We start from the raw sequence: 103,790 nt of genomic DNA on the forward strand, positions 1-103,790 counted from the left end.
GGGGTATAAACATTATCCTAAAGACTTAGCAAAATTTAAACCAGTAGATAAAGACGATGACTTAACCAATCTTCGTTTTGGCAATGATACATTTATTGAAATAGGCCGCACCAGTAACCAATTTGATCGTACTCTATATATGATTGGAAGGTTAACTGGATGTGTGGCGTTTCTTTATGCCCTTTATGCTGGAATATGGTTTTTTCTCAATATTAGTCCTTATTCTATATATAGCGATTTAGCCATTTCTTTAGGATTAATTATTGTTTCTTTGCTTGCATTATTTTTATGTTTAATGCAATTGGCAAAAGTTATTATTTGGCCAGCCGATTACCCGGTACGTTTTAACCGTAAAACCGGCAAAGTCTATGTATATGTGGACATACCATTTCACGGCGTAAAATACGTTGCATGATGTCATAGACATCATCCGTGTTATGTATGTAGAGTTTATTGTTTTTACTGAGCTTAATGTCCATAGGTCATTTTTAGTTAGAGTTATTGGTCAATCTGAAGCTTTAGTAAGGCTACCTGCCTGAACGACATTTATAAAAAGATTTAGGTCATTTAAAGAAATTGATTTTTTCATTTTTGGAATTCTATATTCAAAATACGTTTATTGTACTATAAATGAGATAATAATATTATTTTACCCCAATCATACTATCAACATAAGGATATTAATTATGAATGTATTTATAGCAGGTACTGAAAGTGAGATTGGTAATAAAATGGCTTTTAGATTATTACAAGAAAGAGATCATCTATTTTCGACAATCCTTAATGCATTTTATGGAGATAGAGTTCATGCCTAACAATAGATATTTAGTGTTACTAGCAGTTACTCTTTCTACTTTTTTTTGGGGATCTAATTTTAATGCTGGCGCATCAGTCGTTGCGGATGCATCTCCTTTTGCTGTTGCAACCGAAAGATTTTTTATTGCAACGATAATTATAATGATTTTCATGTTATTAAAAGATCGAAGCAATCTTATGGCACTACAAAAGAACTGGATTGCATTTATAGCCCTAGGTTTATTAGGTATAACCAGCTTTAATTTAGCGTTTTTTATTGGTTTAAAAACTACGTCAGCTATCAATGGGGCATTGATAATGGCTACATCTCCGATAACAACAGCATTGTTGGCGGCAATGATTGATAAACATAAAATTACTTTAATCCAAACTGTCGGTATGCTGATTAGCTTATTTGGCGTGGTTATTGTCGTAAGTAATGGTTCAATAATGAATTTAATTTCGCTTAATTTCAGTTCAGGCGATCTAATTATTATGTTGGGTAATCTCGCATGGGCGACGTACACTGTTGGTTCAAGAAAATATATATCTAACTCGACACCTTTACAAACTACAACTTATACAATGTTATTTGGTACCATAGGGATCTTATTATTTACAGTTTATAACAACAATTTACTTATATCACTCAGTAATATAACAATAAAAAATCATTTAATATTAGTATATATGGCCGTTTGTGGTACGGTAATGGCGTATTTATTTTGGAATTTTGGCATTAAAGAAATCGGGGCAGCCAATACAGCTGTATTTTTCAACTTAGTACCTGTATTTACTATGATGTTAGCATTATTTACTGGATCAGTGCCTAATCTGTTACAAATCTGTGGAGCATTAATTGTCATTTGTGGTGTAATCCTTGTTACAGGTTCATATAAAACCGTTACGAACCACTGATGTATATTGTTTTTTTGGGGGGGGAGCATTTTAGTAATGGGGCGGTTTTTACGCCCTCATTTTTTAAATAACCGTTGATTAAAATATACCTTTCATGCCTTCAGGTGTATAACGATCTCCATGTATGCTTATATAATTTTTCAAATCATTAAGTAGCGAGATATCTTCTTCTTCAAGTTTAATAAAGCAAGCATTTACATTTTCTATCAAATATTTTTCTTGCTTTGTTCCTGGTATTGGAACAATGCTATCCCATTGGGCCATCAACCAAGCTAAAGCAATCTGTCCACTAGTACAATTATATTTAATAGTCATTGGTTGTATTGCTTCTAATAGTCTTTTGTTTTGTTCAATATTATCACCCACAAATCTTGGATTAGTTTTTCGAAAATCGCCATCTGAAAAATCTTTTTCAGATTGATATTTTCCTGTCAAAAATCCTCGACCAAGTGGAGAGTAAGGTACCAAACCGATATTTAACTCTTTTAATAATGGTAAAATATTATCTTCAATATCTCTCGTCCAAAGTGAATATTCAGTTTGGACAACATCGACTGAAAATGTTGAATGTGCGCGAATTAACTGGTCAGTAGTAACTTCACAAAGTCCTGTATGTTTAATTTTCCCTTCTTTGACCAAGTTTGCCAATGTTTCCATCGTTTCCTCAATTGGATTTTCAGGGCTAATTCTATGAATATAAAATAGATCTATTTGATCAACGTCTAGGCGTTTTAGTGATGCCTCACAGCAAGATTTTATGTATTCAGGTGAGTTATTTATATTTCGTCCATATCCGACTGTATTGCTTCTATCGATACCACATTTAGTCGCAATGACTAACTTTTCTCGTTGGGCAGAAGTTAATTGTTTTAGAAATGAAGCAATGAGTGATTCATTGTGACCACGACCATACATATCAGCGGTATCAATCAAGGTCACGCCATTATCTATAATTGAGTGCAGCAGTTTTAATGACTGTTGATCATTTGTAGGCCCATAAAATTCACTTAACCCCATAGCGCCATACCCCATGGCGCCGACTTTAATATTTGAACCTAATGTTCGTTCAGGTAATTTATTCATTTAGTTAATTCCAATTTATTATGATATATTAAGAAATTAATTGTCATTAAACATATATACAGTTCCATTATTCCATATTCCTATGTAATAACGATTATTATGATATGTTAATGCAATTGCCCCAAGTAAAGATGCTTACTTCTTTTGTTTTCAAATTAATTTTACTCACATACCCCGAACCGTTATCGATAATGGTAACTATGTCAGGTGAAATAACCGCAACACCAACACCTAATCAATTAAATCTTTCACCTAATTCAATTTTATCTCCATTAGGTTGAATTAATGTAAGGCGACCACTCTATTGTGAAACAATTAAACTATTATCAGGAAGTTGACTAATACCAACTGGTGTAGCTAATCCGCGTTCAATTACCGTTTTCTTATCGTTTTTTAAATCAAGAGAAACGATTTCTCCTGTTGAACGATTGGTTATCAGTAGTTGCCTTAAATTAGAAAATGTGATTCCAGTTGGAGTACGATAGCCATCAGATATTTTTTGAGATTTTCCATTGGCAACTATTTTCAGAATATAATTGTCACTGTATGAAGACACATAGATGTTATCCTCCCCAGCTATCATAATCTCTGCTGGTGATGAAATACCCGAATAAACAGCCTCTCTATCACCATTCGCTTTTATCATAGTGATAGAATTTCCTGATAAATTATTAATATACATAGTCCCAGTGCTATCAAAAGCAATTCCTGTAGGTGCTTTAAATAATGTTGAAACCGCCGTTGATTCAGCCATACTCATCCTGCATATAACGTTAAAAATATAAACGCAATTGTGCTTAAAAGAATTTTTTTCTTAATAAGTATTTTCCTCATAAATGTATCAAAATCCAATTGATGCTCCTCCATCGAGATTGATCGACGCACCATTAATATAATTAGCTTTTTTATTTAATAAAAAAGAGACTGCGTGACCAATATCGTTAACATCAGTAAATCTTTTTAATGGATTCATTTTTTTGAAATTTTCATTTAAGGATTCTGGTGTGGTATCAAAAAATTTAGCCAAGTTAGTAGCTGTTTTTTGCCAAGATTCAGATTCTGTAATCCATGGATTTAAAACATTTAGGCAAATGCCACGTGTACCCAAATATTTTGAAGCAGCTTTTGCAAAACCAGAAAGTGCGGCGTTTACAGTACTATTGATGATGAAATCTGGATTTGGATCATAACAGAATGTACCGTTTATAATGATGATCTTGCCATTAATCTCATGCTCCATCATTAATTTAGCTACATTTTTTGTCATATTAATTGTGCCCCAAAGTTTGCTTTGAAATGACTCATCCCAATCATTTTTCAAAGAGGAAAAATAATCAATAGGCTCACCAAAACCTGCAGCATTAACTAGACCATCAATAGGAGTACTTTCCCAAATTGAAAGTAATTTTGAGGCTACTTGGACTTCATTTCTGATATCTATTGTGTAAGTAATAATGTTTTTATTATTTGTTTCCAACTCTAATTCCTGCTGGGTAGCAAATAATTTATGAGGATTCCTTCCAATTAGAATAACTCTATAATTATCATTTAAAAGAACCTTCGCAATACCTTTTCCTATTGAACCTGAACCACCTGTGATCATAATTGTTTGCATTTTAACTTCCTTTTATTTTTTTATTAATTGAATACCCAACAAAGCGAAAACTGCATTAATTAAGCTTAAAATTATGCAGGTTAAAATTACTCCATTCCAATTAAAGTTTTCATAAAGAATACCTAACATATATGTACCAACACTACCTCCAGCTAGACAAGATAATAAGTACAAAGAAGATATAGCTCCTTTAGAATTAATTGGTACAATCTGATTAAGCATAGAAATTACAATTGGCTGAATACCAAAAACAAAAAGAAACAAACAAAAAATACCGAATGCTATGCAGAATAGTTCTGAACTGTATCCAATCATGACAACTGAAATGGTTACACATAATAAGCATATGATTAACAGTTTTTCTTTACTCATGAATTGAGATAATTTACCAGTAATCATTGCTCCAATCACTGCGCTCATTCCTGCAAAATTTAACCATCCCAAAACAGTAGATGAAAGATTAAATGGTTCACCTTTTAAATAAAATGTTAAAAAAGAGGATAATCCTAGATAAACAAAAAAGAGTAAAAAACCGACTAATAAAAAAATAATAACCGTTTTATTGAGTAGTAATTTAGCTGCAGAGAGATAAGTGTTAATAATATTAATACTAGATGTAATATTGTTTGCTTTTTTTATTCCGGATGGAATAAAAAAGCAAGCACAAATAATTAAACACGCATAAATAATGAAGGCAAATTGCCAAGACTGGTGATCTGTCATCATGGCTACAACGCTTCTGCTAAAAATAATACCTATAATAGAAGCAGATATCATAATTCCCATTGCTTGAGGCAATTTTTCATTAGGTGTGTTTTTAGCCGTATAAGCAAATAATGCTGCGGGGACTGATGCAGCAAAAAAACCAATCAATGACATAATGAACAAATATATATTGAATGATTGGATTATCCCAGATATACACAGACAAAAAACTGTTCCGATACAACCAAAAAGAACTAATAATCTTGTTGAGACTCTATCTGATAATGGACCATAAATAAAAAATGAAATTGCATAGAAAAAACAAGATAGGCTAAAAACATTTCGTGCTTCAAGAATATCTATATTGAAGCTTTTTGAAATTTCCTGAAAAATGAGCTGGCTGATATAAACCGAACCAACTAAAAGAACAATTAGTACAGCAGAAACCATAACACTTGTTTTTGATTTTGTCTGTTTTTGCTCTTTTGTTGGCATTATCGCTGATTCCATAATGTAAATTCCTCTTTACTCTCGAGTAATACTCATCGCAACACCTTCACCACCACCGACACATAGTGCTGCAATACCAGTATTAAGTTTACGAGATATTAATTGATGGATAAGTGAAACCAATATGCGACAACCAGAGGCACCAATTGGATGACCTAATGCAATCGCTCCGCCATTAACATTTACTTTGCCTTCTGGCAAATTTAATATTTTTTGTACAGCTATGGTTTGTGATGCAAAAGCTTCATTACATTCGAATAGATCAATTTCATCAATTGACAGAGATGCTTTTTTTAAACAAGCTTGAATCGCACTAATAGGACCTAATCCCATAAAAGCTGGGTTGATACCTGTATTGGCAAATGCAGAAATAGAAACCAATGGAATTAATCCTAAAGATAAAGCTTTTTCTCTACTGCATACAATCACTGCAGCAGCTCCATCGTTTATGGATGATGCGTTTCCAGCTGTAACTACTCCATTTTTTTTAAAAACAGGTTGTAGCGTCGATAACTTATTTAAAGAAGTTTCTCTTGGGCCTTCATCTTTATCAATAATTAATTCGCCTTTCTTGGTGGTTAATTTTATTGGTATTATTTCGTTTAAAAAAGAATTATTTTGTATGGCCTTAAGCGCCTTATTTTGAGAAGAGAGTGCATAATTATCTTGCTCTTCACGAGAAATATTATATTCTTCAGCAACATTTTCGGCTGTTATTCCCATATGATATTGATTGAAAGCATCAGTTAATCCATCATGTATAAGTGTATCAACTAATTCTAAATTACCTAAACGTTTACCTTGTCGCCCTCCCTTAAGAATATGTCCAGCCATTGACATGCTTTCTTGCCCGCCAGCAATAATCATGTGGGCATCTCCATTTTTAATCGCTTGTACAGCTAAGTTGATAGCTACAAGTCCTGAACCACAAACTTTATTAACAGTTAATCCAGTTACTTTTTCTGGTAAACCAGCTTTAATAGCAGTCTGTCTAGCTGGATTTTGTCCGCATCCAGCAGTTAAAACCTGTCCCATAATAACTTGATCTACTTCATTGACCGGGATATTTGACTCTTCTAACATATTTTTAATTAACATAGCACCCAATTCGGTAGCTGGTATATTAGCAAATCCACCGAGAAACGCTCCAATAGCAGTTCTTTTTGCTGCAACAATAACAACATCTTTCATATTCATTCTTTCTCCAACATAGTCATAAGTATTTTTATTTATTATTTCATTAAAAAGATTATAAAATTATCCAGTTATGGCGTTTAGCGTGATCCAGCATGATAGGATTATTACCAACATATACAGGATTACCTACACAAGACAACATATCTAGATCTGAAATATCGTCGCCATAACTGTAACTGGTGTTTAAATTAATTTTTTCCTTGGAAGCAAATTCTTTCATTGCCTCAGCCTTTCCAGCACCAATAGTCTGTATTCCACTAATTTCACCGGTCAAGACACCTTTTTCGTCAACAACAGGATGAACACAAAGAATGTCTTTAATTTTGAAATGTTCAGCAATAGGCTGCAAAAGGGGTAGCATCGAACCTGAGACAAAAATTATTCTTTCTCCTTTTTCTTGATGTTGACATAAACATCTGTTTGTCTTCTCTATAAATACATCTTTTGCAAGAACATTGTTACTAAACCAATTTTTACCGATTGCGACTAGTTCATCCATGTATATACCTGATAAGAATTGGTAATACATCGAATTTAGCTTTTCTCTAGGTACATTACTGGCCCTAGCTTGTTTAAAAGCTTCATCAAATTTAATTTTTAAACTGTTTAACTTTTTCTTTTCACAGAAATATTCAAAAAAATCAAACATACTCTTGATTGTTATTAGTGTGTCATCAACATCAAAAAAGGCTGCGGGTAATTTTATTGAATCACTTTTTATTTGCTTCATGATGATTATCCTTAATTTCCTTCAGTCTACTTTTATTTGCGAAATCAGGATCAGTGCCTACGACACCTGCATCAGACCATCGTGACGGTGAAATTTCCTGAATGCTAATAGAAATTTTATCGAGTGGGCAACCTAATGTGTTATGTACGACACTAGTTATTCCTTCTAATAGTTTTTTGGCTTTTTCATCACTATTTATTGGCCAAGTTAAAATGTGTAAATGTGGCATTTATTTCTCCTGTAGTGGTTTCGTTAGTAAAGAATTTAATAAATCATTTTGACTTAATTTGAGTTGTGCGTGTACATCTCCCCCTAAACCAAAATACCCAATTGCACCACCATATGACTGTTGAGAACTCATGAATAAAACAATAATGTTAATGATTCGATTGCTGTTTTCATCATGTTTCGGAAATGGATTATCTAAAATAGCAAAATAGTTACCATTTCCTTTTTCATCTGTTATAAAAACGTTGGGTATCCCTAATGGACCAGGTCGAGTTAACTCATTTGGATCAAGATCTTTTTCTCTTAAACTCATCACGGTGTAAAGACTATTTGGAACTAAATTTTTAAAACTAAAATCAAATTTGGCCGAGAAACCATCAGTATTAATTTCAACACTGCCTTCTGCTTTAAGCCAATCGCTTAGTACAATCTTTGGTAATTTTCTACGCCCATCACTTTCTCGATAGTCATAAATGTAACCCTTATTTAATGGGAGGCTTGGACGATGTATCTGTGCAGCATTGGCACATTGCTCAGGTGCAAATACCATCGGGTAATTATTTAAAGGAAGTGGTAATGGCAATGTAAATAATTCTATTTCTGACAGTTTTTCTTCACTAATGTCATTCAACTCTTCCTTAACTGAATAAGCGGATATTTCTCCAAATTTAGGGACAGTGCTATTCTTTGAGACAATAGCCATTCCCCATGAAATGGCTTTGTCCTCCCTAATAATGTTTCCAACAACAACAAAGTCACCATTTTTATCCACGATCTCTGATGGTGGATATAAAGGTCCTTGCGTTGTTGGTGTTAATTGAAACTTAGACATTGATATTTCCTTCCCTATGCAACATTGTTGAGAGAATCTGTCAAGTATGAGTTCAGTGCTTCATTTGCTAACACTGCTTCTTTTTTTGAAAGATCATTAACAGGATATACTGCGAAATCAGTATTCATAGTGGCACAAACTTTGTTAGCCTGATTTATAGTTATTTTCGCTTTTACTTTGGTTCGATAATTATTCTTATCAATGTTGATAAGCTCAAAATAAATTTGTGCAGGTAAAGGAAATAAAAAGTTTTCAAACTGAATATTCATTCCGTTAATGACAAAATATTTATCTTGGTTATTGTCATCATTAAGGTAAAATTCTTCTGTTATTGCAATAAAAGTTTGTCTAAAAGCTTCTGTTATAATCATGCCTTGAACGTGTCTGCCTGTCTGATGATCCCCCATCAGCATATTTCTTTCGTCAAGAATGAATGGTAATTCAAATAGAGTATCATTTAGTTGTTTAGCTTGACCAATCAAAACATTATGAATATTGATTTGATGAGTATACTTATTTGGTAAAACTTCACATCCATAAAATGAAATGAGTGAAGACATATCTAAATGTTCAGAATTCTCGATATCTTTAACAAAACGACTGACCTCATCTCTTTTACATCCCTGTCCTGGAACTAAATAATTTTTCTTAGTGAATATTTTTGCTGGTATTTGAGTCAACATGGAAAGCTGGGTTTGAGTGATTGTCCCATTTAATTTTGCAAACTCACCGAATTTATCACCAACAACTACTAATTTTTTCACAACATTTCTCCTTATAACATCTTTATAATAATTTATTTTAACTTCTTATAACTTCTTATAACTTCTTATAATTTATAATTAAAATATATATTACATCCCTAATTTTTTGTAGATTTTAGTGTAAAGACCTTCATTACCTCCAGTGATATAACTATCTCCAGCTTGAGTAACAATGTTTTTATAATTATCATCGGTAAATGGTTTAAGATAAGTTTCAACTGAGCCGTTAAAACATGAAATAAACATTACACCTGGAATCTGGCTAATAAGTGAATGGTAGGCGTCAAATGATTCAATTGTGGTTGAATTATTACGAACTACCTCAAAAATTGTTTCATTTCGCCATTTCAGATAACGCTGATATGCAGTAGGTAAGACTTCAACATGGCGAAGTTGAACATATTTAGTTTGTGGAACTGCCGTACTTGAACTAATAGGGCTTTCGACATAAGTAAGTAGTTCTCGTTTAATATCTCCACAGAGATAATTAGCGTAATCGGTGAAGGCTGAAGCTAAATTGTTTTCATATTTAGCCAGTTCATTTAGTGAACTTAAACTAATGAATTCAATTAACTCGCCTTCATCTTGAGAAATATAGAAACTACTTACTTCAGGAAGAGCCTTTGAATTTTTCTCGGCTAGATCCTGAATCTCCTTCTCTTTTCCTTCCATTACTGGATAATGATTTACTAATAAGTATTGTGATGTCATAACTTTCTCCTTTAATTGTTAGTTATTTATGTAATAGTTGAAAACTGTAAACAAAAAAATAGGAATACAGAAATACTTATTTTGCGATATGAAATTAATATCAAAGGTAAAACAGTTTTTAATAAATTTAATAATTATCAAAAAAATAAATAAATTTTGTTAAGTTTGTTTATAATGTATTTATGGTATGATGATAAAAAAAATGAAATTTCAAAAATGACACAATAAATTGATGACTAAAAAATTTTTATTATCATAATTAAAGACGATAATTTTGTTAAAGCATCCAACAGACTATTAATACGATCCTCAGCAATAAGCAGAAATTTAACTCAATTTAAAAAAATAATTGGTGGATGCTTAAGGGATAGAATTATCAAACAGATCTTCCTAATAATGTTAAGAAAAAATGATAGGTTAACTAATTTAGTTGAAGAGTTTTCTAACTAATTAAGATTTAGAGGATTATCATCATAAATTATCACTAATCATAAAAGTAACTTTATAAATAAGTTAAAATCATCAGAGTGTTGGTAAATATATTTTTTCGTTTATTAAAGAATACCTAGAATAAAAATAGATTTAATGGGAACAAATCGAATAGTTGACTTATCTATTAGAATATTGATATAGCTATTTGTGTTGGAAATCTAATTGAAAGTGATTGGGTAGCAAAAAAATTGCTGGTGTCAAAAAATATATTATGTCCATCTGAAGAATTCTTCAAAAAATCGGATGCAATTCTAACTTTATCGATATTGAATAAAAATTTAATCAATGCAAATGATAATATAAATTGAATATCAACGAATATAAGTACGTTACAACCTAATGAAGTTTATGTAAATCCATATTTGATTATCGATGATACAGATCTTATTATTGAAATTGCTGACAATGGGAGGCGATGTGCTTCGTTCCATCAAAGTTTATTGAAGAAAGCATATCTAGTAATGAATTGAAGCAAGTTTTATCAGACAGGGTAGGTAGTTTCAGCCCCATATTTACAATTTTAAGGTAAAAATTATATACCGAATTGGGTTATAGTATTTAAAGAGTATATTGAAGGTTATATTGAAGCAAATTTTTAGGAGTTTTATATATCGTGAACATTTATAGCAAAGGATTGCCTACAATTAAACAGTTACAGTATTTTGTGGCTGTTTGTGAGGCGAAAAGTTTTAGAGGAGCGGCTGAAAAGTTGGGAGTAAGCCAGCCACCACTTTCAATTCAAATTAGAGATTTAGAAGAAAAATTGGAACAAACTTTATTTTTACGAAATTCACATAAAGTTGTTTTAACAAAAGAAGGAGAAGATTTTAAAATAAAAGCTACATTTTTATTAAATGAACTTTGCTCAACCGTTAGATCAATTAAATCAAGCAATATTGAGAAGGTTATTTTCGGTACAACTAAAACCCTTTGTTTTGACTTCATTCCATATTTTGATATGTTTTTCTCTAATTTTTGTGATGAAATAGAAATTTATAAACATAATTATACATCCAAAGAACTTCTATTTGAACTAAAAAAAGAAAACATCGATTTTGCCTTAGTTTCTGATTACCAAACGGGAGAGCAAATTGAAAACAATTTATTAGTATACAAAGAACCGATGATATTAGTTTTACCTAACAGCCATAAATGTAGTGAACAAGAAAAAGTCGATCTTAATGATGTAACTGATTTACCTCTCTTCTGGTTTAAACCATATTTAAATCCTATATTTCATAAGCAATGTGAGCTAGTGTTTAAAACACTAAATTTACCTCTTATTCGTCGTCCGGAGCTTCCGGATAATCTATCAATGCTACTTGAGGTATCGTTAGGTAAAGCTATGATGCTTTTGCCTCAATCAATGACTCAAGCAAAAGTTGATGGCGTGGTATATAAAAAATTAATTAATAGTCAAAGTATGAAATTAAGCATTAATATATATCTTGTTTGGCAGAAGAATTTGAAGAAAAATGCTATAAATCAAGCTATTATTGATTATTTTGAAAATGAGTGATTAAAAGAATTATCTGAAAATTATTCGATATTCTTTTTAAGTACTATTAAAAGCATTTATCTTACAACCATCTTATTATTTACTATTTGGGTGGAGGAATTCGATTTATCTAAATTGTATTTAAAAAATTGATTTTTTTACTTAAAATACTAATAAACAACTTACCAACAAATAGTTTATGTCTCATAAAATAACTGATTGAGGATTATTAAAAAGATTGTCAGAATGCCACTCGTGGCATAGTTGTCTATAAGACTCTTTAAGAACTACTAAAAACTAGTCCAAATGGTTAGCAACGCCATAAATCAAAAATAATTAATATGATACATTCAAATTTTTATAAAATTCAAGTGCGTTTATCACGCCGATAACACTTTCTATAATCTTCTAAAATCAATTTTAAGTTTTGTTTTTTACTATATTAAAAGACATTCATTATTACAATGAAATAAATCAAAAAATAATGCTAAAACAGTATCTATCACTTGGGTTTAAATGATCGAATGTCTAAACTTTTTCATACAACAAAATTAATTGATCACTGTTTATTAGATGCCATCGGCGTCAAATAACCTAATGTAGTTGAGCATATTCATCAACAAAAAAATTAAATTTTCCAGCAGTTATAAAAAAATTTATGGTATAAAAAGTTCAATTCGTTGTAGCGGCTTAAATATAGTTTGAAATGTTTGCTCTATTCTAAGTAGACTATGCACAGACCGTCAGTTCAGTGCCAATATCAGGCCTAAAAACCACAGGTAAGGGTAAAAAAATAAACCAAGACCAATTTTAATTATAAAAAGTTATATTATAATTGTTAAATATATAAACTTTCATTTTAATAGGATATGGGGATGACTGAAAAACTTAACGAAGGAAAAATCATGCAAGCCCTTAATTGGGCTTACGATAAAGCATTGGATGGTAGCATTCCAGGAACAGATTCATCTTATGAATTGGCTGAAAACTACTTAAAGGGGGAGGCCGATATAGTGGATAAGGTTAATTCTCTCATTAGATGGCAAAATACTAAATCTGCCACTACTGGGTTTGTATCTGGTCTTGGTGGCATTATAACTATGCCGGTTGCAATCCCTGCAAGCATTGCAACCGTAATTTATGTCCAAATTCGCATGGTAGCAGCAATCGCTATTATGGGAGAATATGATGTCAAAGACGATCGAGTTAAAACGTTAGTATTCTCCTGCTTAGTCGGCAATGCCGCAAAAGATATTCTTAAAGGAACAGGAGTAGTTATTGGCTCCAAGATGACTACACAGCTAATTAAGGGCATATCAAAGGAAACTATTTTCGCCATTAACAAGCGGGTTGGTTTTAGATTGCTAACTAAATTTGGTGAAAAAGGAGCGATCAACTTAGGTAAAATGATTCCACTTGTAGGTGGGCTTATCGGTGCGACATTCGATGGTATTTCAACTAATATCATTGGCAATATTGCTAGAAAAACCTTCATAGAAAGTGGAGCCATAACCGAACCATAAGAATATCTCTATATATTGAACATACGATATAACTGGGAAATTCATTGCGTTATTAATGATAATAATAAGGTTTTTAATTTGTCTGCACAATATCAGAAGCTATAATCTATCATCTATTTATAATTATATTTCATATAAATAAATTTTAAAAATTATAATTATAAATAGATTTTTGATTTAATTATCGCGTGTGTCATCAGTTTTCCGATTTTTTAAACCTAAACATATTTTATAATTAAGAGAAAGTTCTACGCCATACGTTTGGACTAACTTGATATCTGTTTTTAAAGTATTGTCTGAAAGATATTGTATTATGAAATCCTGATAATTCTGCAATTTTTTCTATTGATAAAGAGGAAGTTTCTAACAAATTCTTACTACGTAACAACTTTTCATTAGTAAGCCAGCCCACTAATGTCATACCTGTCTCTTTCTTAAAGTGACGTTTAAAAGTGCTTCTACTGATAGAGGCTTTCTTGGCAAGTTCATCTATAGTATAGGTCTTGGTTAAGTTCTTTCGTAAATAATCCTAAAAAGAATTTATTTGTTTGTTATGGGTAGCCATTACAATTGGATGCTCAATATATTGAGCTTGTCCTCCCTCACGATGGGGAGGTGCAACCATTACACGAGCTATTTTATTTGCAATTTTACTACCGTATATTTTACGAACTATGTATAAGCAACAGTCTAAACTAGCAGCCGTTCCAGCAGATGTTATGACATGATGATCCTCTACATAGAGGGCATTATTGTCTAACGTTATTTCAGGGAAGCGTTTTTTAAAATCTATCTCAGCCAGCCAATGTGTTGATGCTTTCTTACCATCGAGTATTCCTGTATATGCCTGTGCGTAAGTTCCATAACATAGCCCAACTATTTGAGCACCACGTGTGTACGCTTGATAAAAGGAATTGAAAAATGAAATGGACTAATGTTTGGATAAAGAACTAATGCAATGTAAGGTAAATTCATAATATTTAAGCTTATAAACTTAGAACATATAATTTGACCCGATTATTTCGATGATTGATGAAAATGTCAATGGTTAGTTATTAAAACTAATTCAATAATAAACACACTAAATAATTATTAAGAGGTCCTATTTATATGAAAACTAATTTAACTCAGGCTAATAAAACATCTAATCTGAATTTTAAAAACTATACTAACCAAGTTTTAATTCAGCAAATTAGAAATGCAACATTGAAGATTAGCTATGCGGGGACTATTTTTTTAATTGATCCTATGTTAGCACCAAAGGGGGCTTATCCTGGTTTTGAAGGAACTTATCGTAGTGAGTTACGTAACCCTCTAATTGACCTACCATACACTGGATAGGCTACACTATTTTAGAAATAATTGAAGATGTTGATGCAATTATTGTTACTCATACACATCTCGATCATTGGGATGATGCCGCGCAAGAATTCATCCCTAAACATATCCCTTTATTTGTTCAAAATGAACAAGATGCTGATTTAATTCGATCACAAGGTTTTATAAGTATAAAAATATTAGAAAAAAACACTCTGTTTAACAACATTCATTTAAGTAAAGTAGGAGGTCAGCATGTTACAGACACTATGTATGCAGTACCTGATCTAGCAAAGCGATTAGGTGATACTATGGGTGTTATTTTTCAGGGGAAAGGTATTAAAACTCTTTACATTGCAGGCGATACTATTTGGTGTGATGAGACGACTAGAGTAATTGGGAATTATAAACCAGAAATTATTATTTTAAATACAGGTTATGCACGACTCAAAAACTTTGATAAATCGATTATCATGGGTAAAGATGATGTCAAACATGCCTATCAAACAGCTACTAATGCAATAATCATTAGAACCCATATGGATGCTGTTAATCATGCAATGTTGACACGTAAAGAGCTTCATGAATACATAACTAAAGACGAGATTGATGATAGAGTGCTTGTACCTAATGATGGAGAAACTATTAAAATCTAAACTAAATCATTATTTGTAATCTATCTTTAATGACTACAATTTAAAAATTTCTATTAATTAACAAGGTACTTCGATAGCGAGATAAATCAGCCTAAAATAAATTATTTAAATCAAGTTTAATTATGTCTAGTACACTATTAGCGTTATTACTGATGTGATGATTAATATTTTGGCGCAATTGAGTCAATTATATGTATTGCACAGCTTCAAATTTCTTCTGTAAAATAAATAGGTTAGTAATACAAAGTTCGCCTTGTTTTCGGTTGTTGTAGTTCCAAATCACTAAGAATATTATTGTGTATTTAAAGTCACAATAAATATCGAGATAAAGAAAAAGGATATTTGACGACCAGCTAAAATGTACTAGATATAAATGGTAGCTTGCTATTTTAGGCTTTTTACAAAATTTTAATGTCCAACTTTTTTACCATAAATTAAAATAAATTGTGTTTTCAGGAATAACGATTAAATTTGAGAAATAGAGAAAATTTATTAAACAGTCATGTAGTAAAAAAATTTAATTAATAATTAATATTACCCTCATATTTAATTTTTTAACTTATCTTTATGGAACATAATTAAATCTGAGGGTGGATTATTGCCAATAGTCTCCACTATGACAAATCATCTTAATATGAACTATATTTACATAGTTTATCTTATGAGGTTACTAGCTTTTTTCTAAACTTCATAACTTTATGTCCATTGCCACAAACTTTCATGCTACACCAACGTCTTTTATGGGCTTTTGTCTTATCGTAGAACCACAGCACACAGTCGTTGTGCTCGCAGTGTTTTACTAAACTAAAATCTTCTTGCGCAATTAGCTTTGCTGTAGCCTCAGCCAAAGGAGCTAAAACCTATTCTGGACTATGTTTGGCATAATGATGAGTGAGAATAAGCGATTGGTTAGCATCATATTCTAAATTTAACCATCGGCTAGCTTTGTGCAAAAATGCATTTAATAGTTCAATATCTAAACTATGCCTTTTTTTTTGTTGTATAAGTACTCTCTATCGATATCGTTTTATCTCGTTGTTTAAGGGGAAGACCGAAAGAAAATCAACGAGAGTACATAAATGATTAAAAAGAAAAAATATAATTTAGAGATTAAAGCATATATGTTTTTTTGTAAAAATTATTCAGGAGTCTATACCGTTTCAATGTTAATTCTAAATCCATTTTATTATTAAAACTGAAATGTTTTATACATGAAGGCAGTTTATTTAGATTATAAAGAATTGTTTTTACTTTTAAGAAGATTAATCGAAACAAAGTTCGTTGATGATTCTAATTTTAAGAGATTTTTTATCTAACTTAAGTAACTTTTTTACATTTAAATAAAAAGCCGCGTGATAGTTAGGTATCAGTTGGTTTGATTCATTTTTATAAAGTTAAATACTTTCTTAGAATAAAGCGGGTTATCAAAAAAATCTGTTATTATTGAGGGGTTGGATTTTTTCTACGCCTCTTTCTATTATATGACAATGTTTTACTGTTTATAATTTAAATTGTGGGTAAAACTATTAATAATCAAAGAGTAAGTAGTTTAATTTTAGAAATCCTATTTTTTCCATTTTAGTTATAAATATTTTATAATACAAATAAATCATTGATTAGAGAGTAATTCACTCATGAATATCAAACAACTTAAATACTTTCAGATACTCGCTAAAAATCAACACTATACTTATACTTCAGAATATTTTTCCATTAGTCAACCAAGTCTTAGTCATGCGATTGCAGAATTAGAGAAAGAGGTTGGTATCAAGTTATTTCAAAAGAAAGGACGTAATGTAGAACTAACTAAAGAAGGCGAACAGTATCTCATCTACGTTAATCAAGCATTACAATCACTAAATGAAGGTGAACAATTTATTAAAGAATTAACTAGCATATCGCATGGGCATATTCGATTAGCTTTTGTTTATTCATTAAGTATGGGATATATACCAAAAATTATAAAAGCATTTACTAGCTTACCTGAATATAAAAATATTTCATTTTCTTTTTATGAAGATTTGAGTGCAAATATTGTTCAAGAACTTAAAAGCAAACGTTATGATATCGGGCTATGTTCTTATTTGCATGATGACCCAGAAATAGAATTTACGCGTTTAGCTAAACAAGAAATTGTATTTATTATTTCTAATGAGCACCCATTATCTAAGCGAAAAAAGCTGGACTTAAAAGATATAGCGAATGAACCGGTAATTTTATATACCGAACGTAGTGGAATGAAAGGTTATTTGGATAATATCATTAGTGAATCAGGTGTCAAATTAACTAATGTTGTTAGTCGGGTTGAAAGTGAAAATGCAATGATTGGTTTAGTATCTATCAATTATGGTATTGGTATGATGATTAATGTATCTGTTCCTGAAGATGCTAATGTTTCATTAATACCGATGAATAAAAATCGCCAAAAACGAGACATCTATGTGGCGACGGTTAAAAATAGACCCCTAATGCCTGTCGCTCAAAAATTTTATCGATTTTTAACCCAATACTGTGGAGATAGTTTTTTTAATAATTAATTTTGTGCTACTATTCATTTAATTATTTAATAAATGTTGTTCTTTACATAGATAATTTAAATATATTTGTTAAATAAAAAACTTAAAACAACATATTTTGTTTTAAAAATTGATTAATTTTTATAGCTAGAATAATTTGATGAGAAAAAAATGACATCTTTAATTAAAAAAATTAGCTTAAGCAATAGTGTATCAATCGAACAGTTAGGTTTCGGTACTTTTAAAATTGTTGAACAACAGGAAGCTAATAACGCTATCATGACAGCCTTAAATAATGGTTATCGTGCATTTGATACTGCCCAGCTTTATAATAACGAAAAAATACTTGGTGAAGCTTTTGTTAATTCAGGTGTTGCAAGGCAAGAATTATTTCTAACGACTAAAGTAAGTAATCTTAATCAAGGTTATGAGCAGACGTTAAAATCTTTCGAACAATCCTTAAAAGATTTACAAACGGATTATTTAGATCTTTTCCTAGTCCATTGGCCATTGAAAAATCATTTCTTTGATACTTGGAAAGCCATTGAACAACTATATGAAACTAAAATGGTTCGCGCAATTGGCGTTTGTAACTTTCATCAATCCCATTTTGAATTGTTGAAAACTCGTGCAAATATTAAACCTATGATTAATCAAATTGAGATTCACCCTTATTTAGTACAAAAAGAATTAATAGAATATTTAAACAAAGAACAAATTGCGATTGAAGCATGGAGTCCTTTGGCTCGTGGTCGTGTTGTTGAAGAACCATTATTGATAAATATCGGTCAAAAATATCAAAAATCATCTTCACAAGTAACGTTACGTTGGCATGTTCAAAAAGATCTTATTGTCATTCCTAAATCGGTTAACCCTCTGCGTATAGCTGAAAATATGCAAATTTTTGATTTTGAATTAACTGACACCGAAATGCAGCAAATTGATAGTTTAAATGAAGACTTTAGAACAGGCCCAAATCCTGATAATGTTTATCAGAAAAATGGTTTTTAAAATTTTAGATGTGTAATCTATAACACATTATTTTTTAGAATAACATTGATAGTGATATTCTATTTAATAATAATAGATTACATATTGCTTTCTCTCTTATTGCTAAAAAATCCTAATCTATAAATCAATTCCCATAACTAAATTATCCCTAAATTTAGTCAATTTCTTTTTTTTGATATTGAAAGCTAAGATTATTCTTTATTTCAAATGTATCACAAACAATTTTTAATAAAATAACTTTATCTGTAAAAAAATATTTACATGTATCTTTTATTTAACACTTTGATATATTTGCAATTTATAAAATAATTTAACTTTGTGTAAATATTTGTTGCATTTATGTATATTAAGAATAACATATAAGTGTATTATGTTATTGATGTGAGATTATAAAAATGAATAAAACAATCTTTCTCGTTGGAGCTCGAGCGTCAGGAAAAACAACAATGGGGCGCTTACTTGCTGAAAAGTTAAATTACTCATTTGTTGATACAGATGTTTACTTATACGAAAGTACCCAAAGGACCGTTGCTGAAATAGTTGAAAAAGAGGGTTGGGATGGTTTTAGAAAGCTAGAAAGCCAAGTTTTAAAAGATGTCACACAGCCGTGTCGAGTTATTGCAACAGGTGGGGGAATGATTTTAGCTGACCAAAATCGTCTACATATGCAAAAAATGGGTATTGTATTCTTCTTATCTGCTCCTGCAAAGATTCTTGCGGAACGATTAATGAAAGATCCTAATATGGCACAACGTCCGTCATTAACAGGATTATCAATTGTTGATGAGATGGAAAAAATACTTGAAGAACGTCATCATCTCTATATGGATTCTGCAAGTCATGTTATAAATGTAGATTGTCAGGAGATGCAAATATTAGGACAGTTTCTAGAAGTACTCAATATTGATTAATGAATTTGTACTTTTTTACATTATGAAGTTTTTATCATCATTCAAAATGATGATCCTCCGTTTATTCCAATCTTACATAATTATATAAATAACTTATTCTTTATTAACTACAATTAATTAATAATACTATTTGTTAGGTTATTTTTCTTTTATTCCGGCACGTTTACCGCTAATATTAAATCAGTTAGTTTTGTAGTGTTTTAAATTTATAATGGAATATTAACTGATGAACAATAATATTAACAGCCCTTATTCGATAGCAGGATCTATTTATGCTAATTACATAATTGAAAGTATTGCTTTAATAGTAATTATGCAATTTTCTGAAGAAATATCGGCTCAACTTAACACTGACCTAGTTGGTGTCGGTTTTGTGGCTTCTGGAATAGGATTTGGCAAAATATTGTTGATGTTTGTCGGTGGCATATTATCCGATAAGTTTGGTCGTAAGCCATTTATTTTAATGGGAATGTTTTGTTATATTATCTTTTTTAGTGGGATTCTTTTTTGTCACAATATAACCTTTGCCTTTTATTTAGCAATGTTTATTGGTGCAGGAAACTCTTTTTTAGATACTGGCTCAATGCCAGCATTGACCGAATGCTTTCCTAGATCAGCCGGTACAGCAAGCGTTTTAATTAAAGCATTTATCTCAATGGGAACCTTAGTTTTACCATTTATTGTTACTATATTTCATACTTATCATTTGTGGTACGGTTATGCTTTCCTATTCTTTATTGCTTGTATCATTCTTAATTTGATACTACTTGCGCCAAGAAAATTTCCTTCTAAAAATACGGTTATTTGTGGTAATGAAGGTCATAATGACTATTTTATTGGTAAACCTAATATTTTCTTTGAAGGTATTTTATTAATCATTATGGGCTTTACCACTACAGCAACTTTCGTGATCATTTTACAATGGTTACCGGCAATTGCAGAAAAGGGGATAGGGATGGATCAAATGGCAGCCAAACAGTTAATCAGTTATTACAGCACGGCTTCAATAATTTCCGTTTTTACAACAGCCTATATTGTTAAAAAATTCATAAAACCTATTTTTTGTATAATTATATTGCCTTTACTTTCAGTGTTAACTTTATTAATTTTTCTTTTTAATCTGAATCCAACTATGAGTTTAATTGCGGCAATTGGTATGGGATTAACTGCCGCAGGTGGTGTATTACAACTTACCTTAGTTGTTATGCAACAGCTATTTCCTGATCGTAAAGGCTTTGCAGTCGGAACAATGTATACTTTAAGTGGCTTATCATTTATTGTCATCCCATTAATAGTACCGAAATTAGCTATGACAAATGTTAGCTATGCAATTCTAGTCGATCTTGTCGTTGCACTATCAAGTGTAATATTAGGCACAATTGTTTATTCACGTTTCAAGAAAGTCATTGATATGAAGAAAATTTGATAACTATCCACATGGGAATTAAAAAAAGCGTCTTATTGTAATAAGATGCTTTAACATTCATAATAAATTCATTGCGAAATAATTAATATAATCGTTACTCACTTTTAATTATTATAAATAATGCTTTTTTAGGTAGCTATCTAGTATCGACAATAATGCTAAGGATACTTTCTAATCGTATCCATCCCGATTTCAGGGCTATTGATAGCTCACATGCCAAAATAAGTTCCTATTTTTTATGTCAATCTTATTAGATAATTTATGGAATATTCATACTTTTCTTGAATTAACACTCGATTTAAAAAAAAGCTTATGGCTCTTGGTATAATTTCTTAGAGCAACAATTACATCACAGTTAAAGACATAAAAGATACTTTCTTCTCAATTGTACATCAATACATTGCATTATTATTTTAACATTTGGTTTTGTTATGTTATCGATATGAATCCTCTATTAAATTGTATATTTATATAATGTTATTTAATAGATTATGTTTGGACAGTTCAAAATGATTAGCCACAAAAGAAATATATCACTCTTGTGGCTTATTATTTGTGAATTATCTTCGATAATAATTACTTAATTTAGTTTATGATTCGGTAGTTCAAAAATCTTATGATATCTAGCAATAATTACCGATGCTAAAACTGTTCCTAATACAGCAATAAATGCATCTAATAAAATGATATTAGCGATACTGGATTTTGAAATAATTCCAGTAATAACCGGTATAGAGAACGTTGCTAAACTAGACGAGGTGAAGAAAATACCAAGAACTTTACCTTTACCTTCCGGATAAAATTCTGACATTGTTGTTAAAGCTAATTGAAGAACGCCACCTGCGGCTGTAAATCCTAAGATAAAACCACCCGCCATACATAACATTGGTGAAGGGAATAAGAATAAAACAAACAGCATAATTGCTGATAAACAAGGATAAACAAACACAATATATACAGGGCGAATCAAGCTTTTAACTAATATTGAAGTTAGAATCACACTTGTTAATGTACCCATTGCATAATAACTTATAGTTTGAGCCGATGCAGAAGGACTCATCATTGCAACTGATTCAGAAAATTTAGGTAACCAAATTGACACTAAATAAAATGTTGCGGTTGATGTATAACCAATAATAATAAAGCAAATACCTTCGATCCAAAAGTTTGCTTTTTGTTTTAATTTTGGTAATGGTTTTGTCTCTTTCTCAATTGATTCATCTGCAATTTCTTCTGCTGCTGGTTGTTTATGATTTGGAAATGGCATTTTTAATACAGCTAAAGCATTAAGGGCTAATATAGCAACACAGAATAAGAATGACCAACCATAATAAGCTTTAAAAGCGATAATCATGGTCATCACAATCGGTAATACAAATTGCCCACCAGCAATGGCTGCTTTAGTTAAAATTGATGCTGTACCTGTTGCCTTAGGAAATGATTCCATCAATGCAGGATAAGTACCCGCATCCAGTGTTGAGTTAGCAATACCACCTAAAATAGCAAACAAAAATGCAACTTCTAGATTAGGACTAATCAGAATGCCAAGCAAAAATCCTATATAAAATAAACCGCCTAAAAATACGAAAGGTTTACGACCAAATTTATCTGATAATGCGCCCATAACAAACAAAACAATTAATCGTCCAATCCCCAAACCCGAGATCACATAAGCAATTCCCGCACTGTCGGTATTTAATTGATTAGCCAAATAATCCATATTTTGGGCGAGAATGATTGCTCCCATACCATGAACAAAATAGTTTATATATAAGCATATCGAGGTAGGAATATATTTATTTTTCATAATGCATCCTTTGTTAAATAATTTAATTTTGTATTTCATTCCAATTATTAAAATCGGCTAAATTTTTTTGATCATATTTTTTTATTTACAGGTCATTTAATTTATATCAAATCTATTAGCATCAAATTCATATTCATTATTTTTATTTATAAATCATAACAATATGTTCATTTTTGCTATTTAAATTAATAATTATTCTTAAATAATTTTTATGATTATTTGGCTTATTATGAATAAATTTATTAAAAAAATAAATTAAAATAACAAAATCTATAGATAAAATTATTTTATTGTTTTACATTATTAGCAACTTATTTTTTTAATTTCAGATAAATTTTTTAAAATTTCAGGAGGATTGTATGGCAATTGAACGTCCTATTGGGCTTGCTGCCTTGACAGTATTAGATGTATCTCCAGCAAACCAAGTCATTGTGGCAGCTGAAGCTGGGTATACCCATGTTGGTTTAAGACTTATTCCAGCCACACCTACTGAGCCTGTTCATGCGACAGTCGGCGATACTCCACTAATCAGAGAAGTAGAACGACGATTAAAAGAGACTGGTATTAAAGTGTTAGATATTGAAATTTTCCGACTTAAACCAGATACACGTGTCATCAATTTTTTACCTGTATTAGAAACAGGAGCCCGTTTAGGTGCTAGTCAAGTATTGTTAGCAGGTAATGATCCCGATAGAAATCGTTTAGCTGATAATTTTGCACAATTATGTGAAATTGCCGCACCATTAGGTATCGCAATCAATATTGAACCAATGCCTTGGACTGATATTCCAACGGTCAATTCAGGTATAGAACTACTTAAAGCAGCAAACCAAAATAACCAAGGTATGATTATTGATCCATTACATTTTGATCGAGGCGCTAATACTCTGGATGACTTGAAAAATGTACCTAAGGATTGTTGGCGTTATATGCAATTATGCGATGGAACTAAAGAAAAACCTAAAGATACTGAAGGATTACTTTACCAAGCAAGAAATTATCGCTTATCACCGGGACGTGGTGGAATTGATTTAGTTTCATTATTGAAAGCTTTACCAGAAATGCCAATTTCAATTGAATGTTGTAATGATGAATTTGCATTGAGTCATTCTCCAATTGAACGAGCAAAAATGTATATAGAAGATACAAAAAAATTACTTAAACAAGTAGCTGAACTTAATGATTAAAATTGGAGAGAAGTATGAGAGCAAATATTGATGGTCATTTTTTATTAATTGGACTAATGGCATATCCAATTCGACACAGCTTATCACCGAAAATGCAAAATATTATCTATTCTAAACTAGACGTTCCTTACGTCTATTTAGCTTTTGAAGTGACACAAGAAAAATTACCTGATGCTATAAAAGGTTTACGAGCATTAGGTTTACGCGGTAGTGCAGTATCAATGCCAAATAAACAACTTGTATGCCAATATTTAGATAAATTAACCCCAGCAGTTGAGCTTATTGGAGCATGTAATACCATTTCTAATGATGATGGTGTACTAACTGGCTATAACACTGATGGTATGGGATACATGCGCTCATTAAAAGAGGCCAACGTTGATATTATTGGAAAAAAAATGACATTACTTGGAGGTGGTGGCGCTGCAAGTGCTATTGCTGTACAAGCCGCTCTAGATGGTGTTAAAGAGATTTCTATTTTCAATCAACAAGATGAATGCTTTGAGAAAATTGTAGAAATAGCTAAAAGAATCAATGATAAAACAAATTGTAAAGCAACCGTCTATGACCTAGCAGATAAAGCCAAATTGCGTCAAGAAATCGCTGAAAGTGCAGTATTATGTAATGCAACAGGTGTGGGTATGAAGCCTTTAGAAGGGCAAAGTTTAATTACCGATCCTAGTATGCTAAGAAAAGATCTTGTGGTAACCGATTGTATTTATAGTCCGCGTAAAACTAAATTACTAGAAATAGCCGAAGCACAAGGCTGTAAAATACTAAACGGTATCGGAATGATGTTATGGCAAGGTCATGCACAAATTAAAATTTGGACTGGACAAGATGCCCCTATTGATTATGTTAAAGAAAAAATGGGTTTTAATGACTAACTATTTATTTAACCTATTGTAATTAATATAAATATTAATATTTATATCAGTATCAATTATCCTCTTCACAATTTTGATCGAGAGGATAAAAATAAATTAATTGGTGACCAGATGACAAAAATTACCGTGAAAAATTTAGATATTGGTGTTGGAGCACCTAAAATTATCGTTCCAATTGTGGGTAAAACAGAACAAGAATTAGTAAATGAAGCTGAATTTTTGACTCAAATCGACTTTGATATGGTCGAATGGCGAGTTGATCATTTTCAACATGTTGATGATATTGAAAAAGTAAAACAAACAGCAAACAAATTAAACTCAATAATTGGTCACAAACCAATTTTATTCACATTTCGTACCGCTAATGAAGGCGGCGTTTATCCTGCTTCAGTGGAATTTTATATTAATCTAAATAAACAGATGATTAAAAGTGGATTGATCGATCTTGTTGATATTGAAATTTTCACTGGCGACAAATATGTAGAAGAAATTGTCGAGCTAGCTCATCAAAATAAGGTTTTAGTTATTGCCTCAAACCATGATTTTGATAAAACACCGCCAAAAGAGGAAATTATAGCAAGATTACGCAAAATGCAGGATCTTGGCGTAGATATTCCAAAAATCGCTGTAATGCCACGTTCACGTGAAGATGTAATTAACTTACTTGCTGCAACAGCGGTAATGAAAGACAAATATGCGCATACACCACTAATTACTATGTCAATGGCAGGAAAAGGTGCGATTAGTCGTGTTGCAGGCGAAACTTTTGGTTCTGACCTCACATTTGGCGCAGCAAAAAATGCATCTGCACCTGGTCAACTTGATGTAAAAGACCTGAGATACATTTTAAATATATTACATAAAAGTTTAGCTTGAAAATTATAATTTTCTTATAAAAACTCAAATTGAATACAAGTTAAATTATTGAAAGTCAAAAATATAAACTATTAAGTTGCAAAGATTAATCGTAAATAATCAGCGATTAATATAAAAATAATATTAGGAGTCTGTATGAATAACAATTGGTTAGGTTTAGAAGGTGATGTCTGTGTTATCACAGGTGCTGTTGGTGGCATGGGTGCAGAAATTTGCCGAGAATTTGCCAAACAAAAAGCAAATTTAGTACTCATCGATCTTGATGAAACCAAATGCCAAGATTATGCCACTGAATTAGCCAAAGAGTATGGTATTAAAGCGATAGGTTTGGCTTGTAACACAACTGATGAAAAAAGTGTTGACGATGCCGTTGCTTTAGTCAAAAAACAATTTGGTCGCTGTGATGTTTTAGTCAATACTGCGGCAATTTTAAAATTCTGTCCATTAGAAGATTTACCACTTGATGAATGGCAACTAACCATTAATGTCAACATGACAGGTTATTTCCTAATGTCTCAACGCTTTGGTCGTATGATGATCGAACAGAAATCAGGTCGCATGGTACATATCTCAACGGTTGCTTCGCATACACCCGAAACCTATAGTGGCGCATATAGCCCAACAAAAGCAGCTATTTCAATGCTATCAAAGCAAATTGCTGCTGAATGGGGACAATTTGGTATACGTAGTAACGCTGTTTGCCCTTGTTTTGTTAAAACACCATTATCGAAAAAATTCTATGAAGATAAAGAAGTAGAAGAAGGTCGTACGCGAATGATTGCAAGCCGTCGTATTGGTGAAACAATTGATATCGCTAATGCTGTTTTATATTTAGCCAGTAAACGTTCAGATTATTCTAATGGTACTGAATTAGTTGTCGACGGGGGTTATGAGATTATGTTGGGTGACTTAGTACCAAGACCAGGTGGACGCCGTCAGTTTGCAATTAATTCACGTAAAGCAAATAAAAGCTAAAATCGATCAATAAGCATATTTATAGATCGAAATCAGATCACCTTTCAACCAAAATGCCACTAGTAAGTGGTATTTTTTTATTTGAAAAATGAATTAAAAATATAATAAACATTCATAATTTAAATGATAGCTAAATAATAATTTAATTAAAAATCAATAAAATATCTAATTTATTAATAATTAATATTTTTTTATTCTAAAATTTAATTATTTATAATTTATTAATAAATAAAGTTAATTTAATAATGTGCTTCTATTGTTAAATATATTTAATATGTTAATTTATAACATTAAATATTCAATTTGAAACAATAATTATTTATAGAAAAAATTAATAAATAAATGCAAAAATAAAGAATATATTTATTGATAAATTGTGTATAATAGAGTTAATCGAATATCAATTTAAAATTAAAAGTAGCACAACTTCAGAGTTGTGTGATGGTATGAGGGAGTAACATGAGCGATTTCTCTTCAATATTTCAACCTATCACGATTAAACGCACCACAATTAAAAATCGAATTGTAATGCCACCGATTGGCACTAACTTTGCAACCTTAAGTGGTGAATTTGTTGATGACCACATACAGTATTATGAACAACGAGCTAAAGGTGGAACTGGATTAATTATTCTTGAAAATGTCTGTATTGATTACCCATATGGAACTAATGGGACAACACAACTACGAATTGATAATGACCAGTATATACCAGGATTATTTAGATTTACGGAACGTATGCATAAACATGGTGCTACTGTCGCTGTACAAATTAATCATGCTGGTGCCTCTGCCTATTTTGGACGACTGAATGGCTTACAGCCTATTTCCGCATCAAATATTCCATCAAAAACGGGTGGCAATGCTCCAAGACCTATGTCAGTTGATGAAATATATTATGTTGTGAAACAATATGGATTAGCAGCATCAAGAGTACAACGAGCAGGATTTGATGCGGTCGAAATTCATGCTGGGCACTCCTACTTACTTAGTCAATTCTTATCCCCAATATTTAACAAACGTACTGATGAATTTGGTGGGAGCGTTGAAAACCGTGCGCGAATAGTTCGCATGGTCATTGACGAAATTCGCAAACATGTTGGCCCAAATTTTCTAATAATGTTGCGTTTTAGTGCTGATGACTTTATTGAAGGAGGAAATAGTTTAGAAGATACGCTAGAAATTCTAGAATACTTAAACGAAGGCGTTGATATTTTTGATGTATCAGCGGCTCAAAATGACACTTTATTTATGCAAATTGATCAAATGAACTTACCCGATGGGTGGCGATCATATATGGCGAAAGCAGTAAAAGACAAATTCAACAAACCAACCATTGCCTCAGGAAATTTCCGTGATCCAAAAATTATTGCTGATACGATAGCAAACGGTGTTTCCGATTTTGTTGTAATGGGGCGAGGATTAATTGCAGAACCTTATTGGGTTGAAAAAGTTAAAAATAACGAAATTGATACATTAAGACGTTGTATATCATGTAATATCGGGTGTGCAGATCATCGAATTGCCAAATCTAAACCAATACGCTGTACTGTAAATCCAGATATCATCAGTTATGAAGATTATAAACGCTATCAAATAACTGAACCACTTAATGTTGTCGTAATAGGGGGAGGGACTGCTGGGCTTGAAGCTGCAGCCACCGCAGCCGAAGTCGGTTGTAACGTAACCCTATATGAAGAAAAACCATTTCTTGGTGGATTATCATCCATTATTTCACGTTTTCCTTATAAACGACGTATAGCGGATCTACCAAAATTTTTGATCAACCGTATCAACAAATTAGACAATATTACAATCCATTTAAATACAAAAGCAACGCCAGAGATGGTAGCAAGTCATCACCCTGATTTGGTTGTTGCAGCCACAGGTGCTAAGGCTCTATTACCTCCTATTAAAGGATTACATGAACAATTAGCTAAAAAGAATCGCAATGTCTTCTCAATTTTTGATCTAATGGACAATTTCGAATACTTTACTGATATTCCTGATAAGAAAATTGTTGTAATCGGTGGGGGAGCAGTCGGTTTAGATGTGGTTGAATATTTCTCTGAAAACAAAGCTAAAAGTACCACACTTGTTGAAATGCAGTCAGCATTAGCAAAAGACTTAGATATGATTGGCCGTTTATCAATGATGAGAATGATTGATGATAATCACGTCAACGTAATGTTAGAAACTACATTACAAGAAGTTAAAGAAGATCGCTTTATTGTTTCTCGAAATGGTCAAATTGAAGAACTCGATTTCGACTATGGTTTTGTCTGCTTAGGTTTAACTCCCGTATCAGAATTTACTGAACAATTCCGACTACATGCAGATAAAAACCACTATCAGTTTCAACAAATTGGTGATTGCAAACAAGCAAGAAAATTAATTGATGGAATGCGAGAAGGCCGCGATGTCATCGCTGCAATTCAATCTATAGAAAGAAGCCGAGCACATAATATTCGTGGTGTGGATGTTAACCATGCTATTTAGTTTTTTCGACTTGTTTAGTTGGCAATAAAAAATAATTAAAAGAGAACTCAAAGCGAGTTCTCCTTTATATTCAATCTAAATGTATCACATCACTCAAAATTTATCTTGTTAGTTGCACAAATCTTTGAATGAGAGTCATGGACCACATCTTTAATGAAATAACTAGAAGAAAATTCAAAATCTATAAAAAAATATGCTAAAAATAATTTTGTAAGATTTATATGATCGATGTTAATAACTGCAAATTACTATCTTTATAAACCCTAAATAGAATTATCACAAAATTCCGTTATTGTTGAGGGATTGGATCTTTTCTACACCTCTTTCAATTACGTCTCAATGTTCGACAATTTTATGATTTTCAACGCGGAAAATATCACATACTTTATTCACATTGTCATCAGCGAGAGTGCATTTATGGAATAGATAAACCATATCGCTTTCACTGCACATATTAATAATTTCAAATTTTGGTTTTAATTGAAGGAAACCTCTGAAAAAATTAATAAAAGCTTCGCAACCCGTTTCGACCTTAGGGTTGTGTTGGATATAATCTTCAATAACATATTCAGGGATTTTATCAATTTCACCATTGATAAATACGTGTTGATAAAATTGTTTAACTAGCTCTTTATTCGTCATAAAACATACCATTTTATTAATAAAAATGAGTATCATATCACTATATTAGGTTAATGATGCAGTGGTTACCGAGAAGTTAAATGATAACTTTCATTAAGAAAATCAAATATTTCTTTATCGGTTAGTGGTCCAGAAAGAACAATACTAATCCAATGTTCTTTATTCATATGATAAGCTGGCAAAATACCTTCTTTTTTTCTTAACGATCCAATATATTCTGGTCTGAGTTTGACATTTAATATATCCACTTCTTTATCATCTTTGAGACCTAATTTTGTACCAGGCACATTCATCACAATAGCAAACCACTTATTACCATCATCGTGATGCCGTAATACAGCATACCTAGGTAAATTTTTCCAAAGATAATTAGGCTCTGCATGAAATTGCTTTTTGGCATAGTTTAATAACGTTTCCCTTTTCATAATGACTCCTTGGAGTATTAAATAGATAATTAGAACATTAGTTTATGTGATGGAACTAAGCAGTTTAACTAATGGTTTATAGTTTAGTATTAAATATGCATTAACAGACTAGATGTAACAGTGATTATTTATCAATAAAATTCAGTCCTGATGTGATAATATTTTTAAAACTAAATCAATATTATCATTAATTAGTTCATCATAAAGTGATTTATTTTCTTTATAAACAACGCTGATATTGATTAATCCTTCTAATATCACCATTAGTTGGTTGATTAAAGTTGTCTGTTGTGGCGTTTTGGGCAGTTGGTCATGGATCAGTTTGCGGATAAATTCTTTATGCTCAATTACCGGTTGTTGTACTGCTTGATCGTTATGAATTTCTTCTTTAGCTCTAACAAATAAGCAGCCATTAAAATCGTCTTGATTAAACCAATCAAGGTGCCATTTGAATATTTGCATAATTGACTCATAGTGATCAAGATCAGCAATTGCTTCAGTGAGTTTAACAGACTGACCAGTTATCAATTTTAGTGATAAATTGTTTCACATAACGTGAACGCTCAGTCCATGGCAATTTAATTTCACCTATAATCATACCTTGTAACATCACTTCCTCGAAGTATAAGTTATTATCCATTGCAAGGTAGTAGTCATAATCAAGCTGTACTATTTTTTTGCTATTTTACGCAGTTTGGGTAATCTCACACCTAATAAATTATCAATGTTGGGAATAAGCTTTGCAGCAAAGATTCGATAATTTTCTTCGGCTATTATTTCAAGTTCTTTGCGAATTTTTTCTCTCATGATCTGATTTTACAAACTCTATTATCTATTACAATCTGAATTTTGCTATTTGATAATTACATTCTATATGTTGAAAAATAAAATGTACGTACTGCGCTCAAATCTGGCTGTCAGATTTAATTTTTCTCATTGAGAATTACTTAAAAAATTTAAACTAGTATATTTTACTGTTTATATCCAACAACTTTATTTTTACATTCATGTTAAATCAATGTCACTTGCTAGCTCTAATTAATTTTCTTCTACTTCTAAATAGTGGCTAAAATATTTATTTGATTATCATTACTAATCATAAAACATATTAGTTTTTGATTCTTTAAATCAACTGGATGTAACGGGATAGAATTTGATTCTAAATACTTAGGAGAGGCACATAAAATATTTTTTGATAGAAACAATTTTTTTACTACACAATTACTATCATCTAAATTTCCGACTCGAATTGCAATATCGATGTTCATATACTGAGGTTATGAGACAGGAAATTCATCAAAATTGACATTGATAAAACTTTACGAACAAACAAGCACAAGTTTTTAATTCTATTAAAAAATTATATTTCTCTAGAAATAGCTCTATTTACTTGAAACTTCTTTTCTCACTAATTAGGTTATGAGACCTAGAAAAGGTTTACTTTATTAATTTATCATTTTGGATAGCAGTTTTAGTAAAGTTTCGCCATGCGAGACGGTTTATCATGGATTTTTGGTAGTTTCCCGGCGTTACCCCGAAATTTTGTCGAAATATAGAAATAAACCCACTAATATTGTCATAACCTAAATATAACGATATTTCTGTGATTGGTTTTCCAGCGGCAAGCAATTCTAACGCTTTTAACATGCGCAGTTTCTGACGCCATTGTGTGAAATTAAACCCCGTTTCATTTGTAAATCGACGTGTTAATGATCGTCGGGAAATGCCCGCCCAAACGCCCCAGTCATTGATTTTTTTATTATCACCAGGATTATCAGATAAAGCTAAAGCGATTTTTAACAAACGTATATCTTTTGGCATTGGAAGAGCTAGCTCAACTTTAGGCATTGTTCTAATCTCGTCAAGGATCACGGCAATTAAACGCTTCTGTTCCGGCTCCAATTCTGAATTATGCCATGACATGGTTCGTGTAATTGCTTCGCGCAATAAGTCAGATAATTCTAAAATGTATGGTTTGACAGGCAGTTTAGTACATGCATTTTTATGTATATAGATGCTCCATCCCTCAAATGGCCCATGCGATCTAAGAAGACCATGTTGTACATTTGGAGGTATCCAGACACAGTGAGTTGCAGGCACTACCCATTGACAACTTTCGGCTTCAATTGAAATTAAACCCTGTAAGGTACCGAGTAATTGACCTCTCGAATGACCATGACGTTGTGTCACTCTTTGTGAAGAGTGACTGACTGTCGATACGATCATCGGTTCGCTATCAGAAGAGGCAAGATGTGGAGAAATAAGTGGCGTATTCATTTATATGGCCCCGATGGGATATTTTGTGGCTTAAATTGGCTAGTAAAACGCTATTCTACTGGCTATCCTAAAGTCCTCTTAATTAAATTGAAGATAACAAGTTAGCAATAAATAGATAAGTTGTAAATGAACAAAATAATAGTTTTTTATACAAATCAATTAGTAATTTTCAAATTTATTAATTGATTAATAATCCGGTTTTGAGAAGGAACAGATACATGAAAGGAAAACATGTTTTATTTGGCATTAGCCCTTTTAATTCTAAATTTGATGAGAATTATATTAAAAATATGTTGGAGTGGGGATTCATGCTTGTATTGGCGCTCAATTTGCAAATATGCAATTAAATATCGCTCTGCAAAAATTAGTATTAATACTTAAAAAATATAAAGAAATAACGCCACCAACATTCGATGGAATATATACACGGGGCGCAACTAGATATAATCTGGAAAGGATTTAATATGAAACAATCGATTGACCTGACAACCGCCGAAAGGAAGTTAGTGTTTGCTATGACGCTATCTAGTATATTGCCATTATTAGATAGCAGTATTGTTAATGTTATTTTATCCTCAATTTCGAATGACATTAATACCTCTTATGTCTATATACAATGGGCTATTACAGTATATATGCTTGCTTGCGCAGCTGGCATATTACTATCACCTTATATACATGAAAATTTTGGGCTCAAGAAAGCATGGATATGCTCAATTTTTGTTTTTCTTGTTGGTTCTATATTAGTTGGATTTTCCTATAATCTGGCTTCTTTGATCTTATTTAGATGTCTACAAGGTTTTGGTGCAGGAATATTAATTCCCATTACTCAATCCACAATAGCGATTTATTTTGGTAAGGAAAGACTAAAGCCGATTATGGCATTGATTGCTATTCCGTCAGTCTTTGCCCCTGCGTTAGGACCAATTTTTGGAGCAGTCATATCAGAACAGTTAAATTGGAGAATAGCTTTTTTTATCAACATGCCTTTGGTGCTTGTAGCTTTTTTTTGTGGTAGGAAGACAATACCTGATAATAAAACGTCTAAATACAATATGAATATTTATGTATTTATAACATTTTTAATTGCTTTAATACTCTTTTTTATCTCTATTAAAAATCTCACTTCTGGGGGCTTTTTTGATATTTTTAATATTATTATGCTAGTTTTAGGTATTGGTTTAATGATGGTTTCGCTTATTACTAATAACAAGTCAGACAGTAAATTGATCGATTTAAGTGCATTTAGTTGTATTCAATATTCGTTTGCAATAATTATGGGATTTCTGACGTCACTTATCTTTTTTGGTTTTATGATTTTTTTCCCTTTAATACAAGCAATAAATGATAATATATCTATTACATATATTGGTATGCTGCTTGCTCTACAAAGTGTAGGTGCTTGGTTGGCTAGAAAATTTATTTATAAATCTCTAAGTGAGATAAATTCGTTTCTAATTATTGGCGTAGGATTAATAATATCAGCAATAAGTATATTAATAATTCAAGTTGGTGGGATCCCCTCTGAAATCATCGGTTTTATTGTTCGAGGTTCCGGATTAGGCGTCGCCACGATTGCTGTTCTCTCTTCACCATTCGAGTTTTGTGATAAAAATCAAATTAAGGACACGAGTGCAATCACACGAGTTATACAGCAAATTGGTGGTGCATTTGGAGGTGTATTATCAGGAATATTAATCCACTTCACTCAAGATCAGATATTATCAGTAAACTGCGCTTATCAGACAATGTTTTTTGTGTCTCTTACTTTTGGTCTTCTAGCGGTTATTGTCTATATTTTCTTTGGTCGAGTGAATATAAAGATTTAGTATACAAAAAACAGAACATGTGAATGAATTGTCTCTCTAATAGTTAGGCGACCAATTAACTGACCTATTGATGTACCAAATGGAATACCTATTAATAATGCTATTGGAACGCCTAGGATAACTATAATTGTTGCTCTATCTTTTTTATCATCCCTAACCATTTTTGTTGCATAACCAACCATCATTAACCACAAAAGGCCAGCAAAAACACCTGCTAAAAATCTAGCTATTAATATCAGAATAATAGATAAAAAATAGGCTGTCATAAAATTAGTAATGCCAAAACCAAGTGTAACTATAATTAATAATTTTTTCTATTCCGGCTCTGTGTAGCAGTTGTTAACGGGATAGCGTATAGCAGAGACCTAATTCGTAAAAGGTCACTAATTGTCGTTTGAACTTCTGTAACACTTAGATCTTCACTTATTAACAGTAAAAAATCATCAGGCAACGCATCAGTCATAATAGAAATAAACAGTGCTGTGGCTAAAGCAAACAGACTCAATGTGGGAATTGTTTAATTTATCCTTTCCATGTAATTTACTCATATTATAAATTTCTTGAGTAGACTAAATTGAATTCCTGCTAACAAATAATCTTATAACTGTATAATTCCAATCGTTTATTGCATTATGAAAATTTGTGCAGGCTTTAAAGATATCCGCCATAGAAAAATATACTTCCAAATACGCATCAAATTTTGATAAATCATATCTAACAGAAGAAATATAAAATTTAAATTTTATAGAAAGGATATGAAGATAAATCAAATATCTAGACAAAGATATGAGAAATTTAAAATATTAAATACGTTAAGCTAAATAATTTTTGTAAACGAAAACAGTTATTACATTATATTATGTTAAAATCAGTAATATAAACTTATTATTCAAATACAATAATCTATAATCTCTTCAAGGAATTGTGATACTTAATGGAAAATTTAAATTGCCTTTCTTTTAACGAAAAAGACATAAAGAATATCATAACAGCTAGTCAGAATAATAAGCTAGTATTTTTTATAGGTGCAGGTTTTTCCAAATTAAGTGAGACAGAATCACTAAAGATTCCAAGTTGGGAAGAGCTTATTAATGAGCTAAAAGAAGATTTGAAAATATCAAATGAAAGTGATTTTTTAAAAATTGCTCAACTATATTTCCTTAAGTTTGGAGAACATGCTTACTATAATAAAGTAAAATCATCAATTAAAGACTTAGCCCCAAGCAAATTTCATAAAAACTTATTTGATTTAAATCCTCATTATATTATTACGACAAACTGGGATAATTTAATTGAAAATACAGCACAAGAAAAAGGGCTTGCATATGATCTTATTTGTTCAGATGCAGATCTTGCACACAGCCAATTAGATAAAAAAATCATTAAAATGCATGGAAGCTTTCAACAACATAATTTTGTTTTTAAAGAAGATGACTATTTGCAGTATAGTCAAAATTTTCCGCTGATCGAGAATTATATTAAAGGCATATTTTCGACGTGTACAATTGTTTTTTTAGGATACTCATATAGTGACTATAATTTAAAACAAATTGTTTCATGGATTACTCGAATATCCAAAGCAACACCCAAAAAATATTTACTTCAAGGTGAATTTGATCTAGCCCAGAATAAATATCTTGAAAACTATGGAATAACACTATTATCTCCCATAGCAGGCAATTTATCTTATGGGCGTTTATATGAGTCTTTTTTTGAAGACTTAAACACAGTAATAAAACCAGAAAAACTAATAGTAAAATTAGTAAATTCAGTTAAGAATTTAGTTGAAACTGAATCGAATGAAAAACAAAAGGATAATTTAAATGAATATTTAAATAATAAAGTGGTTAAATATTTTAATGATAAAATTAGCCCTTTATCACAATACCAAATACTGTTACCAGAACTAGTTAGAAACAAACTAACTAATTGCACCTTAAGATATAATGGCTTAGATCTAATACTAGATATTTATGATAATGACCAAAACAACTATATAACTGACGACTTCAATAAAGAGATTAGAGACATAAATCTTAGTTATATTAAATATGTCTTAAATGATGATGACCATCATACTCAAAAGTTTTTATCTATTTTGAATAAAGCTTTTATAACCAAGATAAAAATTAACGATAAGTTAGAGAAAGTCAAAAGCAAATCAAATAAGATTCAAGAATATTTTTGGAAAAAAATGTATTTTGAATACACTCCGAATGATATTGAAATTTTATTTTCTAATAAAAAATATAACTCGTTACTAAAATATTTTTCTGAAAAAGTAAGTCATTATTTAGATCAAAAGAATTACATTATGACTACTATATACATGGCTAATTATGATTATATTTATAATAAGCTTAAAACTAAAGCATTTTATCAGTTCAATACTGAATATGAAATGTCAGAAGAAATATTAGAAAATATTGTACCTTTTGATTTTATAAATAAAGTTCGTGATTTTCCAGCAAGCATACAGCAAGATATTCAAGATTTACTAAGATTTATTGATCTTACTGAAATATACAAAGCATACTGTAAATTTCATACAGAATCTCAAGAAAATAAAGAGTACGCACAAAACAGAAAAAATGGTGGAATATCTTGGTCTAGTGACGAATATACTTTAAGGGATAAGCTATATTCTTATGTGTATTTTATTTCAGGCAATGACCTTTTAATTGAAAATGATAGCGAAACTCAACAATTTTTTGGATCTATTATTTTAGAAAGCTTTGAACATTATTTAATAGACGATAAGTTTTTTATTAACAAAACGGACTTATTTATCATTATCAAATACTGCGATGAAAAGAAAATAAAAGCATTTGCTAAAAAACTTATTGATGGAAATAAGTTCATTAGTATTTGCCATTTAAAACCGAAATATATAGTTCAACTAAAGCGATATCTTTTAAAATCATTAACTAATATCTGTAAATCATTAGACGATAAAGAGATAAATACTAACGGTCCAACATTTATTAATATATATTTTAGAAATATATTGACTGTGCTAGGATTTGCAAGGTGGAACTCCAAAGAGATTGAACAAATAATAGATACAATTATTCCTGTTTTTCAAAAAAAATCGCTAAATTTAAATAGTTATAGAAATATTAGGTATTTTTTATATGTTAACTGGAAGATATATGAAACTTCACATCCTAATATTCTGAAATTTATAGATATTATACTTAGTATGATTATTAAAAAAGAGTGGAATAGATTTGTTTACCCTTTTTTAGACGAAAATATTTTAAGAAATATATACGCAATCTCAAGGAATGCTGAATATAAATATAATAATAGCGAATTATTAAAGGAAGTTTTAGATATAATAAAAAGAGATAAATATTACTCTGAACAGCTTTCTGTAAACAAATTATTATTAGATATAATGCAGATTGGCTCTGAAGAAGTAAAAGAACTAATTGATAAATTTGTTAATGAAAATATTTTGTATATCCCATGCAAAAAACCACATGATTATATTGTAAAATTATTACTTATTTATTATGGCTATTCAATCCCAACAGATTTTATTAAAAATTTAAAATATTTTATTGATAAAAATATTCCCGACAATTTACATGATTCAGTTTTTTCACATTCGAGAATTGAATCACTATTGCCAGAACTGTTAAAACTTATCATCGAAAATAAAGACTTAGACTTAAAGATAAGAAAAAAATTTCAAAGTATACTAAAACAATTTGATGAAAAAATGAAAAGTTCACCAAAGATTACGGATAGTTAAATTTAAACAATGATATGAAAAAAAATTTAATCAATAATTAATATAACCCTCATATTTAACTTGTTAACTTATTTGTACGGAACATAATTAAATCTGAGGGTGGATGATTGCCTATAGTCTCCACTATGACAAATCATCTTAATATGAACTATATTTACAGAGCTTATCTTATGAGGTTGCTAGCTTTTTTCTAAACTTCATAACTTTATGTCTATTGCCACAAACTTTCATGCTACACCAGCGTCTTTTATGGGCTTTTGTCTTATCATAGAACCACAGCACACAGTCTTTGTGCTCGCAGTGTTTTACTAAACTAAAATCTTCTTGCGCGATTAGCTTTGCTGTAGCCTCTGCCAAAGGAGCTAAAACCTGTTCTGGACTATGTTTGGCATAATGATGAGTGACGACAAGCGATTGGTTAGCATCATATTCTAAATTTAACCATCGACTAGCTTTGTGCAAAAATGCATTTAATGGTTCAATATCTAAACTATGCCCTTCTTTTTTTTGTTGTATAAGTACTCTTGTTATTTCTCTTAGCTCTTTAGCTTTTTCAAGTAATGCTGACGAGGAGTGCAAATCATCAGGAACTAAAATGCCAGCCACTTTGATAAGCCAATAGATGAGTTGTTCTGTTGAGCTCCAACGATCAATCAAATTGCCATCTATTTTAACGACGGTATTTATCATGTTAAGCGCATCGTTATCTCCTATCAATGCTAAATCATCTAATGTATTTGTTTTCATATTGACATACCTTTTTTACAAGGAGATTGTAACCCTTAAAATACGCATTGACAAGTTACAATAAATTTAAATATTATAAATAACCCTTTAAATTTGCATTTAGTGGTTACAAAGCGAGGCTTTTATGGTAAATAATATTCATCATCCGATTCAATATAAGTACGTCAATATTGAAGATGTAAACATGTTCTATCGGGAGGCAGGGGAAAAAAACTTACCAACTCTTTTACTATTACATGGCTTTCCTAGTTCATCACATCAGTTTAGAGAATTAATTCCTTTACTTGCGGATAAATTTCATCTGATTGCGCCTGACTTTCCCGGTTTTGGTTTTACTGAAGTGAAAGACACTGCCAACTATATTTATAGTTTTGATAGTATAAGTAAAACACTCATTAAGTTCGTCGATGCTTTAAATCTTAAAAAATATGCAATGTATGTTTTTGATTATGGCGCTCCCATAGGTTTTCGTCTTGCTTTAACTTATCCTGAAAGGGTAACAGGATTTGTATCCCAAAATGGCAATGCTTATTTGGAAGGTTTGGGTAGTGCTTGGGATCCAATAAAGGCTTACTGGGATCATCCAACAGAGCATAATAGAAAAATTATTGAAGATGCGATATTGAATTTGGAAGGAACGCGTGGGCAATATATACATGGAGTACCATCGATTGAGAGCATAGCGCCAGAATCCTATTATTTGGATACATTTTTGTTTGAGCGTGGAGCTAATAAATCTATTCAGTTAGATTTATTTTTAGATTATAAAAATAACCTAAAAATGTACCCTTTATTTCAACAGTTTTTTAGAGATTATCCATTGCCGTGCTTAATTATTTGGGGAAAACATGATTTATTTTTTATACCTGCTGGCGCAGAAGCTTACAAAAAAGATAATGCTCATGCAGTGGTTGAATTATTAGATACAGGGCATTTTGCATTGGAAACGCATGTAGAATATATCGCTAAAAGAATCCGTGAAGTAATTTTAAAGTGATTATAAATTAAAACTAAATAAACAATTCAATTATTAGTTACAAAACTTGCAAACTGTATTCAATTAATCAAAGAAAACTTTTTTCAGTTATCTGTGTAATTTAGGATTATTATTAATAAGTGTTATGACTAATTCTCACATTAACTGATACGGCGCTAAAATTAACTCACATCTTATCGATATCGTTTTATCACGTTGTTTAAGGAGGGATAACGAAAGAAAATCAATAAGAGTACATAAACGATTAAAAAGAAAAATATGATTTAGAGATTAAATCACTAAATGTTTTTTTGTAAAAATTATTCAGGAGTCTATACCGTTTCAATATTAATTCTAAATCCATTTTATTATTAAAATTGAAATGTTTTATATATAAAGACAGTTTATTTAGATTATAAAGAATTGTTTTTACATTTAAGAAGATTAAGCGAAAGATAGTTCGTTGATTATTCTAATTTTAATAGATTTTTTATCTAACTTAACTAACTTTTTTACATTCAAAGAAAAAACCGCATGATAGTTGGGTATCAGGTGGTTTGATTCAATTTTATAAAGTTAAATACTTTCTTAGAATAAATCGGGTTATCAAAAAACTCTGTTATTATTGAGGGGGGGGATTTTTTCTACGTTTCTTTCAGTTACGTTCCAATGTTCTACTATATTTATGCATTTTCAATGCAAAATATTATTCATTAATTGATAAAAAAATAATAGATTGATTCAAATGTTATTAGATGTAAAGAGCATCATTAACCGCTTTCTATCAATGATGAAGTAGGGCGGATAGCAAATCAAAACTATCATGAATCATCTCATCATAAAGTGATTTATTTTCTTTATAAACAACGCTGATATTGATTAATCCCTCTAATATCACCATTAGTTGGTTGGTTAAAGTTGTCTGTTGTGGGGTTTTGGGCAGTTGGTCATGGATCAGTTTACGGATAAATTCTTTATGTTCAATCACCAGTTGTTGTACAGCTTTATCGTTATGAATTTCTTCTTTTGCTCTTACAAATAAGCAGCCATTAAAATCGTCTCGATTAAACCAATCGAGGTGCCATTTAAATATTTGCATAATTGACTCATAGTGATCAAGATCAGCAATTGCCTCAATGAGTTGTTGTTTAAAACGTGAATCTCTTATTTTCAATATTTCAAAAATTAAATTATCTTTATTACCAAAATATTTATATAGCGTTGTTTTAGAACAACCCGATTGATCTCTAATTTCATCCACCCCAACATTGCCAAATCCTTTTTGATAAAAGAGTTGCTCGGCGGTATCTGCTATTAATTTAGATGTTTTTTTCATTTTTTATCCAAAGTGTTTGATATGTGAACAGATCTGTACTAATATAAAAAGTGAACAGAGTTGTTCATTTTCAGGTTTGCACTCTTACTTTCACTCATCGAATAGGATAAAGAATAATGAAATCATTTTTTTTCAGCAAGGAAAAGTTACCGCCAAAGCCCAGAAATATTGAATTATTACAGAGCTTAATTGGTGGTTTTGTTTCTATATTGTTTCTTATTGGTTTTAGTCAGTTAACTCATTACACCTTTATAATGGCGCCTTTTGGGGCAAGTTGCGTAATATTGTTTGCGGTATCTCAATCGCCATTGGCTCAACCCAGAAATGTCATTTTTGGGCATTTAATTGCCGCTTTTGTTGGATTAGTTTTTCTTAAACTATTTGGTAGTAATATCATTATTGCAGCATTAACCGTTGGAATTGCAATTGTTTCTATGCAATATTTTCGAGCGGTACATCCACCTGCGGGTGCTAATCCTTTAGTCATTTTATTAACCGCAGATAAAATAGATTACGACTTTAGTTTTCTATTATTTCCGGTATTATCTGGCTCAGTAATATTGGTTATGATTGCTTATTTAGTTAATAACCTTTTCAATAAAACCCATTGGCCTATCTATTGGTTGGCTTTATTTAATAGCAAAAAAGAGCCTTAACCTTTTTATAATGATTTAATTATTAAAATTAATATTCTCTATCTATGTTTAAATGATTTTTATTGTTCTAGATAGAGTTTAAAATAGTTATGGTATGCGATGCTTACCATACAGCTTTTTTAACGTTACCTTTTTTATCCAAGTAATTTTTGATGATGTTATGCTTAAAAGAGGTTAATTTTTGCGATTTGCTATTTTAATAACATTTTGTTTATCTAAGTAAACAGCTTTAGAATGTACAATAATAAGTTTAATGAGGGATATAAAGATAGTCGTGGACAATCTTTATCTTCAACCATTTCATCAATAGACGACAAAATAACGTTGATATTAAAACCACTCACCAAAAAAGGTTTTGATAAATATTTTCTTGAACCGATAAGGTATCATTTTCAAGTAATAATCATAAGAAATAGATGTTATTATATTGATTATTAATATTAAAATTATTAAATATGGTCTTAAAATTTTTCTTTATCGTTTAAGAAATCGATAGCTTTTACTATTCATATTTTTTTCGAATCGGATTTAGAGTAAACTAATACTGCTTTCATTAAAGTTCAAGTCACTATCCAAAAATTAATGATCATTGATTTCATATAGATAAAAATTTAGTTTGCTCCTGATACTTATTTTTTAACTGTCATTTATCTGCTTATACCCTGTTGCAAAACTTTTTAGAAATTTTAAACGGATATATTCTTGGAGGTTAGAAATGTATTTACTTGAAATGGCACCAAAATTTTTAGTTGCTCTTATTATTTTACTTATTTACGTCAAATTATCGGGCAAAAGCCAAATAGCACCTATGTCACAATTGGATCAAGTTGGTAGTATGGTTATTGGTGCATTAGTTGGGGGAGCACTTCTTAATTCTAATGTTTCAGCATGGCAATCCGCGGGTTTAGTCGCTATTTGGGCAGGGCTGCTTATATTAGTTCGATTCATTAAATCAAAAAATTCACGATTAAGAGATGCCATTGATGGAGAACCGATTCAACTTGTTAAAAATGGGCACTTAATTAGTGACAATTTTATTAAAGCCAATTTACCCGTCAGGGATTTTGAGACGCTCATCAATATTCAAGGTATTTGTGCTTTTAATGAATTGAAACAGGTTTGGTATGAATTAAATGGTTCATTAACAATTATCAAAAAAGGGGATAAAGATATTGCTGTGCTGGTGATTGAAAATGGTGCCATTAGTGAAGATAATCTTGAACAGTTACATAAAAGTGAGACGTGGCTTAAGCATGAAATCAAAAAACAAGGATATGATGATATCAAGGATATTTTTTGTGCTGAATGGTTTGATAATAAATTACTGGTTTATCCTTATGACGATGTTCAGAAAAAAAGTAAGGCTCACAAATCATAAAAAATTATTTTATAAAAGAGAAAAAGAGGGAACAGACATTTCCCTCTGATTAAGATTATCGAAGTTGACTATCTTTGCTACCACGACGGTTATATAGACTCGTTGATTTGGCTAATTGTTTATCAATTTCTTGTTGGCAAGACAGACAATATTTTACGCCTGGTAGCGCCTCTCGTCTTGCTTGCGCAATAGCATCGCCACACTCAACACAAAAATGAGCACTTATAGTGCCATGTTTTAATTGCCGTCTTGCCATTTCGATGGCATCTGCAATAGTGCCTTCGATTTGTTGATTAACAGCATCATCAGATGCCCATCCACTTGCCATAAAATAGACCTCCTAAAAACTGTAACGCTATAGTGAAAATATGGTGTTTTTTTAATCTATTTCAAGTAATATGATTAATGTATAATTAAAAAGGCATGACTAAAACGTGTTGATACAGGGTAAGAGTGAATGAATTTGTCAAAAATCATTTAATCAGGAGATTATTATGCAACAATATGAACAAGCAACATTTGCCGGTGGTTGTTTTTGGTGTATGGTAAAACCCTTTGATCAGTATGAAGGAGTGATAAACGTGGTATCAGGTTATACAGGCGGACATGTTGAAAATCCAACTTATCGAGAAGTTTGTTCGGGAACGACAGGGCATACCGAAGCCGTACAAATAACGTTTGACCCTAAAGTCATCAGCTATAAAAAATTACTCGACATCTTTTGGCAGCAAATCGATCCTACTGATGCCCAAGGTCAGTTTGCTGATAGGGGGGATTCTTATCGACCAGCTATATTTTATCATAACGAATTTCAATATAAGCAAGCTTTAGCATCAAAGCAAGCTTTGCAAGAAAGTAGGCGTTTTAGCAAACCAATAAAAGTGGCAATTGAACCTGCGGTAACATTTTATCCAGCAGAAGATTATCACCAAAATTATTACACAAAACAACCTTTACATTATAATGAGTATTATCAACGATCAGGGCGAAGCCAGTTTATTGCTCAGCATTGGCCCAAAAATAGATAGGATACATAGTTTATGGAAAACTACCCAGAGTATAATAGCAAACAAAAATGGCTCCACTGGTTAATTTTTATACTAGTGTTTTTGGAATTTATCTTGCTGACATTTAAAGTGACTCTGTCACAATACTTGGGCGGGATGTTTATGGTTTATTTATTTCATAAATCATTTGGGGTAGTGATCGTTATGTTAACAATTTTGCGCTTCATTGTTATCACGGAAGAAGGTCTGCCCGATGTTTTACCGAAAGATCGGAGATTCCAGCGCATTTTTTCAAAATCAACACAAGGATTGATCTATATTTTATTGATAATTGTACCTTTATCTGGCTACTTAATGAGTAGCCGTTCACTCTGTGTATTTGGCATCATTTCGCTTCCAGCGATTGATATGTCAAATAAAGTGTATCAATTGTTTCATGTTATACACAAAGTAGGCTCATACTTATTAGCTGTTTTATTTATTTTACATATAGTAGGTGTTTCATATCATTATTTTTGGATTAAAGATAAAGTTCTACAATCGATGTTAAAAGGAAATTAGTTGTTATTGATGACTCTTAATTAAATAGGTTAGGTGATTTATGAATAATACATTAAAAGAAAAAGCGATATCACGATTAACACCCATGCAATACTATGTCACGCAACAAAATGGAACCGAACCACCATATGAAAATGAATTCAATGATAATTATCAAGAAGGGTTGTATGTAGATATTGTATCAGGCGAACCCTTATTTACTTCATTTGATAAATTTGATTCAGGATGTGGTTGGCCAAGTTTTTCTAAATCGATAAACAACGACAACATAATTGAAAAAGCTGACCATAGTCATGGTATGAATCGTGTCGAAGTACGTTCAGCAAAAGCTGATTCTCATCTTGGTCATGTATTTAATGATGGACCGAAAGTGTTGGGTGGTTTACGTTATTGTATTAACTCAGCAGCTTTACGTTTTATACCTAAAGATGATCTAGAGTCTGCCGGTTATGGACAATATTTGAATCTTTTTAAAAATACTTAATGCGTCCATTCAATACTAAAATTGTTTAGGATGCATTAAGTATCTATTATTTAAATTTTGACTGTTTACATAAACTGATTATAGCTATTTTTAGTAAATTCTAATGCTAGTGTTATCATCAATTAACCATTCTTAATTATTTAATAAGGAATGCCTTTATATGATTTTAACTTTTTAATTTCTGTTTATTTAAAACACATCAGTATGCATAAGTATGCTTAATTTTTTCTTTTAAACAAAATATAGCTGATCAAAAGAAATACTATGCTAGTTAGCATAGAGCCGATTATTGGATATATTCCTATTACAATGCTGGCTTGAGCAAATAGGTTATCAGCGATATAGAAGATAAATCCAAAGCTAATACCAATAATCACTCTCACTCCCATAGATACGCTACGCAGTGGTCCAAAAATAAAGGATAACGCAAGTAGCATCATAACAGCCACCGAAAGCGGTTTGATTAATTTCTTCCAAAAAAGTAAATCATAATTTCTAGTATCTTGACCAGAGCTTTTTAAATATTGTGAATATTTGTATAGTCCTGAAGCTGAAAGAGAGTCGGGATCAAATGCCACAACGCTTAACTTATCAGGGGTAATGTTAGTTTTCCACTCCATGGAAAGAATATTGCTAGTTTGAATTTTATCGATTTGAGTTAAATCACTTTTTTCAATTTGCGATAACGTCCAAACATTATCTTTGAATATACCATTATCGGCATGGGTTATTGACAATAATTTATTGTTGTCTACCGAATAGATATCAATGTTAGATATTGAACTGTCGCTGTTAATGTGACCGATATAGATATAATCATTACCATCTTTCGCCCATAGGCTACCTTGTTGTGCCATTAATGAACTGCCGTAGAGCTTTTCTGAGCGCATATTTCGTGCAGTTTGCTCACTAACAGGTGCAACCCATTCGCCAATAGCCATAGTGATAAGCACGAGCGGTAATGCTGTTTTCATTACCGCTAAAGCAATTTTGAAACGGCTGAATCCTGCTGTTTCCATTACTATTAGCTCACTACGAGATGCTAACAAACCTAATCCAATTAAAGCACCAAGCAATGCTGCCATAGGAAAAAATACTTCTAAATCTTTTGGTGCCATTAATAAAGAATAGATACCCACAGCAAAAGCATCGTAGTCAACTTTTATCCTTCTAAGTTGATCAATGAAACGGATTATGCCTGATAAGCTGATTAATAAAAACAGACTAATCCCAATAGTGCTTATAATAGTTTTACCAATATAGCGATCTAAAATCGAAAACATCCCTTTCTCCTTTATGATGCAATATATTTCAAACGAAGTTTACGCATAAATAAGTTATCCCAACAATTTAAAATTATGGCAAGAACAAAATATCCTAGATTGATAATATAAAACCACAAGACTGGATCTAAACGGCCCTTACCTGCATTAGCTTTAATTGAACTCGCTAATAAAAAATAGACCAAATAGAGCAATAATGCTGGAAGAATTTGGGCTAATCGACCTTGTCTAGGATTCGATACGCTGAGAGGAATAACTAAAAATGCCATGAGAGGAACAGAAATAATAAGAGTTAACCGCCAATAAAACTCAGCTTCTGCTTTTTGTGTTTTTGTTTTGTATAAATCCGTTAGGCCGAGTTGTTGAACATCGTTTGTTTCATCACTATTTGAGTCGAGTTCTTTAGGTTTAATAATACCCATATAATTATGAAAGTTTGATATACGAAAGTCTTTCAGTTGCGCAGTCCCTTCGTAGCGATTAGCATCATCAAGTGTGATGATTTGATTACCTTCTGCATCATTGCCAGTCTTTCCCTTATTAGCGATAATGATTGAAGGTCGTTGATTGTTCCTAGGATTAATTTTTGCAATAAATACACTTTCTAAATTATTTTTATCGACATTACCAATATAGATCACTGAGTTTCCATCTGAAGTTTGCTGAAATTGACCCGCTAACAGACCCGCTAAACTCGGATTGATTTTGGCATTTTCAATTAACTGGTCTTGTTTTAGGTTTGACCAAGGTCCAAACCAAAGACAATTGATAGTGGTTAATGCGCAAGTGAGAATACAAAGAAAACAGACTACTTGATAGTTTAGATTCTTTTTTACGCCACAGGCATGCATGGCTACCATCTCACTATCAGAATATAAACGACCAAAAGTCACTAAAACACCCAAAAACAAGCTTAATGGTAAAATTAAATCCGCCATATTTGATACGCCTAACACTAGCAAAGGCATGATTAAATCACGTGGAATATTTCCCTCTATGGCACTAGATAAAATTCTAATTAACTTTTGAGAAAAGAAAATTAGCAATAATATAAATAATATTGCACCTTGTGTTTTTAATGTTTCTTTCACTAAATATCGACGAATTATCACATTTTACCTATCTTCAAGTTTCATGAATTAGACTATTATAATAGGATTTGCTTTGTTTAGTTATCTTTTTGTTGCTATCGCTAAATGAACAGATAGAATGTTACTCATCATCATAAATTTCATAAAAAGAGAATATCTATGGAAATTTTAATTAAAAACAGTATTTCAATTACAAAACCAAAATCAGAATGTTTAGTTGTTGTTGTAAATTCAGATAAAAATCAATCAGATACAGTAAAAGAAATTGATCGAGCGACTAATGGCTTAGTCAGTCAACTGATCAAATCTGGTGATATTAGTGGCGAACTTGGTAAAACCACTTTTTTATATTCCTGTTCATCAGAATTAAAGCAAGAACTTTTATTTGTTGGTTGTGGAAAAGTGAAAGAATTTGACATCAACCAATCGAAACAAGTTATTCAAGCAGTAGTCAAAGAATTATTGGCAAAAAAAGTCAAAAGTGTGAATTGGGATTTGTTAACGGTTAAATCATCTGTAAATAGTGAAATTGTTAAGCAACTTCCACAAATTATCAATAATATGACCTATTGTTTTGATCAATTCAAATCCAAAAAGTCTCCAATTCCAGATTTGAATAAAGTTACCTTAATTCTCAATGATAAAAAGCAAAGTGAATCTTTAACAAACGGTTTATTACAAGGTCAAATTATTGCTGATGCAATTAGTACCACAAAGACAATTGCTAATATGCCTTCAAATGTTTGCAACGCGCAATATTTAGCTGATCAGGCTAAGCAATTAGGTAAAAAGCATTCATCTTTAAAAGTTTCATGCTTAGGTGAAAAAGAGTTAGCTAAACTAAATATGAATGCCTATTTAGCGGTGGGTCGTGGTTCTGCAAATGAATCAATAATGACGATTATTGAATATTATGGAGCAAAAGATAAAAAAGCCCAGCCTTATGTGTTTGTGGGTAAAGGATTAACATTCGATTCTGGTGGTATTTCAATTAAACCTTCTGCCGGTATGGATGAAATGAAATATGATATGTGCGGAGCCGCAACCGTTTATGGTGTTATGCAGGCAGTCGCTGAGCTTAAACTACCTATTAATGTCGTTGGGGTAATGGCAGGTTGTGAAAACATGCCTGATGGCAATAGCTATCGACCAGGTGATATCTTAACGACTATGTCGGGAACTACGGTCGAAGTTATTAATACCGATGCGGAAGGGCGCTTAGTATTATGTGATGCTTTAACCTATGTTGAACGTTATAAACCAAAAACTGTTATCGATATTGCAACCTTAACCGGTGCATGCATTGTTGCATTAGGTCACCACTATACAGGGGTAATGGGTAACAACAAAAATTTAGTCAATGAATTAGTGTTAGCATCTAATAAAGCGGGTGATAAAGCATGGGAATTACCGATTGATAATGATTTCCAAGAGCAGATTAAGTCAACTTGTGCAGACATTGTCAATGCTGGCGGTCGTGATGGTGGAACAATTACCGCAGCGTGTTTCTTATCACAGTTTACCGAAAAATATCACTGGGCACATTTAGACATTGCGGGTACAGCTTGGCAATCAGGTGCCAAAAAAGGTGCGACAGGTCGACCTGTTGCGATGTTGATTGAATACTTATTAACACAATAGGTTGATCATTCATTTATATGAAAAAAGTGATTTTTTATCTTTTAGAAAACCAAAAACCGGCGAGTGAATCAGGTGTTTTATACCATGAAAAGCTCGCTTGTGAAAAAATTGCTGAAATCTGGCAAGCGAATAAAAGAATCTTAGTTGCTTGCCAAGATCAACAACAAGCTGAACGTATAGATGAATACCTTTGGCAGCTCGATACCGACCATTTTGTACCACATAATTTAGCTGGTGAAGGTATGAAAGGTGGTTCGCCTGTCGAAATTTGTTGGCCACAAAAGCGCAGTAATGGCAATCGGCATATATTAATTAATCTGCAAGAGCAGTTTCCTGAATTTGCCGCAGTGTATTCTGATATTGTTGATTTTGTGCCAGTAGATGAAAGATTAAAAGAGTTGGCAAGAACAAGGTATAAATTGTATAAAGAAGCTGGATTCAATTTAAAAACCATACCCGTGACTTGCGAGTAATTTTATACCATTGCGAAATAATATAAAGGCAATGGTATAAAATTTTTAGATTTTGTGATGAATCGATATTACCTAGGGTTCATGCGGTGATGACAAGCTAAAAAAATATTTTACTGGTTATAAGCAAAGCAAGTTTATTCGCTATTGGAGTCTATAGAAAAGCTCTAAAATTATTTAATAGAGGTAAATTTTATTTTTGCTCAACAAAGTAATAGTCGCCGATAAATTATAAATATTATTAATTTTATTAGAATTAATCTGATTGAATATCAGGCGAATTAAGCTATAATGCGATCTTTTTTAAAAAAGATATAATTGTAATGATTATCGGTTTTATAGGTGCAGGTAAAGTTGGTTGTACGTTAGCAAAGTACTTTTCATTGTGTGGCTTTAGCATTGCTGGTTTTTTTAGTCGAACTTATGAACATGCACAAGAAGCAAGTGATTTTACGCAAAGCAAAGCTTATTCATCACTAGGTGATTTAGTTAACGATTGTGATTGCATATTTGTTACTGTATCTGATAGTCAAATATTAGTTGTTTGGCAAGAAATTTGTCAATTACCTATTGCAAACAAATGGATAGGTCACTGTAGTGGTTTATTAACATCCCATATCTTTAGCCAAAATAAGCTTGTGCATCCTTTTGCTTTTTCATTACATCCTTTATATGCCATTTATGATCGGTTTGGTTGTTATTCCGCCATGCCTGCTGTCTCTTTTACGCTTGAAGCCAATCCTAATGTTATTTGCCAATTGCAAGCTTTGTTTACCCCTTTAAAAAATCCTTTGGCAATTCTTTCTGCCAGTAAAAAGCCTCTTTATCATGCAGCCTGTGTCATGCTCAGTAACCAAGTTATTGCTTTAGTACAAATAGGAATAGAATTACTAAATCAATGTGAGTTAAACAGTGAATTTAGTGAACAAGCATGGCATCCGTTATTTTTAGGTAATGCCAATAATACCTGTAAACTAGGGGTGATTAATGCTTTAACGGGGCCGGTTGAACGTGGTGATATTGATACTATCAAACAACATATAATGGCTATGCCAAACGAATTAAGACCGATCTATAAACAATTATCAACTATTTTACTTAATATTAGTCGACAAAAACATCCGAATAACGACTATCGACAACTGGAATTGGAGCTGTTTTCGTGAAAAAAACTATTTTAAACTTACAACAACGCAAAGAAAATCAACAAAAAATCACCATGCTAACGGCGTATGATTATACAACTGCCAAACTTATGGATGAAAGTGGGGTCGATTGTTTACTTGTCGGTGACTCTTTAGGAATGGTCATGCTGGGCTACGAAAGTACAGTATCGGTTACTATGGAAGATATGATTCATCATTCGAAAGCTGTGGCAAAAGCGGCTAAAACAGCTTTTGTGATTACGGATTTACCCTTTATGTCTTATCATACCTCCGTCTATGATGCGGTCTATAATGCAGGACGATTAATTCAAGAGGGTCAGGCGCAAGCTGTAAAACTTGAAGGAGGGCTAGCGTTTTGTGAACACATCAAAATGATTACCCAAGCATCGATTCCCGTTATTGCTCATATCGGTTTAATGCCGCAATCTGTTTTAGCTTTAGGTGGTTATAAAGTTCAAGGTAAAGATTATCAAAACGCAAAAAATATTGTGCTCGACGCTTTAGCCGTTGAACAAGCTGGCGCGGCTGCCATTTTATTAGAATGCGTCCCTGCCAAACTGGCTAAATTTATTACTGAGCTTGTCAATATTCCAACTATAGGTATTGGAGCGGGTGCTGGATGTGATGGACAAGTGTTGGTTTATCAAGACATGCTGTCAATGTATGATGGCATATCTTCAAAATTTGTTAAATCCTTTGCACCCATCGGGGAACAAATGAAAAAGGCGTTTGGTGATTATTGCCAAGAAGTCAAACAACAACAATACCCTGCATCGATTCATGAATTTGCAATGGATGATGAAATTATTCAAAATCTGAAAAGTGAATTTTTGAATAGCAAAAAAGGATAAAATTATGAAAGTTGTAACAACGATTAAAGAGGTGCGTGAGCATGTCCACGCTTGGCGACAGGCGGGTAATAGCATAGGTTTAGTGCCGACAATGGGATTTTTACATGAAGGTCATCAAAGCTTAATGCAAGCTGCTAAACAAGATAATCAAAAAGTTATTGTGACTATCTTTGTCAATCCTATTCAATTTGGTCCTTCAGAAGATCTTGCCAGTTATCCACGAGATTTAGAACGCGATAAATTCGCCTGCGAACAGATGGGTGTCGATCTGATTTTCTGCCCAGACGTCAGTGAAATGTATTCCCCTAATTTTAATAGTTATGTTGATGTAAATGGATTAACAGAAGCTTTATGTGGCAAAAGACGTCCAGGCCATTTTAAAGGCGTTTGTACGGTCGTGACCAAATTATTTAATATTGCTCAACCGGATCGAGCTTACTTTGGACAAAAAGATGCCCAACAATTAGCAGTAATTAAACGTATGGTAACGGATCTGAATTTTAATATTGAAATCATCGGTTGTCCTATTGTACGTGAATCAGATGGACTGGCTAAAAGTTCCCGCAATAGTTATTTATCTGAAAGTGAACGAGCTGCTGCGGTTTGTCTTTACCAAGCAATTGAATATGCAAAAGCTATGATCAATAAAGGTGAAAAATCAGTGAGTGTGATTACCCAAACCATGCAAGAGTTGATCAGTAAACAACCTTTGGCAAAGATTGATTATATTGAGTTTGTCGATTTAGCTACATTAAAATCGATTGATTTACTTGCACAAGACAGTTTATGTGCTTTAGCGGTTTATATTGGTAAAACACGGTTAATTGATAATTTTATTTATCAACAGGATTAATATAACTGTAAATTCAAACGGATTAAAGCCAAATTAAAAGGCCTGACTCCAGTTGAATATCGAAATCAGGTCTTACAAGCCGCTTAATAAAAGTGTCCAACTTTATGGGCTCACTTCAAATAAGCGGTTTTTTGTATCAATTATCAATCTGATAAAGTTTTAATCATATTTTAAATCAACGAGTTTATTACTCTGCTAATTTATTGTTTGGCTATTTTCCTGTAGAATATAAGGCATTTTTATGCCTTGAATTAGGATTTATTCATCAATTATGAAAAATACGACTTATAATCCACAAGAAATTGAACAACCTATCTATAAACATTGGGAAGAAAGCGGTTATTTCAAACCCAATGGCGACAAATCTCAACCAAGTTACTGCATTGCCATTCCACCTCCGAATGTAACAGGTAGTTTACATATGGGGCATGCATTTCAACAAACCATCATGGATGCATTGATTCGTTATCATCGTATGCAGGGTAACAATACCCTTTGGCAATCAGGTACGGATCATGCTGGTATTGCTACTCAAATGGTTGTTGAACGTAAAATTGCCGCTGAGGAAAACAAAACTCGTCATGATTACGGTCGTGAAGCATTTATTGATAAAATTTGGCAATGGAAAGCAGAGTCAGGCGGTAGTATTACTAAACAAATGCGTCGACTAGGTGATTCTGTTGATTGGGATCGTGAACGATTTACTATGGACGAAGGCCTATCCAATGCCGTAAAGGAAGTGTTTGTAAGATTATATCAAGAAGATTTGATTTATCGTGGTAAACGTCTAGTAAACTGGGATCCTAAACTTCGTACCGCCATATCAGATCTTGAGGTCGAAAACCGAGAAGTCAAAGGCTCAATGTGGTATTTACGCTATCCACTTGCTGATGGAGCTAAAACAGCAGAAGGCAAAGATTATTTAGTTGTTGCCACAACTCGACCAGAAACACTATTAGGCGATACAGGTGTTGCAGTTAATCCAGAGGATCCACGTTATAAAGATTTAGTTGGTAAATATGTCATATTACCATTTGTAAATCGTCGTATTCCGATTATTGGTGATGAACATGCCGATATGACTAAAGGTACTGGTTGTGTAAAAATCACACCTGCCCATGATTTTAATGACTATGAAGTAGGACGTCGTCACCAATTACCGATGATCAATATTTTCACTTTCGATGGTGATATTCGTACACAAGCAGAAGTATTTGATACCAACGGCGAAGCATGCACTCTTTATGCAACAGAAATTCCAGCAGAATTCCAAAATTTAGAACGCTTTGCTGCCCGTAAAGCCATTGTTGCTCAATGTGAAGCATTAGATATACTCGAAAAAATTGAGCCACATGATCTTACTATTCCTTATGGCGATCGTGGCGGAGTGGTTATTGAACCTATGTTGACTGACCAATGGTATGTTCGTGCCAAAGTACTTGCTGAACCCGCTATTGATGCAGTAAAAAATGGTGACATTCAATTTGTACCAAAACAGTACGAAAATATGTATTTTTCTTGGATGAATGACATTCAAGATTGGTGTATTTCTCGTCAATTATGGTGGGGGCACCGAATCCCTGCTTGGTATGATAACCAAGGTAATGTTTATGTAGGTCGTAACGAAGCAGAAGTACGACGCGAAAATAACCTAGCTGACGACATTGAATTATCACAAGATGAAGATGTACTTGATACTTGGTTCTCATCAGCGCTATGGACATTTTCAACCTTAGGTTGGCCAGAAAATACCGATGATTTAGCGACCTTTCATCCAACTAATGTATTAGTAACAGGGTTTGATATTATTTTCTTCTGGGTAGCCAGAATGATTATGATGACGATGCACTTTATCAAAGATGAGCATGGTAAACCACAAGTACCATTTAAAACTGTATATGTTACAGGGTTAATTCGTGATGAAGAAGGGCAAAAAATGTCTAAATCTAAAGGTAACGTAATTGATCCTTTAGATATGATTGATGGTATTTCATTAGCCGATCTGTTAAAAAAACGTACTGGCAATATGATGCAACCACAGTTGGCTGAAAAAATTGCTAAACGGACTGAAAAGCAATTTCCAAATGGTATTGAAGCTCACGGTACGGATGCACTACGCTTTACTTTAGCGGCGCTGGCTTCAACTGGGCGTGATATTAACTGGGATTTAAAACGTTTAGAAGGTTATCGTAACTTCTGTAACAAATTATGGAATGCCAGCCGTTACGTATTAATGAATACTGAAGAACATGATTGTGGTTTTAAAGGCGGAGATTTAGATTATTCACTATCAGACAAATGGATCTTAGCAGAATTTAACCAAACCGTTAAAGCCTATCGTGAAGCATTTGACACTTATCGCTTCGATTTAGCTGCTAATATTTTATATGAGTTTACTTGGAATCAATTCTGTGACTGGTATTTAGAACTTACTAAATCAGTATTAGCTAATGGCGAACAATCTGCACAACGTGCTGCTCGTCATACGTTGGTGACCGTTCTGGAAGCGTTATTACGCCTTGCACATCCAATTATTCCGTTTATCACTGAAGCAATTTGGCAAAATGTGAAAGGGCTAATGCATATTAAAGCTGACACAATTATGCTACAGCCAATGCCAGCATTTGATGAGAAATATATTAATGAAGAAGCGGTTGCTGATATTAATTGGATTAAAGATGCTGTTATTGCTGTACGTAACATCCGTGCAGAAATGAACATTGCACCGAGTAAACCATTACAATTATTGATTCGCCAAGCTTCACCGACAGTTCATCGTGTTGTAAGTGATAATATTACTTTTATTAAAACGTTGGCTAGACTTTCTGAAATTGTCTTGCTTGATGAAGGTGAAAATGGTCCGTTGTCTGTAACTAAATTGGTTGATGGGGCAGAGCTACTTATACCAATGGCGGGATTAATTAATAAAGAAGATGAATTAGCTCGTCTTGAAAAAGAGATTGCTCGCATTGAGGGAGAAATAGCCCGCATTGCAAATAAATTATCAAACGCTAGTTTTGTTGACAAAGCACCTGCTGCGGTGGTTGCTAAAGAAAAAGAAAAACAGCAAGGTTACATTGATGATAAAGCTAAACTGCAAGAGCAGTATGTAGCAATCAAGAATCTATAATCTTGATATATAAAATCTCTCGTTAATTCGATTAACGAGAGATTTTTTATTTAGCAAAAGCTTAAAATTTATAACCTACACCAATCATTGCAACCCATGGGTCTAATTTATATTTAGCCGTTACTTTAGTATTTCCTAAATGCGTAGTTGCTTTAGTTTCAATATCAATATAACGTACTTGTGCATTAATGAGCCAATTTTCATTAATAGAATAGTCTGCCCCAATTTGTGCCGCTAAGCCCCAAGAACTATCAAGGTCTAAACCATGAAATCCTGCTTTTTTAGCTTCTCCGCTGAGTTTTTCATCAAAGAAGAAAGTATAGTTTACCCCAACACCCACATACGGTTGAAATTCAAATTGCGAATCAAGAGGGTACCAAACAGCACTTAATGTAGGTGGTAAATGTTTAATTTTACCAAGGTGAGCGCCAGCCAATCCCGTTGAATTACCACCGCCAAGTTTAACTTGATGGCTAAATGGTGTTGCTCCTAACAGTTCAATACCGATATTATCCGTAATCATATATTGAAAATTTAAACCAAGTTGAGTGTCATTATCGGCTTTAGCTTTTAAATCACTTTTTGCCCCACCCACTTTCACATGATCACTTTTATCTTTTGGATGAACATAAACAGGTCCACCACGGACTATGATTTCATTCGCTTGATGTGCATAAGCCATTGAACTTGCTAATCCCATTGAAATGAGCATTGCAACAGATGATATTTTCATTTCTTGTCTCCTAATACTATCTTATAAGCTATAATTTAAGGATTATTGAATTAGGCGTTTAATTAATTTTATTAACTAATTGTCAATTCATACTGTTATTTATGTCATATTAAGTTAATTAAAGAATCGGTTGGATAATAATAAATTCTTTAATTTTATGATAATATCACATTTAATTTGATAAATCTGAGATTAAGCTCAAAATTTATGTAAAATCTATGGCTTGCATTAATCTTAAAGGTTAGATATAATAGAAAGAATAATTTAGTGGGTTGTTAGCTCAGTCGGTAGAGCAGTTGACTCTTAATCAATTGGTCGCGGGTTCGAACCCCTCACAACCCACCATTCATTAATCCATCCAAATTCAAAAACGTTCAAAAAACCTTTATATAACAAGCTTTCTAACTAATTTACTGTTTATCTAAGTTCAAGAAGATTTAGCGAAATTCAAACTTTTATGTTATATATTATGTTATACGCTCAAATATAACTTAAATTCGTATAACATGGCAAAGATTATAAAACCTCTAAATGATACTCAAATCAAGTCAGCCAAGCCAAAGGAAAAGGATTTTACTTTATCAGATGGCAACGGTTTATATTTATTAATTAAGTCTAATGGTTCTAAAATTTGGCGATTTAATTATATTAGTCCTGATTCAAAAAAACGCACATTAGTTAGCTTTGGAAGCTATCCAGAAATCACATTATTTAACGCAAGACAAAAAAGAGATGAATATCGTTCTTTAGTATCTCAAGGAGTAGATCCACAACAGCATAAACAATCTATACAAAACCAATCAAAAAAAGAGAAAGATAATACATTTTATAAAGTGGCTGAAAGATGGCTTGAGCAACAGAACTCAAGAGATATCACTAGTGGAACAATTAGGCGAATAAAAAATTCATTTGTTAATTATATTTATCCTAGCCTTGGCGATATACCCATCTCACAGCTAAAAGCAAAAGATTTTATTGAAGCTTTAAAACCTCTTGAATGTGCCGGTAAACTAGATACAGTTAAGAGGATATCACAACGAATTAATAGAGTAATGACTTATGCTGTTAACAATGATCTGATTGAATATAATCCAGCTGGTAAAATAGGAGCTGTGTTTAAAGTTGCCCATAAGCAAAATATGCCCTCTTTACCACCTTCAGAGTTACCAAGAATAATGAAAGCCATTTCTTTGGCTAGTATTGAATTACAAACAAGATGCTTAATTGAGTGGCAACTACTTACAATAACAAGACCAATTGAGGCAGTATCTGCATTATGGAGTGAAATAGACCTAAAAAATGAATTATGGACGATACCAGCAGACAAAATGAAAATGAGAAGAGATCATACTATCCCACTAAATAAACAGGCGATAAGGATAATTGAGATTATGAAGCCTATTAGCGGTCATAGTGAATATGTTTTCCCAACATTGAAAGCACCTTTCAATAAACATATGAATAAAGAAACAGTCAATACAGCATTAAAACGAATGGGCTTTAAAGGTGAGTTAGTTGCTCATGGCTTTAGATCATTAGCATCTACAGCATTAAATGAACATGGCTTTGATTATGATTTAATTGAAGTCTCGCTTGCCCACGTCGATAGGAATGCAGTAAGAGCAATTTACAACAGAGCAACCTATTTAGATAAACGTAGAGATATGATGCAATGGTGGGGTGATTTTGTAGAGCAAGCTAGCCAAGGAAATTTATCACTGTCAGCAGCTCAAAAATGAGCCTCTTGATTTTATTCATAGAACCAGATTTAAGCCAGTCAATTAGACTGGTTTTTTATTACCTATTATTTAATAAATACTTTATATATATATTTTAATAACACTAACAACACTAATAACATAATATAATTGATTTATATATATTTTTTTAAGTGTTATTAAAAGAAAGTAATAACATATATAACATTAAAACATGTCATTAGGTCGGATTTCAAATCCGTGCTGATTATCAAGGTAATAATTTCAAAAGCAATCCTTTCCTTTGGCTAGCTAAATACCACTATTTAGTGGGATTTAGGCTAATGTTTTTTTATACAGTATATGATATAGTAATGCTCAATAATGTTTAAGTAATTAAATTAGTTACGTCTAGGGTAGCTCCCGAAAGTTCGAAACCCTAACGGACTGGCGTAACTTCTTCATTAGGGTTATGGTTTAAGTGGAACAAATGAGTAAGTTATATAAATTAAAAGAGTATTTATCATTAAATGAGGCTGCAAAATGGTTATCTTTAGAATTGAAAGATGATGAAATTGATGTATCTGATATTTTAGATTTAATAATCAGTAAAAAACTAAAATTGAGTGTTAAGCCAACACATTCTTATGTAAAAGCTATCTTTTGTGAAATACAAAAGCCAATAGCGAATTTAGGCGGAATGCTAATTTATGAACCTGAGGGAACGGATAGATTTATCGATAGTGTTCAAGTTGATGGAGATATCACAAATCGACTGAGATTGATTGGTTATACAGGATCGCTAATAAATTTAAAAGATGAATGTTGGGATTTTCCTCTTATTGGCGGTAACAAATTAGCTATTGAAAATTATAAAAGAAAATTGCAGGGAGAAAATTTAATTAATTCATGTGAAGGATATATGTATTTAAAAGGAACAAAAATATACCCTAAATTATATCACCCTAAAAATAATCAGTTATTAGATAAACAAGCATCAATGATTGAAAACTATGATCCTGTTACAAATTTTAATGATGATTTAGAATTAGTAATACAACGAATTGATTTAGATAATTTTATTCATTCTTTACTGCAAAACGATAGTGATAATTTTTGTAATGAAGATTACCAAAATATTTTGTTTTCATTAAAAGAATTAGTTTGCTCTAAAGCAAAAAAATGGAGCCAAGACGAAATAAATAACGAGTTAGATAACTTACTAAAGGGAATGAGTAAAAGACGTTTAGAATCTATGTGGTCAATGCTCAATAAAAAATATAGATCTTAAATTACCCTCAATTATTCCGCAAACGAAACTATGATTTCGCGTGCGGAGCATTTCACTACTACAACCCTCATAATTACCTCATTAGTTAATTAGACATTATTAATTCAGTGAGGTCATTAAATGCAATTAAATACAATCCAAAAATATTACTCTCTTGATGAATTAGCGTTAATGTTAGGCTGTTCTAAAAATACATTACGCTACAATCCAAAATTCCCTAAAGGCATTAAATTATCAAAACGTCGAACCGTTTATGATATCACCGAAGTAAAAGCCTACTTAGAAAGCAACCGAGTACAGTAGGAGGCTTTCAATGTCATATTCAATCACACCTGAACAACACAAAGCCATTAGGGATAAATACGGTATCCAATATGATCGCCTTGTTCGTGAAAATGAGAGATACAAAATTACTAGTATCGCCCGTTCAACAGCATGGCAACTTGAGAAAGACGGTAAATATCCATTAAGAAAATCATTAGGTGCTAACTCATGCGGTTGGTCATTAGTGGAATTACTTCACTGGATCGACAATCCGCCAACAGTTGAAAAGATAAATCAACCGACTAAACGCCGAGGGTTTGCTAATGGGAGCTATTAAGATGATAGTTAAACAAGATGAATTAAGCATCATAAAATTTGATGGCATCAAAGTACGAATTATCACTTATTTGGGTGAACCTTGGTTTATTGCTAACGATGTGTGTTTGGCGTTAGAGCATAGCAATCCAACTAAAGCAATTAAATCATTAAATAGCCTTGAATTAATGACCCTAACTTTAAGTTATAGTCATTCAGGCAAAAGAGGCGGGGCAAGAAAATTGTTAGCTGTATCTGAATCAGGATTTTACAAGTTGATCGCTAGAAGCAGAAAAGCAATTCAACAAGGAACATTTGCTTATCGATTTAGTAACTGGGTATTTGGTGAAGTTATTCCAACAATTCGCAAAACTGGTGCTTATGGTGTGCCTTGGGCTTTCTTGAATGATCATGCTAAACGTGAAAAAGAATATCTTATTGAATCAAGCAAAAGAGGACGTAATTTAGAAGCTTGTAAAAAATGGAAAGCTAATTTGATAGCAGAAGAGCAAGCACTATGGAAAAAATATCAACCAGAATTGATTTAATAAAAAAGGCAACTTGTCACAGTTGCCCATATTCAATCACTAAAATCAATTAATTAAGGTATATCAATGTCAATAGAACTAATCAAAAGCATTAAACTTGTGCCAAAGCGTCACGCATTTAAAGCACGTTCTTATAATAACGCAGAGCTAAAAAATTGGGTAGATTTCGGAAGCGTTCGAAAGGATTTTAATTATTTATTCAATCTCATTTTACAAGCAGTTTTGACCCAACCAGAAAAAGATTCACCGTCTTTCTTGGCTTGTTGGTTAATTTGTTCAAGTAGATCATCTTCGAACCTTATAATTTTTCTTGTACTGTTAGAACGATCTGTTTTTTTCTTATCTTTTTTTTCTTGCATTGGTGCATACCTTTATGATAAATTAAATACTATTGGTATGCACCATTATAAAGGTGAGTACCATAAAAAGCAATCCCCCGAAGTGTTACCAGCACTATCGAGGGATCTAACCACAATAACATTAACAGAGGTAATGATTATGGCTAACCGCTATGATAGCGCACACCTACGTGCAAGACAATCCAAACTATATAAATTCTATGACCTTTCAACCGCTCAAGTTATCCAAACTACAGCAACAACCGAACGACAAGCACGCAAAAATTTAGGCAAGCAATCGCTTATCTTTATCGCCAGAATTCGAATAACTCCAATCATTGAACAAGCCGGAACGTGGGGAGGTTATAGTCATGAATAATACTAATAACCACCGATTAATAAATAATATTGAAACCAAACTAGCACAAGCCCAAAGCATGATTAAGGTGATTTGGGATAATCACAATTATAAAGATGAGGGGCTGAATGAACCTTTTATTGAACATTGCGATATAGGCAATTTACTTTGGACAGCAGGAGACTTAATCGAAGATGCGTATAAGGAGTTATTAAAAATTGATATAAAAGGAGATGACAATAATGCCTAATATCTCTTTAGATGCAGTTGATACTATCAACTCTAAACTCGATCAAGCAAACGCTATTACAACCCTATTAATGTGTGAATGTAATGAAGATACCAAATTAAGTAATGAGTTACGCTCATATGTGCTTTGGGCTATATCAGACTTAATAACTGATTCTAAGAAACTATTTAGTAGTGAAACTGAATCTAAGGGTCGAAAAAATGAAAATAAATGAAATTACATCCCAAGCAGTAGATAAATGGCAATCAATCTTTAGTTCATTAGGTATTGTGGTGGGCAATGGCAAACATTGCCCTTGTCCTGTCTGTGGTGGTAAAGATAGATTTAGATTTGATAACCAAAATGGTAGAGGTACTTACATCTGTAACCAGTGTGGTAGTGGTGACGGCTTAGAGCTTATCAAAAACTATTGTCAATGTGACGCTAAAGAAGCATCAAATAAAGTAGCGGAATGTTTAAATCTGTCTAATCAGAATAACCAAATACGGGAAAATCTCGTATTTAGGAAAATAGATTCTGAACAATTACATAATGATAACATGCCAGATAATCCCGTATGTAAAAAGGTCGAGTATTTGCTATCTAAAGCAACATTAGGACAATCTCAATACCTGACCAAGAAAGGGTTAACCTTTGATTTACCTTTGTTAGATAACGGGCGCATTTTTGTGCCCATTCTGAATCTTCATAATGAATACGCAGGTGGTCAATTTATCGAGCCTGACGGCAGTAAGCACTTAATGAAAAGCTCAAATAAAAAAGGTGCTTTTATATGGGTCAGCCCAAATTTGGGCAAGCCTGACGAGGTTAACAAAGAATTACTCACAGCAACCGAGATTATTATTTGTGAGGGATTAGCCACAGGCATATCGATAGCGGTATTCCGCCATCGGTCACCAGTGATATCCGCCATTGATGCAGGCAACCTTATTCATGTAGCTAAAGGCATTCGTGAGTTAAATCCTACTGCTAAAATCATTATCGCAGGTGATAACGATATTGGTCAAAGCCCTAATACGGGCTTAGCTAAAGCAATAGAAGCGTCTCAAGCGGTAAATGGTTATTACTCCGTTCCTGATACAGATTATAAATGTGATTGGGATGATTATAGGCAACAATTTGGACTTGAAAAAGTTAAGCAATACTTTGATAGCAATATCAAAAATTCACTTAAGGGAAGTTTTTCCGAAATTAAACTAAAATCTATACCCGACTTATCACAGATGCAAGCCAGTCAGAAAGCAGATGTACTCATAGAGCATTATGAGAATAATCTATCCTTAGATATGGTGACAAATGAGGTATATATCTATAAAGATAATGTTTGGCAAATGATTTCTGAAATGGATCTTAAACGTGAACTAGTCCAGTTGTTTCGACAATCAAATGCTCATTATTCAGAAAAAGGCATTAAATCGACCATTGATACAATGAAGCTTCAAATACCATTAAAAAACGAACCAGCGAGAAATTTAATAGGTTTTAAAAACGGTGTATTTGACCTTGATACTCGTACTTTTAAATCTCATTCAAAAAATCACTGGTTACAATCAATTAACAATGTTGATTTTATTGATAGTGTATCGAATGAAAATTTAGAGCATCATGCGCCTAATTTTTATCAATGGCTGTCACGTTCCGCTAAAAAAGACACTATCAAGATGGATGCTATAAAAGCAGCATTATATATGATATTGGCTAATCGTTATGACTGGCAATTATTCTTAGAGGTTACAGGCGCAGGTGGTAGCGGTAAAAGTGTTTTTGCTGAGATTGCTACCATGTTAGCAGGCAAGAATAATACGGTATCGGCAAATATGGAAGCCTTAGAAAAACCAAGAGAAAGGTCACTTATTGTTGGGCAATCATTAATCATCTTACCCGACCAAGCCAAATATATCGGTGAGGGTAACGGTATCAAGGCGATTACGGGTGGTGATGATGTGGCTATAGATGAAAAATATAAGAAACCTTATTCGACTAAAATACAAGGAGTGATACTTGCGATAAATAATAACCCGATGACATTTAGTAATGATGATGGCGGTATCTCACGGCGCAGGGTTATTTTTCACTTTGGCGAGCCTGTCCCTGCTAACGAAAGAGATCCTAATCTTAAAGATAAAATTAGCGCAGAGTTATCCGTTATTATTCGGCATCTCTTTAATTATTTTAAGGATGATAGCAAGGCTAAATCATTACTAATTAAACAGCAAAAATCATCGGAGGCTATCGAAGTGAAACGATTAACTAACCCACTGATTGATTTTTGTAGTTATCTTTTTGCTACAGATAAACCCGATGGAATGATGATAGGTAAATACTCGACACCCATACAGTTTAAGCGGTTTTTGTATCATGCCTATATTACTTTTATCGAAAATAATAACTTGAAAAATCCATTATCGCTTCGAAACTTTGTTAATGCTTTACCATCAGCCATGAAAGAATACGATGTAGAAGTCATTATAAGAGCAAGGCATAGTGAGGGACGCAGGACTAACTTACACCTTGATTATGATAAGTGTAATGACTGGTTCCCTGATGCTGCGTTAGAAGAAAATAATATTAACTATAATAAAAGGTAACAAAATGAAAAGACTAATTGATACTAAAATTATGGCGATTGCATTAGATGAAATGTTGCATGATCCTATTAAAATAAATCAAATAACAAACGAATTTAGCAATCTAAAAATGTATGTACAAAACCAGCGCAAAATTTTGGATAAGAAACGAACTAATAATGAATTAACTGAATTAGAGGAATATTTTATTTTCCCCGCTTTAGATGATGTTTATTTTTATTTATTAGATAGCCTAAAAAGTAACGCCAAACCTAGTGGCGAAATGAAGAGAATTGTTAGTGATATACCAAGTAGAATTGATTATTGGCTAATACAAATAAAATAATTCTGTTCTGATGCTTTCTGATTAATTTTACCTAATTCATTGAATTAACAATATTATTTTGTTTTGTTAGACTGCAGTTTGGGTTAATAGTATAACCACGAATTAGCGCAGATATGGCAGTCTAAAACCTAAGCGCAGCATCTTTCATAGCCTAATCGCTATTCCCACTTAAAGCCTTTCATATCTCGCTGTAAATAAAGAATAAATAAAGGTAAATAATAACGATATGAAAAAACTTATTGAATTACGTCAATTAAAAGCGACCAAAGTAGCAGAAATGCGCTCAATGCTTGACAAAGCAGAGCAAGAAAACCGCAGTATGACACCAGAAGAAAAGACACAATTTGATACTATAAAAGCAAAAGTTGAAGAGTTGAACACTGAAATTTCTAACTATGAAACTTTAGCCAATGAAGAGCGAAGTTTAGCAGATAAGATCAAACCAGTAGATAAAAAGCTTACTAACGAAGAATTACGCAACTATATCCGTACTGGTGAGGCTCGTTCATTGTCTACTGCTGTACCTGCTGATGGTGGTTATACAGTAATACCTGAATTAGACAAAGAAATTATGCGTCAGTTATCTGATGAATCAGAAATGCGTGCAATTTGTACCGTTAAAAAAATCGGCTCAAATGAATATAAAAAGTTGGTATCAGTTGGTGGTGCGATAGTTAATCACGGCGAAGAGGGAACGGCACGAACAGAAACGGCTACACCTAATCTTGAAGAAGTATCAATTAAGTTATATCCAATTTACGCTTATCCTAAGACTACCCAAGAAATTCTAGATTTTAGTGATTTAGATGTTTTGAGTTGGTTAACGGATGAAATCAAAGATACTTTTGTCGAAACAGAAGAAATTGATCTTATTAGTGGTAATGGAACCAAGAAAGCTAAGGGATTTTTATCATATCCACAAGCGGTACAATCTGATAAAGAGCGTCCATTTGGCACTTTAGAAAAAATGACAGTAACAGCTATCACCGCAGACAGTTTAATTGATTTACTTTTTAAACTTAAAAAGAAATATCGTAAAAATGCTGTATGGACAATGAACTCAAATACTGCAGCAACATTACAAAAACTTAAAAATGGTAATGGCGATTATATTTGGCGTGATGGCTTGAAAGCTGGCGATCCCGATATGCTTTTAGGTAAACCTGTTCATTATTTAGAAAATATGAATGATAAAGGTGCTGTTGTTGCAGTTGGTGATTTTAAACGCGGTTACTATATTGTTGATCATGAAACAGGTGTAAGAACTCGCCCAGATAATATTACAGAACCGGGATTCTATAAAGTCCATACTGATAAATATCTCGGTGGTGGTTTAGTCGATTCTAACGCTATCAAAATCTTAGAACTATCAGCAGGTAAATAATAACAGGGGCTATATGCCCCTTTGAGGTTGATATGGATAAGAAACAATATGAAATTAGAAGCACCGAAATAACACGAGACGATACTAAATTAGTGGGTTATGTGGTTAAGTGGAACAGCCGATCGCAATTAATATGGGGTGATTTTTATGAGCAATTCGCTCCTAGGGCTTTTAGCCAATCATTAAATAATAATCCTGATATTCGTGCTTTATTTGAGCATGATCCGAAGTCTTTATTAGGTCGTACTACTTCAAATACATTAATTCTTAATGAGGATGATATCGGATTAAGGTTTGAGCTTACACCACCTGATACTCAATTAGGGCGTGATTTGCTTGTCAGTGTTGGCCGTGGTGATATTCGAGGTATGTCGTTTGGGTTTATGGCTACTCAAGAATCATGGGATTTTAATCAAGAGCCTTGTTTAAGAACTGTCAGCGCAGCCGAATTATTTGAGGTGACGGTCACCAGTATACCCGCCTACCAAGAAAGTGATATCCAAATTGCTAAACGCTCGATGCTTGAAGCTAAAACAAAATTACAGCCTGATTTAAGTAAAGCATGGCTTGACCTTATGGAGTTATAAACATGGGATTATTTAGCCGTAAGAAGAAAGAGCAACGAAGCATGACGGTTGACGAGTTAATCTCTTACCTTGGCTTGTCTAATACAAATTCGGGCGAATATGTATCGCCTAGCTCAGCCGAGGCATTGCCTGCCGTGATGAATGCGGTCACGGTAATCAGTGAAGCCGTTGCCTCAATGCCGTGTTATCTCTACAAGCTCAACAAAAAAGGCGAACGTGAACGCATATCAAGCCACCCTGTTGAATATTTGCTAAATGAGATGCCAAACACCAAACAGACACCTTACCAGTTTAAACGCACGATGATGCGCCACTGTTTATTAGGTGGTAATGCTTATGCGGTCATTCACTGGGGTAATGACGGGCGACCTAGTGGGCTTGAAAGCTTCCCACCTTATGCTGTTACTCCAAAACGATTGGGTAATGGGCGTTATGCTTACTCCATTGTCGATGAGGATGGTAATGTCACAAATTACTTACAAGATGAGGTTTTACATTTACGTTATGCAAGTGATGACGGCTTTATTGGACGTTCTCCCGTTACTATTTGTCGAGAAGCGATAGGCTTAGGACTTGCTCAGCAACGCCATGGCTCATCTATCATGAAAAACGGACTAATGGCAAGTGGTTATGTCTCTATGGCTGAATGGATGGATGATACAAAAGGGAAAAAAGCCTTAAATGCATTAGAACGTTACAAAGGTGCAAAAAACGCAGGTAAAACACCAATACTTGAGGGAGGAATGAAATACGAGCAGTTAGGCATGAGCAATCAAGATGCCGAGTGGCTGCAAAGCAGACGGTTTACTATTGAGGACATAGCTCGAATATTTAACATTAGCCCGATGTTTCTACAAGAATATTCCCATAGTTCATATAGTAACTTTTCAGAAGCTACACGTTCATTTTTAACTTTAACGCTTAGACCATGGCTTACCAATTTTGAACAACAACTAAAAGATGCATTAATGATTGATATTAATCATGATAAAAGCCGTTATCTAATTGAGTTTGATACATCGGACTTGATGCGTACCAGTCCAATAGATCGCTTTAACAGCTATAACATAGCGATTAAATCAGGAGTAATGAATCCTAATGAAGCAAGATTAAAAGAGGGTTTACTACCTTATGAGGGCGGTGAGGAATTTAGCCAAGCTTGGAAGCAAACAGTAGAAGTTAAAAAGGATAATGCCGAATGATTATAGGGCGATTAAGACAGCGCATTATCTTACAGAAATGCGAGAGCTACCGAGATCCGTTCGGTCAAATTATTAAAGAGTGGAAAGATGTAGCAACTGTATGGGCAGAGGTTAAGGCGGTGACAGGTAAAGAGTTGATGCTGTCACAGCAAGAAATGAGTAGTACTACCATGAGGGTTTATATTCGTTATCTTAATATTATTGATACTACTTGTCGAATTAAGTTACATAACACTTGCACACAATATCTAAATATAAAAGCTGTATTGCCTGATGCTAAACAAACTTATTTAGAATTGTTATGTGAGGGAGGATTAAATGATGGCTAATATTACCTTACAAGAAGTTAAGTTACATTGCCGTATTGATGACAGTGACACCTTAGAAGATAGCTTACTTCAAATCTATATAGATGCTGCTCTTGAAGTTTGTCAAAAGCATATAGGAAAATCATTTGATATACAGGAATTCACGCCAGCAATCAAAGCAGGTTGTCTTATGTATATAGCTCATCTATATGAGAACCGAGAAATGGTTAGTACTAACACCGTAAGCGAAGTGCCGTTAGCTATTTCTTCATTGTGGAGTATCTACCGTGACCCAGCTATCTATTAGGTGAATGATGCCAATACAACCATTAAAGAGATGTTCATATCCTAATTGTCGTAACCGTGTTAAATCAGGGCGATGTAATGAGCATAGAAGAGATAAACAGCAAGATAAAGCACGAGGAACAGCAGCACAACGAGGCTATAATCATCGTTGGCAAATATATCGAGCTGAGTATCTTAGGCATAACCCACTATGCAAGATGTGTAATGATAAAGGATTACTCACTCCTGCTACTGTGATAGACCATATCAAACCTGTTGAGGATGGACAAAGTGATCCTCTCTTTTGGCAAGCAAGTAATCATCAACCATTATGTCGAGACTGTCATAGCTATAAGACAAGAGTAATCGATAAACGAGGATTTGGGTCATCTTCATAATAAAGACAACTGATAGCAGTCCTCAGATATGATGAGTGGGTAGGGGGGAATGTTCAAAGAAATTCAAAGAGGCAAAAGACCACCACCCTCCTCAAATTTTTATGCACAGTGATTTTTTAGAAAGTAGAGAGAAAACAATAATATGAAAGCACCTAAATATTTGGATAAATTGGCAAAGGAACAATGGAAACTTAGAGCGGACCAGTTAGCTAGTCGTGATGATATTCAGCCTGCCGATTGGACTAATTTAGAATTGTTTTGTGTTAATTATTCTATGTACCGTAAAGCAATGGAAGATATTGCAAAGCGTGGATTTTCAATTGTTAATTCACAAGGTACTGAAAGTCGCAATCCTGCACTTAGTGCAAAGTCAGAAGCTGAAAAAATCATGATTAAAATGGCTTCATTGCTTGGCTTTGATCCTGTAAGTCGTCGTAAGAATCCAGTTGAAGCGAATGAGGAAGACGAGCTTGACCGCTTGGCATAATTACGCATTATCGGTTAAAAATGGCGATATTCCTGCTTGTAAACGCTTAAAACAGGCAGTAAACCGCTATTTTATTGATTTGGATAATCCTAATTATTATTTTGATAGTGAAATTGTCACTAAATTTGTTTCATTCTCAAGAGTCTGTCCACACGTTAAAGGTCATTTAAGAGCTAAACCTATTGAGCTTGAGCCGTGGCAGCAATTCTTATTTGCTAACCTGCTGGGATTTAAGCACGTTAAAACAGGATTACGCAAATACCGTAGTGCTTATGTGCAAGTACCGAGAAAGAACGCAAAATCGACTACAGCAGCAATCCTTGCTAACTGGTTTTTAGTCATGGAAAAAGGTCAACAAGATATCTATACTGCAGCCGTTAGCCGTGATCAAGCTCGAATTGTGTTTGATGATGCTAGACAAATGGCGATACTTAGCAAGCCAATAAAGAAAAGAGTCACCATTCAACAACATAAAATCATTAATCCTAAAAGTAATAGTATATTAAGACCACTTGCCTCAAAGGCTTCAACGATAGAGGGAACTAATCCTAGTTTATCTATTGTAGATGAATACCACTTACACCCTGATAATGGTGTATATTCAGCTTTAGAGCTTGGAATGGGAGCAAGGCTTGAGGGAATACTCTTTGCTATTACCACATCAGGAAGCAACACTATATCAGCGTGTAAACAGCATTATGATTATTGTTGCCAGATTTTAGCCGGTGACGAGGTTAACGAATCGCAATTTGTGCTTATTTACGAATTGGACGATGAAAGTGAAATCGATAACCCTGATTTATGGATAAAAGCTAATCCTAATCTTGATATCTCTGTCGATAGGGTTGCCTTAGAGGACACTATCAAGAAAGCCAGAGGTATACCCTCGCAATGGGTCGAAATGCTCACTAAACGCTTCAATATTTGGTGTAATGGAGCTATGCCTTGGGTAAATACTGGTAGCTGGGTTGCGTGTAAGGCTGATTATGCAGAAGATGATTTAAAAGGGTTAGATTGCTATGCTGGATTGGATTTATCATCTACTAGTGATATTACTAGCGTCTGTTATTCGTTTCCGTTTGAAACAGAGGTAAGATTATTAACACGGCATTACATTCCTGAATATCAGCTTACTAACGTGGCTAACAAAAATAGAGAGATGTACCGTAAATGGGTTAATCAGGGCTGGATTCGAGTAACTAAAGGCGACTGTATCGATTATGACCAAATTCGTGATGATATTTTAAAAGACAGTGAGCAATTTAATATCAAATTAATTGGCTTTGATGTGTGGAACGCCACACAATTGAGAACGCAGTTACAAAATATCGGCTTAGACGTTGAGCCGTTCCCACAAACATACGCACGTTATAGCCCAACATCGAAAACTGCTGAGGTATTTATTAGTCGTAAACGGATTAAACATAATGGCGATCCTGTTTTGGCTTGGGCTATAGGTAATGTAGTGATGGAAACAGATGCAAATGCCAACATCAAGCCCAATAAAAAGAAAGCAGCCAACAAGATAGACCCTGCAGTTGCTTTCCTCATGTCATTCGGTACCTACTTACTTGAATATGGCGAGATAGATATCAACCTATCAGACGAACAAAAACAAGCGTTAGACGAATTTAAAGGGATTGAGCTATAATTAATAACCTAATATTTGCAGGAGATAATAATTATGCCTTTTTCTAGAGTTTGTCCTTTTTGTAATGTTTTATCCACAATAACAAGAAGTGATATTCAAAGTGCTTCGGATTTTTTCTATAGAGATTTTGCAGATGATACTACTTATGGCCTACAAACTCATGTTATAACATGCCCATCACCGGAATGTAATAAAGCTGAAGTTTTTGTCCAAAAATGGGACACCAACAATGCAGAAAATATTCGTAATACTTTTATTAATTCTGAATATATAATTCGTAGATGGGATCTTGAACCAGAAGCGAATGTTAAGGTTTTTCCTAATTATGTGCCTGAATCAATATTACAGGATTATAAAGAGGCAAAATTAATTGTCAATATTTCTCCAAAAGCTTCAGCAACAATATCTAGACGTTGTTTGCAAACTATGATAAGAGATTTTTGGGCTATAAAAGATAAAAAATCTTTACATCATGAAATTGAAGCAATTAAAGATAAAATAGATACCAATATGTATGACGCTATTATGGCACTTAAATCTATTGGTAATATAGGTGCTCATCCAGAAAAAGATATTAATATAATTGTCGATGTTGAACCCGGTGAAGCAGAAGAATTAGTGTGGTTAATTGAAACATTAATTGAAGATTGGTACATGGTGAGACATGACCGCGAAAATAGGATAAGTAAAATAAAATCAATTAATACTGAAAAACAATTAGAAAGAAAAATAGATCCCTATTCAACTAATTAACAACATACAACACTATAATAACACGTGATTAATTTACTGATTATTAATAATTAATTTTGTTAGTGTTGTTAGTGTCATAAAATCACAAAAAAGAAGTTTTCTTTTAACTTTTTACTTTATTGTTAATAGATGATATATTACATATCGGTGATAAGTTGAGTGGGTCATCAATATTTAATGTTATACATTATGTTATATGTTTAGCATATTGTTTTTATAATATCATTATATATCAATATGTTATCATTATAATTCGAACCCCTCACAAAACCCACCATTAAAAATCATCCTATTCAGTGATATTCAAGAGTTAGTAGCTATCTAGTTTACTTATCATTTAAAAATAATACAGATATAAAAAATATAGATATAAAACTCTAGCAGGTTTTAATAATATACCTTATAAGCTTACCAAATTGAACAATTCAAGCTTTTAAACCTGATTTATTGAAAGTTAGGAATAAGACTATCGTTTTAAACAATTATGGGTATTAGCATGAATTCATATCTTCTTCTTTTTCTAGCTATTATTTGTGAAGTGATTGCAACTTCTTCATTAAAGTTATCCAATGGCTTTACTCATTTGGTTTTTTCAATCATTACTATCATTGGATACAGCGCTTCTTTTTATGTACTTTCATTAGCATTAAAAACTATTCCTGTCGGAATTGCTTATGCGATCTGGTCTGGCATCGGAATTGTGCTTATTAGTTTAATTGCTTGGATTTTTATGAAACAGACTTTAGATCTTGCTGCTTTAATAGGTATGGGATTTATTATGTTTGGTGTGGTCATCATTAATCTCTTTTCGAAAGTAGCAGGACATTAAATTATAAAACCATTCATTAAATGGTGCATTACTCAGTTTGGATCTCTTTATTTCATAAAATTACCGAGCCAATTATTTCATATTGGTAATATGACTGTTTCGACTCATGTATGATAAATAACTATAGAACATTTGCTTTAATCGTTTTTGGAAAAACGGTTTATATCTTGAAAAGTCACTTTAGTTTCATAATAAGCCTATTCTTCAAATCGGACAGCATCATAAACAGAAATTATCAGTATGTTATTTATTATTACATCGATTAAATTTAAACCAGGACTTTTGATGATTATTCAAATTGAATTAATTTTCTAGCTGTCTGAATGCAAAATTGTTACTTATCTATCGTACTTAACGTTTAGCGTTACAGCATTTCTAAAATCTTTTTTTGTTTGTGGCAATTTATTTTTACTAATATCTGTTTTTAATCGTCTTATTTCATTAAGCAACTTAGAAATATCTTGGTGTGCATGTGTAATAAAATCATGCCCGGCATCTGTTGCATCAATCAGTTTGATATCTTTGTTTCGTTGTTGTTCTGTTCCAATCCTAATAAAATTGTTACTACTACAATGGATATAACCCGCCAAATCCGCTTGCCCTGTAGCTTAGGTTACATTGTCACTTCTTTTTTGGATTTGGTTTAATTCATCTTCTGACAAAGTGCTAATTTGTGGTATTAATTGCTCAGCAAACACAGGATAGTTTTGAGCAACTTCTGGATCATCAATGTTTTTACATCGATTTATAAACTGTTCGATCAAATATGAATTATTTAAATCATGCAACAATTCAGTCATTCTGCGATAGATAATCTCATCGTAATAATTGAGATCATCAATATAATTAATTAGTAATAAATTAGCGATTTTTTGATTAATAGATTGATTATTATTGTTTTTCACTAATATTTTATGTGCAATAACACTTTGTTCGTCATTGCCTTCTAAAGCAATATTGATAAGGGTGGATAGTAACTGGCTTAATTGATCATCATTCAATCCATCATCATGGATTAATGTTAATGCGTTTGTTTGTTGTGATGAAGAATTGAGAGCAATTTGTAGTTGTATAAAAAAATCAGGACATTGTCGAAAATTCTGTTTCGCAATCAATAAATTTTGTTGAGCCTGATTTAAAGCAAGCCATTCATGGGCATTTGCAAGATATTTTTGCCTCAGTTTTCTTATTTCTGACGTTATCTCAAAGCAATCCTCTAGTGGTTCATCGGGTAATGCCCAATAATCAATAAGTTGCCAATGCTGAGCATAATCGTTATAAAGGATATTTAATACTTGGTGAATAATAGGTTGATTTTGATTAGGATCAGCGGTGAATAAATCATTACAAATATCGATACATAAATTCATTAATATGTGTTTTTGAAATGTTGAGTAATTATTATCAAGATAGGCAGACAAATATTTAGCTAACCATTGCGGTGTTCGATATTCGTTCGCTAATTCATATTCCCAATCCTGTCCATTACCGAGGGGGACTTTTAAATCTTGGCACAGTTTCTCAAGTTCATTCATAATTATGACTCAACATTATTGTTTATCCAAATTTTTTACATAAAATGATGCAAGAGTTAGGCAAAAAGCGCTTTATTTTAGTATCTGAATTTCATGAGGTAAACATATTTCATTTTTATAAAAAAGAAATTTTATCCATGTTTACTTCAATCACAGAGAGTTTTTTTAATTTAACTCTTATGCCATGTTCATTATCACTTGGCCATTAAACATATAACCATATAACTATACTCATCTGGTTTATTGGTTGCTAAGTAAATTTTGATTAATGATATGTTTTATAAGTGCTTCAATATCTCATAAATTATAAATGTTTGTGATATAAATTATGATTTAATGATTAATAATATTTTGTGGTTTAATTTACTGAGATTAATAAAATTTATCGCATTTTACATTTCTTGATTGTAGTCTAATGATTCTAACTAGATGATCGTTCCCTCATGTTGGCTAAACTATCCAAAAGAAAACCTTGGCTATACTTTCATCTTGAATAATATAATTTAGAATATTTTAATGATGGATAAATGTTTACTTTAATCGAAACGGATAAATTATTTTATACATCAATCGAGAGATTGACTGAACTATCTAAAAAAATTTTTTTGATATATTCAGTTAACAATGCAATGTTTTGATCAGTAAATTCAGCTGTCAACCTTTGCTCACCCACTAAATGTTGTTTATCCGCTTTAATTTCTACTGTTAGAGAATTTTTTTGTAAAAACAGATTACTAATGGCATTAGCAACTTCCATCGTTGAATTATTAGTTTGTATACCTATTGCATCATCAATTTCACCATCATCAAAGCGCGAAATAATTAAATAACGATCGGGTGATATGGGATGGTTGCCAATACCAACAATCAAGACGTCATTCTCGGTATAACAGTTTATAGTAGTAGCAAAAAAGCGTGATTCTTTTTTCATATTTAATTTTTACAACCTCATCACATTAAACGAATTCATTTTATAAATAATTTGTTATTGTAAAGATATTTCTTATTGTCGTATCTGAATTTGTAATAAAAGCAATAAACTATCTTCAAATAATTAAACATCAATTGAAAAAGTTATTAATAAAAAATACTAAAACTTGCTGGAGTCTATCAAAAAACGATTTTTAGCTAATTTTGATTTATTATTTGAGAAATAAAATGTTTCAATTTATATGCAATCTGTATCATATATTCTCAATCTTATCGTAGACTAACCACATTTTATCTGAAATAGCATGTGTAATTTGTCGTCTGTTGATGAATTATTCATTTTATTAAAATAGAACGGTACATATAACTCTAACAGGTTATAAACGCTTTTTTATTCTTTAAGATCTACAAAAAGTACCTACTTAAGTATATACTCTTTATCAATTTAATTAGTTTAACATGGCAAGTTTTTGTTATGCGTAATTCAAATAGCCTTATTTGTTTTCATCAATTTGTAAAGGATCATGAGTATGATTTTAGGTAATATTAATCATTTGGATTTAATCCCATATTTACCCAACAAAATTAAGCAATCAATCGAATATGTTAAAGATAATGTTAACAGCAACACGCCAGTAGGACGTTATGATATTGATGGCGATAATATGTTTTTTATGGTGTCTGATAGCACTTTGCGACATATTCATGAGGCTAATCCTGAGTTTCATAAAAAATACCTTGATGTACAAATTGTATTGGAAGGACAAGAGGGAATGGCAGTAAGCACCTTACCACCCCACACTAAGGTATTAGACGACAAATTAGCAGATAATGATATCGCTTTTATCGAAACACCCCCAGAAGAAACCATGTTAATATTACAGTCGAACGATTTCATCGTATTTTTACCCAACGAAGTTCATAAACCGCTCTGTACTATCAATAATAAGATTACAACGGTTCGTAAAGTTGTGGTTAAAATCGCATTGGATTATTTATAATTAGGTCAAGGATATAGGTACAATATGACTTTAAATATCGCTGTTATTGGCGAATGTATGATTGAATTGTCGATGAAACAAGATTCGACAACACGCAGTTTTGGTGGAGATACACTTAATACTTCTGTCTATTTATCACGTTTATTACAAGGTAAAGACTTTGCAATTCACTATGTAACTGGATTAGGCACCGATCCTTTTAGCCAAGAGATGGTTGATAGTTGGCAAAAAGAGCATATTAAAACTGATTTAGTACAAAGAATGTCAGATAAGATGCCAGGACTCTACTCAATTGTCACAGATGATCAGGGTGAGCGTTCTTTTTATTACTGGCGTAATGATGCAGCAGCTAAGTTTTGGTTAAAAACTGCCGAAACAGACAAGATAGCCGAACAGATTACTCGATGTGATTATGTTTATTTGAGTGGTATCAGTATTGCAATTTTAGATGCGGAAAGTATTCTTAAATTATTAGATCTTTTAAAAAGAGTTAAAGCTAATGGTGGTAAGGTTATTTTTGATAATAATTTCCGACCACGTTTATGGAGCAGCCTTGATTTAGCACGAAGTGTTTACAACGATATTCTGAGTTTTACCGATATTGCATTTTTAACGCTTGATGATGAAGATTTGCTATGGGGTAAATTGCCTTATGAGCAAGTAATTGAGCGCACTAAAAACTTTGGTGTAACTGAAATCATCATCAAACGAGGTAGTGATAGCTGCATTGTTGATTGTGCTGAAGGCCGCTTTGAGGTGCCAGCTAATAAAATCGCTAAAGATAAAGTTATCGATACAACCGCAGCAGGGGATTCATTTAGTGCAGGTTATCTTGGTGCACGCTTAAGTGGGCGAGATCCTTCCCAATCAGCATTACAAGGCCATTTAGTTGCAGGTACGGTCATTCAATATCGTGGTGCGATTATTCCTTTAGATGCAACTCCAAAACTAATTGATTAATATAAATGACTAAAAACGGTCGCTAAAGACCGTTTTTATTTTAGCAAATAATCTTGTCAAAAAGTTTCAGGTTAACTATACGTTTGAGTATATAATAGCCAATAACGTGTTCTATTATATATGTGGTATATTTAATCGATTATTACTGGTATAATATACAGTTTATTTCTAATTCATTTCGTTTAAAACACACAAGAAGAGATCTATGTCAATCAAAGATATCGATATTCGTGGTGCGCGAACGCACAATCTAAAAAATATTAATGTTACTATTCCAAGAGATAAGCTGGTTGTAATAACGGGTCTTTCGGGATCAGGTAAATCTTCGTTAGCATTTGATACTCTCTATGCTGAAGGGCAACGACGTTATGTTGAGTCATTATCGGCTTATGCACGTCAATTTTTATCATTGATGGAAAAACCCGATGTTGATCATATTGAAGGTTTATCACCAGCGATTTCGATCGAGCAAAAATCAACTTCGCACAATCCTCGTTCAACAGTGGGAACAATTACCGAAATTTATGATTATTTGCGCCTGCTTTTCGCTCGAATTGGCGAACCACGCTGTCCGAAACATGATTTACCGTTAGCCGCTCAAACGGTATCACAAATGGTTGATAGCATCATGGCATTACCGGCTGAAAACCGTTATATGCTACTAGCACCCGTTGTGACTGAGCGTAAAGGTGAATTTGTTAAGTTATTTGAACAATTATCAGCGAGTGGTTATATTCGAGTCAGGGTTGATGGTGATGTCTATGATCTGTCTGATCCGCCGACACTTGAACTGCAAAAAAAGCATACTATTGAAGTGGTCGTTGACCGTTTTCGTATTCGTGATGATTTAAAACTGCGCCTAGCGGAATCAATAGAAACCGTACTTTCTATTACTAATGGGATTGTAAAAGTTGCCAATTTGGATGATCCACAAGCTGAAGAACATCTGTTTTCGGCTAATTTTGCTTGTCCAATTTGTGGTTACAGTATTTCAGAACTTGAGCCAAGATTATTCTCATTTAATAATCCAGCGGGAGCTTGCCCAGAATGTGATGGTCTTGGCGTACAACAATATTTTGACGCCAAACGCATCGTTCAAATGCCTGAAGTTTCGTTAGCCGCAGGTGCGATTAAAGGTTGGGATCGTCGTAATTTTTACTATTTTCAGATGTTAAAATCACTGGCTGAACACTATAAATTCGATATCGATCAACCATACGAAAAATTACCTGAAAAAGTGAAAGATATTCTATTAAATGGATCAGGTAAAACCGAAATTCAATTTACCTATTCAAATGATCGTGGTGATGTTGTTAAACGCGTTCATCCATTTGAAGGCATTATTAATAATTTAGCGCGACGTTACAAAGAAACTGAATCACAAACCATTCGTGAAGAGTTAGCTAAATATATCAGTAATCGTCCTTGTCCTTGTTGTCATGGCTCAAGGTTATGTACAACAGCAAGACATGTATTTATTAATGATACTAATTTGCCAACTATTAGTGATTTAAGTACTCAACAAGCAAAAGACTTTTTTGACAAGTTATCATTAACAGGACAGCGAGCACAAATAGCTGAAAAGATCTTAAAAGAGATCAACGACCGCTTGCAGTTTTTAATCAATGTTGGGCTCAATTATTTAACGCTTTCACGTTCTGCTGAAACATTATCAGGTGGTGAAGCACAACGTATCCGACTAGCTAGCCAAATCGGTGCGGGATTAGTTGGAGTGATGTATGTACTTGATGAACCTTCTATCGGTTTACATCAACGAGATAATACCCGACTTATTGATACATTAACGCATTTACGTGATTTAGGTAATACCGTTATTGTCGTTGAACACGATGAAGAAGCCATTTTAGCGGCAGATTATGTTATTGATATCGGGCCAGGTGCAGGTGTACATGGTGGTGAGGTCGTTGCACAAGGTACCCCTAAACAAATTATGGCCAGTAAAACATCATTAACGGGTCAATATTTGTCAGGGAAACAAAAAATTGAAATCCCTGCAAATCGTACAAAAGTCGATAAGACAAAAATGTTATCGCTCATTGGTGCAACTGGTAACAATCTTAAAGATGTGACATTAAATATTCCTGTTGGACTCTTTACTTGTATTACTGGGGTATCAGGATCAGGTAAATCGACATTAATTAATGACACTTTATACCCATTGGCACAAAATGAACTCAATGGTGCAGAAAAAAGTGACATAGCACCTTATAAAGCTATTGAAGGGTTGGACTATTTTGATAAAGTCATTGCGATTGATCAAAGTCCTATTGGGCGCACACCTCGTTCAAACCCAGCTACTTATACGGGATTTTTTACTTCTATTCGTGAGCTTTATGCTGGTGTACCCGAAGCCCGAGCTCGAGGTTACAATCCTGGAAGATTTAGTTTTAATGTAAAAGGTGGTCGCTGCGAAGCTTGTCAAGGTGATGGTTTAATAAAAGTTGAAATGCACTTTTTACCAGATATTTATGTACCTTGTGATCAGTGTCATGGTGCACGCTATAATCGTGAAACGCTTGAAATTAAATATAAAGGCAAATCAATTAATGAAATTTTAAATATGACGGTTGAAGAAGGTCGTGAATTCTTCGATGCTGTACCAATGATTGCCCGTAAATTGCAGACATTGATTGATGTAGGATTAGCTTATATTACCATTGGTCAATCTGCCACAACATTATCGGGCGGTGAAGCTCAGCGAGTAAAACTTGCCAAAGAGCTATCTAAGCGCGATACTGGTAGCACTTTGTATATCTTAGATGAGCCGACCACAGGTTTACATTTCGCTGATGTTAAACAATTACTTGCACAACTTCATTCACTCCGCGATAAAGGTAATACTATCGTAGTGATTGAACATAATTTAGATGTGGTTAAAACGGCAGACTGGATTGTCGATTTAGGCCCTGAAGGGGGCAATGGTGGTGGTGAAATCATTGCTGAAGGTACGCCAGAAGAGGTCGCAAAATCGAAAAAATCGTATACAGGTCAATATTTAAAACCATTGCTTGATAAGCAATAATGTAAACCAACGTTATTGTTATTACAAAAAAGTGAACCAAGGAGAGCATTTTGATATTACAAACATTATTGATGATCATCATCGCTTATTTCTGTGGTTCACTTTCTGGCGCTTTGATCGTCAGTCGAATGATGCATTTGCGCAATCCATTGGAGTATGGTTCACATAATCCTGGAGCGACCAATATGTTACGAATCAATGGTAAGCTTCCAGCAATGCTTGTACTAGTGTTTGATATGTTAAAAGGTACAATACCTGTTTATATTGCTTATCGGATCGGTATTTCACCTTTTTTCCTTGGTATGGTGGGCATTGCAGCATGCCTTGGGCACATTTTCCCTTGTTTTTTTGGCTTTCATGGTGGTAAAGGGGTCGCAACAGCATTAGGCATGATGATGCCAATAGGTCTCGATTTTACTGGCTGCTTTATTTTGACTTGGTTATTGGCATTATTCGTAACAGGTTATTCATCCGTTGCATCAATTGTTGGATTTCTTTTTGCCCCGTTGTATGTTTGGATTTTTAAAGCAGAATTAACGTTACCCGTTACAATGCTCTCTTGTGTTATTATAATTCGCCACAGTAGTAATATTATGCGACTTTTTAAAGGGGAGGAACCGAAAAGTTGGCTTTTCAAAAGCAAAAATAAACATTGAAATTATTGTTAATCAGCATTGGTAACGGTTTTTTATTTTCGTCATTTTTATCTCAATGGTTTTTCATAACAAAATATAATTAAATTGAAATAATAACGTATTTCTTGTTTTATAGATTTTTGAAACAAGGTATCATTAATACTAAATAAAATAGATGGTAACAAAATAGATTCATGCAAATTAGCCCATTATTAGACTCTCTCATGGAAGCATTTCGCTGTTTACCTGGGGTTGGTCCCAAATCCGCACAAAGAATGGCTTTTCATTTATTACAACGCAATCGACAAGGTGGTATTAAATTAGCTCATGAACTTCATGAAGCGATGATTAATATTGGTCACTGTAATGAGTGTCGAACCTTTACTGAACAAGAAACTTGTACAATTTGTGCCAATGTTCGACGCCAAAGCAGTGGACAACTTTGCGTAGTTGAAACACCCGCTGATATTGTTGCTATTGAGCAAACAGGTCAGTATAGTGGACGTTATTTTGTCTTGTTAGGTCACCTATCACCATTAGATGGCATTGGTCCAAGCGATATCGGTCTGGATTTATTGAAAAAAAAATTAGCATCAGAAGCGATTAATGAAGTGATTTTAGCGACTAATCCAACGGTTGAGGGGGATGCTACTGCTAATTATATCGCGCAAATGTGTGGTGAATTTAACGTTGTGGCAACAAGAATTGCCCACGGCGTACCTGTTGGTGGTGAGCTTGAAATGGTTGATGGTACAACTTTATCGCACTCATTTGTTGGCCGCCAAAAAATTGAATTTTAAATTGGTGATCCATAAGATTACCTTATGGATTACCTAAATAATTATCAATAAAATGTTTAGCTGGTTCGATAGAAAAGATAGAAGAGGAAATGTATGAAGTATAAAGCTGTTGCGTTCGATATGGATGGTACCTTATTAACAACTGACCGACTTGTGTTACCTGAAACGGCCGAAATGATCAAAAAAATCAGTTCGAAAGGGGTAAAAGTTATATTAGTATCTGGTCGTCACCATAGTGTTATTTATCCTTATTATTATCAACTTCAATTATCAACACCAGCGATCTGTTGTAACGGCACCTATTTATATGATTTTGAAAAACAACAATCATTAGCAGCCAAACCAATGACCAAAGAGCAGGCTAAAACGCTACTTAACCTAGTTCATCAATATGGTATCCATACCTTAATTTATACCGATAGAGTGATGACATATGAAGTGCTTGATGATCATCTTGAAGGATTTTTTAAATGGGTTCACTCATTACCCGATTACTTACAACCTGAAATCGACAAAGTAGAGAGTTTTGAAAAGGTTATTGAAGAAGCGAAAGCCGTATACAAATTTGCAACCAGTAGTCACAACATTCCAGTGTTACAAGAGTTTTCAAAGGCAGTTGACGCGCTGGGATGTTTTTCATGTGAATGGTCTTGGTCTAATCGTGCCGATGTTGCCATAAAAGGCAATACAAAAGGTAATGGTTTAAGTCATTGGGCTGCGCTTGAGAACATCGATCTAAGCGAAATTGTTGCTTTTGGTGATAGCTATAACGATATTAGTATGTTATCTCTTGCGGGATTAGGAATTGCGATGGGTAATGCCGATGAAGAAGTCAAAGCCAAAGCCAGCTATGCCATAGGTGATAATAATAGTCCGAGTATAGCAGCAGAATTAGAAAAACTGTTTTTATAATTAATACGCCGTGTTTGAAATTCTATATCAAGATAATGACTTAATTGCGATAAACAAGCCAAGTGGTTGGCTTGTGCATCGCAGTTGGTTAGATAAGCATGAAACAGTAGTGGTTATGCAAACATTGCGTGACCAAATTGGTCAACATGTGTTTCCTGTACATAGGCTTGATAGGCCTACTTCTGGTGTATTACTCTTTGCACTATCAAGTGAAATTGCTCGTTTAATGTCTGAACAATTTGCAACAAAGCAAATTGAAAAAACATATCATGCCATTGTGCGAGGTTATGTTGAAGGTGAAGCTATTATTGATTATCCATTAGTGGAAGAACTCGACAAAATTGCGGATAAATTTGCAGACACCAATAAACCCGCTCAAGAAGCAGTAACGGCTTATCGAGGAATTAGTAAAATTGAAGTTCCAATAAAAGTGGGCAAATTTGATACTGCTCGATACAGTTTTGTTGAATTAAAACCTAAAACGGGCCGTAAACATCAATTACGCCGTCATATGAAACACATTTTCCATCCTATTTTGGGCGACAGTAAACATGGCGATTTACATCAAAACCGTGCTTTTGCCGAATTTTTCTCGATAAAGCGACTGATGTTGCATGCCAGTAAGTTACAAATCACCCATCCAATCAGTCATAAACCCATTGTCATAGAAGCCAATCTAGAACAGCAATGGCAAGATATCCTATTGAAATTTATTTAATAAAATTGAATTTGTATAAAAGTTAGCTTGCAAATATTTTTATACATAGTATTATTCTAACGCTTTCTTTTTGATATCTCTATTGAAGAGAGAGTAAGCTATTACATGAATTTATAACAACACGATTGGAAATAAAAATGAAATTATTTGTGAAATTTTTTAGTGTTTTTTTATTAGCACTTATGATAACAGCATGCTCTTCGCAAGAAGATGGACCGGAAGGCGCTGCCAAAGAATTTATGTCTGCTATGTATAAAGGCGATCTTGATAAAGTTACTAGTTTGCTTTACTTTCCTGAAGAGAAGAATTCTTCTGATATGATGTTAATGGAAGGTATGGTAAAAAGCAAAATGAAAATGGCTGTCGATGAAGCTGCTGAGCTTGGCAAAAAGCATGGTGGGGTTGATAAAATTGAATGTACTCTTGTTAACTATACCAATGAAGAAAAAACAGAAGCAAAAGTTCTAGCTACTACTTATTTCAAAGATGGTACTAAAGATGAAGTACATGGTGCAACAACTGTTATAAAAGTTAATGGTAAATGGCTAGTAGCATTTAAAATTTAAATAGATAGTATATATTGATTGATATAATTGATAATAAAAGGGCAAAATAGTTTTGCCCTTTTATATTTTGGAAATTACTTTAATGAAAGTTTATCGTTTTATTCCTATTATTTTTGTTCTATTACTCAATTTAGTTTGGGCTGATGAAAGGGAGCAATTTACGCATCAACATGATAATTTATCTTATAACATCAAAGTCGGAGATTGGATTTTTAGAAAAGGCGTACAAGTAGATAGTCTAATTGCTCATCAATTTAGTGGAGGTAAATTTTCCCATATTGGGATGGTGGTATCAATCAACCCAGATATCAAAATTATTCATGCCACGACTAGTGATGATGAGAATTACCCTAATCAAGTCATTATTTCAAGTTTTGATGAATTTATCACACCAGAACTCGCTGAAAAATATGCGATAGCAAGACCCAATTTTTTATCTGAAATTCAAAACCAGCAAATCGCTAATGAGCTTTTGACTAAACAAGGACAAGCTTTTGTTTTAGCTTCTCGCGAGGAACCTCATTTATATTGTACAACATTGCTTTATGACGCAATTATAAAGTACCAGCCAGACTTTACAGTTCAATGGCAGCATACCCAATTTCCTTTCTTTAGCGGTGATTATCTATTCCCGAGTGCTTTTGCCAATCATCCTGATATCACTTGGATCTATCATTATCCAACCTTAAATTGAGGCATTTTCTAAAAGCGAAATAACATGACAACTCATTGAATATTAATTGAATAAACTTTGACCGAGCTTGATACTTGGATTACACTAAGTATAAGATTTATTATTAACTAGATTCATTATGATCCCTAGACTATCAAACTCACCTCAACTTGATGAGGTTACAAAAACATATTTAATTGCTCTCAAAGAATCTGGCTTTACCGGTGATATAGCAAGCGATTATGCTTCGTGTTTGACTATGGCAACGGATAACAGTATTTATCAATTAATGCCACAAGCGATATTATTTCCTCGTTCAACTGAGGATGTTCAATTAATAACGCATTTAGCCAATCAAGACACCTTTCAAACTTTAAAGTTTACACCACGAGGGGGTGGTACCGGAACAAATGGACAATCTTTAAATAGGGGTATCGTAGTTGATCTTTCTCGTTATATGAATCAAATTTTAGAGGTCAATATTGAAGAGGGTTGGGTAAAAGTCCAAGCAGGGGTGATTAAAGATCAACTTAATGAATATTTAAAACCGTACGATTACTTTTTTGCACCCGAATTATCTACCAGTAATCGAGCTACGATTGGTGGAATGATAAATACCGATGCCTCAGGACAAGGCTCGATGGTTTATGGAAAAACATCCAATCATGTTTTAAGCGTTAAAGCCGTATTAATTAATGGTGAGATCCTTGAAACAAACAAAAAAAGTATTACAGAAGTTGAGAATCTGGCTAATGATTCAGCGATTTACCGCACGGTATATGAATATTGTAAAAATCATCGCCAACTTATTTTAAATAAATTCCCAAAATTAAATCGCTTTTTAACTGGTTATGATCTGAAAAATGTCTTCAATGATAATTTAACCGAATTTGACTTAACACGCATTCTTACTGGTAGTGAGGGTTCATTAGCCTTTATTACCGAAGCTAAATTAAATATCATCCCCAAACCAAAATATCGTTTTTTAATGAATATTAAATACGACTCTTTTCAATCCGCATTAAGTAATGCCCCCTTTTTAGTAAATGCTGAAGCATTGTCTGTTGAAACAGTGGATTCAAAAGTTTTAGGACTGGCTAAAGAAGATATTATCTGGCAATCAATTAAAGAATTAATTACCGATGTTATCGGGCATGATATGCAAGGTATCAATATTGTTGAGTTTGCAGGTAATGATTATGAGTTGACTAAAGGTAAACTCGATAACTTAAGTAAGCAAATTGACAAACTCATGATAAATCATTCCTTAGGTATCATAGGTTATCAAACATGTGAAAACTTAGATGAAATTGAGAAGATCTATGCAATGCGAAAAAAAGCGGTGGGATTACTTGGTAATGCTAAAGGAATGCGTAAACCGATTCCTTTTGTTGAAGATACATGTGTGCCTCCGCAGCATTTAGCGGAATATATTGCTGAATTTCGAGCTTTGCTTGATAGTCATCATTTGTCTTATGGTATGTTTGGCCATGTTGATTCAGGAGTATTGCATGTTCGCCCAGCTTTGGATATGTGCGTTCCTGAACAAGAAAAACTGATGAAAACTATTTCTGATCAAGTTGTCGCTTTAACTGCTAAATATGGCGGATTACTATGGGGTGAACATGGTAAAGGGTTTCGTAGTGAATACAGTCCTGCTTTTTTTGGTGAAGAGTTATATCAAGGTTTAAGAACAATTAAAACTGCTTTTGATCCCCATAATCGTTTAAATCCGGGAAAAATTTGTCCACCATTAGATGTTGATGAGGGCATGTTAACCGTCGATTCTACCACACGGGGCTTTTATGATCGCCAAATTCCATTAAGTGTTAAAGAAGTTTTTCACGGAGCAACAGAATGTAATGGTAATGGTCTTTGTTTCAATTTTGATGTGAATAGTCCCATGTGTCCATCGATGAAGTTATCAGGTAATCGAGTTTATTCACCAAAAGGCCGAGCAACCTTAGTGCGCGAATGGCTACGTTTAATGGTTAAATTAGGTATGACAGAACAAGAACTTAATTCGTTATTAACAACAAAACACAGTTCGTTAGTTGTATTTGCTAAAAAAATAGCCAACACCGTTAAAGCAAAATTTGGAGAATATGACTTTTCACATGATGTAAAAGATTCAATGGATCATTGTTTGTCATGTAAAGCGTGTTCAACACAATGTCCGATTAAGATCGATGTACCTGATTTCAAAGCGCGTTTTTTACAGTTATATCACACCCGTTATTTAAGACCTGTGCGCGATTACTTGGTGGGAAATATTGAGTCATACCTGCCTTTAATGGCAAAAGCACCACGCTTTTTTAATTTTTTTATGAAGATGCCCGTTACAGAATATGTGACTAATAAAACCGTGGGTATGGCCAGTTTACCTATGTTGTCTGTGCCAACATTAAAAAAACAATTGATTGGTCATAACACTGCAAATATCAAACTTGAACAACTACAGAAATTTTCACAAGAGGAGCGCGCTAAGTATGTACTTGTCGTTCAAGATCCATTTACCAGCTATTATGATGCCAAAGTGGTCTATGATTTTGTCTGCCTGATCGAAACGTTAGGATATAAACCCGTCGTTTTACCATTTGTACCCAACGGTAAAGCTCAACACATAAAAGGTTTTTTAAAGCAATTTGCCAAGACGGCACAAACAGCTGCGCAACTATTATCACAAATAGCTCAATTGGGTATACCCATGGTCGGGGTCGATCCTGCATTGGTACTTTGCTATCGAGATGAATATAAACTTATACTTCAAGATAAAGTCAGTAATTTTAAGGTATTGCTTTCACATGAATGGTTAACCAATATCGCTGACCACTTGCCAAACAGCCCACAATTAAAAACAACTGATAGAGAAAAATGGTATTTGCTAGGGCATTGTAGCGAAACGACGCAATTACCCGCCAGTAATCAACAGTGGCAACAGATTTTTAAACAGTTTGGTACTGATTTACAACCAATCCGAGTAGGGTGTTGTGGTATGGCGGGCACTTATGGGCATGAAGTTAATAATCTTACAGCATCAAAACAGTTATATGAATTATCTTGGCAACAAGCATTGACCAGCTATCCTAAAGAACGTTGTTTGACAACAGGGTATTCTTGCCGTAGTCAGGTTAAACGATTTGATAAGTTTATTATGAAGCATCCGATCCAAGCATTACTCACTATGATGCAGATGAATTGATTGAAAAAATAGAAGAATATATAGAATACTACAACACCAAACGGATTAAAGCCAAATTAAAAGGCCTGACTCCGGTTGAATATCGAAATCAGGCCTTACAAGCCGCTTAATAAAAGTGTCCAACTTTATGGGGGCACTTCATTATTTGCGCTTTTAAAAGAATGATTGCAATAAATTATTATTCTAAATAAAGATCTTGCATGGTTTTAAAATCTTGATCTGTAAAACCTAACTCTTGCTTAATGTAATTTGCTGGTGAGCCAGCCACTTTTTTCATTGTATCAAGAATTTCCATCATAAAACTGACGCGGGTATCAATTAAACTCAATAAATAACCGAGTACATCTTCATCATCGGTAATCTTACGATAGGCAGCCATTTTGATTTTATTTCGCTCTAAACGATTTTCATGAGTCAGCATATAATCATAAATAATATCGGATTCAGATACACCTAACATTATTTGGATCAATAATACACCATATCCTGTTCTATCTTTACCTCCACGACAATGTTGAAGACTTGGACTGTTGTCGGCATCTAAAACAGCCTTTAACATTTGTCGATAAGCATTTTTAGATTTTTCACTTAACACAAAGTTACGATATTGTTCAAGCACTTGTATGCCTTCACCATTAACTAATTCTCGAGGAATATCTCTTAGTACACTTTCAATCAATGCTTGATCTTCATTGCTTGGGTCGGCTGCAAATTGAGCTGCAAGTTCCGCCGTTTGAGCTGATGCATCTAAATGAAATGTCTGTTTTTCCCCAATGGATGAATTAGGACTGGTTTTAATTTCGTTAGCACTGCGATAATCAATAATTGTTTTAATATTTAATGCAGTAATATATTGTTGTGCATCGGGTTTTAAACCATGAAGGTGATTGGAACGGTATAATTGTCCCCATTTTACACGTTTACCGTTAGCAGCAACATAACCACCAAAATCTCGGAAATTATTCAAACCTGTTATTGGTAACGTTCTTTCACCAAATATTAAGGGTGATTTGCCTTCCTTTTCTAAAATGAAATAAATACGTTTTTTAGCTTGTAACGGATCATCAAAAATCACCGGACTTTGTACATTTTTGCCAATCAATGTTTTAGTTTGGGTATGAGCATTAGCCTCTTGAGTCCAATAAAGATCAACGGATTGTTGATCTAATGAATCAAATGATATGACAATCTGTCCTTGATTATTACGCACCGCTGATACAGCTTCTTTATTTTGTTTTTCCATCGTTATTTACCTAATTAATTTAGTATACCCAACATTGAAAGAATTACTCCAATCACCATTACCGCTATAATTAGTGAAACAGTGTATTTTCCTTGGAATTTTTTGACTAAATAAAACACACCTAAAGCAAAAAGAATAGTTAATAAATTCGGCATGACTTTATCAAACATATCTTGTACTTTGATTGACTGTTCACCAACTTCTATTAACAGGGGCGTTGAAACTTTAACGGTCGTGGCTATGAGGGAGCCGAGCACCATAACCCCCACCACATTGGCTAAATTGCTAATTCTCTGAATAATATTTGAATTTTTAGATTGTTCAATAAGATCAACCCCTTTATTGTAGCCATAATGAACAAAGAAATATTTGCTCAGTATATTGACTAAATTATAAATAAAGAACATTAATATCGGTCCAATCACATTACCTTGTAAAGCAAAAGCCGCGCCGATACTGCCACAAATTGGCATCCAAGTGAATTTTAATAAGCTATCGCCCAATCCGGCAAAAGGTCCCATCAACCCCGCTTTTAACGAAATTACCGCATCTTTTTCTTCTTCTGTGGTTTTTTCTTCCATTGCAGCTGTAACACCTAATATCAATGCACCAGCGTTAACTTGGGTATTAAAAAATTCAAAGTGACGTTTCATTGCACGGATGCGCGTCTCTTCATCCGCATCTTTATAAAGTCGATCTAAAATGGGGATCATGCAATGTGCAAAACCGATGGTTTGTAATTTTTCATAATTAAAAGAAAAAGGTATGGTTTGTATACGCCAAAAGACACTATTGAGATCCTTTTTGGTAATTTTCTTTTCGTTATTCATAGATCATACTCCTCTTCAACTACACTATTATTTACTGTAGATTTATTCTCTGTGTTACTACTTGAATTTTCATTCTTTTTACCAGCCATAAACGCCATGTCATATAAAACCGCAAACGCTAGTGCAATGAAAGTAATTGGGATAATTGGCAAATCAAGATAACTGGTTAGTACAAAACCAAGTAGAAAGAAAAACCACATGGTGCCTTTTAAGAGCATGAGTAATAAAATACAGATACCCACAGCAGGAATTAATTTTGACGCAACGCCCATACCTGTAATGATATCTTTCGGAATCGCATCTAAAATGGTTTTGATTAAATCACTACCAAAATAGATTGCTAAGAAACAAGGTACAGCACGAATCAGGAACCAAACCGGTGTAGAAAAGTAATGAACTTTGACCAGTCCCTTATAACTACCATTTTGAATACTTTTTTCTGCCAATGGATTTAGAAAACAAGCAAAAGATCGCCAAACAATTAATAACTGCTGGCAAAGTATTGAAACAGGAAGTGCTAATGCGACACCCGCAGCAATTCCACCTTGAGTAGCAATGCCGAGCGAAACACCAATTATTGAACCTGCAACAATATCAGGTGCGGAATAGGCTCCCACATTACCAATACCCATCCACATAAGTTCAAGAGTGGCACTGATTGCAAGTCCTTGAACCAGATCGCCCATAATAATGCCAGCTATCGTTCCTGTTAATAATGGTCGTCGTAGCATTTGTGGACCAACATCATCTAATGAACAGATTCCCGCCCAAATGGCGACAAGAATAGCCTGTGTTAACATAGGTTAACCTCCAAATATAATTAATAAATAGTTAATTAAGACTAATTAATCAGTGTTTTGAGTAAAACAACAGGATCTTTGGGAACCATTTGAACCTCAACAATCACATTTTTTTCAATCAGATTTTTGAATGCTTGTTCTTCTTCAGGCGTGACAGAAACAGCCCGTGATAATTGATGACGTCCTTCTTGCATGCGCATTCCTCCAACGTTGAGTTTTTCAATCTCTAGTCCTCCTGATACCAGCGCATCGACATCAATACTGTTGGTAAATAACAACATTGTGCGTTTTTTGATAGGTGTTTTTTTGAGGATTTCAATAAATTGTTGAACGCCAAATACTAAGACTTTTAATTCTGGTGGGGCAGACATGGTTAATACTGATTGTTGAACTTTATCGTTGGCAACTTTATCGTTAATTACTAGGACTTGCTCAATATTATAATTTTTTACCCAAGTGGTGATAACTTGTCCATGAATAAGACGATCGTCAATTCTAGCTACATTAATTGGCATATTGTTCTCCTTACAAATCAGTAGATTGTTCACGTTGAGAATTTAGTACTTGTGCAACGTCAACACAGCTTTGCGGAAAAACTTCTTCAATGGCAGCTTTAACGTCGTTAAGTGATCCTTCTCTATTATTTAAAACTTCAAGCAATACAGGAATATTAAACCCACTAAATAGCAATACATCACCACATTGTATTAATAATTCACCGGCAAGATTACACGGTGTACCGCCCATAATATCAACGAGAATAATGACACCGTCACCTTTATTCAGACTCTGATAACTTTCAGACATTTGTTGGCGTAGATTATCGATATTACTATCAACTAAAACGGATATTACTTTGATACCTTGTTGTTGTCCCATAAGCATTTGGGCACACTCAAGCGCACCTTGAGCAAAAGGCCCATGACTGGCTAAAATAATGGGTAATTGTCGTTCCATTTTCAATTTCCTTTATCAAACTAGATTATCACTAAATGTAATAATGTTACTTTAAATTAAAAATTATTTAGTAATAAAATTACATCTAAGTGCAAATTAAGTCATCTTTTTTTTTAAGATTTTTAGGAATTTGTGAACTGGATCATGTTTAATTTAAAAAGTCATTAAATAACATAATATTGTATTCATAATATGAATGGTTTAAACAATTTAGTGACAAGAAAAATACGATAACATTAAAGACTAATGAGTAAAAATCATTAATATATCTTTAATAAAAATTATGAAAATATCCTTTGAGACATTATTTATGATGGGGATATTTACGTTTTTCGCGACTTTGAGTCTGCTCAAGCAAATGTTCATCATATTTTCGGATGAATAAATTGGTCAGTAACATATTCATAACCGATATTTGCGAAATTTTAGAACGAATTGGAATCAGTCGTGAAGCATGCTCCATCGAGGTAGTATGTAACACAATGTTTGCTAATAAAGATATCTGACTTTGCCCCATTTTTGTGATTGCAATAGAGGGAACTTTTAAACTTTCGGCAAGTTTTAATAGCTCCACACATTCTGGCGTTTCACCTGAATGTGAAATAATAATGATCAAATCATTTTTACCGAGCGTGCTAACAATACTTCGACTGATATGCGAATCAAAATGGCAATTAACATCTTTTTTAATTTTAATGAGTTGATACTCCAACTCTTTTCCAACTAAACCGCTACTGCCCACTCCAAAAATAACGATCTTGTTACTCGCTATGATCAAATCAATGGCGTTATCCAATGCGTTAAGGTTTACGATTGAATGGGTATCGTCGATAGAGGATTTTTCCATAGCCTGAACTTTTCTATTCACATCTTCCAAGGTATCATTAAGGTTAATATCATCTTGTAAGATATCGGTACTAAATTTTTGTGGTGACGATGAAATAAGATCAACTTTAAAATCGCTAAATCCACTATAACCGAGTTTATTGCATAATCTTAAAATTGTACTAGTACTAACATAATTAAGCTTAGCTAATGTTTGAATACTCATATTTTTTACTGATTGAGAGTGGGTTATAATGTACTGCGCAACTTCCAATTCTTTTACCGACAGGTCATTTTTTACTTCCCTGAGTTTCAAATTAATCATGCTCACCTCGAAATTGAAATACCTGAACGTCAGTATAGTAAATAAGTTCAAAAATTGAAAAATATTTTAAATTGCACACAAAGAAAGCAATCATCAATCTTAATTCAATTATTTAAAGTAATGATAATTAAAATAACAGAATTGATTAAGTACTTATCTAAGATTTATTCGGTTTATTATTAATTTTGAATAGGGAAAATAAACGATAACTTAAAGGGAAAGGGATGTTAATGTGTGTGATTTTGAGAAGTTTATGGAGGCGCGTCCCGGAGTCGAACCGAGGTAGACGGATTTGCAATCCGCAGCATGGCCACTCTGCCAACGCGCCGTAGTGCTCTGTCTCAACAGGTGGCAAATAGTAGCATTGGCTTTATAAATCGTCAAGGCTTAATAGACTATAATTACAGCAGTCATAATAAATTGATTTAAAATGATGCATTTTTCTTGTAAAAAAGTTTCAGGTCATGCATGTGTTTCAGTAAAAAATCGATTTTAGGTCACAATTACTTGATATAAATTGAGTACAAAATAATTAATAAAAGTCGTAAAATCTAAAATTTGATTTAAATGATGTAAACGAACAATCAATCCTTAGTACCATTGAGAGGAAAACGATCGCTTATTAAACGTGCTAATTATCAAAAATTTGACTTTAGTCAGATCTAATTTTTAATCCGACTTGTTCTTATAAGTTTTTACTTGAGTTGGAGAGAGTTTGGAAAATAGGACGATAGCCTATTAACTATAATGTTAAACGATAAGAGATGCATCACATTCATCAATAATTTTTTATAGGTTTAATGTTAATTATTGAATTAATCAGATTTATCATTTTACATTCGCCTATTTCTTTATGAATGATTAAACTTTATTGACTGTCTATCGAAATTTTATAAAAAATGAAACGGTATAGACTCCTGAATAATTTTTACAGACTTGGTGTTAAATAGTTAATATAATTGGATTTATTATTCAACATGCGTTTATCTATTTATGATTAATCAAACCTTATTGACTATTTGCCAGAATTTTATAGAAAATGAAACGGTATAGACTCCTGAATAATTTTTACAGATTTAGTGTTAATTATTTAATTTAATTGGATTGAATTGGATTTATCATTTCACATTCGTTTATCTATTTATGAATAATTAAACTTTATTGACTGTCTATCGAAATTTTATAAAAAATGAAATGGTATAGACTCCTGAATAATTTTTACAGGTCTAATGTTAATTATTTAATATAATTGTATTTATCATTTAACATCTGTTTATCTATTTATGAATAATTAAACTTTATTTATTGTTTATAGGATTTAATAAAATGAACTTTTCGGAATCGATAAAGGGGTATTTTGTCAAAAAGTGTCAGGTTATGCTTAGATTTTAGAAAAAAATAAATTTAAGTAAAACAGTATATTCTTTGTTCAACTTGAGTGAATTAGTATTTTAACGCTTCTAAAATCAATTTAAATACATTTGAATGACCTTTTCGGCTTGGGTAATAGATATAAAATGGTTCATAGGTCATGGCAAAATCGGCTAATAATTCCACTAATGTTCCTTTTGCTAATTCTTCTTCTACTTCTAACCGACCCACCCAAGTAATACCTAAACCGTCTAATGCTGCCTGTTTACGGAGATGATTATTAAAAATTAATTGTGATGAAGGATGATAAATTAGAGTATTACCATTATCGTTAAATTCCCATGATAATTCTGCACCATGATGAGAAGAGATTCTTAATCCTATTAATTTATGATGATCTAAATCATTAATATGCTCGGGTTTTGTGGTATTTTTTAAATAATCTGGGCTGGCAACCAGTGCCATTTTTAACGGCTCTGATATTTTTACTGCAACCATATCTTTAGCGAGATCGTCACCGATACGGCAGCCCATATCAAAACCTTGTTCAACAATATCGACCCAATTATTGTCGGCTTGAATTTCAACTTTTATTTGAGGATATTGAGTTAAAAAATCGCGCAATTTAGGATAGAGAATCATTTCTACCGCAAGACTGGTCGAATTAATTCTGATTGTTCCCGACGGCGTTTCAAGAAAATTTGCTAAGGCATGAACTTCGTCATTAATCGATTTGAATAAGGGGGCAACTTGCTTAAATAACTGTTCGCCTGCTTCGGTTAATGACATACTGCGGGTGGTACGATTAAATAATCGTAAATCAAGACGGCTCTCTAAATTACGCATACTATGGCTCAGTGCCGAGGGTGAAATTTGTAAAGACTTGGCCGCTTTTACAAAACTGCCAGCTTGGGCTATCGTTATAAAGTAATTTAGTTCATTAAAGTTATACATATCGGGTTGGATTAATGAATTTTATTCATCATACTATAAATCAATACCCTGTTTATCTCAATAAAATTACTGTTTAAAATCAGTATATAAAAACACTGTGATCTGTTTTTAAAGCAATCGTTTACCTAAGTCAATTTAGCAGCAAGAAAGGAGGAAGTTATGGATTACATTAAACTTGGCACGTCGAACATTGAAGTGTCGCGATTTTGTTTAGGATGTATGAGTTTTGGCGATCCAGCTAGTCAAATGCATGCGTGGACACTTGATCCTGATCAAAGTGAAGCGATTATTAAACACGCTCTTGATTTAGGGATTAATTTTATTGATACCGCGAATACTTATTCGGCAGGTACCAGTGAAGAATATGTAGGACGAGCAATTAAAAGAAACATTGCCCGCGATAAAGTTGTGATTGCAACCAAAGTTTATTTTAATGAAGGTCATCTTTCCAAAAAAGCGATCGAGACAGAGATCAATGGATCACTTAAACGCCTTGGCACTGATTATGTGGATTTATATATTATTCACCGTTTTGACTATAGCACGCCGATAGACGAAACAATGGAAGCGTTGCATAATCTGGTGAAAGCAGGAAAAGTCCGTGCATTAGGTGCGTCAGCGATGTATGGTTATCAATTTCATAATATGCAATTAGCTGCTCAGCAAAACCACTGGACACAGTTTGTATCGATGCAAAATCATTATAATTTATTGTATCGGGAAGATGAACGTGAGCTCATTCCTGTTTGCAAGCAATTTAATGTTTCATTAACGCCATATAGCCCTTTAGCGGCAGGCAGATTGTCTCGTTTAGAGTGGAAAGCTGACACATTACGCAGTAAAACTGATAAGGTCGCTATCTCTAAATACGACGGTACCCAAAATACCGATGCCAATATTGTAAAAAGAGTTCATGAAATTGCCGAAAAATATAATGTAACTATGACACAAGTGGCTTTAGCATGGCAGTTTGCTAAAGGGGTTGCTTCACCTATCATTGGTGCAACTAAAACGCAATATCTTGACGATGCAGTAGGGGCATTGAAGGTTAAATTAACGCAAGAAGATGTTACTTATCTTGAGGAACTTTACATACCACATCGTATTATGGGCGCTTTATAACTCGAATTGAGTGATTGAAATTATTACCCTTAAAAAGGTTTGATATCATTTTAGGGGTAATTGTCAAAAAGCTTGAGAATAGCCTTAAGGTTTAACTCTATCTTACTTTTAATTAAATCAATATCGGTTAAATTTTAACTTGATATCAAGCCATCAAATTCAATTTAGAAAAATTTACCAGCAATTCTATAACAAAATGAAATAACTAATTTTTAATTTTGTTACGAAAATTACTCATCTTATGTCCTACTGAGTTGGAAAAGTGATCATTTATCTCAGTACTATTTCGAGTTTCTTCAAACTTAACTATTTTCTATTAAATTTTGTTCGCATATAGCCAATTTGCATAATGATATAATTTTTTTGTATTAAACGATTGCTGCGCTAGTCACTATAATGTTAGTGGTAAGAATAATAAATATTATTTAGATATATTTAATATACTCAAATTTAAGGATTAATGATGCGAAGGATTTTTAATTTAGCCATTTTAATGTTGAGCTGTTTATTTTTGTTTGGTTGTGAACAAAAATCAAATCCAGAACAAGCCAATAAAACTGACAAAAAAGAGATCGTTGTTGGTTTACCGCCGAGTATGCACAATATTTTGATGGAGCGAGTGGTAAAACCAGAATTAGAACAAAAAGGTTATACGGTAAAACTGGTTAATTTTAGTTCTTTAAGAGATTCGAATACTGCGTTAGTTGAAGGTAGTATTGATATGAATGCAGCTCAGCATCAAGCGTATTTAGATGTTTATAATAAAGAAACGAATAACGACTTAGTATCATTAGTCCATATTCCATCCATTTCGGCTGCGCTGTTTTCACAGTCGCATCGGTCTGTTAATGAGATTGCCCCAAATCAAATAATTGCTATTCCAAATGATCCCTCTAATACCGCTAGAGCGCTGTTATTGTTGCAAAAATTAAATTGGATCACACTTAAACCAGACACAAAATCGGGTACAGCAAATATCAATGACATTGCTGAAAATAAGTATGACTTAAAATTTAGATTATTATTATCAGAAATCATACCCAGAACGTTAGGTGAAGTGGATTATGCCATTATGCCAGGAGGTGTAGCATGGTTAAGTAAGATACCCGCTGATAATGTTTTATTTCAAGAACAATTATCCCCTAATTTGGAGTTAATGGTCGTGGTAAAAAAAGAGAATTTAAATACGGCATGGGCTAAAGAGGTTAAAGCGCTTTATCAGTCTGATGTTTTAAAAAGATTTATTAACGAACATCCTGATGCTAAAGGTCGATTCATCTGGCCTCAACAGTAGATTAAATTATTGAAATTTTTTGCAGGGATAACGTTATTATTAATAGCAAAATATTTACTTAATCAGTTATTGTATATATTTATAGCATAATGATTATATCCAGTTAGTTATCTCTGTAACGAATTAGATAAACAGTGATTTGAAGTAGGTCTTTATTAATATTAATGATAAAATTTATCCACATTAATAATAATTTCAAAATTTTAATACGATGAAAAAAATAAAATATACTTTACTTGTTACTTGCAGTTTGAGCTTGGTGGGCTGCTTTGAAAGTAGTTCACTCGATCGTTGGATAGATAATCCGACGGCTAATGAAATTAAATTGACTATTGATGGTAATGAATTAACGATTCCTGCACAATCAGGCATACAATATAAATTTGATTATGGCAAACATACTTTAACGTATAACGATGATTCACTAAACTTCATTGTTAAACCCGCTAAATTTGGAATGGCAAGCTTTATTAATCCTACCCAAAGTAACTATTTTATTTATACTGTCGTATATTCAACTTCAAATATAAGTCAGGAAGAGTATGACAAACTTTCACAAAGAGCGATAAAAAAAATACCTATAATAGTCAATGGAGAAGAAGCAGAAATAGAACTTCCAACTGTCGAGATTAATGATGTATTCATCGATAGAATGGATACTAAGTGGGATTATTCGTTTGATGAACCTTTTCCTGAAGAGTTATCTCAAGAGCTAAATTTACCTAAAGGCTCGTATTATTACGATAACAAAAGAAAACTGTTTCGAGAAGGGGATTTTCTTGATTATTTGAAAAATGATGGGGTGGAAGAAGCGATCAGTTTCTCTTATCAACCCAAAAAGTTCAACGAAATTACCAAACATGTATTTCCAAATATTGATTTAACAGCCATAAAATGTGAAGCCGGTCAAACGTACATGAAAGAATTATTAAATGACTGGCATCATTTATTCACGCTGAAAGGTGGAGATTTTGCAAGTTCTTATAATAAATTGACGTCTAATGACACAAGTAATAAAAATTATGAATCAAGAAAATTGTGTAATCCTGAAACTGATCCAGACGGTACCTATGATAAAGCATTGACTGAAATTACTAATGCTATTCGTGATATTCGTGATGTGCACTTTTTTGTAATTAAATCATAATGCACTGATAATTTAGAAATTGTCTAAACGATATTCTTAATCCACTCGTCATAAATAGGCATAATATTATTTGTAATAGTATTATGCCTGAATATTTTTCTTACCTTTCTTCTTTTATAATATGTAATGATTACTCATTAAATTTTTAAAAATGTGTTATATAAAAAGATGAAAAATTTAAGACAAGTAATCAATCAACAATCAAATAAAAGTGTGATGAATATCTGATCTTTATTTAAAAACCATTAAGAAATATTATAATTTTGCAAGTGATTATGTTATTATTTACACCATCTTTTAACAAAATTAACAAATGAATGTGATGAAAAAAATTAAATCTACTTTAACTCTTATTTGTAGTTTAACTTTAGTTGGCTGTTTCGACTCTACTTTTAGCAATAGTTCTGTTGACCGATGGATTGATAATCCTACTGCAAACGAAATAAAAGTCACTATCGACGACAAAGAACTCACCATTCCTGCAAAATCAGGCATTAAATATGCCTTTGAGTATGGCAAACACACTCTAACATATAATGGTGATTCACTTACTTTCATGGCAAAACCTGCAATATCAAACAATACTGGATTTATTAATCCAACACAAAGTAACTATATTTTGTTAACAACCTACTATACCAACAGTGATGAAGTCTATGATCAATTGATCAAGCCTTACCTTAAACTTATTCCAGTTTCCGTAAACGGCGTACCTGCAGAGATGGAATTACCAGTACAAATTTTTAATGATGTATTTATCGAAAAAAATAGTAATTCTTGGGATTATTCAGTCGATGAAGAACTGCCTGATTCCGTGACGGTTCGAGGTGAAAACCAATATCAAGCACAAAAGCGTAAAATGTACCGCGAAGATGATTTTCTTGATACCATAAATTCAGAAGATATCGATGAAAAAGTGAGTCTTCCTTACACGCCTAAAAAATTTTCTGAAATCAAGAAACATGTATTACCAACCCTTGATTTAGACAAAATTGAATGTAAAGAAGGACGCGAGTTTCTGGAATCACAGCTTAAAGATTGGAATAAATTTTTTACCACTAAGGGCAGTGAATCAGGTAATACTTATAAACAGTTGACTTCACACGAAACGTTCAAGAAAAAACATTCACTATGTTCTGGTCAAGACCCGCAAAATACTTACCAATTCACCACCAGAGAAATTGAAGACGCAATGGATGATTTGAGACAAATAAATTTCTTTGTTACCGAATAGGTGAATCTTTACCTAACAAACCAAAGCGATTATTAAATACCTAATAACGCTTCATAAGAACTTACTAAGTGGGCATAAAATCAGTTTAATTTTATGCCCGTATTTTTTACTCCTATTTAATCTCATACAACGATAAAATTGTTTATTCATTTTTTTACTTCACAAGATATTCTGTAATTTAATGCCTTAAGTGAAGGTCCGGTAAGACAACCAATCATGCGTAATTCAAATAAAATTATTGAGCTATATCACACAAATTATAAAAAAAGATTTATTTATAAATCATTCAAGATAATATCTATCAAATGTGTAAATAAATGAAAGGAATTTTGTATGAGTAAAACTAAATTAAAATTAGCTGCTATTATCGGCGCTATAATTCTTAGTTCTTCGACGGCTTTTGCTTCACTTGAGGAGGCAAAAGATTTAAAAATCATTAGCTATAATGTCTATAATGGCATGAAATTGGATGAGTCAGAAGGAAAACAAAAATTTATTGATTGGGCGAAAATGCAAGATGCTGATATTATTGCGTGGCAGGAAATGAATTTTTTTACTCGTGAAAAACTTGAAAACTTTGCGGCAAGCTATGGACATAATTATGCGGTATTATTAAAAGAGTCACCAGATGATCCTGCTTTTTTCCCTGTTGCGATCACTTCAAAATACCCAATTGTGAATGTAAATAAAGTCGTTGATAATTTATGGCATGGCGCCTTATATGCGGATGTGGGTAAATATCATTTTGTAATAACCCATATGAATCCATTTTGGACGTCAAAAAGAATAGATGAGATCAACTTGATTATTGATTCAATCAAATACAGTTCAGATCCAAAAGGTAAATGGATCATTGCTGGCGATTTAAATTCATTCTCTCCAGCAGACAAAACGGAATATGACAACAGCAAATTATTGGAAGATATCAAAGATAAACAAAAGAAACGACCAATCTTAGATAATCTTGTGAATGGCCAATTGAGTTATACGGTACAACAAAATTTACTGGATGCGGGTTATATTGATGCTTTAAAACTGAAAAACAAACAATTTATTTCAACCGCACCGACTAAAGTATTTTATGATCAGGCATCAACGCCATTGCGATATGATTATATTTATGTTTCTCCGAAACTTAAAAAGGATGTCATTGATGTTAAAGTTTTGAAAGATGAATTTACTGATACTTATTCCGATCACTATCCAGTACAAATGATTATTCATAATAAATAATAACAATACTACTTAACTTAACTTAACTTAACTTAATTGCTTAATAAGTCAGCCATACTGCAATAGTATGGCTTTTTTATATTCATCAGTTTTAATGCTAAAAGTGATAGGTTGTGATAAGACTCTCAAAAACAAAATGTAATTTAAAGTAATATTAATGTTTAGCAATTTTAACTCGCTAAATCTTTTTAAAGGATAAATAACGATGAAAAAAAATTTTTGGGTAGTTAGTTTGATTGGACTGTTTTCACTCTGTTTCAATGTTTATGCTGATGACGATCTGGTAAAAACACAATATCAAAGTTCGCCTAATAAAGTCTATGCCGAAGGTAAACAACCACAAATAACGGTGGCTAATTACAATATTGCTGGTGGACTTAGGAAGCATAAAGTGGATCTAGATTTAGTCGCTAATGCCATTAAAGCCATGAATGCTGATATTGTTACACTTGAAGAAGTCGATCAAAAAACCTCTCGCAGTGATGGTTTGGATCAGGCAAAAGTTTTAGCTGAAAAAACTGGAATGCATTATGTTTTTGGTAAAGCGACTGAAATGAAAGGGGGAAATTACGGCAATGCAATTTTGTCTAAGTACCCAATCGAAAAAAATAAAGTCTTTTTATTGCCATCGGGTTCTTTCGAGCAAAGGTCACTTATGCTAAGCAAGATTAATGTTCCTGGCTTTGATTCTCCTATTTATATCTTCAATAGTCATTTTGATTGGCATGAAGAAGATGAAGTGAGAATGTCACAAGCTCGATTTATTAATAGCATCGTTTTTGATGATCTTGATTTAGATGATGAGTTTCCTAATTTAGCAACGGGAATTATGATCTTACTAGGTGACTTTAATTCTGTTGAAAGTGACAGGGTGATTAAAGAACTTGATAAATATTGGAATCGAGTTAAAAAAGATGGTGTTGATACACGTACTTGGCCAGCGGGCAATCCTGGATTAGATCTTGATCACATATTTACCAGTCGTAACCAAGTCTGGAGTGTAGAGCAATTAACCATACCTAATGATGGTAATGAGTGGAACGGTATTAAATGGCCATTAGTCAGTGATCATATACCTGTTATTGCTAAGCTAAAATTATTAGAACAATAATGAATGGGCGGAATGCCCATTTTTTATAAATATACGCAAGCACTGGATTTATCACTATGACTAATATACTCGTGCCTTGTATACAAGAAGCTAAAATAATGGCAACGACAATCGTCATAAAGTAAAGGGTAATTTGCTGTTTTTCTAATAATTCTTTGATAGTTGGCATATCAATGATAGATTTTTATTTTAAGATGATTGTTTTACAGCTTAACAGAAAAGTAGATGTTTATCTTCATACTCATTGGTAAAGTATAGTTTGTTCGTTTTCAGCTTCTGTGACAGATATTTTTTACTTTTTTACTCGTGATTATTTGTTACTGAACAAGTTTCAACTCAGAATGATTATTATGAAAATCAATGAGGTTAAGCAAATTAACTTAATTTAAAATTTTAAACAGAAAGCACTAACTTATTTAAAAAACTCAATATTGTGAGTCTCATCACATTGTACAATAAAAGTAAGCATATCCCTAAAATGATTAAATGCTTCCGTTTTTAATTACTCTTTCCTTTCCTAACTGTAAGTTAATTAAATTAAATTTACTCAATCAGGGATTTATCGTGCCACATTTACTATTTCATTTTGTTAAAACCAAAAGCATTTATTGAGGAATATGAACAAAGTAGAAACTGCTATCACGATCACAATTTATTTTTTCTGACCCGTTTATACTACTTATTGAATTTGTTAATCTTTTCCATAAGTTTTGTTATCGAAAGTGAGGTAGTAATGAAAAAATGTATGAAAAATTGGATAACAGTGGGGATATTGTCCACTCTGTGTTTACCTATCCATTCTGTTTGGGCTAAGGACTATCAATTGTCTGGGAAGAATACGACTATTAAAATTTCGGATAGTGACAATCAAAAAAGTATTACTTCCTTAGATTTTATTAATGCTAAAAATAGTGATCAAATCAAGGTGAACACCTTGTTTGAAATTACACTGAGCTCGGGCAAAAAATTGACGGATAAAGATTTTCAATTAAAAAGATTAAAACAAAATGATAATAATTTAACGTTAACCTATACTGGTCATGATCTTAATGTTGAAACGTTATTAAATTTGAATGATGATAATCATTTTGCGAGTTTTGAACTGCAAATCACCCCTAAAACTAAATCACTTTCAATGACGGCTATTTCTTTGATGCCATTTCATTCACAAGCACCTTTTGTTTATGGCTCGGTGGTGAGTTCACCCATTATTAGTGATACCTTTTTTATTATTCCCGAAAATCCGCTAACAAACACCGTTGCTTATGAAGGGGGCGTTTCGCAAAAAATTCCTCAGGAAATTCCTTTACAAGCAAATCATACTTTAAGTTATAAAACCTATATCGGTACTTTTGAAACAGGTCAGTTAAGGCGTCATGTTAACCAATTTATTAATTATGTGCGTGAACGCCCTTATGCACCTTATTTACACTATAATTCTTGGCTTGATATTGGTTTTTTTGGTATGTCCACACTTTTTAGTACCAAAAAGATAAGGTCATCGATTTCTTTTGTATTCAATCGGTGACTGATAATTTAATGTTGA

106 protein-coding genes, 2 tRNA genes and 2 pseudogenes are annotated in these 103,790 nt (G+C 32.9%); 72 read left to right on the forward strand and 38 right to left on the reverse strand.

Annotated features, from left to right (window positions below; translation table 11 throughout):
* The 3 genes from H3S73_RS10630 to H3S73_RS10635 form a co-directional block, all read left to right on the forward strand.
* The coding region (locus H3S73_RS10630; protein ID WP_198248903.1) for a DUF6708 domain-containing protein at nt 1-415 on the forward strand (415 nt) is incomplete at its 5' end.
* A gap of 271 nt (nt 416-686) precedes the next feature.
* Complete coding sequence (locus tag H3S73_RS13865) at nt 687-815, forward strand: hypothetical protein (protein WP_255519203.1); 129 nt, start codon at nt 687-689, stop codon at nt 813-815.
* The gene (locus H3S73_RS10635) at nt 808-1,713 is read left to right on the forward strand and encodes a DMT family transporter (RefSeq protein WP_198236596.1); all 906 of its coding nucleotides are present in this window, start codon (nt 808-810) and stop codon (nt 1,711-1,713) included. The genes H3S73_RS13865 and H3S73_RS10635 overlap by 8 nt, the downstream gene beginning before the upstream one ends.
* Before the next feature lie 78 nt (nt 1,714-1,791).
* On the opposite strand, the gene H3S73_RS10640 is transcribed toward H3S73_RS10635, so the two are convergent.
* Entirely contained in the window at nt 1,792-2,796 is a 1,005-nt protein-coding gene (locus tag H3S73_RS10640; RefSeq protein WP_198228460.1) for an aldo/keto reductase, read from the reverse strand.
* 110 nt (nt 2,797-2,906) lie between these two features.
* Here H3S73_RS10640 and H3S73_RS10645 point away from each other — a divergent pair, with 110 nt between their 5' ends.
* Nucleotides 2,907-3,077: a hypothetical protein gene (locus tag H3S73_RS10645; protein WP_198228458.1), complete on the forward strand. Its 171-nt coding sequence runs from the start codon at nt 2,907-2,909 to the stop codon at nt 3,075-3,077.
* A 20-nt stretch (nt 3,078-3,097) separates the two neighbouring features.
* Here the strand turns inward: H3S73_RS10645 and H3S73_RS10650 are convergent, their stop codons facing one another.
* The 9 genes from H3S73_RS10650 to H3S73_RS10690 form a co-directional block, all read right to left on the reverse strand.
* Nucleotides 3,098-3,550: a hypothetical protein gene (locus tag H3S73_RS10650; protein WP_198236597.1), complete on the reverse strand. Its 453-nt coding sequence runs from the start codon at nt 3,548-3,550 to the stop codon at nt 3,098-3,100.
* 87 nt (nt 3,551-3,637) lie between these two features.
* Nucleotides 3,638-4,411 (reverse strand): SDR family oxidoreductase, encoded by a 774-nt coding sequence (locus H3S73_RS10655; RefSeq protein WP_198236598.1) that lies wholly within the window; start codon nt 4,409-4,411, stop codon nt 3,638-3,640.
* A 12-nt stretch (nt 4,412-4,423) separates the two neighbouring features.
* The gene (locus tag H3S73_RS10660; RefSeq protein ID WP_198228455.1) at nt 4,424-5,626 is read right to left on the reverse strand and encodes an MFS transporter; all 1,203 of its coding nucleotides are present in this window, start codon (nt 5,624-5,626) and stop codon (nt 4,424-4,426) included.
* A gap of 15 nt (nt 5,627-5,641) precedes the next feature.
* Nucleotides 5,642-6,817, reverse strand: a complete 1,176-nt coding sequence (locus tag H3S73_RS10665) for an acetyl-CoA C-acetyltransferase (RefSeq protein WP_198228472.1) — start codon at nt 6,815-6,817, stop codon at nt 5,642-5,644.
* Nucleotides 6,818-6,875: 58 nt separating this feature from the next.
* Nucleotides 6,876-7,553, reverse strand: a complete 678-nt coding sequence (locus H3S73_RS10670; protein WP_198228454.1) for an HAD family phosphatase — start codon at nt 7,551-7,553, stop codon at nt 6,876-6,878.
* Complete coding sequence (locus H3S73_RS10675) at nt 7,534-7,782, reverse strand: tautomerase family protein (protein ID WP_198228453.1); 249 nt, start codon at nt 7,780-7,782, stop codon at nt 7,534-7,536. The genes H3S73_RS10670 and H3S73_RS10675 overlap by 20 nt, the downstream gene beginning before the upstream one ends.
* On the reverse strand, nt 7,783-8,613 hold the full coding sequence (locus H3S73_RS10680; protein ID WP_198236599.1) for a hypothetical protein: 831 nt from the start codon (nt 8,611-8,613) through the stop codon (nt 7,783-7,785).
* Nucleotides 8,614-8,627: 14 nt separating this feature from the next.
* Nucleotides 8,628-9,377, reverse strand: coding sequence for an AfsA-related hotdog domain-containing protein (locus H3S73_RS10685; protein ID WP_198228451.1), 750 nt, complete (start codon nt 9,375-9,377; stop codon nt 8,628-8,630).
* Nucleotides 9,378-9,467: 90 nt separating this feature from the next.
* Nucleotides 9,468-10,088 (reverse strand): hypothetical protein, encoded by a 621-nt coding sequence (locus tag H3S73_RS10690; RefSeq protein WP_198228450.1) that lies wholly within the window; start codon nt 10,086-10,088, stop codon nt 9,468-9,470.
* A gap of 1,105 nt (nt 10,089-11,193) precedes the next feature.
* Here H3S73_RS10690 and H3S73_RS10695 point away from each other — a divergent pair.
* Nucleotides 11,194-12,099, forward strand: a complete 906-nt coding sequence (locus tag H3S73_RS10695; protein WP_198228448.1) for a LysR family transcriptional regulator — start codon at nt 11,194-11,196, stop codon at nt 12,097-12,099.
* 854 nt (nt 12,100-12,953) lie between these two features.
* The gene (locus tag H3S73_RS10700) at nt 12,954-13,601 is read left to right on the forward strand and encodes an EcsC family protein (protein ID WP_198236600.1); all 648 of its coding nucleotides are present in this window, start codon (nt 12,954-12,956) and stop codon (nt 13,599-13,601) included.
* A 235-nt stretch (nt 13,602-13,836) separates the two neighbouring features.
* Here H3S73_RS10700 and H3S73_RS14055 read toward each other — a convergent pair whose 3' ends face one another.
* Nucleotides 13,837-14,094 (reverse strand): helix-turn-helix domain-containing protein, encoded by a 258-nt coding sequence (locus tag H3S73_RS14055; RefSeq protein WP_198236653.1) that lies wholly within the window; start codon nt 14,092-14,094, stop codon nt 13,837-13,839.
* A gap of 617 nt (nt 14,095-14,711) precedes the next feature.
* Here H3S73_RS14055 and H3S73_RS10710 point away from each other — a divergent pair.
* Together H3S73_RS10710 and H3S73_RS10715 are read left to right on the forward strand one after the other, a co-directional pair.
* Nucleotides 14,712-14,942, forward strand: coding sequence for an MBL fold metallo-hydrolase (locus H3S73_RS10710; protein ID WP_198236601.1), 231 nt, complete (start codon nt 14,712-14,714; stop codon nt 14,940-14,942).
* A gap of 41 nt (nt 14,943-14,983) precedes the next feature.
* Nucleotides 14,984-15,574: an MBL fold metallo-hydrolase gene (locus H3S73_RS10715; protein WP_370528804.1), complete on the forward strand. Its 591-nt coding sequence runs from the start codon at nt 14,984-14,986 to the stop codon at nt 15,572-15,574.
* 659 nt (nt 15,575-16,233) lie between these two features.
* Here the strand turns inward: H3S73_RS10715 and H3S73_RS14060 are convergent.
* Nucleotides 16,234-16,422: a CGNR zinc finger domain-containing protein gene (locus H3S73_RS14060; protein ID WP_198236602.1), complete on the reverse strand. Its 189-nt coding sequence runs from the start codon at nt 16,420-16,422 to the stop codon at nt 16,234-16,236.
* Between the two features lie 786 nt (nt 16,423-17,208).
* On the opposite strand from H3S73_RS14060, the gene H3S73_RS10725 reads away from it, so the two are divergent.
* The 4 genes from H3S73_RS10725 to H3S73_RS10740 all read left to right on the forward strand — a co-directional run bounded on the left by H3S73_RS10725 (nt 17,209) and on the right by H3S73_RS10740 (nt 21,438).
* A complete protein-coding gene (locus tag H3S73_RS10725) occupies nt 17,209-18,111 on the forward strand; it encodes a LysR family transcriptional regulator (protein ID WP_086327572.1) in 903 nt (300 codons plus the stop codon).
* A gap of 150 nt (nt 18,112-18,261) precedes the next feature.
* Nucleotides 18,262-19,101, forward strand: a complete 840-nt coding sequence (locus H3S73_RS10730) for an aldo/keto reductase (protein WP_198236603.1) — start codon at nt 18,262-18,264, stop codon at nt 19,099-19,101.
* 395 nt (nt 19,102-19,496) lie between these two features.
* Nucleotides 19,497-20,012, forward strand: a complete 516-nt coding sequence (gene aroL / locus H3S73_RS10735) for a shikimate kinase AroL (RefSeq protein WP_198236604.1) — start codon at nt 19,497-19,499, stop codon at nt 20,010-20,012.
* Between the two features lie 226 nt (nt 20,013-20,238).
* Nucleotides 20,239-21,438, forward strand: coding sequence for an MFS transporter (locus H3S73_RS10740; RefSeq protein WP_198236605.1), 1,200 nt, complete (start codon nt 20,239-20,241; stop codon nt 21,436-21,438).
* Between the two features lie 580 nt (nt 21,439-22,018).
* Here H3S73_RS10740 and H3S73_RS10745 read toward each other — a convergent pair.
* Entirely contained in the window at nt 22,019-23,245 is a 1,227-nt protein-coding gene (locus H3S73_RS10745) for an MFS transporter (protein WP_086327533.1), read from the reverse strand.
* Between the two features lie 359 nt (nt 23,246-23,604).
* On the opposite strand from H3S73_RS10745, the gene H3S73_RS10750 reads away from it, so the two are divergent.
* The 5 genes from H3S73_RS10750 to H3S73_RS10770 all read left to right on the forward strand — a co-directional run bounded on the left by H3S73_RS10750 (nt 23,605) and on the right by H3S73_RS10770 (nt 29,669).
* Nucleotides 23,605-24,432: a sugar phosphate isomerase/epimerase gene (locus H3S73_RS10750; protein WP_198236606.1), complete on the forward strand. Its 828-nt coding sequence runs from the start codon at nt 23,605-23,607 to the stop codon at nt 24,430-24,432.
* A 14-nt stretch (nt 24,433-24,446) separates the two neighbouring features.
* A complete protein-coding gene (locus tag H3S73_RS10755) occupies nt 24,447-25,319 on the forward strand; it encodes a shikimate dehydrogenase (RefSeq protein ID WP_086327626.1) in 873 nt (290 codons plus the stop codon).
* A 111-nt stretch (nt 25,320-25,430) separates the two neighbouring features.
* Entirely contained in the window at nt 25,431-26,195 is a 765-nt protein-coding gene (aroD, locus tag H3S73_RS10760; protein WP_198236607.1) for a type I 3-dehydroquinate dehydratase, read from the forward strand.
* Nucleotides 26,196-26,330: 135 nt separating this feature from the next.
* Entirely contained in the window at nt 26,331-27,170 is an 840-nt protein-coding gene (locus H3S73_RS10765) for an SDR family NAD(P)-dependent oxidoreductase (protein ID WP_144091413.1), read from the forward strand.
* Between the two features lie 459 nt (nt 27,171-27,629).
* Nucleotides 27,630-29,669, forward strand: coding sequence for an FAD-dependent oxidoreductase (locus H3S73_RS10770; RefSeq protein ID WP_198236608.1), 2,040 nt, complete (start codon nt 27,630-27,632; stop codon nt 29,667-29,669).
* Nucleotides 29,670-30,005: 336 nt separating this feature from the next.
* Here H3S73_RS10770 and H3S73_RS10775 read toward each other — a convergent pair whose 3' ends face one another.
* The 5 genes from H3S73_RS10775 to H3S73_RS10795 form a co-directional block, all read right to left on the reverse strand.
* A complete protein-coding gene (locus H3S73_RS10775; protein WP_198236609.1) occupies nt 30,006-30,311 on the reverse strand; it encodes a nuclear transport factor 2 family protein in 306 nt (101 codons plus the stop codon).
* A gap of 65 nt (nt 30,312-30,376) precedes the next feature.
* Nucleotides 30,377-30,736 (reverse strand): MmcQ/YjbR family DNA-binding protein, encoded by a 360-nt coding sequence (locus tag H3S73_RS10780; RefSeq protein WP_198236610.1) that lies wholly within the window; start codon nt 30,734-30,736, stop codon nt 30,377-30,379.
* 141 nt (nt 30,737-30,877) lie between these two features.
* Entirely contained in the window at nt 30,878-31,198 is a 321-nt protein-coding gene (locus tag H3S73_RS10785) for a hypothetical protein (protein ID WP_198236611.1), read from the reverse strand.
* Between the two features lie 43 nt (nt 31,199-31,241).
* Complete coding sequence (locus H3S73_RS13870) at nt 31,242-31,376, reverse strand: hypothetical protein (RefSeq protein ID WP_255519612.1); 135 nt, start codon at nt 31,374-31,376, stop codon at nt 31,242-31,244.
* Between the two features lie 797 nt (nt 31,377-32,173).
* A complete protein-coding gene (locus tag H3S73_RS10795) occupies nt 32,174-33,013 on the reverse strand; it encodes a helix-turn-helix domain-containing protein (RefSeq protein WP_198236613.1) in 840 nt (279 codons plus the stop codon).
* 218 nt (nt 33,014-33,231) lie between these two features.
* Here H3S73_RS10795 and H3S73_RS14065 point away from each other — a divergent pair, with 218 nt between their 5' ends.
* Nucleotides 33,232-33,360: a tRNA-dependent cyclodipeptide synthase gene (locus H3S73_RS14065; protein WP_141675364.1), complete on the forward strand. Its 129-nt coding sequence runs from the start codon at nt 33,232-33,234 to the stop codon at nt 33,358-33,360.
* 117 nt (nt 33,361-33,477) lie between these two features.
* Nucleotides 33,478-34,842: an MFS transporter gene (locus tag H3S73_RS10805; protein ID WP_198236614.1), complete on the forward strand. Its 1,365-nt coding sequence runs from the start codon at nt 33,478-33,480 to the stop codon at nt 34,840-34,842.
* Here the strand turns inward: H3S73_RS10805 and H3S73_RS10810 are convergent.
* Nucleotides 34,839-35,144, reverse strand: a complete 306-nt coding sequence (locus H3S73_RS10810) for an MFS transporter (protein ID WP_370528805.1) — start codon at nt 35,142-35,144, stop codon at nt 34,839-34,841. The two genes, H3S73_RS10805 and H3S73_RS10810, sit on opposite strands and share 4 nt — an antisense overlap.
* A gap of 632 nt (nt 35,145-35,776) precedes the next feature.
* Here H3S73_RS10810 and H3S73_RS10815 point away from each other — a divergent pair.
* Complete coding sequence (locus tag H3S73_RS10815; RefSeq protein ID WP_198236615.1) at nt 35,777-38,602, forward strand: SIR2 family protein; 2,826 nt, start codon at nt 35,777-35,779, stop codon at nt 38,600-38,602.
* Nucleotides 38,603-38,770: 168 nt separating this feature from the next.
* Here the strand turns inward: H3S73_RS10815 and H3S73_RS10820 are convergent, their stop codons facing one another.
* A complete protein-coding gene (locus H3S73_RS10820) occupies nt 38,771-39,349 on the reverse strand; it encodes a CGNR zinc finger domain-containing protein (protein ID WP_198236616.1) in 579 nt (192 codons plus the stop codon).
* 124 nt (nt 39,350-39,473) lie between these two features.
* On the opposite strand from H3S73_RS10820, the gene H3S73_RS10825 reads away from it, so the two are divergent.
* Entirely contained in the window at nt 39,474-40,346 is an 873-nt protein-coding gene (locus H3S73_RS10825) for an alpha/beta fold hydrolase (protein WP_198236617.1), read from the forward strand.
* A 763-nt stretch (nt 40,347-41,109) separates the two neighbouring features.
* Here the strand turns inward: H3S73_RS10825 and H3S73_RS10830 are convergent.
* Nucleotides 41,110-41,661, reverse strand: a complete 552-nt coding sequence (locus H3S73_RS10830) for a TetR/AcrR family transcriptional regulator (RefSeq protein WP_198236618.1) — start codon at nt 41,659-41,661, stop codon at nt 41,110-41,112.
* A gap of 116 nt (nt 41,662-41,777) precedes the next feature.
* Between H3S73_RS10830 and H3S73_RS10835 the strand changes: the two genes are divergently transcribed.
* Together H3S73_RS10835 and H3S73_RS10840 are read left to right on the forward strand one after the other, a co-directional pair.
* On the forward strand, nt 41,778-42,317 hold the full coding sequence (locus H3S73_RS10835; RefSeq protein ID WP_198236619.1) for an HPP family protein: 540 nt from the start codon (nt 41,778-41,780) through the stop codon (nt 42,315-42,317).
* 715 nt (nt 42,318-43,032) lie between these two features.
* The gene (locus H3S73_RS10840) at nt 43,033-43,695 is read left to right on the forward strand and encodes a DUF421 domain-containing protein (protein ID WP_198236620.1); all 663 of its coding nucleotides are present in this window, start codon (nt 43,033-43,035) and stop codon (nt 43,693-43,695) included.
* Between the two features lie 55 nt (nt 43,696-43,750).
* On the opposite strand, the gene H3S73_RS10845 is transcribed toward H3S73_RS10840, so the two are convergent.
* Nucleotides 43,751-44,023 (reverse strand): DksA/TraR family C4-type zinc finger protein, encoded by a 273-nt coding sequence (locus H3S73_RS10845; protein ID WP_198236621.1) that lies wholly within the window; start codon nt 44,021-44,023, stop codon nt 43,751-43,753.
* Nucleotides 44,024-44,189: 166 nt separating this feature from the next.
* On the opposite strand from H3S73_RS10845, the gene msrA reads away from it, so the two are divergent.
* The 3 genes from msrA to msrB are packed head-to-tail and all read left to right on the forward strand — an operon-like array spanning nt 44,190 to nt 45,747.
* Nucleotides 44,190-44,723 (forward strand): peptide-methionine (S)-S-oxide reductase MsrA, encoded by a 534-nt coding sequence (gene msrA / locus H3S73_RS10850; RefSeq protein WP_198228413.1) that lies wholly within the window; start codon nt 44,190-44,192, stop codon nt 44,721-44,723.
* Nucleotides 44,724-44,735: 12 nt separating this feature from the next.
* Nucleotides 44,736-45,263, forward strand: a complete 528-nt coding sequence (locus tag H3S73_RS10855) for a cytochrome b (protein ID WP_198236622.1) — start codon at nt 44,736-44,738, stop codon at nt 45,261-45,263.
* A gap of 40 nt (nt 45,264-45,303) precedes the next feature.
* Nucleotides 45,304-45,747, forward strand: a complete 444-nt coding sequence (gene msrB / locus H3S73_RS10860) for a peptide-methionine (R)-S-oxide reductase MsrB (protein ID WP_198236623.1) — start codon at nt 45,304-45,306, stop codon at nt 45,745-45,747.
* A 218-nt stretch (nt 45,748-45,965) separates the two neighbouring features.
* Here msrB and lptG read toward each other — a convergent pair whose 3' ends face one another.
* Nucleotides 45,966-47,030, reverse strand: a complete 1,065-nt coding sequence (gene lptG / locus H3S73_RS10865; RefSeq protein ID WP_198228410.1) for an LPS export ABC transporter permease LptG — start codon at nt 47,028-47,030, stop codon at nt 45,966-45,968.
* Between the two features lie 11 nt (nt 47,031-47,041).
* Entirely contained in the window at nt 47,042-48,142 is a 1,101-nt protein-coding gene (gene lptF, locus H3S73_RS10870) for an LPS export ABC transporter permease LptF (protein ID WP_198228409.1), read from the reverse strand.
* A gap of 138 nt (nt 48,143-48,280) precedes the next feature.
* Between lptF and H3S73_RS10875 the strand changes: the two genes are divergently transcribed.
* The 7 genes and pseudogenes from H3S73_RS10875 to H3S73_RS10900 all read left to right on the forward strand — a co-directional run bounded on the left by H3S73_RS10875 (nt 48,281) and on the right by H3S73_RS10900 (nt 56,232).
* Nucleotides 48,281-49,762: a leucyl aminopeptidase gene (locus tag H3S73_RS10875; protein WP_198236624.1), complete on the forward strand. Its 1,482-nt coding sequence runs from the start codon at nt 48,281-48,283 to the stop codon at nt 49,760-49,762.
* Between the two features lie 17 nt (nt 49,763-49,779).
* A complete protein-coding gene (locus H3S73_RS10880; protein ID WP_198236625.1) occupies nt 49,780-50,235 on the forward strand; it encodes a DNA polymerase III subunit chi in 456 nt (151 codons plus the stop codon).
* Between the two features lie 320 nt (nt 50,236-50,555).
* Complete coding sequence (locus H3S73_RS10885; RefSeq protein WP_198236626.1) at nt 50,556-51,398, forward strand: Rossmann-like and DUF2520 domain-containing protein; 843 nt, start codon at nt 50,556-50,558, stop codon at nt 51,396-51,398.
* Nucleotides 51,395-52,249: a 3-methyl-2-oxobutanoate hydroxymethyltransferase gene (gene panB / locus H3S73_RS10890; RefSeq protein WP_198236627.1), complete on the forward strand. Its 855-nt coding sequence runs from the start codon at nt 51,395-51,397 to the stop codon at nt 52,247-52,249. Before H3S73_RS10885 ends, panB begins: the two co-directional genes overlap by 4 nt.
* A 4-nt stretch (nt 52,250-52,253) precedes the next feature.
* Nucleotides 52,254-53,102 carry a pantoate--beta-alanine ligase gene (gene panC / locus H3S73_RS10895; RefSeq protein ID WP_198236628.1) on the forward strand — a complete coding sequence of 283 codons (849 nt, stop codon included), beginning with the start codon at nt 52,254-52,256 and terminating at the stop codon, nt 53,100-53,102.
* Nucleotides 53,103-53,120: 18 nt separating this feature from the next.
* Nucleotides 53,121-53,189 (forward strand): annotated as a pseudogene (locus tag H3S73_RS14070) (IS3 family transposase); the annotation flags it as partial.
* Nucleotides 53,190-53,373: 184 nt separating this feature from the next.
* A complete protein-coding gene (locus H3S73_RS10900) occupies nt 53,374-56,232 on the forward strand; it encodes a valine--tRNA ligase (protein WP_198236629.1) in 2,859 nt (952 codons plus the stop codon).
* Between the two features lie 61 nt (nt 56,233-56,293).
* Here the strand turns inward: H3S73_RS10900 and H3S73_RS10905 are convergent, their stop codons facing one another.
* Nucleotides 56,294-56,965, reverse strand: a complete 672-nt coding sequence (locus H3S73_RS10905) for an OmpW family protein (protein ID WP_039127977.1) — start codon at nt 56,963-56,965, stop codon at nt 56,294-56,296.
* A 269-nt stretch (nt 56,966-57,234) separates the two neighbouring features.
* Here H3S73_RS10905 and H3S73_RS10910 point away from each other — a divergent pair.
* The 6 genes from H3S73_RS10910 to H3S73_RS10935 all read left to right on the forward strand — a co-directional run bounded on the left by H3S73_RS10910 (nt 57,235) and on the right by H3S73_RS10935 (nt 61,080).
* A tRNA-Lys gene (locus H3S73_RS10910) sits at nt 57,235-57,310 on the forward strand.
* A gap of 161 nt (nt 57,311-57,471) precedes the next feature.
* Nucleotides 57,472-58,704, forward strand: a complete 1,233-nt coding sequence (locus H3S73_RS10915) for an integrase domain-containing protein (protein WP_198236630.1) — start codon at nt 57,472-57,474, stop codon at nt 58,702-58,704.
* Nucleotides 58,705-59,152: 448 nt separating this feature from the next.
* Entirely contained in the window at nt 59,153-59,953 is an 801-nt protein-coding gene (locus H3S73_RS10920; RefSeq protein ID WP_198236631.1) for a hypothetical protein, read from the forward strand.
* A 120-nt stretch (nt 59,954-60,073) separates the two neighbouring features.
* Nucleotides 60,074-60,256 carry an AlpA family transcriptional regulator gene (locus H3S73_RS10925; RefSeq protein WP_198236632.1) on the forward strand — a complete coding sequence of 61 codons (183 nt, stop codon included), beginning with the start codon at nt 60,074-60,076 and terminating at the stop codon, nt 60,254-60,256.
* Between the two features lie 10 nt (nt 60,257-60,266).
* The gene (locus tag H3S73_RS10930) at nt 60,267-60,554 is read left to right on the forward strand and encodes an AlpA family transcriptional regulator (RefSeq protein WP_025315429.1); all 288 of its coding nucleotides are present in this window, start codon (nt 60,267-60,269) and stop codon (nt 60,552-60,554) included.
* Between the two features lies 1 nt (nt 60,555).
* Nucleotides 60,556-61,080 carry a BRO family protein gene (locus H3S73_RS10935; protein ID WP_198236633.1) on the forward strand — a complete coding sequence of 175 codons (525 nt, stop codon included), beginning with the start codon at nt 60,556-60,558 and terminating at the stop codon, nt 61,078-61,080.
* A 191-nt stretch (nt 61,081-61,271) separates the two neighbouring features.
* Here H3S73_RS10935 and H3S73_RS14075 read toward each other — a convergent pair whose 3' ends face one another.
* Entirely contained in the window at nt 61,272-61,439 is a 168-nt protein-coding gene (locus H3S73_RS14075) for a YlcI/YnfO family protein (RefSeq protein WP_065639105.1), read from the reverse strand.
* A gap of 139 nt (nt 61,440-61,578) precedes the next feature.
* Here H3S73_RS14075 and H3S73_RS14080 point away from each other — a divergent pair, with 139 nt between their 5' ends.
* The 15 genes from H3S73_RS14080 (at nt 61,579) to H3S73_RS11015 (ending at nt 72,823) form a co-directional block, all read left to right on the forward strand.
* A complete protein-coding gene (locus tag H3S73_RS14080) occupies nt 61,579-61,797 on the forward strand; it encodes a host cell division inhibitor Icd-like protein (protein WP_370528806.1) in 219 nt (72 codons plus the stop codon).
* Nucleotides 61,790-62,026 (forward strand): hypothetical protein, encoded by a 237-nt coding sequence (locus H3S73_RS10950; RefSeq protein ID WP_198236635.1) that lies wholly within the window; start codon nt 61,790-61,792, stop codon nt 62,024-62,026. Before H3S73_RS14080 ends, H3S73_RS10950 begins: the two co-directional genes overlap by 8 nt.
* Nucleotides 62,019-62,240, forward strand: coding sequence for a hypothetical protein (locus H3S73_RS10955; protein WP_039127999.1), 222 nt, complete (start codon nt 62,019-62,021; stop codon nt 62,238-62,240). Before H3S73_RS10950 ends, H3S73_RS10955 begins: the two co-directional genes overlap by 8 nt.
* Nucleotides 62,227-64,614 (forward strand): primase-helicase zinc-binding domain-containing protein, encoded by a 2,388-nt coding sequence (locus H3S73_RS10960; RefSeq protein WP_198236636.1) that lies wholly within the window; start codon nt 62,227-62,229, stop codon nt 64,612-64,614. Before H3S73_RS10955 ends, H3S73_RS10960 begins: the two co-directional genes overlap by 14 nt.
* Nucleotides 64,615-64,618: 4 nt before the next feature.
* Entirely contained in the window at nt 64,619-64,939 is a 321-nt protein-coding gene (locus tag H3S73_RS10965; RefSeq protein WP_086364394.1) for a hypothetical protein, read from the forward strand.
* A gap of 226 nt (nt 64,940-65,165) precedes the next feature.
* On the forward strand, nt 65,166-66,323 hold the full coding sequence (locus H3S73_RS10970; protein WP_198236637.1) for a phage major capsid protein: 1,158 nt from the start codon (nt 65,166-65,168) through the stop codon (nt 66,321-66,323).
* Between the two features lie 32 nt (nt 66,324-66,355).
* Nucleotides 66,356-66,910, forward strand: coding sequence for an HK97 family phage prohead protease (locus H3S73_RS10975; RefSeq protein WP_039128010.1), 555 nt, complete (start codon nt 66,356-66,358; stop codon nt 66,908-66,910).
* 2 nt (nt 66,911-66,912) lie between these two features.
* Entirely contained in the window at nt 66,913-68,112 is a 1,200-nt protein-coding gene (locus tag H3S73_RS10980) for a phage portal protein (RefSeq protein WP_232352985.1), read from the forward strand.
* Complete coding sequence (locus H3S73_RS10985) at nt 68,109-68,441, forward strand: phage head closure protein (RefSeq protein WP_198236638.1); 333 nt, start codon at nt 68,109-68,111, stop codon at nt 68,439-68,441. Before H3S73_RS10980 ends, H3S73_RS10985 begins: the two co-directional genes overlap by 4 nt.
* Complete coding sequence (locus H3S73_RS10990) at nt 68,431-68,727, forward strand: head-tail connector protein (RefSeq protein WP_198236639.1); 297 nt, start codon at nt 68,431-68,433, stop codon at nt 68,725-68,727. Before H3S73_RS10985 ends, H3S73_RS10990 begins: the two co-directional genes overlap by 11 nt.
* 7 nt (nt 68,728-68,734) lie before the next feature.
* A complete protein-coding gene (locus H3S73_RS10995; RefSeq protein ID WP_144091440.1) occupies nt 68,735-69,103 on the forward strand; it encodes an HNH endonuclease in 369 nt (122 codons plus the stop codon).
* A 142-nt stretch (nt 69,104-69,245) separates the two neighbouring features.
* Nucleotides 69,246-69,590 carry a phage terminase small subunit P27 family gene (locus H3S73_RS11000; protein WP_025315442.1) on the forward strand — a complete coding sequence of 115 codons (345 nt, stop codon included), beginning with the start codon at nt 69,246-69,248 and terminating at the stop codon, nt 69,588-69,590.
* Complete coding sequence (locus H3S73_RS11005; protein ID WP_198236640.1) at nt 69,574-71,241, forward strand: terminase large subunit; 1,668 nt, start codon at nt 69,574-69,576, stop codon at nt 71,239-71,241. The genes H3S73_RS11000 and H3S73_RS11005 overlap by 17 nt, the downstream gene beginning before the upstream one ends.
* A gap of 33 nt (nt 71,242-71,274) precedes the next feature.
* Nucleotides 71,275-71,994, forward strand: coding sequence for a DUF4145 domain-containing protein (locus H3S73_RS11010; protein WP_144091442.1), 720 nt, complete (start codon nt 71,275-71,277; stop codon nt 71,992-71,994).
* Between the two features lie 496 nt (nt 71,995-72,490).
* Nucleotides 72,491-72,823: a multidrug efflux SMR transporter gene (locus H3S73_RS11015; RefSeq protein WP_198228393.1), complete on the forward strand. Its 333-nt coding sequence runs from the start codon at nt 72,491-72,493 to the stop codon at nt 72,821-72,823.
* A gap of 338 nt (nt 72,824-73,161) precedes the next feature.
* On the opposite strand, the gene H3S73_RS11020 is transcribed toward H3S73_RS11015, so the two are convergent.
* The 3 genes from H3S73_RS11020 to H3S73_RS11030 form a co-directional block, all read right to left on the reverse strand.
* On the reverse strand, nt 73,162-73,413 hold the full coding sequence (locus H3S73_RS11020; protein WP_198236641.1) for a hypothetical protein: 252 nt from the start codon (nt 73,411-73,413) through the stop codon (nt 73,162-73,164).
* An 18-nt stretch (nt 73,414-73,431) separates the two neighbouring features.
* Complete coding sequence (locus H3S73_RS11025) at nt 73,432-74,358, reverse strand: hypothetical protein (protein WP_198236642.1); 927 nt, start codon at nt 74,356-74,358, stop codon at nt 73,432-73,434.
* 559 nt (nt 74,359-74,917) lie between these two features.
* Nucleotides 74,918-75,289, reverse strand: coding sequence for a hypothetical protein (locus H3S73_RS11030; protein WP_086351380.1), 372 nt, complete (start codon nt 75,287-75,289; stop codon nt 74,918-74,920).
* A gap of 529 nt (nt 75,290-75,818) precedes the next feature.
* On the opposite strand from H3S73_RS11030, the gene H3S73_RS11035 reads away from it, so the two are divergent.
* The 11 genes and pseudogenes from H3S73_RS11035 to H3S73_RS11085 form a co-directional block, all read left to right on the forward strand.
* Nucleotides 75,819-76,289 carry a YhcH/YjgK/YiaL family protein gene (locus H3S73_RS11035; RefSeq protein ID WP_086326809.1) on the forward strand — a complete coding sequence of 157 codons (471 nt, stop codon included), beginning with the start codon at nt 75,819-75,821 and terminating at the stop codon, nt 76,287-76,289.
* A gap of 24 nt (nt 76,290-76,313) precedes the next feature.
* Nucleotides 76,314-77,249, forward strand: a complete 936-nt coding sequence (locus tag H3S73_RS11040) for a sugar kinase (RefSeq protein WP_198236643.1) — start codon at nt 76,314-76,316, stop codon at nt 77,247-77,249.
* 211 nt (nt 77,250-77,460) lie between these two features.
* The gene (gene uvrA, locus H3S73_RS11045) at nt 77,461-80,292 is read left to right on the forward strand and encodes an excinuclease ABC subunit UvrA (protein WP_086326813.1); all 2,832 of its coding nucleotides are present in this window, start codon (nt 77,461-77,463) and stop codon (nt 80,290-80,292) included.
* A gap of 50 nt (nt 80,293-80,342) precedes the next feature.
* On the forward strand, nt 80,343-80,948 hold the full coding sequence (gene plsY, locus H3S73_RS11050; RefSeq protein ID WP_216355782.1) for a glycerol-3-phosphate 1-O-acyltransferase PlsY: 606 nt from the start codon (nt 80,343-80,345) through the stop codon (nt 80,946-80,948).
* A 173-nt stretch (nt 80,949-81,121) separates the two neighbouring features.
* A complete protein-coding gene (gene recR, locus H3S73_RS11055) occupies nt 81,122-81,727 on the forward strand; it encodes a recombination mediator RecR (RefSeq protein WP_086326811.1) in 606 nt (201 codons plus the stop codon).
* Between the two features lie 93 nt (nt 81,728-81,820).
* A complete protein-coding gene (locus H3S73_RS11060; RefSeq protein ID WP_086326812.1) occupies nt 81,821-82,639 on the forward strand; it encodes a pyridoxal phosphatase in 819 nt (272 codons plus the stop codon).
* A gap of 10 nt (nt 82,640-82,649) precedes the next feature.
* The gene (gene truC, locus H3S73_RS11065; protein ID WP_086308554.1) at nt 82,650-83,357 is read left to right on the forward strand and encodes a tRNA pseudouridine(65) synthase TruC; all 708 of its coding nucleotides are present in this window, start codon (nt 82,650-82,652) and stop codon (nt 83,355-83,357) included.
* 137 nt (nt 83,358-83,494) lie between these two features.
* On the forward strand, nt 83,495-83,923 hold the full coding sequence (locus H3S73_RS11070) for a DUF4878 domain-containing protein (RefSeq protein ID WP_144091445.1): 429 nt from the start codon (nt 83,495-83,497) through the stop codon (nt 83,921-83,923).
* An 82-nt stretch (nt 83,924-84,005) separates the two neighbouring features.
* Nucleotides 84,006-84,617, forward strand: coding sequence for a YiiX/YebB-like N1pC/P60 family cysteine hydrolase (locus H3S73_RS11075; protein WP_086308552.1), 612 nt, complete (start codon nt 84,006-84,008; stop codon nt 84,615-84,617).
* A 118-nt stretch (nt 84,618-84,735) separates the two neighbouring features.
* Nucleotides 84,736-87,798: an FAD-binding and (Fe-S)-binding domain-containing protein gene (locus H3S73_RS11080; RefSeq protein ID WP_198236644.1), complete on the forward strand. Its 3,063-nt coding sequence runs from the start codon at nt 84,736-84,738 to the stop codon at nt 87,796-87,798.
* A gap of 8 nt (nt 87,799-87,806) precedes the next feature.
* Nucleotides 87,807-87,908 (forward strand): annotated as a pseudogene (locus H3S73_RS11085) (IS3 family transposase); the annotation flags it as partial.
* A gap of 68 nt (nt 87,909-87,976) precedes the next feature.
* On the opposite strand, the gene H3S73_RS11090 reads toward H3S73_RS11085, so the two are convergent.
* The 8 genes from H3S73_RS11090 to H3S73_RS11125 form a co-directional block, all read right to left on the reverse strand.
* Nucleotides 87,977-89,041 (reverse strand): tyrosine-protein phosphatase, encoded by a 1,065-nt coding sequence (locus H3S73_RS11090; protein WP_198236645.1) that lies wholly within the window; start codon nt 89,039-89,041, stop codon nt 87,977-87,979.
* 14 nt (nt 89,042-89,055) lie between these two features.
* On the reverse strand, nt 89,056-89,871 hold the full coding sequence (locus tag H3S73_RS11095) for a PTS system mannose/fructose/sorbose family transporter subunit IID (protein ID WP_198236646.1): 816 nt from the start codon (nt 89,869-89,871) through the stop codon (nt 89,056-89,058).
* The gene (locus H3S73_RS11100) at nt 89,868-90,671 is read right to left on the reverse strand and encodes a PTS sugar transporter subunit IIC (RefSeq protein WP_198228378.1); all 804 of its coding nucleotides are present in this window, start codon (nt 90,669-90,671) and stop codon (nt 89,868-89,870) included. Before H3S73_RS11100 ends, H3S73_RS11095 begins: the two co-directional genes overlap by 4 nt.
* 41 nt (nt 90,672-90,712) lie before the next feature.
* Nucleotides 90,713-91,186 carry a PTS sugar transporter subunit IIB gene (locus H3S73_RS11105; RefSeq protein WP_198228376.1) on the reverse strand — a complete coding sequence of 158 codons (474 nt, stop codon included), beginning with the start codon at nt 91,184-91,186 and terminating at the stop codon, nt 90,713-90,715.
* A gap of 10 nt (nt 91,187-91,196) precedes the next feature.
* A complete protein-coding gene (locus H3S73_RS11110) occupies nt 91,197-91,628 on the reverse strand; it encodes a PTS sugar transporter subunit IIA (protein ID WP_198236647.1) in 432 nt (143 codons plus the stop codon).
* Between the two features lie 304 nt (nt 91,629-91,932).
* Complete coding sequence (locus H3S73_RS11115; RefSeq protein ID WP_198236648.1) at nt 91,933-92,778, reverse strand: MurR/RpiR family transcriptional regulator; 846 nt, start codon at nt 92,776-92,778, stop codon at nt 91,933-91,935.
* Between the two features lie 254 nt (nt 92,779-93,032).
* Nucleotides 93,033-93,106 (reverse strand) — tRNA-Cys (locus H3S73_RS11120).
* 1,115 nt (nt 93,107-94,221) lie between these two features.
* Nucleotides 94,222-95,103, reverse strand: a complete 882-nt coding sequence (locus tag H3S73_RS11125; RefSeq protein WP_198236649.1) for a LysR family transcriptional regulator — start codon at nt 95,101-95,103, stop codon at nt 94,222-94,224.
* Between the two features lie 159 nt (nt 95,104-95,262).
* Here H3S73_RS11125 and H3S73_RS11130 point away from each other — a divergent pair, with 159 nt between their 5' ends.
* The 6 genes from H3S73_RS11130 (at nt 95,263) to H3S73_RS11155 (ending at nt 102,244) form a co-directional block, all read left to right on the forward strand.
* Nucleotides 95,263-96,225 carry an aldo/keto reductase gene (locus H3S73_RS11130; RefSeq protein WP_198228368.1) on the forward strand — a complete coding sequence of 321 codons (963 nt, stop codon included), beginning with the start codon at nt 95,263-95,265 and terminating at the stop codon, nt 96,223-96,225.
* 463 nt (nt 96,226-96,688) lie between these two features.
* A complete protein-coding gene (locus H3S73_RS11135) occupies nt 96,689-97,519 on the forward strand; it encodes a MetQ/NlpA family ABC transporter substrate-binding protein (RefSeq protein ID WP_198236650.1) in 831 nt (276 codons plus the stop codon).
* A 211-nt stretch (nt 97,520-97,730) separates the two neighbouring features.
* Nucleotides 97,731-98,666, forward strand: coding sequence for a hypothetical protein (locus H3S73_RS11140; RefSeq protein WP_198236651.1), 936 nt, complete (start codon nt 97,731-97,733; stop codon nt 98,664-98,666).
* A gap of 322 nt (nt 98,667-98,988) precedes the next feature.
* The gene (locus H3S73_RS11145) at nt 98,989-99,900 is read left to right on the forward strand and encodes a hypothetical protein (RefSeq protein WP_086327663.1); all 912 of its coding nucleotides are present in this window, start codon (nt 98,989-98,991) and stop codon (nt 99,898-99,900) included.
* Between the two features lie 333 nt (nt 99,901-100,233).
* A complete protein-coding gene (locus H3S73_RS11150) occupies nt 100,234-101,133 on the forward strand; it encodes an endonuclease/exonuclease/phosphatase family protein (RefSeq protein ID WP_198236652.1) in 900 nt (299 codons plus the stop codon).
* Between the two features lie 205 nt (nt 101,134-101,338).
* Nucleotides 101,339-102,244 (forward strand): endonuclease/exonuclease/phosphatase family protein, encoded by a 906-nt coding sequence (locus H3S73_RS11155; protein WP_144091455.1) that lies wholly within the window; start codon nt 101,339-101,341, stop codon nt 102,242-102,244.
* Here H3S73_RS11155 and H3S73_RS11160 read toward each other — a convergent pair.
* Nucleotides 102,219-102,413 carry a hypothetical protein gene (locus H3S73_RS11160; protein WP_198248904.1) on the reverse strand — a complete coding sequence of 65 codons (195 nt, stop codon included), beginning with the start codon at nt 102,411-102,413 and terminating at the stop codon, nt 102,219-102,221. The genes H3S73_RS11155 and H3S73_RS11160 overlap by 26 nt on opposite strands.
* Nucleotides 102,414-102,989: 576 nt before the next feature.
* Between H3S73_RS11160 and H3S73_RS13930 the strand changes: the two genes are divergently transcribed.
* Entirely contained in the window at nt 102,990-103,772 is a 783-nt protein-coding gene (locus H3S73_RS13930) for a hypothetical protein (RefSeq protein WP_305040907.1), read from the forward strand.
* The last annotated feature ends 18 nt before the right edge of the window (nt 103,773-103,790 follow it).

It is taken from the genome of Gilliamella sp. B14384G12 (genome assembly GCF_016101825.1).
GTDB classification, from domain to species: Bacteria; Pseudomonadota; Gammaproteobacteria; order Enterobacterales; family Orbaceae; genus Gilliamella; species Gilliamella apicola_N.

Coding starts and splice junctions, on each gene's coding strand:
- H3S73_RS13865 (WP_255519203.1), top strand. CDS start 687: ATGAATGTATTTATAGCAGGTACTGAAAGTGAGATTGGTAATAAAATG.
- H3S73_RS10635 (WP_198236596.1), top strand. CDS start 808: ATGCCTAACAATAGATATTTAGTGTTACTAGCAGTTACTCTTTCTACT.
- H3S73_RS10640 (WP_198228460.1), bottom strand. CDS start 2,796: ATGAATAAATTACCTGAACGAACATTAGGTTCAAATATTAAAGTCGGC.
- H3S73_RS10645 (WP_198228458.1), top strand. CDS start 2,907: ATGCAATTGCCCCAAGTAAAGATGCTTACTTCTTTTGTTTTCAAATTA.
- H3S73_RS10650 (WP_198236597.1), bottom strand. CDS start 3,550: ATGGCTGAATCAACGGCGGTTTCAACATTATTTAAAGCACCTACAGGA.
- H3S73_RS10655 (WP_198236598.1), bottom strand. CDS start 4,411: ATGCAAACAATTATGATCACAGGTGGTTCAGGTTCAATAGGAAAAGGT.
- H3S73_RS10660 (WP_198228455.1), bottom strand. CDS start 5,626: ATGGAATCAGCGATAATGCCAACAAAAGAGCAAAAACAGACAAAATCA.
- H3S73_RS10665 (WP_198228472.1), bottom strand. CDS start 6,817: ATGAAAGATGTTGTTATTGTTGCAGCAAAAAGAACTGCTATTGGAGCG.
- H3S73_RS10670 (WP_198228454.1), bottom strand. CDS start 7,553: ATGAAGCAAATAAAAAGTGATTCAATAAAATTACCCGCAGCCTTTTTT.
- H3S73_RS10675 (WP_198228453.1), bottom strand. CDS start 7,782: ATGCCACATTTACACATTTTAACTTGGCCAATAAATAGTGATGAAAAA.
- H3S73_RS10680 (WP_198236599.1), bottom strand. CDS start 8,613: ATGTCTAAGTTTCAATTAACACCAACAACGCAAGGACCTTTATATCCA.
- H3S73_RS10690 (WP_198228450.1), bottom strand. CDS start 10,088: ATGACATCACAATACTTATTAGTAAATCATTATCCAGTAATGGAAGGA.
- H3S73_RS10700 (WP_198236600.1), top strand. CDS start 12,954: ATGACTGAAAAACTTAACGAAGGAAAAATCATGCAAGCCCTTAATTGG.
- H3S73_RS10710 (WP_198236601.1), top strand. CDS start 14,712: ATGAAAACTAATTTAACTCAGGCTAATAAAACATCTAATCTGAATTTT.
- H3S73_RS10725 (WP_086327572.1), top strand. CDS start 17,209: ATGAATATCAAACAACTTAAATACTTTCAGATACTCGCTAAAAATCAA.
- H3S73_RS10730 (WP_198236603.1), top strand. CDS start 18,262: ATGACATCTTTAATTAAAAAAATTAGCTTAAGCAATAGTGTATCAATC.
- aroL (WP_198236604.1), top strand. CDS start 19,497: ATGAATAAAACAATCTTTCTCGTTGGAGCTCGAGCGTCAGGAAAAACA.
- H3S73_RS10740 (WP_198236605.1), top strand. CDS start 20,239: ATGAACAATAATATTAACAGCCCTTATTCGATAGCAGGATCTATTTAT.
- H3S73_RS10745 (WP_086327533.1), bottom strand. CDS start 23,245: ATGAAAAATAAATATATTCCTACCTCGATATGCTTATATATAAACTAT.
- H3S73_RS10750 (WP_198236606.1), top strand. CDS start 23,605: ATGGCAATTGAACGTCCTATTGGGCTTGCTGCCTTGACAGTATTAGAT.
- H3S73_RS10755 (WP_086327626.1), top strand. CDS start 24,447: ATGAGAGCAAATATTGATGGTCATTTTTTATTAATTGGACTAATGGCA.
- aroD (WP_198236607.1), top strand. CDS start 25,431: ATGACAAAAATTACCGTGAAAAATTTAGATATTGGTGTTGGAGCACCT.
- H3S73_RS10765 (WP_144091413.1), top strand. CDS start 26,331: ATGAATAACAATTGGTTAGGTTTAGAAGGTGATGTCTGTGTTATCACA.
- H3S73_RS10770 (WP_198236608.1), top strand. CDS start 27,630: ATGAGCGATTTCTCTTCAATATTTCAACCTATCACGATTAAACGCACC.
- H3S73_RS10775 (WP_198236609.1), bottom strand. CDS start 30,311: ATGACGAATAAAGAGCTAGTTAAACAATTTTATCAACACGTATTTATC.
- H3S73_RS10780 (WP_198236610.1), bottom strand. CDS start 30,736: ATGAAAAGGGAAACGTTATTAAACTATGCCAAAAAGCAATTTCATGCA.
- H3S73_RS10785 (WP_198236611.1), bottom strand. CDS start 31,198: ATGCAAATATTCAAATGGCACCTTGATTGGTTTAATCAAGACGATTTT.
- H3S73_RS13870 (WP_255519612.1), bottom strand. CDS start 31,376: ATGGATAATAACTTATACTTCGAGGAAGTGATGTTACAAGGTATGATT.
- H3S73_RS10795 (WP_198236613.1), bottom strand. CDS start 33,013: ATGAATACGCCACTTATTTCTCCACATCTTGCCTCTTCTGATAGCGAA.
- H3S73_RS14065 (WP_141675364.1), top strand. CDS start 33,232: ATGAAAGGAAAACATGTTTTATTTGGCATTAGCCCTTTTAATTCTAAA.
- H3S73_RS10805 (WP_198236614.1), top strand. CDS start 33,478: ATGAAACAATCGATTGACCTGACAACCGCCGAAAGGAAGTTAGTGTTT.
- H3S73_RS10815 (WP_198236615.1), top strand. CDS start 35,777: ATGGAAAATTTAAATTGCCTTTCTTTTAACGAAAAAGACATAAAGAAT.
- H3S73_RS10820 (WP_198236616.1), bottom strand. CDS start 39,349: ATGAAAACAAATACATTAGATGATTTAGCATTGATAGGAGATAACGAT.
- H3S73_RS10825 (WP_198236617.1), top strand. CDS start 39,474: ATGGTAAATAATATTCATCATCCGATTCAATATAAGTACGTCAATATT.
- H3S73_RS10830 (WP_198236618.1), bottom strand. CDS start 41,661: ATGAAAAAAACATCTAAATTAATAGCAGATACCGCCGAGCAACTCTTT.
- H3S73_RS10835 (WP_198236619.1), top strand. CDS start 41,778: ATGAAATCATTTTTTTTCAGCAAGGAAAAGTTACCGCCAAAGCCCAGA.
- H3S73_RS10840 (WP_198236620.1), top strand. CDS start 43,033: ATGTATTTACTTGAAATGGCACCAAAATTTTTAGTTGCTCTTATTATT.
- H3S73_RS10845 (WP_198236621.1), bottom strand. CDS start 44,023: ATGGCAAGTGGATGGGCATCTGATGATGCTGTTAATCAACAAATCGAA.
- msrA (WP_198228413.1), top strand. CDS start 44,190: ATGCAACAATATGAACAAGCAACATTTGCCGGTGGTTGTTTTTGGTGT.
- H3S73_RS10855 (WP_198236622.1), top strand. CDS start 44,736: ATGGAAAACTACCCAGAGTATAATAGCAAACAAAAATGGCTCCACTGG.
- msrB (WP_198236623.1), top strand. CDS start 45,304: ATGAATAATACATTAAAAGAAAAAGCGATATCACGATTAACACCCATG.
- lptG (WP_198228410.1), bottom strand. CDS start 47,030: ATGTTTTCGATTTTAGATCGCTATATTGGTAAAACTATTATAAGCACT.
- H3S73_RS10875 (WP_198236624.1), top strand. CDS start 48,281: ATGGAAATTTTAATTAAAAACAGTATTTCAATTACAAAACCAAAATCA.
- H3S73_RS10880 (WP_198236625.1), top strand. CDS start 49,780: ATGAAAAAAGTGATTTTTTATCTTTTAGAAAACCAAAAACCGGCGAGT.
- H3S73_RS10885 (WP_198236626.1), top strand. CDS start 50,556: ATGATTATCGGTTTTATAGGTGCAGGTAAAGTTGGTTGTACGTTAGCA.
- panC (WP_198236628.1), top strand. CDS start 52,254: ATGAAAGTTGTAACAACGATTAAAGAGGTGCGTGAGCATGTCCACGCT.
- H3S73_RS10900 (WP_198236629.1), top strand. CDS start 53,374: ATGAAAAATACGACTTATAATCCACAAGAAATTGAACAACCTATCTAT.
- H3S73_RS10905 (WP_039127977.1), bottom strand. CDS start 56,965: ATGAAAATATCATCTGTTGCAATGCTCATTTCAATGGGATTAGCAAGT.
- H3S73_RS10915 (WP_198236630.1), top strand. CDS start 57,472: ATGGCAAAGATTATAAAACCTCTAAATGATACTCAAATCAAGTCAGCC.
- H3S73_RS10920 (WP_198236631.1), top strand. CDS start 59,153: ATGAGTAAGTTATATAAATTAAAAGAGTATTTATCATTAAATGAGGCT.
- H3S73_RS10925 (WP_198236632.1), top strand. CDS start 60,074: ATGCAATTAAATACAATCCAAAAATATTACTCTCTTGATGAATTAGCG.
- H3S73_RS10930 (WP_025315429.1), top strand. CDS start 60,267: ATGTCATATTCAATCACACCTGAACAACACAAAGCCATTAGGGATAAA.
- H3S73_RS10935 (WP_198236633.1), top strand. CDS start 60,556: ATGATAGTTAAACAAGATGAATTAAGCATCATAAAATTTGATGGCATC.
- H3S73_RS14075 (WP_065639105.1), bottom strand. CDS start 61,439: ATGCAAGAAAAAAAAGATAAGAAAAAAACAGATCGTTCTAACAGTACA.
- H3S73_RS14080 (WP_370528806.1), top strand. CDS start 61,579: ATGGCTAACCGCTATGATAGCGCACACCTACGTGCAAGACAATCCAAA.
- H3S73_RS10950 (WP_198236635.1), top strand. CDS start 61,790: ATGAATAATACTAATAACCACCGATTAATAAATAATATTGAAACCAAA.
- H3S73_RS10955 (WP_039127999.1), top strand. CDS start 62,019: ATGCCTAATATCTCTTTAGATGCAGTTGATACTATCAACTCTAAACTC.
- H3S73_RS10960 (WP_198236636.1), top strand. CDS start 62,227: ATGAAAATAAATGAAATTACATCCCAAGCAGTAGATAAATGGCAATCA.
- H3S73_RS10965 (WP_086364394.1), top strand. CDS start 64,619: ATGAAAAGACTAATTGATACTAAAATTATGGCGATTGCATTAGATGAA.
- H3S73_RS10970 (WP_198236637.1), top strand. CDS start 65,166: ATGAAAAAACTTATTGAATTACGTCAATTAAAAGCGACCAAAGTAGCA.
- H3S73_RS10975 (WP_039128010.1), top strand. CDS start 66,356: ATGGATAAGAAACAATATGAAATTAGAAGCACCGAAATAACACGAGAC.
- H3S73_RS10980 (WP_232352985.1), top strand. CDS start 66,913: ATGGGATTATTTAGCCGTAAGAAGAAAGAGCAACGAAGCATGACGGTT.
- H3S73_RS10985 (WP_198236638.1), top strand. CDS start 68,109: ATGATTATAGGGCGATTAAGACAGCGCATTATCTTACAGAAATGCGAG.
- H3S73_RS10990 (WP_198236639.1), top strand. CDS start 68,431: ATGATGGCTAATATTACCTTACAAGAAGTTAAGTTACATTGCCGTATT.
- H3S73_RS10995 (WP_144091440.1), top strand. CDS start 68,735: ATGCCAATACAACCATTAAAGAGATGTTCATATCCTAATTGTCGTAAC.
- H3S73_RS11000 (WP_025315442.1), top strand. CDS start 69,246: ATGAAAGCACCTAAATATTTGGATAAATTGGCAAAGGAACAATGGAAA.
- H3S73_RS11010 (WP_144091442.1), top strand. CDS start 71,275: ATGCCTTTTTCTAGAGTTTGTCCTTTTTGTAATGTTTTATCCACAATA.
- H3S73_RS11015 (WP_198228393.1), top strand. CDS start 72,491: ATGAATTCATATCTTCTTCTTTTTCTAGCTATTATTTGTGAAGTGATT.
- H3S73_RS11025 (WP_198236642.1), bottom strand. CDS start 74,358: ATGAATGAACTTGAGAAACTGTGCCAAGATTTAAAAGTCCCCCTCGGT.
- H3S73_RS11030 (WP_086351380.1), bottom strand. CDS start 75,289: ATGAAAAAAGAATCACGCTTTTTTGCTACTACTATAAACTGTTATACC.
- H3S73_RS11035 (WP_086326809.1), top strand. CDS start 75,819: ATGATTTTAGGTAATATTAATCATTTGGATTTAATCCCATATTTACCC.
- H3S73_RS11040 (WP_198236643.1), top strand. CDS start 76,314: ATGACTTTAAATATCGCTGTTATTGGCGAATGTATGATTGAATTGTCG.
- recR (WP_086326811.1), top strand. CDS start 81,122: ATGCAAATTAGCCCATTATTAGACTCTCTCATGGAAGCATTTCGCTGT.
- H3S73_RS11060 (WP_086326812.1), top strand. CDS start 81,821: ATGAAGTATAAAGCTGTTGCGTTCGATATGGATGGTACCTTATTAACA.
- H3S73_RS11070 (WP_144091445.1), top strand. CDS start 83,495: ATGAAATTATTTGTGAAATTTTTTAGTGTTTTTTTATTAGCACTTATG.
- H3S73_RS11075 (WP_086308552.1), top strand. CDS start 84,006: ATGAAAGTTTATCGTTTTATTCCTATTATTTTTGTTCTATTACTCAAT.
- H3S73_RS11080 (WP_198236644.1), top strand. CDS start 84,736: ATGATCCCTAGACTATCAAACTCACCTCAACTTGATGAGGTTACAAAA.
- H3S73_RS11090 (WP_198236645.1), bottom strand. CDS start 89,041: ATGGAAAAACAAAATAAAGAAGCTGTATCAGCGGTGCGTAATAATCAA.
- H3S73_RS11095 (WP_198236646.1), bottom strand. CDS start 89,871: ATGAATAACGAAAAGAAAATTACCAAAAAGGATCTCAATAGTGTCTTT.
- H3S73_RS11100 (WP_198228378.1), bottom strand. CDS start 90,671: ATGTTAACACAGGCTATTCTTGTCGCCATTTGGGCGGGAATCTGTTCA.
- H3S73_RS11105 (WP_198228376.1), bottom strand. CDS start 91,186: ATGCCAATTAATGTAGCTAGAATTGACGATCGTCTTATTCATGGACAA.
- H3S73_RS11110 (WP_198236647.1), bottom strand. CDS start 91,628: ATGGAACGACAATTACCCATTATTTTAGCCAGTCATGGGCCTTTTGCT.
- H3S73_RS11115 (WP_198236648.1), bottom strand. CDS start 92,778: ATGATTAATTTGAAACTCAGGGAAGTAAAAAATGACCTGTCGGTAAAA.
- H3S73_RS11125 (WP_198236649.1), bottom strand. CDS start 95,103: ATGTATAACTTTAATGAACTAAATTACTTTATAACGATAGCCCAAGCT.
- H3S73_RS11130 (WP_198228368.1), top strand. CDS start 95,263: ATGGATTACATTAAACTTGGCACGTCGAACATTGAAGTGTCGCGATTT.
- H3S73_RS11135 (WP_198236650.1), top strand. CDS start 96,689: ATGCGAAGGATTTTTAATTTAGCCATTTTAATGTTGAGCTGTTTATTT.
- H3S73_RS11140 (WP_198236651.1), top strand. CDS start 97,731: ATGAAAAAAATAAAATATACTTTACTTGTTACTTGCAGTTTGAGCTTG.
- H3S73_RS11145 (WP_086327663.1), top strand. CDS start 98,989: ATGAAAAAAATTAAATCTACTTTAACTCTTATTTGTAGTTTAACTTTA.
- H3S73_RS11150 (WP_198236652.1), top strand. CDS start 100,234: ATGAGTAAAACTAAATTAAAATTAGCTGCTATTATCGGCGCTATAATT.
- H3S73_RS11155 (WP_144091455.1), top strand. CDS start 101,339: ATGAAAAAAAATTTTTGGGTAGTTAGTTTGATTGGACTGTTTTCACTC.
- H3S73_RS11160 (WP_198248904.1), bottom strand. CDS start 102,413: ATGCCAACTATCAAAGAATTATTAGAAAAACAGCAAATTACCCTTTAC.
- H3S73_RS13930 (WP_305040907.1), top strand. CDS start 102,990: ATGAAAAATTGGATAACAGTGGGGATATTGTCCACTCTGTGTTTACCT.